We start from the raw sequence: 115,343 nt of genomic DNA, 5'->3' as shown, positions 1-115,343 counted from the left end.
GGAGTTTTATCCACGACTTTTTGAAAAAATTTCCGTTGCTCAACAAAATAGAATTAAAAATTTACAATCATTTTTTCAATCCGGTATGGATAAGAAGATTTTTAACAGAATGCACGCTGCGCTGTCCTTAGTTCAAGATGATGCGACGCTTCGGCGCATTATGGAACCGACCTTTAGTATTCAATGGTATGATCTGACCTTGAAACAAGCCGTTATGGAGTTTTATAGAATGAAACAGTATCAAGTGATTAGTCCAGAATATCTGGATACTGTTGACGATTCAGTTACCGAAAAAGAAATCATTCGCATTTTACAAACCATTTCGTAAACGCGTTCGTTTCCTACGACTTGTTCTCATTGATGCTATCGTCCCGTTATCGGAGTAATCGTTGTAAAATTTGTAGCTTATAACGATAAAAGGCCATCCGGGTAGATGACCATTAAACTTAGCGGTTAGAGATAGCGCGGTGAACCGTATCACTGTAAATCATTATGCTAACGTAGAAACGATAATTGAATAAACGACGAAAATGAAGCTGCCTGTGTTGACTGGCAGCTTCATTACATTAACGGGCAGGTCAGCTTAATGGCAAATCGTCAGTTGTACGCAAAAAATAAAGTTTTAGTCCGAGCTGCTATTGCTACACAGTTCCAATATTGCTTCTAAATCCAATTTGTTTACTTCCATATCGAAATGGCTCGCGTTAGAAAGAATGTAATCATTAAGGGTACTTCAATATCTGTTCCCTTGCAATCCGCCGGGCGTAATCCCAACACGTGTCAAGAAGCCATGAGACTCTTTTGTCACATGATTTCTTGGCATCTCCTTATCGATTACCAGTACCCGTCTGCGTGAACGAGCCAGCACCAAGGCAAGCGTTCAGTCCAGCAGGGCCACCGCCAACAATCGCAAGATCATATATTTCGGCCTCAGTCTCCGGTCATCTTCCTTCTACCTCCCTGATCAATATCACAATCTTCAAAAGCTATTGGCAAGCCAAGTTTGCACGGATTCGGCTTCAGGCTTCCAGCCAAGCAAGTTTCGAGTATGCACAGAGCGAATTCGGCAATTCGTCGCAAGTGTATATTGAGCCAGAAGGCCAAATTCACCAACCTTTCTTCCAGAGACCAGCTCATCGTGCGTCCCTCATATCCAAGCGCCTCACTTACGTAACGGCTTAGATCACGGAACGATTCCTCGCCATTTTCTGCGAAAAAGTAAGAGGAGGATGGCGCTTTGTCTAGTGCAAGAAGATACAATTGGGCCAAGTCACGAATATGGACGTTCGACCATCTGTTCAGACCTTTGCCAATGTAGGCTCCGGCCTTCATTTCTTTCGATTTCTGTACAATCATTGGAAGCTGAATGCTGTCTCTTGGAAGTCCGAGAGACGTTCCATACACCATGGAAGGTACGATGACAATGCCTCGTACTCCTTGATCGACCCCTGCTTTACGCACCAGCTCATTGACTCGAATCGATTCCAAGTCCCTTGTTACAGGTGTTTCTTCGTTATAGATTTGCTCGCTCTGGAATTCGCCCTTGGCATCATCCCCAACGTTGCCTGAACCGGATGTGTGAATCAACGGCTTTCCTGTACCGCGCAAAGCGCTAATAAACGTCTCAATAGCCTTGCGGTGAGCAACGTCAGCTGTATAAATCACTCCATCGCTCCGTTTTGCGTAATCAGCCATTATTTCCGTATCTCCAAGTGTGCCCACGACAGGCTCCACTCCAAGCTCTTTCAGCTCGTTTATTTTGCTGGTGCTCCGGGTCAGACCATAGATAAAATGCCCTGCATCGAGCAATACTTTAGCCACAGGACTTCCGATATATCCGGTAACGCCTGTCATAAATATTTTCATCGTTTGTCATTTCCCTAATCTAAGTTCTTTTAAGGATACGATCTGTCACTGTGTCCTATACTCAAATTAATAATAAGATATTATAGACACTTAATATCTGTAATTTAGCAAAAAAAAGGTGCGTGATTCAGCTTGCATTCATACAAAGAACCAGCTCCTTTGATCGCATGGACACGAAGTGCATAGTCGAGTTAAGAATAATTCATTTGCGCTCCGATTATCGACTCATCGAGTCCATAATGACTGAGCTCATTTTAGAGCTACGGATCACATATGTCAAGTACCTGGCTCGCCTAAAAACATAAACCATTGTCATCTTAAACTTGTTGCTCTTAGCATCCCGTATGAGACGGGTTGCATAGCAACGTATTCCACATGCTATAACTGCTAAGCGTACCAGAAGACTGAAAATATCTGGTCATAGACTCTGTCGAAATCAACTGGCAGTGGTTAAATAATTGAAAATTTTAAAAACAATTATTCAAAGATATTCGCAATTTCTTTGTTAGCTTTATGTCTTTCTCGTGTCAAATGTTTTTTAACCACGAGCATCGTTCGTCCCGCAATTCTCTCAGCTCGGCCGATGAAGCTATCAACATTAGGATATCTTCTGTATATTATTTCAATAAATCCCTACTTTGGTTTCCTTTTGAAAAATGAAGTAATTGCTGATCTCCTAGCAGTAAAGGATATTGGACTAACGGGAAACGTTAGTTTAATGGAAACAGCGACAGTCTAGGACTTTATTTTCTCGTCCTTAGTTGTCGCTGTTTCCATTTTCTGGTATAATCCTAATACTTTATCTTTTGCTGACAGTTATTTTATTAACATCAGTTCTCTTTTTGCTTCGTATAATACTCGGTGATCAGATCAAGGAACACCTTGGGAAACGCCAAGGTGGACATATCTGCCTCGCTGATCCAGCGGTACCCCGCTGGCAGCGCATTATGCGCCTGCTCAGCCAGCACAATCAACGCACCTGGCTTCGCTGCAGTGCTGTAGCTGGCCCGCTGCTCGGCAGCCAGCGACTGTTCGCCCGCCTCCCCGGCAGGGGCGGCGACCTCTTCACACTGGAACACACGCAGGTTCCAGTGAATGTGGCTGAACGTGTGCTCCGCCTCACGTACAAACCGCACCGGGCGCGCATGCACGCCCTCTGCTAGCAAATGAGCCGCCAGGTGATCCATAGCGGGCTCATCCGGTACCGGGCCGTTGTAGCCCTCCGGCACGGCAAGCTCATGCGGCAGTTCCCACATGCGGGCCAACAGTCCCTTGGCCGGACGTTGGCGCACAAGTAATCGGCCTGCGTTGGTGCCGCTGCCCTCGATGAGGGCGACGGAGCGCGGCTCCAGGCGCGGCGGTTTCGCTTTTGTTTTGACTGGCAACGTCTCCTCGCGGCCTGCCAACCTGCCCGAGCAATGCTCCATGACCGGACAGGTCAGGCAATGAGGCGACTTTGGCGTGCAGACCAGCGCCCCCAGCTCCATCAGCGCCTGATTAAAATCGGAGGCTCTCCCTTCGGGAATCAGCTCCCTGACCAGACTTTCCATATGCGACCGCGTGCTACCCTTCATAATATCCTCTTCGATGAGAAAATAACGCGACAGCACACGCATCACATTCCCGTCTACAGCAGGCTCTGGTCGATTAAAGGCAATGCTCATAATCGCCCCCGTCGTATACGGGCCTACTCCTTTCAGTGCAGCAACAGCCTGCGTATCATCCGGTACCTGCCCACCGTGAAGCTCAACAACCTGTTTCGCTGCCGTTTGCAAATTCCGGGCCCGCGAATAATACCCCAGCCCTTCCCACAGTTTGAGCACATCCTCCTCGGGCGCTTCCGCCAGCGCTTCAATCGTAGGAAACCGTGCAATAAAGCGATTAAAATACGGAATGACCGTATCGACACGTGTCTGCTGAAGCATAATTTCCGAAATCCAGATATAAAAAGGATTGCGATGGCGACGCCACGGCAAATCGCGTTTGTTACGTGTATACCAATTCAACAGTTCAAAACTGAAGTAACGCTTTTGTTCCAATGTATTTGTAGTCATCCCATCACGTCTCCTTATATTCGACAATCACAAAAGCAGAGGCAATGTTAGGCTGATGTGTAATACTCAAGTGAATGCTGTAATTCGAGTCCCCCGTATTCGGCAACCTCAGTCGATCCCACGCAGACGAAGACAAATAAACTACGGGCTTCCCCCCAGGTTCAGGTAAAATATCCATATCGCTGAATCCAATGATTTGTCCAATTCCACAACCGAAGGCTTTCGTTATCGCTTCCTTGGCAGCAAAGCGCCCTGCTACGAACTCCGCTAGCCTCCCCTTGCGTTCCACTGCAAGCTCGCGTTCTGCCGGGGTTAACACCCGATTCAAAAATGCATCTGCATACTTACCTGCCAAAATATGAGCCATACGGCTTATTTCCAGCACATCATGTCCAATTCCGTAGATCATTTGGGTATTCCCCGCCCTTTTTTTACTTTACTGGATCTATTGTAACAGTGCGTCCACACCCTGGCGAGTCACAAAGGCGTAAAAGCGTCACCAAAATATGTTAAAATGAGAGAAGCAATCAGTGAATGCTTGAAATTCGCGGATATGCCGGTTTAAAAAACTCCCTTAGAAAGGAAGGATAGGATGTCAGAAACGATTGTGGTTGAAGCAGGTACCGATGCAGGAACAGATGCGGTGATCCGTGCCTCCTGGTTTCCCGCTAAAAATACGGCCAAGAGCCTGCTCATCATCGCTCATGGCTACAAAGGATTTAAGGATTGGGGGATGTTCCCCTTTATAGCAGAAGCATTAAGTATGGATAACCATGTAGTAACCTTCAACTTTTCACATAATGGCATAGGCGAGGATCTGGAGAATTTTACCGAGCTGGAAAAGTTCGCACGCAACACCTATAGCCGCGAACAAGAGGATTTGGAACTATTGCTGTCCAATCTGAGAGCACGCCATGAATTCAGAGAATTGCCGTTGTTTCTGTTAGGACATAGCCGAGGTGCGGGAAGCTGCTTTGTATATGCTCTAGATCATCCCGGCGAGATTGCTGGCGTCATTTCATGGAATGGCGTAACGGATCTTGATCTGTTTACTTTACCGCAAAAAGAAGAAATGCGTGCCAAGGGACGCAGCTATGTGCATAACGCCAGAACCGGACAACAGCTTCCGCTGGATGCTGTCATTCTGGACGACCTGGAGCATAACCGCCAGCGTTTTGCCATTATAGACAGGCTTGCCAATAGCCAGCTCCCAGCTGTGCTTATCCAGGGAACCGAAGACTCCAAACGTCTACGGGAAGGCTCTGCCCAGCTCACCTCCGTTCGTCCCGACATCGAGTGGGTACAAATTCAAGGTGGCAATCATACCTTTAACACCGTTCATCCCTTCCAGGGAGGCAGTCTTCAACTGGATCAGGCGATTACCGAAACCCGCCGCTTCATTGACTGGATCACCAATTAGACAATAGCCCCTTCAATACAAACGGCGATCCGCCGGGCGGATCGCCGCATTTATTTAGTTTAGCATTTTACAATTCCAAAATGATTCATGCTTACACTCCTGGAATGCTTGTCCGCTTATGTGCTGTACGTATAAAATAGCTTTCCAGCTTTTCGCGGGCTGCGGAGTCAATTTCCTTGCCTTCCAGATAGTCGCTGTTTGCTTCATAGGAGATCCCCAGTTCCTTTTCATCCGTCTGGCCTTCCCACAATCCTGCTGTAGGCGCTTTGTCCAAAATAGCCTGTGGAACTCCAAGATAGCTGGCTAGCAAACGTACCTGACGTTTGTTGAGCGTGCTGAGTGGCGTAATATCGACCGCACCATCGCCCCATTTGGTATAAAAGCCTGTAATGGCTTCTGAAGCGTGATCTGTACCCACAACGAGCAGGTTCAGTTCATTCGCAAGTGCGTACTGAACCACCATACGTGTTCTTGCCTTTACATTTCCTCTCACTTGCGGAGTAATGGAACGTTCCAGCCCCATATCCTTTAATGCATGCTCCACTTCCACGGCAACCTCGTCCACGGCTTCCTTAATGTTCGTTTCCCCGGCATATTTCAGGTTGAACGCTTTAGCCACCGCGTAGCTATGCTCGATATCTTCCTGTTGACCATAAGGCTGGAAAACACCCAGCGTTTTGTATTCTTGTCCTTGCTCCTGCGTCAACTCATCTGTAGCCTGCTTGCACAAGGCGGCTGCTACGGCACTGTCAATCCCGCCACTGATGGCGATCAACAGCCCTTTGCTTCCTGTTTTTGTTACGTACGACTTGAGGAAATCCACACGCTTGCGGACCTCCGCCTCTACGTTGATCGTAGGCTGTACTCCCAATTCAGCAATAATCTGTTCCTGCAAACTCATCAGATAAGCACCTCTTTTTTAGGAATTTCCTTCACAAGCCAACACGCAAAAGCCCCGGCAAGTTTCGCAGGCGAAAAATGCGGGGCATAGCTTGAACAGTCTTACCGGCAAAAACGGTCAAATGCACTGGTTAAATCAGCAGCAATCTGATCTGCCGAGCGATCTTCAATCTGATGACGCTCGATAAAGTGAACCAGTTCGCCGTCTTTCAGCAGCGCGATCGAAGGGGAAGATGGCGGATACGGTGCGAAAAATTCGCGAGCCTTCGCCGTTGCTTCCTTATCCTGTCCCGCAAAAACCGTATACAGATGATCCGGCGTAATATCATGCTTCAGCGCTTCAGCTATACCCGGGCGGCATTGGCCTGCGGCACAACCGCATACCGAGTTCACAACCACCAGCACTGTACCTTTAGCATCAGGCAGCTTGGCCTCCACATCTTCAGAAGTACGCAGTTCCTGAATCCCAAGATTCGTCAGTTCATCGCGCATAGGCTGAACTGAATCTCTCATATATTGATCGAAAGACATAGACATATTCTTTCACTCCTTTTCACTAAATCATGTATACTACGTTTCTAATTTCATCCTGTGCCGTAGTAAAGGCATGGACATCTAAAGCCCATTATACAATCTTTTTCACGTAATTTGCAAAAAAACCGGTTACATCTTTGCACAATTATTTCTGTATCGAATTTATGACAGGAGGCTCAGAATGCTCCCGATAAGTCGGAATGGTTCTGCGCAGACGGACTTTAAACTGTGTGCCCATTCCCTCCACCGAATCTACGGCAATCGTACCGTGATGACGCTCCACTATACTTTGACATAAGGCCAGACCCAAACCTGTACCTTTCGTTTTGGTTGTGTAAAAAGGCTGGAACAGCTTTTCAAGCTGTTTTGGCGGAATTCCCGGACCTGTATCCCTCACTTCCAGTTCGATAAAATCCCCTTCCTCATGAGTAGAAATGGTCAGCACGCCCTTTTCCCCCATAGCTTCCATCGCATTACGGGATAAATTAAGCAGCAATTGCTTGATCTCCTTAGGGTTCAGATGCAGCATCGTTACATGATCCTCCAGCTTTAACTCGATCGTCTGTCCCCTCAGGTTCGCATCTGCCCACAATAGAGGCGTTAGTTCACGAATGATATCATGCAGATGACACTGCTCCTTCTCGACAATCCGATTCTGGGCTAGGGAAAGAAAATCATTAATAATCCCATTCGCCCGATCCAGCTCCTCCATCACGATGCGGTAGTAATGGCCTAGGGAATCAGGGCTTTTCTCGCGCATAAGCTGTAAGAAACCACGCACAACCGCCATCGGATTACGTATTTCATGAGTAATGCCCGCTGCCATCTGTCCGACCAGACTGAGCCTCTCGAAATTGCCCAGCTCACTGCGGAGCGTCTCCAGCTCTGTGATGTCCTGCAAGGCGATAATGACGCCAGTGGTTTGATTCATATGTTTATCCCGAAAAGGGAGGAAACTTGAAAAGAATACTTTAGGGGGTACATTTATAAAATCAGCGCCTGCTTCGCCTTGCAATGCTTTTGCAACTCGTTCGTTGACTACAGGCGAAGCGCTAAAACCGTACAACGAGTTTAAGGGACGGCCTACGACCTCAGGCAGCGTAATAAGGGGATCGAAGTCCCGGTAGAGTTCCAGCATCGTTTTGTTCATATGTATAACTCGTTCTTCGCTGTCCAAAGTAACCAGAGATAACGGCATCAAATCCATGACTTGACGCAGCTTATCCACTTCGATTAAATATTTGCTCGTAAACTCAGTAACATCTCGCCGTAGCGTCAGTTTCTCAAAGGAATTATGCATTAGACTTACGACCGCAAAACTTGCCAACACACCTACAGCAATATTCCAAAACGTAGTAAGCAGATCAGGAATGTATACTGAAATGTTCTGTTTGCCCCATAATAACGGTAATAAAGCCTTAAGCAGCATATCAGCCACAACATATGTGAAAATTACGAGCTTTTTGTCCAACAATGTTCCTCTTTGAAAAAACTTGACATGCAGTAGCATAAAAGGAAAAAGGATAAAAGCAGTGCCCACATACATTGGGGACATCTCTATCGACTGCGCTATAATTAGGACACCCGTCAATGCAGAAGCAGCGAGTACAAAGGAAGTGCGACGTGTACCGTACATGACGCCCACAGTAAGGGGAATAATACCGAGATTGGAAGGTAGGCCATATGGAGGCTGGTATTGAAAGAGCGAACATAGCAATATGGCTGGCAAGCAACACAAATAAAGTATTCCTTGATGAGGTCCGGGAAGCAGATGGCCTGCCCAAACCTTTTTCTTGTCTCCATAATCCGTTAATATAGAGAAAAAACCCGCCGATATAACGGCAAGGAGAACTTGGAGCACACTTTCCTTTAACGCAATTAACAAGGACTTCTCCCCCTCATCATCTTTCCTTGACGCCGTTAGTTGAATTAAAGCACAGGCTACAATATATTACAATATATGTGTTAAAATCCCGGTGTAGAACGACAAATTCTGCTAAATACCGGATATATATAAGAGGATCGTTTTTACGTTTTTTTACTTACTCCTATAAAATAGAAGATATACACAGCTACTGTGCTCAGAGTCTATCTAAAGAGACGGGATTACGATATGATGGAAAATTTGTTACGTGATTCTGAATTTTTTGAAAATTTGTTAACGAAAAGGAAGAGGTTTATGACTTACGACGTTATTGTGATCGGAGGCGGCTCAGCCGGCTTAATGGCCGCGGCTGCTGCTAGTGGCGAGGGCGCCAAGGTGCTTTTAGTGGAAAAGGGAAGTAAACTCGGACGAAAGCTGGGGATCTCCGGCGGAGGTCGCTGCAATGTCACGAACGCAAAAGAGCTGGATGAACTCATTCGCCACATTCCCGGCAATGGCCGTTTTCTGCACAGTGCCCTGGCTGCTTTCGGCAATCGGGATATCATCGCCTTCTTTGAACAACTAGGTATAGCCTTAAAGGAAGAAGACAACGGGCGTATGTTTCCAGTAACGGACAAAGCCAAAACAGTAGTCGATGCTTTGATTAATAAGGTACGCTCTCAAGGAGTCGAGATTCGGACAAGCTGTCCTGTTCAAGAGGTGATTTACAAAGAAGGTCATACGGCTGGCGTGCGGTTGCGTTCCGGTGAAATGCTGCGTAGCCGTAACGTCATTGTTGCTGTCGGTGGCAAGTCCGTTCCGCATACAGGCTCGGAAGGCGACGGCTATGCATGGGCAGAGCAAGCAGGGCATACCATTACGGAACTATACCCAACAGAGGTCCCGCTAACGTCAGGCGAGACGTTCATCCAGACAAAAGAGCTTCAGGGGCTCTCCTTACGAAACATCAGCCTGACCGTGTGGAATGCCAAACAAAAGAAGGTTGTCGTTCATGAAGGAGATATGATTTTCACACATTTTGGTTTGTCTGGTCCAACTGCTTTGCGTTGCAGTCAGTTTGTCGTCAAGGGAATGAAAAAGGATAAGGTAAACACGGTGTTATTAACTCTCGATTTACAGCCTCATAAACATGCTGATGAAGTCTACCGTGAGACGCTGGAACTGGCATCGGTTGATGCAAAAAAGGCGATCAAAAACGTACTTAAGTCTTATTTACCGGAACGCATGATTCCGTTACTGCTTCAGCAAGCTGAACTGCGTGAAGATTTGACCTATGATCATATTCCCAAGCAGCAATGGCAAGAACTCGCCCATCGAATCAAGGCGTTTCCCATTCGTGTGAATGGTACGCTCTCGCTGAAGGAAGCATTTGTTACCGGGGGCGGTGTGAACTTGAAGGAAATTAATCCGAAAACAATGGAATCCAAGCTGATGCCTGGATTGTTTTTCTGCGGTGAGATTCTGGATATTCACGGCTACACTGGAGGCTATAATATTACGGCGGCGTTTACGACAGGGCATACAGCAGGGACGCAAGCGGCTTTAAACGAGATGCTGTAAGAGTGGGAGGCACTACGCCATTACAACCGCATTTTTTAGGAAAAGGAAATTAAAAAGACTTAAATCAGTTGTATCACTGATTTAAGTCTTTTTTTGATTAATCGCGTAAAGAATACGCTCTATCTTGTTTTGACGTTTACCGCTATTCCTAAACCTCAATAATGATAGGTAAAATCATAGGTCTTCTTTTGGTCTGGCTGTAAATAAACTGACCCACATTATCTTTTAGCATCTGCTTAATCAGGCCCCATTGACTCATTTCGATTTCTGTTAACTCGTTCACTGTGGTCATAATCGTGTCGCGAATCTGATTCATCAACTCTTCGGAATCCTTAACATATACAAAACCTCTGGATATAACCTCTGGCGCAGCGAGCATTTGCTTCTCGTTTTTGCTCAGAGTCATCACAATAATCAGCATTCCGTCTGAAGAAAGTTTTTTACGGTCCCGCAATACAATATTACCTACATCACCAGTTACCAGCCCGTCTACAAGGCTATTGCCGGATGGTACTTTGGGACCCAGGGATGCCCTTCCCTCTGCTATTTGAATCGTCTCACCGTTTTGGACAATAAATACATTCTCCATCGGAATCCCTACTGACTCTGCTAGCTGACGATGCTGGTGCAGCATTCTGAATTCACCATGTATAGGAATCAAATACTGGGGCTTCATCAGGGTCATCATTAATTTTAACTCTTCTTGGCTGCCATGACCGGATACGTGCATCCCCGTGGCGCTGCCTGATCCATAAATAACGTTGGCGCCCAGTACGTACAAGTTATCAATGACTTGGGAAAGATTCCGTTCATTCCCGGGTATAGCTCCTGCAGCGATGATTACAGTATCACCAGGCAAAATTTCGATTTTGGGATGCAAAGAATTGGCTAGTCGAGACAGTGCAGCCATCGGTTCACCCTGACTTCCTGTACATAAAACTGCAATTTTTTCTGCAGGATAGCGCTCCGTTTCTCCAGCCTCAATCAACAAGTCCTCCGGCATATGCAAGAATCCCAGCTCCTTAGCCACGGACACCACATTGATCATACTGCGTCCCAGTAAAACAAGTTTTCTGCCTGTCTCCACAGCCGCGTCAATGACCTGTTGGACACGGTTAACATTGGAAGCAAACGTAGAAATGAAAACTTGCTGTTTGGCTCTGGCGAAAGCGTCCAAAATATGCCCGCCAACCAAACGTTCTGAAGGGGTAAAACCTGGTCTTTCGGCATTTGTACTTTCGGAAAGAAGCACTTTAACCCCTTGTTTTCCAATTTCAGCCATGCGATGAAGGTCAGGGAAAGGTCCGCTGACAGGAGACATGTCAAATTTAAAATCTCCAGTATGAACTACATTTCCTTCCGGTGTCTTGAAAAAGACGCCCAAGCAATCAGGGATGCTGTGTACCGTAGTGAAAAAGGATGCCTGAATCGAACCCGCCTGAATGGTTGAATCCGCATCTATAAGATGAAGCTCGGCATCACGTAAAAGGTTATGTTCCTTTAGCTTTATCTTAATCAATTCGATAGTGAGCTTTGTCCCAAATACGGGAATGTTGATCTGCTTCAGCAAATAAGGAATGCCCCCGATGTGATCCTCATGGCCATGAGTTACAATGAGCGCTCTGACTTTATCCTGATTTTCCAGCAGATAGGTGACATCCGGTACAATGAGGTCAATACCAGGCAAATTTTCATTAGGAAACTTGGAGCCACAATCAATGACGACAATATCCTGATCGTATTGAATGAAATACATATTTTTCCCAATCTCATTAACACCGCCTAGAGCAGCAATGAGTAATCTATTATCAGCAAGCATCAAGTTTATTTCCTCCTTAGGAAAATGCTATCCATATTATTTATTTTCCACGTAAACTTATGCACCCTATTGTGAAAGAAATAAGTAGCCTCCCTACATAAGAGGACTTGTTGCATAAATACAAAAAGAAACCCTTGTCTCTAACAGACAGGGGCCCTCACTTGATTGATTAGATACCCACCGCAGCCGATATCGCAGCAAATATAGCAGCAATCAGCCATAGGATCGGGAATAGTTTGAAGATCACCTTCAGCCACTGTCCAAAGCTGATTCGGGCAATAGCCAATCCTGCCAGCAGCACTCCGCCTGTTGGTGAAATGAGATTGGTTAACCCGTTACCAAATTGGTACGCTGTAACTACGGCTTCACGATTGATGCCTACAAGATCGCCAAGCGGTGCAAGTACAGGCATGGTTAGTGCAGCTTCCCCCGAAGAAGAGGGAACGAGGAAAGTAATGATATTATGAGCAAGCAACATAATAGTCGTGAATAAATAACTTGGCAATCCCTCCAGGACGCTTGCAAGTGCATTCAATACGGTATCTATAATCATCCCCTGTTCTGCGATAATCAGAATTCCGCGGGCGAGGCCTATGATCACCGCGGCGTAGATAAATTCACCGCATCCTTTTACAAAATTTTCTGCTATCTCCTTCTGACTCATTTTGGTGACAACCCCAACAAAAATACCAAGGGCAAAGAAAAGGGCGCCGATCTCCGTCATATACCATCCTTTGACCAAAATTCCCCAGACAATCGCTCCAAGCGTTACAATAAATCCACCTATAATTAATTTGTCGCGAAATGTGAAGACGACGTCCTCATCTGTGCTTTCCTTTATAAATTGCTCGCGGTTTATAATATCACTCTGAAACACGATGGATTTCTCCGGATTTCGCTTAACCCGGTGCGCATACCACATCGTAAAAGCAATAGAAATCGCCGTAAATACAAGCCATTCGATAAATCTCAGCCAGAGCTGAGGATTCCCCTCCACTCCTGCGATTCCCTGGGCAATCAACACCGAAAATGGATTGACCGTCGAACCAACATAGCCAATTTGCGTTCCCAGAAATAAAATAAGAATCGCTGTCATAGAGTCAAAACCCAAGGCAAACATCAATGGAATGAAAATCGCATAAAGGGGAATAATTTCTTCACTCATCCCAAAGGTAGAGCCTCCAAGACTGAAGATAACCATAGCAATGGGAATAAGCAAAATCCCCTTATTCTTTAACCGCCTGGCAAGAGCTGTCAGTGCACGATCAATGGCCCCTGTCTGCAGAATAATACCGAAGGAGCCACCTACGATAAGAACAAAAGAGACGACATCGGCGGCATTGATAATCCCCTCAATCGGAGCGCTAAGGATCTGAGGGATGCCCTGTCTCAAATCGCCGTTCTCCCCCATTTTGGGTACAGAGTGATAGGTTCCTGAAACGATTGCAGTTTTGGTCACACCGTTCACTGTCACTTCATGACGCTCAAATTGACCGCTGGGTACAATCCATGTCAACGCGGCGACTGTAATAATAATCAAAAATATTAAGGTATAGCTATGGGGCAAGGATAATTTCCATTTCTTATTCGTGATGTTCATGTTTATCCCTCATTCCAAGAATGGTTATACGTAACCTTCCCTCCCATAATGGTCAATATCACTTGGGCATCCCTGATGTCATCAGCGGATGCATTAAGGAGGTCGCGGTCAAAAACGGCGATGTCAGCATATTTTCCAGCCTCCAGCGTACCTGTCACCTCTTCCATATAACAATGTTTGGCTCCATTAATCGTCCATGCCTTTAAAACTTCGGATGGCGGCATTCCTTGGTCAGGATACCAGCCTCCAGCAGGCGAGCCGTCCGGGAATAATCGGTGAGAGGCTGCATACAGCGAATCGGGGACACTGGTGATAAATAAAGGCAAATCAGTACCTATGGTGATTGGCACGTTAGCTTCCAGCATGGACTTATAATTATAAAAGCGGTTTTCATTCTCTTTGCCTGCCACAGTAGACATATAAGCCTCTTCATAAGAGGGATTGAGCAGCAGAATCTGGGCATAGACCTCGGCAAAAATTTCGTTCTCTCCCATTCTGGTCAGATCATCTGGATGAGGATACTCCAGATCACTGATCGAATGTCTGATAAGGTGATTGCCCTGCTGCAAACGGCATTTTTCAATCATGGATACTGCTTGGCGAATTGCTGCATCGCCTTCTGCAGTTATGCAGCATTTGATCCCCTGGCTATCCGCTTCCAGAACAGAGGCTTCAATCTTCTCATAATCAACTGTCCTCAAATTCGTGACCCCAGGCATATCTGCGTAAGGCTCTAACATGTCCCCGGTATGATCTGCCACAACGCCGTCAAGCATCAGCTTGTAGCCTTGGAAACGAATAAAGTCTCCATTATAAAGTGCTTTATACTTGGTACCAATGCTTATATCAAACGGTTCAACAACCGGTTCCAGCGAGAAATGAAATCGGAGTGGCAATTCACCTGTTTCTTTCAATTTTTCTACAATCGGAAGCAGCTCGCTATGCCGGTCAAAGCCAATATCTTTTATAGAAGTAACTCCTCGTGCAGCCAGCAGGCGGCAAAATTCCATAAACTCTTGTTGGACAAGGCTGCGGTCCTGCATCATAGCTTGGAGCAGTAAAGCTCGTGCTTCGGCACTGCATTGGTCCGGCGAAAACTGATATCTCTCCTCAGCCAATCGGTTCATCCAGCAGTAGCTTTTATTTTGGTTGATGGCGATGACCGCCCGATCGGGAAACAATCCATCCAATAAGCTTGGCTCTGGGAGCTTACCCCATCTTTCCTCGTTCCAACCGTAAGCGGTTACATCATTTCCTAGCGGAAGGTTGTTTGCCTCTTGCAGCAGCAGTTGTACTGCTTCTTCACTTGAGGATGTATGCGTCAGATCTACGCCTCGATGCATTGACATATATCCGGTGAAAAATACATGGTTGTCATGAATTCCTGGCATGATAAAGGCATCGCCCAGATCATAGACAACCGTTTCCACTCCTATCCAGACGTGTGCCTCTTCGAGGCACCCCACTGCTGCAATACGTTCTCCTCGCACTGCAACAAACCCGGGCGAAGCTTCATTTTCCAATCCATTAAAAATAGCATTGGAGAGTAAAACTTTGTCTGCTAATATATCGTTCTTCCCTTGCACAGTTTCACCACCTCACGATTGATTCATCTAACAACATGACGTAATATAACGTTATGTTGGAGCTTCTGCTTCTCCTCATCTCGGATGGAAGCAGAAGCCACACGTACCAACTACCTTGCATAACAGGCAACGGATTATATGGAGAATTGATAACGGTCTCCGATGATGTACTGCTTTCCTACATGAACCGGGCTTCCGTGCTGGTCATAGATCATTGTATGCATGTAAAACAATGCCTGCCCGATCGCCGTTTCCAGCAGCTTGGCCTGATTTTCATCCGCCAAAGCAATTTGTAATATCGTCTCTCCCGGCTGATTAGGATCGATGCTGTATTTTTGCCGCAGCAGCTCGTATACAGACCCTTCCAACTGCTCGTTCATTAGAAATGCAAAACGGTCATAAGGATAAAAATTGTTTTCTAGCATCAGGGGGCGATCATTCGCATATCTTTTACGCTGGATAAATAGCACCTTTTCTCCTGGCGATAGCTGCAACTGATGTGCAATTTCCTCATCTGCTTCTACGATTTCACGTTTTGTGACCACACTATGTGAAGAAAGACCATTGGACTTGCAAGCAGCCGTAAAGCTGATGACATGTTCAATCTTCCGTCCAATTTTGGGGATATTAACAAAGGTGCCCTTTCCCTGACGTTTGGTCAAATATCCTTCATGAACTAATTCGGCGATTGCTTTTCTTACGGTAATACGACTTACATTATACATATCGCTTAACTCTGTTTCGGTCGGTATACGGCTTCCCTGCGTAAATGTTCCATTATGAATAGCGGTTTTGACCGCTTTTTGTAATTGAATATATAATGGCTCCGCTTGGTCTGAATTTAACATCATGTACCCTCACTTGTCATATAACGTTATATCACTCTCACTTAGAGTATCAAAGGTTACATATTCTTACAAGTGGAGATATTCGAAAAGGATCGTCAATAATGAACGCCGTATCCGAAGGAACCTTCTACCAGGCAGCTCTGGGCGGCAAGCCTTGAGCCTTCTGCCATAGCAGCTTGAATGTTGCCTTTTTCCAAAAAGTTCAGTAAAAAAGCAGTTATATAAGAGTCGCCTGCCCCCATGGTATCCACAGCGTCAACGGAATCAGGCATTTGAAAATAGAACTTCGTACCATCATAGGCGATGGATCGGTCACCGCCACGTGTGGCGACCAGAATTTGTCCCTCTTTTTTTCGATTGGAGCGGATATAATTCTGTGTCTCCTCATCCGTCATATGGCTGCAAGAGAAAAATGCAAAATCGGCATACATAATATTTTGTTCTACCTGTGTATCTGTAAAATCATCTGAAAAATCAAAAGAAATAGGGATTCCTAGCGTCTCTAATTCAGGCAGCAAGTGGCCTGTATGACTGTACAAGCCAGTATGAATCAGGTCGAACCCGCCAAGATAGTTCCTGTCATCTTCGCTCAGTTCCAATGGAAAGAGACGTGTCACTCCCCCCTCATTACTGCCCAGAAATACTCTGTCTCCGTCTTCCAGGGTTACACGTGCGCAGCCGTTCTCACCGCTGTGATATCTGCACCGTGAAATGTCGATGTCGAGCTCACGCAGGGTGTGTTCTACATGCCGCGCTTCGTGATCGTCCCCGAACACACCTATAAAGGCTGCATCCACTCCCGCTTTTTTGGCAAACACACTGAAATTAAGTGCATTGCCACCAGGGTACATCAGGCGCAGATGAACATATTTATCTACCACATTATCGCCAATGCCTAGAACCTTCATGATGGTTTCCTCCTGTTGGTAGGTACGCTTAGTAAGCTACTTTGCCCATATAACGGCGAGTTTCCAATGGGTGATTGCGTACTTTCGCGAGTGCTTCACGATACACACATACAATGCTGTAGAATAACACCGGGTTAAAAAACTCTACTACTTCGTCTGCAATCGTTCCGATGCCAAGCTCCTTTGCATCAATCACTTCCACTTTCTCGGCATACTGATTCAGGAAAGTCTGTGCCCGCTCATCCAGCGCCCGTGTACGTCCTTCGTTGATCATCAGAATAAATGGAGTTTCCTTATCCGTTACTTCAAATGGGCCATGGAAGAATTCACCGGAATGGATAGAAGCTGCATGGAGCCATTGCATTTCCATCAGCGAGCAGATGGCAAATCCGTAAGCATGTCCATAAGACGCTCCGCTGGTCAGGATATAGAAGAGTTCCTCGTTGCGGTATCTGTCTGCGAATACTTGGGCACGTGGTTCAACTTGGACTTTGGCACGGTTAATAATCCCATTGATTGCACCCAATCCGTTCTGGAAAGCCGGGTAATGCGCATATCCCTCAGCGATTTGAAGCAGTTCAACCGTAAGTTCTAAAATAATGGCCATCGGGTTGTTTTTAACATCGCTCTCATCACCCCACTCGTAGAGGAAGGAATAATCCGAATAGTTGAGCAGGTTCGCTTCACTATTGTGGGTTAAGCCGATGGTATAAGCACCTTTCTCTTTGGCTGATTTAGCAGCCGCGACCGATTCTGGAGTATTTCCACCGTGGGAACAAACGATGACCACTGAGTGTGCTCCCAATCGTTTAGGCAACGCATGTACAAACTCATTCGCTGTATACATGCCTGCTACCAGTTTCTTTGCTTCACTATCCAGAAAATATTTTGAAGGATACATATCAACTAGTGAGCCCCCGCAGGCTACTAAATAAACCTCAGAAATCTTCCCATTCGCTTGTTCATAAATCGTCTGAACTGTCTGTTGTACATTCATTTTTTATCTCTCCTTTTATATAACGTTATATAACGTATTGTCTACGAGATAAATATAAGCGCTTTCATTAAAAGTGTCAAGCCCCCTTATAAAAAAGGCTCTAACCCTCTTGTATGAGGATTAGAGCTCCTTTTGGGAGATTTAATTCATCGGTTGGGTTAGTGATACAGAAGGCTATGCCTACAAAATACGCGCAAAAAATATGGTCTTACACATGGGTTTGTCCGAATAAACTAAATGAGACAAATACATAACGTCCAATAAATAATCAAGGAGGAAAACACCATTAGTACATTTATCAGTTATGTTTTTCTGGGTCTGTCTCTTTCAGCTCCTATTGGACCTATCAATGCCGCGCAGTTAGATCGAGGGATTAAAAATGGATTTTGGCATGCCTGGTTTATTGGGCTAGGTGCAATCACAGCAGACATTATCTATATGATGCTTGTCTATTTGGGAATGATCCATCTTCTTAATTCCCCATTTGTCAAAGCTTTTTTATGGCTGTTTGGCTTTTTCGTGCTTGTGTATACAGGTCTTGAAAGCATCAAAAATGCTGGTGTGATTTCAGAATCCGAATTAAGGGGAAATGGTAATACCCTGACCAACTCTTTTGTAGCTGGCTTTCTGATGTCGTTGTTTAATCCTCTCTCCATCCTTTTCTGGCTTGGAATTTACGGGTCCATACTGGCCAACGTCGCTAATACTTATCCAGTACAACAGCTATTGATTTACAGCGGAGCGATTGTACTAGGCGTGTTGGCCTGGGATGTGACGATGGCAGCCGCTTCAAGTGTTTTCCGTAGATTTCTCAAACCTGGATTGCTTAAAACCATCTCTTGGATGTCAGGTCTGTCTCTTGTAGGCTTTGGCTTTTATTTTGGTGTACAGGCATTTCAATTACTTTTTTTACGTTAACGCTTGTCTTCTTCATAAAGTTAACGAGATTCCTTGCCGTGCTTTCGACGCACCCATTGTACAATGAGGTCACATATTGCAATTAACAAGACCAGCAGTAAACTGATGTAAACACCAGGGCGGCTAAGCTTATGAAAAAAGGCGCCAACTACAGCCAAAGCGATCAGCAATAATCCAATCCAGCGTTTAATATTGCTCGATGTGCTTGATTCCAGTAACTTACCTGAAGACAGCAAAATAAAGCACCAGTTATATAACAGCATTAAGCCCGCAGCTGTTGTGATATATTCATACACTTTTCCCGGTAGCAGCAACGATAATACGATTGCTGAAATTAATCCAACAGAGATCAAACTGAGTGCATAAAGCGGATATTTGCCCTTCCACTTCCGTGAAAACCGTGTGGGCGCATCTCCTTCTTGGGCAAGAGTAATCATCATCGAAGTCTCTGCATATAGCGATGCTGTCATTGTTGAGAATCCTGCAATAATAAGGACTCCATTAAACAAATGAGGCACAAAGACCAGATGATCGCTACTGAGCGCAAGCACAAAAGGACTTTCCTTCGGATTAAAGGCACTTAATGGTACCATAGACACAGCCAGCCCAATCGATAGAACATACACTGCAACCAGCGTAATCAGCATGACCTTTCCTGCTTTGGGTGCTTCCTCCGGGTTTTGAAGTCGGTTAGACATAATTCCGAGCACTTCAATACCTCCGTATGCATAAAAGGCGAAAATAAAAGATGACCACAATCCTATGCCACCGGTTGGAAAAAAGTCTTTGTAGCTGAGTGGGAACTTCGGATTATACTTCCCTCCTCCGATCCAGCCTGCCAAAAGCGCAACCGCTAGAACCAAAAACATCACAAGAGCCGCTATCTTAATGATGGCGAGTACATTTTCTACACGATCAAAACCCTTATTGCCAAAAAAAACAATCACAAGCCCCAAGAGCCCGAAGCCTGCGGCAAAAATCCACATCGGTACCTGAGGAAACCAAAAGCGTGAAAATATAGACAGCGCGGTTAGTTGACTCCCATTAATAAGCAATTCTGAGAACCAATACACCCAGCCACTGCCGAAGCCTGCCCAATTCCCAAATGCTTTTTGGGCATACGAACGGAAAGAGCCCTGTTCTGGATGATCTGCCGTCATGCGCGAAAGGGCATCAAACACCACATACGTTCCGACTGCTGCCAAGAAGTAAGCAATCAGTACGGCTGGGCCACCAATGGAAATCGCTAAACTGGACCCGAGAAAATACCCTGTACCGATGGTGCCTGCAACTCCTAACAAGCTCAGCTGCCACCATTTTAGTTTTTGATCTTTTTGTTTGCCCGCTGAAGACTTGCCCATAAGAAATCACCCTATTCTGGATTTGAGACCGATTCTTTGTTTTTTATGATTCCCTTCTTCTCATATTTCATGTGAAGTCCAATTCAATTTGTAATAAAGAAGCACCAGCAAACTGATTAAGGTTTGCTGATGCTTCTTTTTAATTAAACGTTTCACATTTTGGGCAAAGAAAGTGCCTTGTCTGCATTTTGAATATCCATTTGAATTTGCTGATCCGGATCATAGGCGTTGTAGTAACCATTGTTCTTCATATAATTAAAAATTTGCTCATGAAGATTAACAGCTTTGCTCAATTGGTCACAAAGGACATTTCGAACTTCTGAGCTGGTGGACTCTGTTAAAGCCGCGGCGTAGTTTTTGATCCCACTTTTAGCTGAAATTAACAGATCTGAAGCAATCACCTGATCGGTCATGGGGGTCGTACCGGTCATATTCTCAATAAAAGAATTCACGTTATTCCTCCTTAAATTATACAAGCAGATTTCTAAGCTGTTGAATATCTTGTGTACCGCTGCTGATATCCTGCTGTAAAATATTTTTTAAATTTGAATCTGAGACTAAAGGAAGCATGGTTTGAGTTTTTGTGATACAAATTGTTTTAAACGTAAGCAGCTCATGCAATTCCAACTTTTCGTGAACTCCAAGTTTTTGCAAGATCAAAACCTCCTTTCTGAACTTCTTTTGGTATTTCCTACGATTGCTGCCCTTATGCACGATCCAAGAATCTTAGTTTTCACAATGTCCTTTTCACCTGTTTCTCATTATAAAAAAAGGTTCCTTCAAACCATTAGTCATGGTTTTGAAGGAACCTTTTTGTTCCAAAGTGGCAGCCAGGGCGGACACCATTATTCAGGTATGGACACTACCCGAAAAACCGTCCACTTCGTCTTCCGGTTGTTGATCAGAGCTGACGTTGTGTTCTTGTGTTGTGTTCGTAAACGTTTGGGAAGAGCCGTTTTTATACGCCTCGCTCCAGTCTTCATTGATGATGTGCGCTGGAATAATCCAATCCTCCGGACTATAGCCTGGATTTTGCACACCGATATTATTTTGATTACCTGGACGATAAGTGAGAACTCCCGTCTCAATGATACTTCCTTCGTAAGCTTGGCAAATCTCTAATGCAGACAGTACATCCTGGTTCTCTACGTGAACACTGAGACCTGTATCACCGTTCGTGCTGGCAGAGTATCCAATCTCCTTTAATGTTTCACAGGCCTGGGCGGCTTGCTGCGGATCACGAAATTGAAAACGGAAAGAACCCGTATCCATGTACTTCATCTCCTCTGAATTAATCTTATTTTGTTATTTGGGTTCATTAGCTATGTTATTTGTTAATATAACCAACCGGAACGGTATTTTTACATTCAAAACCTTTATTTTTCAAAAATTTACCTTAAAGCTTTGAAATTAAATAATTAAAAAAGCAGCTACTGTGACAAATCGCATGTTTTCCCTACGTAAATCCCTTTATGCTAGTAGTAAGGGTATGGTTGCCCGGTCATCCGAACCGAGCGGTCAAAGGATGCCCAAATCCATACATAAAGGCGGAATGAAGATGATAGATTACCGAACATTGGTGACACAGCAATCCATGCATTTGTATAGCGTGTTTGCCAAGTCATTCAAAAGTGTAAACGAACATGCGGTTGCTGGCATCAAAACGGTGGGCTTCAACCCAACGGCCTTCGCCGTGATGGAAGTTTTATATCACAAGGGAGCACAGCCAATTCAACAAATTGGAGCCAAGCTGCTTCTGCAAAGCGGAAATGTCACTTATGTTATCGACAAGCTGGAGAGCCGTGGTTATTTGCACCGTCACCCGTGCGACCAAGATCGTCGTATTATATATGCAGAGTTGACGGATGAAGGACAACGCGTCATGGACGAAATTTATCCTGATTATACACGTCAGATTGAACGTGCCTTTAGCGGAATCAGCGAAACCGAAAGAGATCAACTCATCGGCTTGCTCAAAAAATTGGGCCGTAGCGCTGATAACCTGTCACCTTATCACAAATAGAATGAATAGTAACTTTAGCAACTGTTCAATTGTGAATAAAAGAACAATCCTATAGCTGTGCTAAAAGAAAATAAGCTTTATACCCAAAAAGTCCACCCTTATAAAAGGGTGGACTTTTTTAATGACTAAAATGTTTGATCACTACATTATTAAAAATAGCCTTACCGCCATCTGAAAAAAGAGTAATTCCCTGATCCTCTAAGCGTGGGAATATTAAGGAGGAATAAGCTACTTCTCCATCATCTACAAAGACTTCGATGCTGGTTTTATCGACGAGAATCCTCAAGTGGACATTTTTTTTGTCGGTATCAAAAGGCGCCTTACTCTCTACATATTTTCCACTCTGATCTGGCTGCCCAGTGTTCGCTCTGTTTACAAAAGAGTATTGACCCTCCACCGAAACACCCACATCTACATGACGCTTGCCATCCGCAGACTCTCGAAGCCTCAATCCTGTATTTTTGATCGTTGACCAAGATACATCCGCTTCTAGCTGATAGGCATCACCTGCTACCGGAAGCTTGTGAGTCCCTTCTACTTGGATCTTGCCCAATGACTCCGTTGCAGTTGGGAATTGCTCTAAAGCTGGTACAGGTTGTGAAACCAAGCGATAGCCGACATCAGTTGTACGCTTTAACCGAATTTGGCGAACAACCGAATCCATTCCATTAAAGCCTTCTTTGAGGGTAGGCGTGTTGTTGGCATAATCCCAATTGTTCATCCAGGCCAGCGCATAACGGTGACTGTATTGGTCTTTGGCTTTGCCGTCCTCGAACGTGACCGCACCATACCAGTCAAAGCCATAATCCAGCCACTCCGGCTCATTGCGATCAGGGAGAAATGCTTCTCCATTAAAATCTCCCGTCCAGTAGGTATACGTATTGGGTCCGCCGGTTGGTTTACTATTGGCGCTCGCGCCCAGAATCCATTGATAGGTCCCATCATCCGCGCGCATCTGGTAAAGGTCAGGACATTCCACCAGCCCGATGTTTTCCGTTTGAAAGCCACTCGTAAACTGCCAATCTTTTAAATTTTTAGACTTATAAAAGCCAATCTTCGTTCCCTCTGCCATGACCATCACCCATTGATTACGTTGAATATCCCGGATGATCTTGGGATCTCTGAAATCCTTCGTACCAGGGTTGGACATCACGGGCTTGTTGCGATAAGAAGTAAACGTCTTGCCTTTGTCCTTACTGTACCACAGAAATTGTTCCTGCTTTCCTCCATCTGCGGAGGGCTGTGTGACAATGGCTACAAGTGCGCCTTTTCCAAAACCAGCGGTGCCATTATCATCGATCACGACCGAACCGGACCAAGGATCTCCGTTCGGGTTCGTATATTTAGGAATCGCCACTCCTTCATCTTTCCAATGAACCAGGTCGGTGGATGTGGCATGTCGCCATTCTGTACCGTTCTTGTGAGGGTAATCACGATTATATAAATAGTAATAATGATATTTCCCGTCCATATAAATAGGCCGCTGCGGATCATTTTTCCACTTATCCGGGACGGTGAAATGATAGGCTGCCCGATAGGTCGGTGTTGTATGCTTACTTTGTTTCGCTTGATTTTTTGGAGTTGCAGTAGGTTTTGGGGGGGCGCCTGCATCCTGTTGGTACATACTCCACCCCATAGCTATAAATATCGTTAAGCCTGTGATGACTACTACGGATCGTATCCAAATACTCTTGGGAGCTTTTTTTCTCATTATGACGATCCTCCTTACCTCTTATTGCATCGTTATGTATCGTCCGATGGACGACAGATTGGGTTGCTACCAAGCTGCCGCCTTCGGACATACTGCTTGTACCTACTACTTATTTCTTGCCATACTCATTTTGCGGTTCTTTTTTGTCCTTATCTGGATCAATCGTGATTTGCCCTTGTTCCAGAATACCGTTTTTCACAACAGAGGTTTTCGAACCTTTAATATTCAGCAGGAAGCTTGGCGCGAAAGTAGATTTGTGATCCGGGAAAAGCCCTCGATTGGTCATATAACTCGACACAACTACGTTATTGCCTTTACCTTGCGGGATAGCAAAATGGGCATACGTCCAGGTAATATCATCACGATCCAGATCCTGATGAAGAACGAGACCGGTTCCATTCAACGGTTTATAAGGCCCTGTCAAGGAAGTAGAAACATAACCCAGCATGTAAATATCATCGTCACCGATTGCATCTACAGTCACCTTTGAACCTCTTGTACTCGTAAATAAATACCACAAACCGTTCATTTTGAACACATTCGCCCGTTCAATTTCATCTGTTACCAGATTGGATGCAATCAATGGAGGCATTACATTTTTCAACGTATAGTTATCGTTCAATTCAACGATACCCAGTGCGCCGTTTGCCAGCTCAGCCCCCTTTTTCTTAGGACTTTGCAGCAGGTTTTGCTGCTCATCCGTGAAGAATTTCTTATTACCGCCATAATAAGCTGGGTTTTGAATTGAATCTTCGCCCTGATAGCCTGTCTCTGTTCCTGTGTTGGCTTCAAAGATAATATATTTGTGGCCTTGATCCTCGACATAGTGAGGGTCTCGAAGGGTATGATTATCCATGTCTATTCCGACGCTTTGCTGTACATTTTGATAGGTTTTCCCATCTCCACCGTCATAGATTGATTTCAAATCCTCGACTCCATCTACTTTCAGGGTCTCACCATCAGGCTGAGAGACATTAATTTGAGCCGTGCTCAAAGTTTGCTTGCCGTATAATTTGTTATTTGGGTCATAGGGCTGTCTGCTGGTATAGAACAAACGTACATGTCCATCAGAGGTTAAGGTAGCTGAGCCGGACCATTCTTCTGACTGATTTTTTAGAATCGGATCGTTGGAAAGCAATTTATCATTGTCTTTAAATACTCTGCCAGCATTTTTCCAGCCGCTCAGTGAAGTATTACCCGCTTTTTGATAGAAGAGATATATAAATGTATCCTCGCCTCGTTTAGGATCTCCTGCCAATCCAAAAACGATATTATATCCCTTGTAATTAGCTACTGTGCCATCAGCATTTTGTAACGGCCAGCTGTCCCAGACATCCAGATCAATCTGCTTGCCAGAGCTATCGTGACCAATAGCAGAAGGAATATTCTTAATTGTAGAGGCATCGAAGGATGGAACCTCATATTTCTCTTTGCCTTGCTGTTTGAAAATATTCAGCATGTCATTACGCGTAATTTGGGTAAATGCATTGTCTGCATTGAAATCAGCCTTATCATTTTCTTTTGCAAAAGCCTGCACGCCGCCTCCTAACAGTAAGGTAGTTGCTACTGTTGCCGTGGCTGCTTTACTGAACCATTTGTTAAACTTCAAGTACTCCATCTCCCTTAATGTAATTATGCTTTCTAGTGTTGAAGCCCAACTTTTTCGTTGGCTAGAGCCATTTTATATGGTATGTCAAACGATTGATATAGACTGAAAAGCCCTATTATGTGAGGGAAGAAAACAGATTCCTGTATGAATTTCATCCTCATATTTTCCTAGTAATTTTCTGAAAATTCCTTTTTTTTCATTCCTATTACATTCAGAAAAATTTGTTACTTGATTTTTTTTCGTATCCCATTTTGCTTGGTTGGTTGCTTCATTCACATGCAAAATTGTTCTAAAATAAATCATAAAATGCTCGAATTGTAAGCGGGTGCAAAAAAATGGTTCCTTAGTACCCTATAGCTCAATTCAGAAACAGCTTTTTTGTTACAATTTTTTAAGACTTTTTTACCACTTTGTAACCTATATCATATGAATATATCGCAATCTCTAGGGGATTTTTATTTACTTTTTGTATATTGGGGAATTTATCGGTCCTATACGAGGTGGCTTTTTGCTGAATCCGTAGGAGGAGAGACCTTAGCATAAAGAAACAGCCCGGCCCCTTATTGGTGTACCGGACTGTCTCTTCAATATGAAAGAAGTATATTATTTTTTATGCGTGTTCTCTTTGTGGTGTCTTCACACGCTGATCTGCCTCTTCCTCCGTGCCTGGTGGACGATTCTGCAATCCGAGGACAACAAACCAGCTAATCACCGCAATAACGACCATGATCACGAATAGAGAATGCAGACTGTTTTCCAGTACAGAACGGAGTAATTCGGCAACCTTGTCACTTAGACTCTGTGAAGCATGCGGGGCCAGCAGACCATTAATATCTTCCTGTGTAACCCCTTGCTGTGTAAGCTGTCCGTCAGCTGTCTGTGCTGCAATGCGGTAATTCAGCCATGAACCGAAGGCTGCAACCCCAATCGTTTGCCCCAACGTGCGCAGGAACGTATTCAAAGCTGTAGATGCGCCACGCAGCTGGAATCCTACCGAGGACTGAGCAATAATCGTGAACACGGTTATCGAGAAGCCAAATCCCAGTCCATACAATAATGTGGACAGGAACAGCAGCCAGATTGGAGCTGTTTGGTCCATCAAGGTCATGACGAAGGCCCCCAATACAATCAGGGTCAGACCGATCAAAGAAGTTCGACGCGAACCCAGCGTCAGCAAAATGCGTCCTCCGATCATCGATCCAAACAACCAACCTACCGACATTGGAGCCAGCGCCAGACCAGATGAAGCGGCATCTCCGCCGTGTACGCCTTGAATCCATAGGGGAAGATAGCTAGTCAGCCCGATTAGCAGGGTACTGACGAGTAGTGCAGCGGCACAGGAAAAAGCAATATCCCGTATCCGAAACAGCTTCAGAGGCACCATTGGTTCCTGAGCGCGCTTTTCGATAACCAAAAACAAAATCAGGAACAAAATGGCCACGGCAGCCAAGGCCAGCAATTCAGGAGAAGCCCAACCGATATACTGTCCCCCCAGGGCCAATACAAGCAAGAGTGCCGTCATCCCGATGGTAAAGGTAACCGCCCCCGCCACGTCGATACGTGCGGTACGCTTGCTTACCTGTTCCCGCAGCCAACGGGCGATGAAGAACATGGCCAGCAATCCAAAGGGAATGTTAAAGCCGAAAATCCATTCCCAGCCAAAATACGTGACTACGTAACCGCCCAATAGAGGCCCAACCAGAGAAGAAATCCCCCATACCGAGCTGATCATACCTTGGACTTTACCACGTTCCTCCATTTTGTATATATCACCGATAATGGTAAAAGTAACAGGGATGACACCGCCTGCTCCAATCCCTTGAATGGCCCGGTATAAAATAAGCTGCTCCATACTACCAGCCAGCATGCAAAGCAAAGAGCCAAGCACAAATAACGAACAGCCAATTAGAAAAATGGGCTTTCGGCCAAACAAATCGCTAAGCTTGCCGAAAATAGGCGTGGTTACAGCCATTGTTAGCAAATATGCCGTAAAAATCCAGCTGAGCAAATTCACACTGCCCAGTTCACTCACAATTGTCGGTCCCGCTGGACCGATAACCGTTCCTTCAATCGCGGCCAGAAAGGTGGCCAATAGAACACCTGTCAGCACGAGTCCGCGCTTCATAGGTTTATCATTTCCCAAGCAAATCACAAATCCTTTCCTTGTACAAACTGTGTTGTATCTGTGCGGTTTTCCCTCTCAGATGGATGATTACCCGCACTGCATAATCGTAAACAGGCGGCCTATATAGGCCGCCTGTTGTGTACGATGTATATATATTATTGTCTACATATCCTTAATTTTTGTCAACTGTAATCGTATGATCATTCCCGCTATTTTCCGTTTTATAGAGATACCCCTCTTCCATGCGCAGAACATGGGTGGCAAAGCTTTCAGCTATCTGCATATCGTGGGTAATGATTAGAAAAGCCGCGCCTTCAGCAACTTGCTCTGTACACATACGGAGCAGACTGTTCGCCCCTTCGTAATCCGTTCCCGCAGTCGGCTCATCCAAAATGTAAAGCTTTTTGGGTAAGATGAACTGTGCCGCAACGCTCAAAAGCCTTTTTTCGCCTCCACTTAGCAGGTACGGGGAGGCATTCAGCCTGTGATCCAGCCTGGCGGATGCCAGTAAGCGTTGCGCCCGTTCCTCATATACAGCGGGAACTGGATCTCCGGCCCGTAAACCAAGCTTGGCCCGGACACTGTACAAGCACTCTTCCCACACCGTTGCAGCTGCAAACTGATGCTCTGGCTGCTGGAATACATAGCCGATTCCGGCAGCCAGTCGGTGAATGGGCAGCTTCGACATATCCTGCCCCTCCCACCACATGCATCCCTTCGGTGCGGGGAGCAAGCCCATAAGCAGCTTGCCCAGCGTGGTTTTGCCAGAGCCGTTCTCGCCCAGCATTACGGCTCGATCGCCAGGCGCAAGGGCAAGACTCACGCCCTTGAGCGCCGGGCGCTGGCTGCCTGGGTAGGTGAAGGGCAATCCCTTCACCTCCAGCAACGGTTGCCCAGCGTAATAAGCTGCCGAGCCGGAATTCACCCCCGGCTCACGCAGTATGTCTTCCCTCCCTGCGGAAGAGGGAAGCAGCCCCCAGGCTGCCAGCTGCTCACCATGCTCGCGCAGTAGTTCTTCGGGCGGGCCTTGCAGCTGCACGGTCCCGTCCTTCAGCACGATGACGCGCTGCGCTGCACGCACGCCATCGTCTATGCGGCCTGACGCGGTGATCACCGTCCGGCCTGCGGCATGGAGCCGCCGACATAGCAGGACGAATTCACGTACCGCCGGCGGGTCCAACTGCGCCGCTGCGTCGTCGAACACGACCAGCGGTGTTTCAAGCGCCAGCACCGCAGCAATGGTGGTGCGTTGGCGTTGGCCTCCCGAGAGGCGCCGCACGAAGGAGCCTCGCTCGGATGCCAGGCCAACGGCCCCCAGCGCAGCGGCAAGGCGCTGCTCTATTTCTGCCGGATGTACGCGCAGGTTCTCCGGTCCAAAAGCAATTTCGTCTTCGACGATCCCCTGCACCAGCTGGGCATCCGGGTCCTGAAGCACGACGCCGACAGTGGTGGCGACCGTAGCCAATTCAGCGGTGTCGGGGTCCATCCCGAACACGGTCAGCTCGCCCGTCCGTTCGCCTTCGCCAGAACGGGACAACCCGCCATGAAGCAGCTGGCACAGCGTAGACTTTCCACTTCCACTAGCTCCAACAATGGCTACGTGCTCACCCACCGCAATGTCCAGCGTCAGACCATGTAACGCTGGCTCCAGCTGGTCATCATACCGATAGCCAAAATCCCTTAAGGAGACAGCTATTCTATTTTCTGCATCATGATCACTACGTTCATTCATAACCGAAATACCCTCGATCCCTATTGTTCAGGCTATAACTATGTAAGCCTTGGTTATGCACGTGAAGCGCGGCCCAGTTCAAAGCGTTTTAATAGACCTGTACGATTCAAGGCATCGCCTAGTATTTTTGTCAGCAGACCACACAGGATAATGCCGCTCAGGATACGAACGACCAGTGCAACCGTCAGCACCTTCCATCCCCAATGCATATAGCCAAACATATTGGCTGCCACAATAAACCACAGGGGAACCATGGCCCCGCCCACCAGCATCAGTGAAACTGTGCTCCAGCGTCGATACCGCAATAGAGCAAATACAAGCTCCGCCGCAACCATATAGCAGACAGCTGCCGCAATGATAGATGCAATTCCATAGGCAGAGCCCATAAAAGACTGCACTACCGCGCCAAAGGCATAAGCAATTACCGCCGTACCTGGCTTACGAATAATATAATAGGCCAGTAAACCATATATCATGTACAGCCCAACAATAGCGGAAGTTGCGATCGGCCCTCCCAGACTGTTTAACGTTTTGTTAATCATCGACAAATACACAGTCATGACGCCGTTCAACGTAGCCAGCATGGCCATTAACACGATATCCAGCGTTGTAAACTTGGCAAAAACACGAGATCCCTTCATATATAATTCTTGACTCCTCTCCATAATCTAGTATACAAGGTCATAGACTCTGGCCCTTGTACAAACTGTTACTGTATAAATGTATTCATCCGCCATCTTATTGTCAACCTAATTTTATTTAACAAGTTGACAATAAGAGCAAAAAAAGGGGCTGCTTCTTTATCATACCCACCATAAAACAGCCGTAGCGAATACAGCAATCACAGCATATACGTAGCCTAAACGCCCATTCTTCAGTGTTCGAAGATACGTCCGTTCTGCATATGCGCCAAAACCTTTGCCTTCCATAGCCAACGCCGTCTGCTGAACGCGTCTCACGGCATTCACCAACACAGCAGCCGCATACCCGCTCCACCATGATAAGCGATTGCCCCATCCTCGTGGTGGCATCTGCCCCCGAACACGCCGTGCAGCCATAATGGTTTGCCCCTCTTCTTCCAATAAGGGTAGAAAAGTCAACGCCACAGAAATACCGAACGCAAACCGATAAGGCACACGCAAGCGCATATTCAAAGCCTGCACAAAATCTCGGGGATCGGTCGTCGAGAGATAGATATAGGATGCCAAAAACAATACAAAAATCCGCAGCGTTAATGCCCCCGCGATATCCAGTCCCTCAGTTGTAATCACAATGGGTCCCCATGAAGCGATTGTATGCCCTTCTCGAATCGCTAGGATAGACAGAATAAAATACGGAATACCTAAACCAATCAGGAACGACATAGCGCGAAGTTGGCGTGCCAGCGTCAAACGTGCGCCGAAGCCAGCCACAGCGATCAGTACCACCAGGAGTGCCGCTTCCCGTATCGTCGAATCCCATGCCATCGACAGGAGGCTAAAGCATCCCACCCATATAAGCTTACTTAACGGTCCAAGCCTGTGCAGCGGCGACGAACCGCCGTTATACTGAAATAGCATTTCGTTGTGCCTCCAGTCTAAGCCATTCTTCATGCAGTATTGAATACATCAGCATATCTTTAAAGCCTGTAGATGTATGCTGTACCTGCCGTAACAATCCTTCCTGGGACCAGCCCATCGAGGACAGCAGGGCTTGTGAGCCTGTATTGCGCGGGTCCACCAGCGCTTCGATCCGATTTAATCGAATCGTGTTATATCCGAATGACAGCACTAAGCGAAGCGCCTCGGTCATATAACCGTGTCGCCAATAAGGCTTGGCCAACTCATAACCAATCTCGGCTTTATAAGCTCCCTCCGTCTGCCAATAATTAAAGCCGCAGCTTCCAATCAGCCTCCCGTTCTCCTTCAGTTCGATCCCCCAGCGCAGCGCATCTTCCGTCTTCGCCAGCTCATTCAATAGCTCAATCATATCCTCTGCATCCTCACGTCCTGACATACCGGAAAGATTCATATAACGGTGAACCTCCGGGTCAGACCAGCAAGCGAACATTGTAGCCGCATCCCGGCTTTCCATCCTTCGCAGCCGAAGACGCGGGCTTTCCAGCAGTGGTATATGCCCCTTACATGCATATGCACACAAATTCCATCATCCTTCCAGCATCCAAATAACAACAAATACACGCTACATTTAAGCATACACCTCCAACAAACACAACCTTATTAAAGTGGACAGGCCCTTATAAATCAAATTAGCCCTCCGCTTCCTGGTATCAGGAATGAAGAGGGCTAATTTGATTGTTATAAGATTTTTGTGTCTCTAATCCTTTTAAGAAGAGGTACGGGCAGTGACATGCGCTGGATTTTTCACAACATCCTCGTACAATACGCCTAGCATCGACTGAATTTCCTGCAATTCTTCGATCCCTGCGCCGGTAAGGCTGAACATATCATCATGCGGTGTCAGAAAGTTTTCCTGTGTCAGGTTTTCCAGCTCCTGCTTGACTTCACGTTCTCCTACGCGGTATCCGCGTTCTTCGAGTACAGGTTGTATATCTCTTACCGTCAAATCGTCCTGATGTGCATAAGAAAGCATCTGTATACGGATAAACAAGTTCTGAACATCTGCATGCATAATTGTAACTCCTCCCTGGCCTAAGCCAACATGTTACATTGTTTTTACCCATAGGGGAGAAGCTGGAAACAGATGAGGGCAACCCTCGCTGAATTACTTTCTATATTATATGTCCCGCTAAAACGTAAAGCTTTGCCGTCAGCGTTACTTGTACAGATAGGGAATTGTGCTGCTAGAGTACGGAGATTATTCCAAGGCGATAGTGCTATTTTCTACTTGACTGAATATGTACAATCGTTATATCTTAAATTAATTAACCAATGGTAAAAGCGATTTGCACAATTACCTATTTTTGGTTGTATATACAACAGTTTATATGAAAATTTAATGTTAGGAGCGTGGACTCTACATGTTTCAAACTATTCCTTACGAAGGAACACGTCAGGAACAATTCGAATCCGTTCTCGGACAACTCCGGGCACTTGTTCACGATGAATCCAATAGGATTGCCAATTTAGCGAACGCTTCAGCGTTACTGGGTCACTTTCTTCCAGATGTGAACTGGAGTGGCTTCTATCTTTATGATGGCACTGAGCTTGTACTAGGTCCTTTCCAAGGTCTACCCGCATGTATACGGATTCCACTGGGACGCGGCGTTTGCGGTACCGCAGCAGCTGAACGGCGAACACTTGTCATAGACGATGTACATGCATTTCCAGGACATATCGCCTGCGACGCTGCTTCCAATAGCGAAATCGTTATCCCTCTGATCAAGAATGAGGAGCTGATTGGGGTGCTGGACATTGATAGCCCTCTAAAAAGCCGATTTGATCAAGAAGATCGTGTATTCCTAGAAGAATTTACGGCTATTCTGGTGTCCAGCCTGTAACCAAAAATTGTGCATATATATGGTCTTCCTTCGCCACAATATATGAGGGTCCTAAAACCTAAACTATCCGGCGAAGGAGATTGATGATCAATGTTCAACAACATGGCTCCACAACAACAACTTCATCAATGTGAACAAATTATTCAGCAATTGGTACAACAAACACAGCAAGGAACCGCCATGTATCAACAGTTGCTGCAACAAGAGCAACAAAATGCATCCAACCTTGAAAGCCTGGTGCAACGTGAACGTAATGCAGCTCAAATGATCCAAACTGCAATCCAGGACCACCAAAAGGCTATGCAGCAATACCAACAAGTTATTCAACTGTGTAATCAGTTGGAAAACACTATCCGTTCGAGCAGCCAAATGACTCAGCCTGGATTTGGTGATAACTATGCTTCCCGTAGTATGCAACCATCCACCTTTAGTGCAGGAAGCCACATGAATCACAGCTTTCCGCAACATATGGGAACAACTGGACAGCAATTTGCAGGCAGTGGTAACATGCAGCACTTCGGAAACAGCAGTCAGCAAAGCATGAGAACAGCACCAAGCAACATGTAAGCTACCTTACACAAGAAGGGTGAACAGCAGGCCGTCGAAGGTTTGTTGTTCACCCCTTTTTCTTATCACGTATATCCCTTTTCACCAGCTATTGCTAGGTTAATTCCCGCTTGGCCAGCACCTTCATTCCATCTCGCAAATATTCAGCCAGTCCGGGACGATAGCCTTCATACATTTTACTGAAATCCTCATGTTCTACATACAAGTCTCCCAGCCCACTGTAAATTTCTGCTGTAGGGGTATAAAATCGACTTACCCATTGAAGATGACGGCGGATTAGCGCCTGCACTTCTGCACTGTTATGCTTCAAGCCTTTATTCATGGCTTCAGCCAGCTCCCGATGAATCTGATCTGCCTCTGCCTGTGAATCCAAATAATCCTTTTTGCTCCAGTTCGTCGTCGCGTTCTTGCTCTCCTGGATCTTCTCTTCGACCTGTGAACCATAACGTTCCGTCAGATCACCTTCATACATTTCCTGCTTTTCCGGGTTAAACCCTTTGTACATTTGCTCTGGTTTCATCGTTTGTTCTCCTCTCAAATGAGCCACCGTTTCGTCGATGGTCTGAAGGAGAGAATGCAAGCGGAAGACCTTGGCCTCAATCTTGGCTCGATGCACCTGCAAAACCTCGGCCTTCTGTTCCTTGGTTTGCTTTAGCACATTGCCAATTTCGGATAAAGGCAAATCCAGTTCCCTATACACCATGATTTGCTGAAGCCTCAACAGTTGTTCCTGTTCGTAATAGCGATATCCATTATTTCCGATATGATGTGGTTTCAGCAATCCAATTTCATCATAATAATGCAAAGTTCGAACGCTGATTCCCGACAGATTAGATACTTCCTTTACTGTATAAGCCATTCCGCTTCACCTCTCTTGCTTTCACAGTCTACAGTCTCACGTGGCGTGAGAGTCAACACCCCCACTTCCCCACCTTGGTACTACACTTTTACCCTGTAAGCACATTGTGAACCTCCTAATTGCCAACGATTTTTCATACTTGCGACCTACAACAGGTATCTTTAGATATCTATGCAAAAAAAAAGCCCTACAGCGTATTTCAAATAGGCTGGGGGCTTCCTTTATTCAATTGAATTTGGCGACTAAGAGAAGCTTTTTCCCATGACCACATGATCGTAAAAAGCTATCTTTTGAATAATTTTCTCCAAATTGCGCTGCGTTTGGGCCATCTGTTCTTCCACTTTCTTTTTGTGGGCAACCAGGAAGTCTCTTCTCTCTTGGATCGTGGCTTCTCCTTTTACATTTAGCTCAAGATATGCCTTAATTTCTTCAATGGTCATTCCCGTATCCTTCATAGCCATAAGGAACCTGATCCAATCCATTTGTTTCTCGGTATATACCCTTCTCCCACCCTCATCCCGACCGACATCAGGTAGAATGCCCTCTTTTTCATAATAACGAAGGGTAGATGCGGGCAATCCACTCCTGATTTCAACTTCTTTAATGGAGTACATGGTTGATCCCCTCCTGATTCTTCTATTTTCGCTTCAAGCCAGCTGTAACGATAAGTATAAGTTTTCATAGAAAAGAGTGCAAAATTAACATTTCTCTATTCACTAGCTGAACAGCTAGCTTTCTCTCTGTCCTTCTCCTCGCAATTTCCCAATATAACTCCTCACATTCTCCTCCGGATGGCTCACTTCCCATTGATCCAACAGCCGATTAACCTCCTCATCCTGAGAATTCAACTGGTAATAAAATATCGCCGCTCGTAATTGGTGGTGCTCTTCGACAGGTTCATCATCAGGCCAGTGGTACTCTTGCTTGCCGTTCTCATCGGTAGTCCCTATCGCTCCATCCAGTAACGGAGAGCGGCCTTCTAGGCCTTCACCACGGGCAATGACTTTGAGAAAATCGGCATGTCTCCTAGCAACATCAGGCGAACAACGGTACAAATTCTCAAAAATATCAAAGGCATCAATCGGATCGTATTCCAAATTCTCAAGGAAATGCCTTTGCAGCAGCGCGGCAACCTTCTTATTGCCCGTCAGTCCGGACAAAAAATAAAATGTAGGCATTTGTGCCTCATAACGAAAATCGTCGACATGGCTGATAATATCGTCCACAATCTGCTCGGTCTGAACACCTTCACGGGCTAACCGAGTTAGTATCCGCACTGCCTTATACTGCGTCCAATCGTACACCCCGAACGCCACCTCATACAGCATGGGAATCGCTTTTTCCCTGTAATTGTAGATAATCTCAAAAATCGCATCCTGTTGAATATGCAGCCAGTCGCCCAACGCTTCGTACTTTCCCGCCAAACTCTCTGGCTTCTGCAACTCGGTTCCAAAAAAATAACGCGGGAATAGAGGCAATGCCTCTTCTCCCAGCATAGCAGTAGCTTTCTTCGCCTCGGCGGTGAATTGCTCGGGCTGATCTACTAATCCGCCAACCTTTATAATGGCTGCAGGAATAGCAGTGTCCAAATCGATTGCCATATGTAATTCACAGCTCCTTATCGTATATTACTAAAAACTTCTTCACCAACTAGAATCTTCATTCTGAATATATATCGGATATCCCCTATAATTCCTCAACACGTTTTTCGCCAATAATCAAACATATTTTGGCAATTACTTGTATGCTTTTCAACAGTTTACTTAATATATGCGATTGCTTCTCTAAGCCTATTCTTTTTTACTATAATTATTTAGTATTATAAGGATATAAAAAAAGGAGGTTATCATTTGAAAAGTACAGGTATGACACGTCCCCTAGATGCGTTAGGCCGTATCGTTATTCCCAAAGAAATGCGAATTTCTATGGATTTTAATGTGGGTGATCCCGTTGAGATTTTCGCAGATGAGGAAACTGGTATTCTCGCCTTTCGAAAATATACCGGGGTGACGTGTAAAATGTGTGGTTCAGCAGAACAATTGACTTATTTTAGAGATAGTTTTATTTGTAAAGAATGTATTGAAAGTTTAAAGAAGGGGTTGAATTTCAGCCCTGTCCTGAGACCAGCCAAATCAGCGTTAGCTAACGGACAACGGTCGATTAAAGAGCCCAAACGTCTGCGGCGATCAACACAGCAGATGATTGAAAGTCTCAAAGAATTAATGCAAAAGCAACCCAATGCAGCACAGCACGAATATGCCAAAATGCTTGAGGTTTCCCAAGCCCGTATATCCCAGCTCAAAAAAATGCTATAACTACAGCTTGCTATCCTACATAGGTATACACCAGAGATTTCATCATGTACAGCTAATTTTGAACCGTTATACGCAGCATCATAGCTAACCGACAAAACACAGGAAACGCATATGCGAAAATTCCATACTAGGTATAAGGAACTACTGGATGACTTGTAAGCGATTATGCCTTATTCAAGAAGACAATGCCAATTAATAGTAACTCCTAAATTAAACGAAATGACCTTCTCGACGTAAAGAAGGTCATTTCGTTTATTTATTCATTTTAATATTATTTTTCAACTCATCCAAATGCATTTACCCGTAAAGGTATGCTTTTGGGGGACAGTAAGTACCAAAAAAATATCTTAAAGGCACATTGCCCATTCCAACGAGTACGTTTGCACATATGATGTCACAAAATTCAATCTAAAGGAGAGATACACACCTTGTCTAAACATTCTTCTAATCGTTCGATGGGATCGCCACAACCACATTTCGCAACCACTACTGAAGTGAGTAATTTCGTAAATTTGTGGGGAATATTCACTGTGAATGGGCAACAGATCGTTGCTTTTGTAAAAAGCGTAGATCCCGCTAATAAATCAATGTTAGTTCTATATCCTAACGGTACACAGTCTTATATTGATGTTACTCAAATCAGTCAGGCTCAAGGCCCCTATCCAAGTATGCCTTCTATCGGAGGACAAAGCGGTGGTCAGGGCGGCAGTCAAGGTGGTGGGTCGCATTGGCATCCTCATGGGCAAGGCGGTGGTCAGGGCGGTGGGTCGCAGTGGTGGCCTTCCCATGGGCAAGGCGGTGGTCAGAGCGGTGGGTCGCAGTGGTGGCCTTCCCATGGGCAAGGCGGTGGTCAGGGCGGTGGGTCGCAGTGGTGGCCTTCCCATGGGCAAGGTAGTGGTCAGGGAAGCGGGTCCCAGTGGCCTTCCAGAGGGTCTCATAGCGTCAATCGGAAAAATCGAAAAAACTAATACCCCACCCTTTGCGTAGCAATTGATGCTTGCCATGAGCGAGTGTTGATTGGAACACATTCAATATTGTACCGAGCAAGAAGGCAGCGCCTGCAGGATGCATGCGTTGCCTTTTTTCCTCAGAACACATTTTTATTAAGCCTTGCTGGCCATGTCTGCAATCTGGCGAAGCCACTCTTTACGTGTATCTTCATCGGATTGGGGTACCGACTCGAAAAATATGTGATACATAACGTCAAGTCCGCAATATTCAAATATGCCTTTGTCGGACGTCAAGCGAAGTGCTTGATCCATGCCATTGCTTGCATATTCCGCATGTGATTTCCCTTGTGTGTTGAGGATGATGACTTTCTTCCCCTTGAGCAGCCCCATCTGCACTCCGTTTACATATTTGTAAGCAAATCCGTAAGAGAATACGCGGTCAATATACCCTTTCATCATGGCTGGCATCCCCGTCCACCAAATTGGGTAAATAAAAGTGATCACCTCTGCCCATTGCAAAAACTTCTGTTCCCGCACAATATCTTCTCCGATGCCTCCAATGATCTCGCTGCTGCTAATCACAGGTTGAAAGTTGATTTCATATAGATCACGAACAACCACCTCATGTCCTTTTTGCTTTAGTCCCTCGACTGCTGTATTCAAAATTGCATGATTAAAGCTTCCCTCAGATGGGTGTGCGTAAATAATAAGATGCTTCATGTTCTCTCCTCCATTTGTTTTAAAATAAGTGATTGATTAATTACTTAACTTCATACTTCTTCATCTAACTCAATCTGCATCAATCCATAGTTCCAATAAAGATACGTAAGTAAACTTGAAGCAGAATCTTGCTCATGAATGTTACCTTCGTTGCTTTTTAACTAGTTAGTAATTGATCAATCACTAATTAGTTGGCCTCAGTATAGTTTATTCCTTTTTATTTTGCAAGTGCTTTTGGTTCAACTTTATATAAAAGATTGTAAAAAGATCTGATCCAATGGCGATGTCAAGCAATCACTTAATATGACTTTATAATGTCATGTTATAAGGTGTATGCTACCGAGAGAGGTGAAGCTTATGCCGTTAAGCAGACATTTTGAAAATAGTCTATATGTTACTCCATAAGAAAAAAGTGACTGCTGATGAATTGGCAGAGCATTTTGAGGTTTCCACACGAACGATTTATCGGGACATAGATGCCTTAAGTGCAGCTGGGATTCCCATCTATAGCAGTAGAGGCAAGGGGGGCGGAATATCATTGATGGAGGGTTATGTCTTTAACACCTCTTTACTGTCCGAGCAGGAACAAGATGATATCTTAATGGCCCTTCAGAGTGTGGCTACAGCTACCATCCCACAGGTAGAAGAAGTGCTAAACAAGTTGAGTAGGCTTTTTAAAAAAGAAATGGGAAACTGGATCGAAGTAGATTTTTCGCCATGGGGAAGTCAAAACAGCCAGAGACAGCTATTCACTCTTATACGCAACGCAATAATCACAAACCGTGTTATAAAGTTCCGCTATTATAACGTCGCCGGGGAACAGAGTTATCGTAGCATCGAACCTGCCAAGCTCTTGTTTAAAGATAAATCCTGGTATGTGGAGGGTTACTGTTTAAATACCGAAAGTTATCGTGTATTTAAGATTAGCCGAATGAAAGAGATTGTAGTTACGGAAATTAGTTATGAGCCAAGAACAGTCGTAGCAGCTACAGATACAAAGATGAACGACTTGCTTCATACCATTGAAGTAACTCTTCACATTTCTGCTCAAGGAGCTTACCGCGTGTACGATGAGTTTGCCGAGAAAACAATTACTCAGAGGGAAGACGGCTCTTATACCGTCACGGCACAATTTCCTGTAGGCAATTGGTTGGACAGTTATCTGCTATCCTTTGGTCCCCTCCTTATAGAGGTTAGCCCCGAACAAGTACGTACAAGAATATTGTCTCATTTAGAAACGATGAAAAGAAATTTAAATGATCCTCTATAATATGACATCATGTAGTCATATTATTACTGCTATGATGAGTTTGAAGTTATCGCTCATAACATACTCACCATAGGAGGTTGAAGAATCAATGAATCCACATAGATCCGTGCCACCAGCAGTAGAAACTTACTTTACATCAGCGAACAAATCCCGGCTTGAAGCATTTACTTCCGCTTTCGATAAAGATGCGTTAATCTTGGATAACCATCGCGAAATCAAAGGTATGGAAGCCATAAAATCATGGTGTGAAGCAGAAATATTGGAGCCGAATGTCACCTTCGAGATCATGGATATGGATGAGATTAATAATACCATCGTCGTAATTGCGAAAGTAGACGGAGACTTTGATAAATCGAATCTTCCCGACCCACTCCTACTTAAACATCAATTTCTAGTAAACAACAATAAAATTAAAGAACTGATTATTACACTTCCATAAAGAAATTAAAAAATAAGAAAGGAAAAACGTATATGCCCGCTTATGTTGTTTTTATACGTGAACAGAGTACCGATCAAACTGAACTCCAACTCTATTCTCAGTTGGCACCGGCAGGTTTGGCGGGACATTCCGTCAACCCCCTAGCAATGTATGGCGCATACCAGGTCCTGGAAGGACCCAATATTGAAGGGCTGGCCATCTTGGAATTCCCCACTTTTGAGGAAGCACAAGCTTGGTACTTTAGTCCAGCCTATCAAAAAGCCCTAAAGCATCGACTGCGGGGAGGGCGTTACCGGGGTATCATTGTCGATAGTGTGTAAGGTTCGCAAAACAAGTGAACTCGGAGTGAAGATACCTAGAGGTAGTTCTCAACCCTATTGTCAAAATTAGGAGGAATTATTCACATGAGTTTTCAATTAGAGAGCATTTTAAGTGAGTTTAAAGGCAAAAGGGCCTTGGTCACAGGCGGTACCAAAGGAATGGGAGAGGCTATTGCTAAGAGACTTACAGCTGCAGGTGCTACTGTAATTACTACGGCTCGAACTACTCCAGTTAATTTAGAAAATCCGGACCTATTTATTCCAGCCGATATTAGTACGCCTGAAGGTGTAGATAAAGTGGTAACCAGCGTTCTTGAGCGCCTAGGCGGTGTAGATATTCTTGTCAACAATGTTGGAGGCTCGTCAGCTCCATCCGGGGGAGCTCTTGTCTTGACGGACGAGCATTGGCAGCAAACTTTTAACGCCAATCTGTTTGCTGCCGTCCGTTTAGACCGTGGACTGCTGCCGGCTATGGTGGAAAAGGGTTCAGGTGTTATTATTCATATTTCATCTATTCAACGTCGCTTGCCTCTATATGATGCAACATTGGCTTATGCTGCGGCCAAAGCAGCTTTAACTACTTACAGTAAAGGATTATCCAAGCAGTTTTCGCCTCAAGGCATTCGTATTAATACAGTTGCGCCAGGCTTTATCGAAACGAAGGCAGCACAAAGTTTGATTGATCGGATTGCTGAGACGATAGGCGACCGAGAAAGTGCATTAAAGCAACTAATGGACTCGTTGGGAGGAATTCCAATTGGTCGTCCAGGACTACCAGAAGAAGTCGCTGAGCTTGTTGCTTTTCTGGTATCCGACCGGGCCGCTTCTATTACAGGAAGTGAATATAATATTGACGGTGGAACAGTTCCAACGGTCTAAAACTCAAGCTAAATACGCTTTATCCAAATATTTTTCAGCATAACAGTTTATTTTTATCTAACATTCGCGCAAATAATAAGAAAAAAAACATCTAATGAGCAGACATACGCAAGCGTATTCTCGATGTCCATCAGATAGGCTTTTATACAGCTATTTACCGTTTAATAACGATCAGCTTGGTTTCCAACATTTCTTCCATAGCGTACTTTACACCTTCGCGTCCAGTGCCACTTTGCTTCACACCGCCATACGGCATATGGTCCACACGGAAGCTTGGTATGTCATTGATCATCACGCCCCCTACTTCAAGCTTGTCCGCTGCATCCAGCGCGGTCGTGATATTACGCGTGTAAATTCCCGCCTGTAAGCCATAAATTGAATCATTCACATGATTCACAGCCTCATCTACAGAGCTAACGGAATGAATCAGCACAAGAGGGGCAAACACTTCGCGGCAAGACACCTTAGCAGTCGGGTCCACATTGAGCAATATGGTCGGCTCCAGAATCCCACCTTCGGCATGACCACCCAGAGCGATCTTCACGCCTGCTTGAACCGCTTCTTCCAGCCACTCACGAACACGCTCGACATCCTTGGCTGAGATGAGCGCCGATACGTCCGTGTCCGGGTCTAGCGGATCTCCGATTTTTAAACGTTGAGTCGCTTCTATAAATCGGGATACGAACGTATCATACAGCTCACCGACAACGTAAATACGTTGAACCGAGATACATACCTGCCCCTGATTGGCAAAGGCTCCACTCACACAACGGTCGATGATCGCGTCCACATCTGTATCACGGTCAATAATAACAGCCGCGTTGGAACCCAGCTCCAGCGTGACCCGCTTCAAGCCAGCCTTGGAGCGAATTTCTGTACCGACTGCCGGGCTACCGGTGAAGGTGATATAGCTGACGCGTGGATCAGTGACAAGTACGTCGCCAATGGTTTTGCCATCGCCGCTGATCACGTTAAGAGCGCCCGCAGGCAACCCGGCCTGCTCCAGCAGCTCGGCGATCAAGTAAGCCGACAGTGGTGTCTGCTCCGCAGGCTTCAATACGACCGTATTGCCTGCTGCCAGCGCAGGGCCCACTTTATGAGCGACCAAGTTCATTGGGAAGTTAAATGGTGTAATAGCTCCTACTACCCCGACGGGTTCTTTGAGCGTGTAGGCCATACGGCCCTCGCCGCCTGGTGCAGCATCCAGCGGAATGGTTTCCCCGTGAATGCGCTTGGTTTCTTCGGCTGCAAACTTGTAGGTTTGTACGGTCCGATCAACTTCCGCAAGCGCAGCCTTCCATGGCTTGGACGCTTCGCGTGCAATAATATGTGCTGCATCCTCACGTCGCTCTTCCAGCAGGTCAGCCAGCTTCTCCAAAATAGCTGACCGCTGGTGCGCTGGCATAGCCCGCATCTCTGCACGTGCATCAGATGCCGCCTGAATAGCGGTCTTGGCATCTTCAGCAGTGGCCTCTGCTACCTCGGCAATGACTTCCCCGGAATACGGTGATTTCAGCGTCGTATATGATGAAGCTGCTTTCCATTCACCACCAATAAATAAATGCTGCTGCATGCTTTTTTCCTCCTTTTCTCTATATCAATGTCTCATTTAATACTATTTTACTGTCAGCACCGGACAAGGTGCATGCTGAATTACATGATGGCTCACGCTACCCAGGATCAGCTCCGAAACAAGTCCCTGTCCCCGTGTTCCCATAATGATTAGATCTGCCTTTTCCTGATCTGCAATTTTACAAATGAAACTCGCCGGATCACCATGACCCGCCAGCATACGGTACGAAATACCCTCGTCCTTCAAATAGTCGGCTGCAGGCTCCAGAATATGACGACCTTCCTCTTCAATCCGCTCATCCACATCAATCCCAACCGGGGGCTCATTCATGGATAAAGTCGGGTTTACATGCAATACGGTCAGATGCAGGTTTCCCTGAAGCTGCTTGGACAACGTTTTGGCTGTCTCCAATGCCTTCATAGCGTGTTCCGAACCATCAATCGCGACCAGAATCTGTTTGAATTCGCTCATACTCTTTTCCTCCCCAGAAGTTCAATGTTAGTGTGCATCTACCTGAATATCCTGCATATGTCGGCGACGTACGATCAGCACAGCTACGCCAATCAGTACCATCAATGCTCCAAAATAAAACGGAGTTTCTGCTGCGTACCACTCTGATAGCTTCCCTGCAAGCCACGGTGAAATGGCCCCGCCCAAAAAGCGCATGAAGCTGTAAGCCGCAGATGCTGTGGAGCGCTCTACTGGAGCTGCCTGCATCACAGCAGTAGTAATCAATGTATTGTTGATGCCCAGAAAAATACCAGCTACAATGACGGCGACAATGACAGTCGTTGGCGAACCAGCTACCGTCCCAATCGCCATAACACCTAAATCAATGGCAAACAACGTCAGCATGATACTAATGGAAGATACCACGCTCAAGCGTGCTTGAATCTTTGGAGCTACAAACACCGAGGTAAAGGCCAGCATAATTCCCCAACCAAAAAACACATAACCCAAACCATGCTCGTCTAAATGCATGACATATGGAGAATACGCCATCAACGTAAAGAATCCAAAGTTATATAACAATGCTACAATGCCAAGTGTGAACAAGGCAGGATAACTTAACGCTTTGAATGGGTCCGCAATGGAACCTCGTTTTTTCGGCTTTGGAATCGAAGGTAGCATAAATGTAATGAACAAAAATCCAATAACCATCAATCCGGCTACACCGAAAAATGGACCTCTCCAGGAAATGGAACCTAACTCACCGCCTAGCAGCGGGCCAACTGAAATCCCAAGCCCCAAGGCCGCTTCATATAAAATAATCGCTTTAGCTGTCCCAGAAGTGGACAGACCTACAATCGCAGACAACGCTGTTGCGATAAACAAAGCGTTTCCCAGGCCCCAGCCTGCCCGGTAGCCCACAATTCCGCCAACCGTATTGGCCGTGCCTCCCAGTCCGGCAAACACAATAATAAATATAATGCCGGTTAATAACGTCCATTTGACACCCAATCGGCTAGATACAACGCCCGTAATCAGCATCGCAACACCCGTCACCAGATTATAGCTAGTGAACAGCAACGACACTTGACTTTTCGTAGCATGAAGCTGATCGGCAATGGCCGGCAGGATCGGATCGACCAATCCCAGACCCATAAATGAAATAACACAGGCAAAGGCGACTGCCCATACTGCTTTGGGCTGAGACAGCAAGCCTGAACGTTCCTTTAACTCTTCAGGTAATGCATGTTGTGAACTCATAGTAAAATGTTACCTCCACATCTAAATGTAAATGTTCATGTTATGACGGCTCATGATCAAGTTCCTCATCCAAAAGGATCTTGCGTTCGCGAACCCTGACCCGCAGCTCTTCCAATTCAGTCTGGAGCATACGGATGCTGTTGATTTTTCCCTCCATTAATTCCAACTGTTCGTTCAGCGTTCGTTCCATATCCTCCAACATGGTCCGTCGCTCGATCGGTTGCAAATGCTCCGTTCGCTCGCGATATTCTTCCCGCTGCCCCTTGAGCATTTCTGCTGCGGACATGTAACGCTGAAGTTCTTGCAAAGAAAAACCAAGCACTTCCTTGGCACTCACTATTTTTTTTAGTAAATCCACATCCTCCTGCGTATACAGTCGCATATTTCCTTCACTGCGCTGCGGGGAGGGCAATAAGCCGATTTCCTCATAATAACGAATGGTTCGCTTGGTTAAACCGCTTTGTTTGGCGACCTCATCAATTTTATACGTAACCATGACACCCACCTTATGAAAAAGATTATATATAAATACTACGCCTATATAACGTTAACGTCAACGTAAACTTTTAAACAAAAAGAAACCGCCTCTGTTAGAGACGGTTCCTATTGGGGTTTGCATGGTCATAGACCCGAAGCATCGGCGCTCAAGCCCATGAATATCGCTTTAGATGAAAATAGTACGTGTGATGATAACCAGCAAAATGAAGAGTACCAAAATGACACCAGTGGAAGTCCACATTCCGTAGCCGCCACCGCCACAGCCTCTATCTACTTCACCCATCTCAGATTCCTCCTCCCTCTGTCGATTACAACAAATCGTCCGAAATCAAATTCTTGAGCTAAGAATTAGATAACGAATGCTTTGGAAATAATAACGAGCAGAATGAAAAGTACTAGAATCGCTCCTGTAGATGTAAAAGCTCCATAACCAGCGCCTACTCCAGACATGGTGATTCCTCCCTTCATGGTTTACAAGAGCATCTTATGCTCATGCCGCCGTCCATGATAGGGGCAAATGCCGCGCCTGCCGCCCAAATGTGGGTTTGGGGTTCAGTTATTCTTCGGATGCTAGCATTCCGTGATACAAGAGGTTTCGTACCTGCTTGGCAAGTACAGACGGGCTTTCACGTCCAGGCAGTAATTTCGTTAATGTTAGCCGTTCTATCAAACCGATCACACATTCTGCTGTCAGTTCAGGGTCCAGTTCCTCACGGCAGGAACCCCATCGCTGTGCGGCCAGCAGATGCTTCTTGATGTGCTCTGCCATTTCCGCTTTGATGTGTACCGAGTCTGCCGCCTGATAAAAACCGACACGAGTGATCGCTGGATTATTAGACAGCATGCGAAAAATAGCTTCCAGAAAGGCTTGTCCCCGTCTCAAAATTTCAGCTTCGCTTAGATCCGGACCAATCTTCATACTTTGTACCGTCTCATTCACCAAAGTACGGAAGCTCTCCACAAGCTCCTCATACATTTGTTCCTTACTTTCAAAATGAATATAAAAATCCGGTTGCGTCAATCCTGCACGTGCCGCAATCGAACTTACCTTTGTTTGGTAAAACCCCGTCTGAGCGAACTCTTCAGCCCCCGCTTCCAGTAACAACCGCCGACTTTCCCGACTTCTGACTCCTGCTCTCATCACGGTCTTGCCCCCTTACACCACAAATCTATCGTATTATAAAGTTCCTTTGCAGTAAGAACAACGGGCTTGAGGATGATATATACCTTTCCTTCAAAAGTCCTAATATAGAAGGACTGAAAGTTTTGGAAAATCAAGGGCATCCCCTTCAAGGTATAATTAACCACCTAAACGGATGAGCGAGCAGGAATGAGTACATCGAAATCAAATTTATATATTGACGTTATACATATATTAGTGATGAGAACCATATTTGCGCATCATTTTAATGGTTATCAGATCATCATCCCGTCCTCGTTGTTGCAAACCGTCGATAATCTGCTGGCGTTCCTCACCTTTGACATTTTGGCCGAATTTAAACTTGGCAGTCCATTCCTCCGGGACGATTTTGATCAGAGCGACCCCTTTCAAACGTGAAGCATACCGAGCATCGCTGGCATCGATCGTATCATAACCGCCTTCGGGTTGCAGCTTACTCATAAAAATGGAAAATGCCGACGCTTTTTCCTCCAGATCGACCACATGCTCGGCATGACCACGCACGGTAATACTTTTAAAAAATGAAGTCGCAGGACATGCCATATGTTCATCCGTAAAATAAGACGGAATGAGCGCATACTCTTTAGCAGCTGAAAAAGTGACCCGATGATCCTCTTTCATACGTTCCATCTTTTCTCCAGCACGGCTACCATGAATATAAAAAACACCATTTCCATAAGCGAAATTCAAAGGAATCACACATGGAAAACCACCCTCACTGTTTATGCCTAAAAATCCGAAGCTAACCTCGCTCAGAAACTCCTCTATCTCTTCTTGTTCTGCCACCGTGAATTCTTTTCTTCTCATGGGGATCACTCCTTCCATCTATTGACCAACGATACATTTCAGATTATGTTGAAAATGGATTATTAAAAAGACCCAATATGAATGAAAACGACTGGTCCAATATAAGGAGAAAAGTATGGACATTACGATTGCTTATCAGCGTGCGATTCAAAAGTATCATTTAAAATACTTGGCATTGTATCACGCTCTTCGAGAGGGAATTCTCACTGGCTCCCTTGCCAGTGGTACGCGCCTGCCTTCTAGTCGCGATCTGGCTATGATGTATGGAATTTCGCGCGGGAGTGTTAAAGAAGCATACGATATGCTGCTGGCAGAAGGATATGTGAATTCGCTAGTAGGCAGAGGAACCTTTGTTATGGAACAAACTACAATGCTGCCAGACGAATCTCTAATCGATCAGCAGAACCAAACCCCGCCTATTGCAAAACAAAAAGCCCCTGCTCTGTCAGCATGGGGACAACGAATAATGCAGCTCGAAAAAGAACGAGCCTTGCACTCGACTTCTGTGTCTACTACAGATAGAGACGGTGCGCACCAGTCTTTGATTTCTTTTCAAGCAGATGAATTTATATTGGAGGGCAGCTCACAGATCGCATGGAAAAGCGCATTGGTTGCCGCTGGCAAGGACCTGCAAAAGCCTTCAGATGACTCGACGCCTGCACCAGTGAACGGTGATAAAGGGCTGCGGGAAGCGATTTGCCATCATGTTGGCAGAACACGCGGAATTACGGCAACACCGGATCAAGTCGTATTATGCAGTGGTTCGATGGAAGTGATCACGTTACTAAGTCAGCTGCTTATTCATGAACAAGATAACATTGTACTGGAGAATCCCTGTTATTCCGGCATTTACCGTGCAGTTACTGCCTCAGGCGGACAGATACACGCTGCTGAACTGGATCAGCATGGAATTATTCCACAGGATTGGGATGCCAAACTCCTGTTTGTTACGCCTGGACGGCAGTTTCCAACCGGTGCTGTATTGCCGTTAACACGCCGTCAACATATTTTGCAATGGGCAGCGTCCAAGGGAGCGTGGATCATTGAGGATGACTATGACAGTGAATTCCGCTGGGCAGGACGCCCCATTGAACCATTAAAAGCACTAGATCGCGCGGAATGTGTCATCTATGTTGGTTCCTTTTCCAAAAGTATGTTCAGCAGTCTTCGACTCGGGTTTGCCATCCTGCCTGTGGAATTGGCTCAAGCGCTGACTGCTGCCAAACGACTATACGATCCCCTGCCACCTGCCCGCTTGGAACAGCGTGCACTGGCACGTTTTATGATGCGCGGAGACTACATTCGTCATTTGCGGCGGATGACTCGAATATACAGAGCACGCTACGACGTGTTCCAGCATGAAATACAGCCGTTGTGTGAGCTGTTTCACTGGCATCAGAACGATTGCGGTCTACACGCCTATGCGATCTGGAAGCATGGGTCTGTCCCGTATTATCATTTGATGCAGATGGCACGATTTTATGGAGTCACATGGCGTGATGCCGCTGATTACCAACTGAAACCAGGACCTCCTTCAGCCTGCTTTAACTTTGCTCACTTAACGGAGCAGCAGATTATCGAAGGTGTTAATCGTTTGCGCCAGGCCTGGGACCGTATCAAACATGAGTATCACGGAGCAAAGCTGAGGCTTTAAAAGGGTGCTCCATTCGCACTTTATATATAGCAAATTAGACTAACGATAAAGAAGACTTGCCCTTTCCATTCCCTTACTTTTTCATATGATGCTAGTAACTTAAAAGAATTGGAGTGAGAGAAATGGCAGTTAGTCCACTTTGTAAACGGTTTGCCGATATATTAAAAGCAACACCTCAAATCATTAACGGAGTTTGTACTGCATCTGCAGTAAGAAACAACATTAAGCCAATCATTTTGGGAAAAAGGACCAGATCCTTTCTTGCAATACCCCAAGCTTTTTCTTTCGAAAGTATTGGCCGTAACGGAAAAGGATTATGTCTTGGCGAAACCGTGATTTTGACCGCAGAAATTAATCCGTTTATCTCTCGACTTCGTAAACATGATATCAAAGTGACGGCACTGCACAATCACTGGCTATTCGATAACCCCAACCTATGGTACATCCACTTTGAAAAAGTAGAAAAGCCGCTTGTGTTCGCCACAGAAGTGCGTGACGCGCTTAATGTCTTGACAACGAAGCCTGTACGGCCGGTTATTAAAAAAAAATAAGCTATTAATAAATGCAAGAGATCCGCTTTGGTGGATCTTTTTTTGTTATGGCTACCTTTGCCCTGAACCCCTTATTTGATCACTAGCCCCAAAAGACCCACAAAGGATGAAGCCTGATGCGGTGAGATGATGCAACCATTCAAGTCTTCTATCTCCACTTGTATTCCATCAAATTCGCAATCACTGAGATCAATTCCCTTGAGCTTGGACCCCGACAGGATGGCTTGATCCAGATTGCAACGATCAAAAGAGGTTTTTTGTAGGGTTACATGATAAAAATCTGCACTTATCAAAGAACAATCCTCAAAACCAACTTGCTTAAAATTAGCAAAACGAAACATCGAATAATCCCCTAGACAATCCACAAAACGAACGTTTTGGAATCTGCTTCTCGAAAAATCCGTTCCAAGCAATTTACAATTTCTGAACTCTGCGCGATGGATAAAGGAACCTGAAAAATTAACATTAGACAGATCACATTTATCAAAAATGACGTCTGTCCATTCACTTTCCGGCAATGACGATTCTGTGATGGTTACATTCTTAAAGGTCATCTTCTCTAATGAAACTTTAACTGCTTCCATATTGTCCAAAATGATCTCCTCTACTGCCCCCACACTAAGTTCGTCTTTGGATCGTATGGAGCGTATTTCTTCATTTAATATGGACAAGTCCGCAGGAATCTTCGGTGACTCCATTTTATTTTTCATATCTCTACCTCCACTATGAATAGATTTCTAGGATATCTATATGAATCTATTTTCTATCAATTTTCACGCATAGGGTAGCAAAAGTATTTTTGACACATATATTAATATGTGAATACACTCACGAACCTTTGTTAGGAGGTTGATAGCATGGCAGTACAGCTATCTAATCAAATATTCTCCATCTCGATCGGGGATTATGGGGATATCTCTTCCTTACGTCTGACAGGAGACACCTACAATACAAATTATGTCATGAACGGCTCCAACGCACCTAAACAAAATACATCAGATCACCAGTGGCTGGGTGAACTCATGTTTACCTATCGTCTCGGTAACGGGGCGTGGACTCGGGCATGGACAAGCAATTCTGCTGATGTGCGACAAATCACCTCTTCTGGTAACAGCGTCCAGGTATCCTATCAAAATTCCTCCAACCATCAGGGAATACGCAACTTCACTTTACAAGAAACCTATTCGTTAGTTAACGACTATTTACATTGGCAAATGAAAGTAACGAATACTTCTAATCAAGCATTGGAAATCGGAGATTGGGGGCTGCCGCTTCCTTTTAACGAATACTGGTCTGGTGGCAATAATGAACAAACCTATGAAACCAGGGTACTCTCTCACTCCTTTGTAGGTCATCACAGTTCCTTTATTACAGCTGGACGACCTAGCGGCATCGGACCGTATATCCTGCTGCTACCTGATGCCTCCACGGATGCCGGTCTCGAATATCAGGACCACTGGAGAGCCGAGGAGCATCCAGGTAGTACATGGGCTATGGAGCAAGGCGGCTGGTCTGAGGGACTGAATGTGTTCTATATCCACTCCAATGTCATCAAAAGCACCAACCGTGGCTATCTCGGGAGCACCAGTCTATCTCTGGCACCTGGTGAAAGCAAAACGTATGCCTTTAAATTTTACAAGGTAGCGGACGAGCAGGCTGTAAAGGACAGGCTATACAGCGAGGGACATGTGGATGTGACCGTGGTTCCGGGTATGATTGTCCCGACCAATCTCAAGGCTAAATTCGATCTGCATACCCGTAAATCCATTACCTCTGTCACAGTGCAGTATCCCTCCGAAACGACCATCAACTATTTGGAAAATGTCCCTACAAACCATAAAATATACGAACTTACACTGGGCCGATTGGGTCACAACAATATTACGGTGAACTACGGTAACGGTGAGAAAACCGTCCTCCAGTTCTATGCCATCGAGCCAGTCGACACTGCACTTCAGCGTCACTCCACCTTCATGGTCAACAGCACCCAATGGAACGTGCCGGGAGACCTGCGCGACAAGGTGTTTGATGACTGGATGATGCAATATAAGGCCAGACGCAACAGCTTTGCCGGCTACTGGGGCTGGGGTGATGACTGGGGATTAACTCACAGCCAGTTTCTGGCGGAGAAAAATGTCCAGAAGCCCGTGGCCTCTGAGATCAAGGCAGTCGACGATTATCTGGAGGTGGCCATCTGGACGAATCTGATGGAAGGCCATCATGCCGATTATCTGGTCCCCGATTTCCTGATGCCGCAGCCTAATACGACACCAACGTACCGGGGCTATGCCTATCCGCACATTTATAATACGTTTTTCAGCATGTATAAACTTGCTAAGCTGTATCCCAACCTGATCAGCTATCGCAATAGCAAAAACACATATTTGCTACGTGCTTACCGTATTTTTAAAGCATTGTATGAAGGCCCTGTTGCTTATAACTGGAATACGGGGCTTATGGGTGAGCTGACCACACCGGATATAATTAAAGCGCTTCAGGAAGAAGGCTTGACTACTGAGGCTAACGACCTGATTGCCAAAATGGCTACCAAGTACAACAATTTCAAAAACACCACCTATCCCTATGGCTCTGAGTACAACTATGACAATACAGGCGAAGAGGCCGTATATACACTAGCCAAAATGAACGGCAATACGACGATGATGAGCAAAATCAATGCCAAAACACGCGCTGCACGCGGCCATATGCCTGTCTGGTACTATTACGCCGATCCAGTCACAATTACCGGAGAGAATTGGTGGAACTTCCAGTATACCACCTCGCTCGCAGGCTATGCGATGGATGACTGGACACGTCGTTATTCGTCCAATCCCGAGGTGGATCAGCGTCTATCCTATGCCGCCAAGCTGGCGAACATCGGGGCGATTAATTCGGGACAGATTAGCTCTGATCCTGCTAATATCGGGGCAGTATCGTGGACATATCAGGCAGGCAAGGGCAATTACGGCGCCCTTGGCCTAGACGGCGGCCCTCTCTTTAACGGATGGCGCGGCATGTCCGGAGAAGCCGATCTGGGGCTGTTTGGAGCCATTAAAATCCTAAGCTCGGATGTTGCTGTCGATCCCATATTCGGCTTGTTCGGTTATGGCTGTGACGTCACAGAAAGTAATAACAGCTATACAGTTACTCCAAAAGACGGCGTTTTCCAACGTCTGCATCTGATCACCCAGAAGCTGAGCCTACAGTTGAACCGAGATCAATATAGCTTGGCCACCGTATCCAAGTCCAAGAACAACATCCACCTGATGTTGAAAAATACGACACCAGGCACAGCTCATACGACTGTTGTAACGATAACCGGACTCACGGCAGGTACGTATGATGTACTGGTAGACGGCACAAAAACCGGCTCAGTCACAGCTGTTAACAGTGCTGCGACTACAGTCAGCCTGAATATCGGTACGGCAGCCAACTACGATATCCGTATTCAGTCCAGTACAGGCAATCCGACTCCAGCTGGAGACATTATAGCCCATTATGAATTTAACGAAACGGCCGGATCAACCGCAGCCGATTCGTCAGGTTATGGGCAGCAGGCCAGCGTAAATGGCGGATCGTGGGGTGCCGGACGAAATGGCAACGCCCTGCGCTTTAATGGCATAGATACCTATGCCAGTCTGCCCATCGGTATCGTTAGCAGCCTCAATGACTTTACCATTGCCGCGTGGGTACGAGTGAACACGCATAACGGCTGGGCCCGTCTGTTTGATTTTGGAGCAGGAACAGATCGGTATATGTTTTTGACCCCGAAGGCCGAAGGGACAGGTATGCGTTTTGCCATCACTGTCTTGGGGAATGGAGAGGAACAGCAACTGAACGCCCCGGAACTGGCGACAGGTGTATGGAAGCATGTCGCCGTGACTCTGTCAGACACTACGGGAATTATGTATGTGGACGGTATAGAGGCGAACCGCAACACGAATATGACGCTGAGGCCTTCCAGCCTTGGACTGACAGATTGGAACTACATTGGGAAATCCCAGTTTGATGATCCTTATCTGAACGGTGCGATAGATGAGTTGATCATTTACAACAGAGCTCTGACCGCTCAGGAAATCAGGGGCTTGGCCTCGGCAAGCAGCACCTTTACAGCCCATGATTCGGGAGTCCAAGCATATGCTGAAGGGGCAGATTAAAATGTAATTATGAATTTAATTTAATACATTCCTTTCATGCCATTAACGTTTTAGATTGTGAATGATTTGTATTATGAATGATTTGCGCCATGAATCATTTGTGTCATAAATAATTGGTAGCGTGAATTATTCTTACTGGTGCTTTCTATCGCCTCCACCCCGGATTTCTTGAATTATCCTGTAATCAAGGGAGAAATCCGGGGGAGATGATGCCTTCGAAGCAGACCTTCCTATGGAAAGCTGGTAAATCGACCACTTTACCGAGAGGACCAGCCGTAGCTCTTCCATCTGCAGAGCAATTAGCTTCGTCTAATACGTGTCGTTCTTGGTCTTAAGCGAACGAGCTCCTCACTGGTAAGTTGTCTAGTATAGGAACGAGGGGAAGATCCTGTATCTACCCTGAGCACCCTGCCTGCCCCGCTGGGGCGGGCTACTCGTGTGTTGAATACCTGCATGACCCACTGCACTGGAAAGGCTATGGATAAGCGACCATCTGCCGTGCCTGCATAGTTGACCGCGGCTGCATAATTATCGGACTGTCTGAGCCATACAGAGCCGGAATCCCCGGGTAGTGATACAGGAGTCGTACCCCTAATAACCGTCTGATCTTCGAAGGTCAGCAGGCCCAACTCACCACCATAATTGATTTGCAAGTCCGTATAGACGGACTCTACCGTGCCATTAACCCGCCCGCTCGTACGCCCTACCTTCTTCAATCTTTCTCCTATGCGATAGGCGGTAACATGACCCGGAATCGCTCCCACTGTAGCATAACGGGGATTGAGCAGGTTGTTGCGGGTCGGAAGCGAAAGCGCTGCATCAATCAGGTTCGTTCCAGTGGGATTTAAGCGTACGTAACGATACAGTCGTCCTATACGATCCTGGGCAACCGTCCCCCCATCGGCTCCGCCTGGCTGAATTGTAGCCTCCCGATTGTCTGTATTGGAGGGATTGAGCACATGGTTATTGCTTAAAAGATAACGTGTAGCCGGCGCTCCAGTTGGGGCAACGATAAGTCCGGTTGTACCGGAGCCTTCAATCGTCCCGACACTGTAGCCGGCGATGACCGGGCGGATGCGCACTTTGTAGTCCGTAGCATTAGCCCTGATTTTTCCAGTCTTTACAATTCGGACAGGAACGTTCGATTTCTTCCCTAAGGCGGTGGCCGACAGGAGCCCCGTAGAGGCCGACGCTAGACGGTCCGTGTACACAATGACAGCGGCTCCTCTTTTGGGATGGGCAGGGTCCCTGTAGCCTACGCCAATGCCGTGAACACCGGACATTTTTAAGACTCGCTTGGCCATCCGCTTTTTCACCTGAAGCGCGGCCGAGAAGGTAGCCAACATAATCATCTCCTTTTACTTTCAGATGAAATATTGTATGGCTTAGGCCGCTTTGCGTTCCATTTGATCTTTACGATCGCTGTTGCTTCTCTAGAGCCAAATGAACCGCTGTGTTATCGACCGCTGCATTGAAATTCATATAAAATTATTACAAAATATGGTATAATCACTCGCGAAATTGGCATTCGATCATTTGATTCTAATGTTCGAGGAGGTACTTCATGTTTTCAATGATATTGACATACAGCATACAGACAATTGTACTTTTACTGATTATCTTCACAGTGTTGAGAAACAACAGAAAGAAAATAGGCCCGGGATCATTTTCACTGCTGCTATCTCTTCTTGGCATGGCTGTTTCTTTTGAATTTGGCGATTACATATTCGGAGACCAGTTGCTTTCCTTTTTAGGAATGTCAGCATGGTCCAATCCTGTTAATAATACTGGGTTCCACTACACTATTTTTGTATCGAGTATTTTTTTTATTCCTAGCTTAATCATTGGATATAAAAATCCTGAAGATTTTGGAGCTCTTATTGGAAGACGAATTTCTAGTATTTATCTATTTATAATCATTATTTCGCTTTTATTTTTTATAATAAGTTGTTTGTCGAAGTGAAAGTTGGATGTGTGGTCATTCCAAAATAAGAGACCTTTCTATAATTGAACTGATCTCTGTTAAGTAGACCTTAATAAAAAAGCAGCCTTAGACAGCCTAGGTCCGATATTCATACGGTCTTAGGCTTGTTTAATTTCTGTTAAAAACAATGGTGTGTAGAAATAGGATGTTACGTCAAGTGTGTGAGTATGAATTCTCTATATAGTACAAGAATAACAATAATTTGAATCAAAATTCATAAGAGTGAATTAAAAATACATAAAAATGAACCGGAAATATTTTCTTTTTCACATACTTAGCCTCTACCACTGTTTGCAGAAATTGATAGTTTATTGTTATATGAAATAATTTTTACTTCAATAGAACTATTTTAGTTTTTTTCCCTGCTGTCGATATAATTGAGGGTTCGCCAAAAAGCCCTTTCCTATAGGAAGATGGGATCAACTCGCTAAAAATAATATACGTTGTGATTGATGGCAAAAGTCAACCAGCCGATCCGAGGAGGTAGTGTACTAGAACATTTTTCACTTAACACACCTTATCTTGCGTTAACCGATAGCAAGATATAAAACATTAGGAGGATAACCATTATGAATTCATTCAAGAAAACGAAGAGCTTGATCACCGCCCTGACCGGGGCTGCGTTATTATTCTCGCTACCCATGACGGCAGGCGCGGAGAGTAATATCAACTATACTGGCATGTTTCTGGGCTATGACGGAAGTGTAGACACCAGTCCTGTCCAGACCTACAACCCTGACATTGTCTCTTACGATCTGCTGAACTGGAACTCCGGGGGGACCGATGCAGCCTCCATTACTTCCAATAGCGCCTCAGCCATCCAAGGCTTAGGTAAAATCGTTACCATTTCTACCCACATGCCCAATCCCCAGGGTGGTAATGTAAACGCCCCGATGTCTGATTCCGATTTTAAGATCTTGGCCAATACAGACATTTCATCCATCAATTCGTCCAGCCCTGTATGGTTACAAAATTATAAGGCCCAGGTTGACAATGTTGTGACTAGCCTGCAAAAGTTTGACTCATCCCTCGTCTACTACAGACCCTTCCATGAAATGAACGGAGGCTGGTTCTGGTGGGGAAACAAGAACACGACGGACTATAAGAACCTGTACATCAATCTGTACGATTACATCGTGACGACCCATGGCATGTCCAACGTCAATTTTGTCTATGCTCCAAATAAAGGAGCCAACGCGGCCGCTTATTATCCCGGCTCCAACTATGTCACTTGGATTGGCATCGACGCCTACAGCGACGATCCGTCCAATGACAATGAAATCAAGATGGCTTACAATGACATCAAAGGGCTTGGCAAAACTTATGGCTTCTGCGAAATTGGACCAGCCGTGGGCGGCGACCATGTGGATCGAAACAATAATCAGCTCAAGGAATTCGATTATTCGCTTTGGAGCAATGCCCTGAATGAGGTCTACACTGGAGCAAGCTTCTTTATTACCTGGGACGGCGCCTATGCTCCGCAGAACAATACGAATAGCAGCACGCTGTTTGCGAAGTAAAGCTCACAGTAAGCGTCCGGCTCACGGTTCGGCAGCAAGGCATCGTACGTGTTATCCCAAGAAGACAGCAAGGTCCTGGAAGATTAGGACGTCATCAAGCACGACACAAAAGCATGTCCTTATGAACTGAAGTTCCCCTATCAAGCAGCCAGTTATTAATAAACCATATTTATACAGCCTGAGTCCCATATTCACAGGGATTCAGGCTGTTTAGTCTCTTTTGAAAACGTTCGTGGTTAAGAAAGGCTTTTTTTAGCGATGAGAAGCACAGATTATCCCTTAACCGCTCCCTCCGCAATGCCTTCCATAATGAATTTTTGAAAAAAGGCATAGATCAGAATAACTGGGATGGAGGTCAGCACGAGCGCGGCCAGAATAAGCGACCAATCCTTGTTGTATTCTCCAAACAGCATATTGGTCGAGAGAATCAGGGTGTAATGGTTCACATCCGTCAACATCAAAAGTGGAAGTAAAAAGTCATTCCAAATCCACAGGAAATCCAAAATGGCAATTGTGACAGTGATCGGCAGCAGCAAGGGAAATATAATGCGAAAGAACGTTTGGAACTCATTGCAGCCGTCCATTTGCGCGGATTCTTCCAGCTCACGCGGGATGGATTTGACGAATCCATGATACAAAAAGATGGCCATGTTCACGCCCAAACCGATATAGATCAAAGCCAAGCCGTACGTACTGCCTTGAACAGACAAATCTTTTGCCATTCGTGTAAGCGGTATCATTATAGAGTGAAAAGGCACCAGCATGGACGCAACAAACAGGAAGAAAATCGCACTGCTCAGTTTTCCACTTGTACGAGACAGCTTGTAGCCTGCCAGTGCCGAACAGACCACGATCCCGCCAATGCCGATAAAAGAAATAATCGTAGAATTCAGAGCGCTGTTCAGCAAATGGGTCTGATGAAAGGCCTGGCTGTAATTTTCAAAGCGAAGCTTCGTCGGAAGCGCCGTAAAGGATGCAAACATCTCACCCTGTGTTTTAAACGAATTAATGACCGCCATGTAGATCGGGAAGAAGGACACGACTGCGCCCACGCACAGCATCAGCGTGATCAGCAAGGAATTAGCCTTTTTCAGCCTCATGCCTCCACCTCCCTCTTCTTCATGACACGCAGCTGGATCAGAGTAAAGATGAGCACAATGGCGAACAAAATAACGGATTTAGCACTCGCATAGCCATAACGGAAATTATTCGAGAAGGCCTCCTCATAAATGTTCATCGTAATCACCTGTGTACTTCGTCCCGGTCCCCCGCCAGTCAGTCCATACACGACCTCATACACCTTGAAGGCACCATTAAGTGTCAGGAAGAAACAGATCGTAATCGCGTGGGTAATCATCGGCAGCGTCACACTTCGCAATGTCTGAAATGCGTTCGCTCCATCAATAATAGCAGCCTCCTTCAAGCTTTGTGGTACACCCTGAAGTGCAGCCAGATAGATGATCATCATATATCCCACACCATTCCAGAGCGAGACAATAATGATGGAGAAGAAGGATACTTTCGGATCGCCCAGCCATGATTGACCTAAAAAGGCGATGGCCGTCTTTTCGGCAATCTGCGGCAGCACAGAGGAAAAAACGAATGTCCACATAAATGCACTAATAATAGTACTGATCATATTGGGCATAAAAAATATTGTCCGAAAAAAGCCTTTGCTGCGTGTGCGCGACTCAATCAACACTGCCAGTACCAGCGCTAGTACATTTTGCAGCACGATCATGACCAATACGTATTTAAGTGTAAACCAAAGGGAATTGAGAAAATCGGGGTCTTCCTTCAAGGATTCCACAAAGTTCCCCAAGCCGATAAAGTTGTAATTGGGATTCAATCCGTTCCAGTCTGTAAAGCTGTAGTACATGCCGCTGATCGTTGGAATAAGCAGGAAGATGGCGTAAAAGATCAGTGCCGGGGCAGTAAACGCCAGCAGCATGACGTATTTTTTGTAGATTTTAAAAGGCATGGAGTCTCTCCCTCCCGATGTCATTCTGTAGGTTCCCGCTACTTGTTCACTTTGTTATACGATTTCCATGCCTTATCCAGCGCCTTAATAACGTCATCCTGCGAGAGCTGACCAGCATAATAGGATTGCAGCGATTTGCCTGCCTCGTCCTTGACGGCCTGCGGGATGGATGGATCTTGGTACGACTTGCCTGCTTTCACATATTCGGTAGCGTCATTAACCCAAGGATAGCTTTTAAACGTATGCACTTTGGAGATAGGGTTAAATTTCAATGCTTCATAGAACGCGCTGGAATCCTTGTCGTCCAACACATAGTTAACAAAATCGAGTGCAACCTCCTTATTCTTGCTTGTAGAGGATACAGCCAGCGAAGTCGAAGTGGACAGATTGATCAAGGTCGCATTCGGATCGTCATTAATCGGCAGCGGGGCTACTCCAAAGTCCATCTTCGGATCCGATTTTAAAATCGTTTCCGCAAACCACGGTCCCTGAATCCACATCGCCGCTTTACCTGAAGCGAATGCCGCCGATCCATCATCCCCGCCAATTTCCAGCGCCTTATCCGTACCGTTGCTGTTCACCAGATCAATAATTTCGAACATGCTCTTCATTTCGGAGAAAGAGCCTTTGTCCTGATTCATCCGTTCGATAAAATCCTTATTCTGTGTGTTCATCATTGCACCTGCAGTGAGCGGCACGAACAACTGTGGAATCCAGGATTCCTTGTAGGACAACAGGAACGGTTTCACATGATTCGCTTTCAGCTTCTCGACAACCGCCTTCATTTCGGTCAACGTTCCCGGTGGCTTCAAATCCAAATCCTTAAATATCTTTTTATTGTACAGATAGCCCCAGGAGATCGTTTCCAAAGGAACCGCTACCACCTTACCGTCTTGAGTTGTCACCGAGGGCTTCACACTGTCCATCAATTTACTGACAAATGGCTGACCGGACAAATCCTCCAAGTATCCCGCTTTGTAAAACGGTGGAATTTCATTCACCGCATGCAGTGCGAATACGTCCGGTGCATCGTTGGAAGCGAGTCTTGTCTTCAAAATTTGTGCGGCATTGTCAGCAGGCGGCATCTCCAGTTGAACGGTAACGTCGATATTTTTATCTTTCTTCTCCTTGGCCACAAACGCATTAATGTATTTATCGTAGTGCTCCTTCAAACGGGGCTGAGCAATAAACATTTTGAGATTTACGGTTTTGCCGTCTCCACTGGAACCGCTGCTGTCACTGCCTGAAGAATTCGCTCCACATCCGGCCAACAACGTGCCAACCAGCATCGTACTCAATACACCTTTCCACATCTTCATGCAAAATGACCTCCCCTAAGTTGAAAATAACAATTTTGTATACGCTTTCATTATAGGGTGGGAAGTCACTTCTGCCATTGGACACCGTTAGCTTATTGAATTGGATTTTTTTAAACTTCCTTTCTCATTTCACCGGGGGCCATACCAAAATGCTTTTTAAAAACACGATAAAAATAAGACACATCCTCATACCCGGTCATCTCTGCAACGGCTTTAATTGAAATTTGTTTATTGGACAGCCATTCCCGCGCCTTTTCCATTCTCCGCTCTACAATGTAGTCCGTTACATTTTGACCGTACTCCTGCTTGAATACCTTGCTCATATACTCTTTGCTCACAAAAAAGTTTTTCGCCAACTGCTCCAGTGTGATCGGCCCTGCATAGTAACTATCGATATACCGCCGTACCTCCTCCAAATTCAGCTTGTTTTTGTATTTCCGTTGCCGAATCAGCTGATCCAGTTCCTGAACATAGCATGACGATACGAATTCCAGCGCATGTTCTACAGAGGATAGAACAGCCTGCGAAAGCGGAAATCCCCCCTTTGCCGTAGAAGTATCCAGCCCGTTATCCGCTGACAGCTCTTTCAGCAGAGAAAGCAGCTCCTGCACCAGCCGGCCCAGCATATGTGGAGTTGGTGCTCCATAACTCTCCAGCTCCTGCACAACCTGACTGCATGTTAAGTTCACCCCGTTATGATTTAGCTCATTAAAATAAAGACGCAACAGTTGCTTATACCTGGTTAACTTGTGAAAAAACTCATAATCCAGTTCTGTTGCTGCTGGTTGCTGTTCGGCCAACTTGACCTCCAGATCGTTTTTGCATTTGAGCAGCACCGCATTCAGCTCGACAGGATTGACAGGCTTTAGCAAATAATCAACAGCCTTGTAACGGATCGCATGTTTGGCATACGCAAAGTCATCATAACCGCTCACCACAATGATTTTCACATCAGGACATTGGTTATTTAGCGCTTGCAGCAGCTCCACTCCGTCCGCACCTGGCATGTGCATGTCCGTAATCACAATGTGGGGAGCTAACTCCCCGACCAGCCTGAATGCTTCATCTCCGTCCTCTGCCTCACCCACCACCACCATTCCAAGCTTTTCCCATGTGCCAAACGTCTTCAAAATATCGCGGTTCCACGGCTCATCGTCAACGATTAATACCTTGATCATACTTTACCCTCCTCTGCCGAGGTGAATGGAATACGAATAGTGACACATGTACCGACTCCCTGCTCACTATCTATCGTCACTCCGTAATGCACTCCAAAATTCATCCTTATACGTGAAGACACATTACTTAATCCGATATGACTGCCCTGCGCCCAAATTGGTTCCTCCGATGCGTTTTCCAGCCTAGCTCGAACTTTTTCCAGCTTGTCGGGGGGCATACCGTTACCATTATCGCTAATCGCAATGCACACATCTTCCTTCATAATCTCCACGCGAATTGCCATTCGCCACGCCCCTGCCTTACGATCAAGGCCGTGCTGAAACGCGTTTTCCAACAATGGTTGAAGCGATAGCTTCGGCAAACGCATATCCATTGCCTGCTCTTCTGTCTCCACCTGAAATACCAATCTTTGCGGAAAACGACGCTGCTGGATGCGCATATAATGTCCCACATGATCGAGCTCTGCGCGCAGAGAGGCCATATCCTGAGGCTCCCGTACCACGTAACGGAACATCTCACTCAGCGAACGAATGACTTCGTAGGTATCCTCCGGCTTTTGGGAAAACACCATACTTCCAATCATTTGCAACGTATTTTGCAGAAAATGAGGATGAATCTGCGCCTGGAGCGCTTTCAATTCAGCCGTCTTTTTTTGCAAATTGATACTGTATTCTGTCTGGATATGTTCACGTATTCGGCCTGCCATCCCATGCAGACTTCTTTCCAGCAATCCAATCTCATCTGGTCGTGTACTTGGTTCTCCAACCGGTCCCTTGATCATATCAAGCTCCTGCACCGAACGTGCCAAACGGACAATCGGGCGTGCGGTCCTCCATGCGATGAAAACGGCGATGCAAATGGAAACCAGGATTGAAATCACGCCTACGACAATACCATACAGCATGGTTGAAAAGGCACTGTGGTTAATGGAGGAAGTTGGTATGATTTTGACCAGTTTCAGCCCAACCACATCCAGATCATTGTAGAACACATAATGTTCGGCAGTTTGAAGCATCCCGGGACCCGACTTAACGTCACGAAGAGCGGCCAGCACTCCCGCAGGAGGAGGCGATTGCCGAGCCTGCACTGGATACATAACGCTGCCATCCCTATCTGTAATCAACACTTGATGCTGATCCCCTCGTCCCAGCAGACCCAGCGTCTGATCGAATTGTGACCACAGCACCTCCAATGAAATAGCCCCCGTCTGCTTCTGGTCTTCAAAACGCCGAATACTGCGTGTCAATGTAAAGCGTTCCGGTTCAGCAAGGCTTGGTCGAATCGAATAATCCTTATTCGCTTGCCACATCTCGGCATACTGCGGGGGAATACCGCTCACTGTCATAATTTCATTTTGCATGCTGTTGAAGGTGAACACGGTTTGCGATTGCTTCAAATATAGCTGAATACCGATGACATAACTTCCGGCTGAATAATACACATTCGCCAACGTATTCAGCATTTTTCGCTGGGCATTAAATTGGCTAGAAAGATTGTCAGGCTCTCGTTCATTTAAATAATCGCTTAGATCAGGGCTGATCTGAATGCTGTAAATCAGATGATTCAGACGATCTAACTGGTCACTGATATAAATGCCCGTCCATTTCATATTGGACATGTTCGTCTCGACCACTTCGGTTTCCATAGACGATCTACTTTTCTCCGCAGCCAGCACTGTGACAGCAATGACCGGCAGCACAGATAGAACAATCATCGTCAAGATTAGCTTGAGCTGAATGCTGCGTCGATACGGGGCCATCAGCGCCCGGAACCAGCGGATTGTTCGGGTTGGCATAGCGATGCACTCCTCTATTCAGCCATATGCGAAAACGCCCCGCAATTCGCAGGGGCGCTTACTTGCCGGATACTCCCGGCATATACCTATATGAAATGATTCGTACGTCGGTTTCAGCTCACTATCCATCATTTACGCTTCTTCGATAATTATAACACCCCAAGGCTCCAATTGGAGCATTTGTCCTTGGGTAACCCTCTGCTCTCCGATCAGCTCCTTGCCATCTCCGTGCGGATACATCACCGAGCCTGCTTGTTCGGAATAGTTAAAATAGTACCGGATCGTCCGTCCCAAATCATTCGTGCCGGATTTAACAATGATCGGATAAGACGCTTCCTGATCCAGTTCCCATACGCCTGCCTTTTTGGCTACAGAGCTTAATAATTCGCGGATGACCGCCGAACTGACGATACAGCCGATGTAGGTCGCCGTTCCCTGACCATAGCGATTTTGCGTAATCGCAGCATATTTGCCCCAATGCGGGTGATCATAATAAGCCAATACTTCCGCAGTCGTTGGGGTAATCAGCTCCATCCACGTATCTACCTGATTGTCCTCTGCTGCCACTTTAAAAGGATTATCCTTAAGCGTCACGTTCTTTGGCTCCACAAACAAGCTGTAATGAATGCCGCAGGCTTCGCTAATCACACCCGGCTGCTGGGAAGTTCTTACCTGCACATGCTCATTCGTAAATCCGCTTCGGGATGTGTATACCACATGACCGCCTTGTTCGACATAGCGGTTCAGCTTCTCCAGCAGTGCATTTGGCGCAGAATAGAGACTCGGGACGATCAAGAGATCATAGTCATCAAACGATTCCGTACCCGGATGGACGATATCCGTCCCGATATTCAGCTTGTACAGCTCGTCATATAGACGGCGTACGATGTCATTGTAATTCAGTGGGCTGTTCATATTAAACTTGAACCAGTTCATTGATGTCAACGCTTCGTTGCTGACCAGGATGGCTGTGTTATTTTTCTTTTTCAAATTGACTAGATGTGGGGATAATCTCGCAAAATCCTTCCCTATCGTCTGTGCTTCCTCATACACAGGATTCGGTTCAAAATCATGGCTGAGCAGACCCTTCCAGTAGGTTTCGAAGGAATTATGAATGGAATGCCAGTGCCAGTAAGCTACCATATTGGCCCCGGAAGCCAGATGGCTGAATGCTTGCAGTCGCAATTGTCCCGGATAAGGAACCCAGTGTGTAAACGCCTGCGCCTCCGTTTCCAGCACCAGGTAATTATTCTGTTTTGTTGAACGCGCCACATCACCACCAAAGGAAATCTCAATTCCAGTCAGATCATCTTGTGATGGATGGTAAATATCTACGCCTGTCACATCAAACGCTTGAGATGCAGCAAAGTGATCCACATCCGGCTGAATCCCAAAGGAATGACCTCTCCACTCAAAATCAAAATTTTGCGTAACAAATTGGTCTTCCCGCTTATATTCATTCACAATCGCGACCTGCCATGCCAGAAAATCCGTTACCAGCTTGCGCTGGAATTGGGAGAAGGCTGCGCCCAAACTTCCATTAATCGTTCCGACCACCGAAGGAAAGTCCTCCCAGCTATTGATGCGATTGCTCCAGTAATTCAAGCCAAATTTGCGGTTTAGCTCATCCAGTGATTCAAACCGCTCCCGCAAATACTTCACAAATTGTAATTGCACATTGGGACCGCTCGTATGGTAATGCTTCGTCTCGTTGTCTGTCTGAAAGCCGATGACCGCTGGATGCTGGCTCACCCGTCCAATCAGCTTGCGTATGATTCGCTCAGCATGAAACAGGTACACCGGGTTCGTAATGTCCATAATCTGACGAGCCCCGTATTTGCCCGGTCCCTGAGGCGTTGTCGCCAATACATCGGGATGCTCCTTCACCAGCCATGTGGGTACAGCGTAGGTCGGCGTGCCCACTATGACCTCAATTCCTGCCTTATGCATGGCGTCCAGCACCCGATCCACAGAGGTGAAATCAAACACTCCGTTCTGTGGTTCATGCGTACTCCAAGTAGATTCGGCTATCCGCACCACGTTAATTCCCGCATCCTTCATCATTTGGATATCCTGGTCCAAACGGTCATAAGGCATATATTCATCATAATAGGCAACACCGTACAGCAGCTTTTTCATCGAGTCGTCCTCCTATAAGTTCATGGTAATTGTCATATCCCACTTCGCCTACTCCGTTTTTCCATGGGATTTTTTTCGTGTATATAGCTTTGTTTCAAATACCGTGGCTGTTATGCGGCTTTTTCAGGGATGGAACAGATATCGTATTACCAGCAACATCCTGCTTCGTGAGATCCGCCTGCTGTTGATTTTTTTTCGCACTTGCCAGCCAGCCCTCTACGTCTTTTTCCTTAATCTTGTACAGCCATGCGAACAGCCCTGCCGTAATTAAGGCCCCCACACCAGGCACTACCGCATAAAGCGCAAATATCCACGTAAGCACCTGTCCGGTCTGCGGTACATTCGGAATGTAGCCGGCAAAGGCAAGCGCATAGGCCACAATTCCACTGGCTGCTGCTCCCCCCAGTTTTCCTGCAAACGTTTGGGTAGCAAAGGCGGTTCCGCTGGCACGCACCCCTTTTTTGAATGCGCCATATTCCACGCAATCGGCGGTAAAATTAATGCGGTGAGCAGTTGCACACCCAAGGAAATGAACATGAGAATTGAAATATAGATAGGATTTTTCAAGTTATATAAGGCAAAGTAGCTGACGACAATCCCTTGCAGATTGGTCATGGACAGTGTCATAAACGACATCAGGTAAAATAAAAGCTGCTTGTTTTGCATGGGATACGTCATAATCTGCTTGAGCGTAACCTTCTCTACCTTGTTGGAATAACGCTCTTTGACATTAAAGCGAGTAAAGTTCATTAAGACCAGGCCTGCTACAGCAACGATTAGCGCCAAAATTGGCCAAGATATCTGATTGGCTATAGCTACCGAAGACGAGGAGATGACCATAAAGGCCAAGAAGACCATCGTCCGGCCTCTGGACATTAATAGATCACGTTCATGCGTATTTTTCGTCATCAGTGTAGCCAAGCCAAAACCAGGCGCATCGCTGATCGTGTAACACATTTCCCATACCAGATACGTGACGGCAATATAAATCACCTTGACGGTGAGTGACGCATCACTCGGAACGAGAAAAATAAGTACGGTAAGTATTGGCAAAATGATAGAAGCCAGATTCGTCCAGGGTTTGAACAAGCCACCCCTTAGATTGGAACGGTCTATGATCACACCAAAGATCGGAGCACTAAGCGCATCCCATATACGGGCTAGTACGAATAAAGTACCAATAATAGAAACAGATATGCCAACATAATCCGTATAAAATAGCATTGCAAAAGAGGCAACCAGACAGAGAATTGCGTTACTCCCCAAAAAGTAAACGTAATATGACACACGTTCTTTCGATGTTGTTTCCATAGCTCCTCCTAATTACAATATGGCATCGCTTTCAAAATCACTACATATAAGCGATTTTTTTATGCAAAGACTTATACCAGAACACTTGTAAGCGCTCTTTTATTATAGATAAATGTTAGGTACAATGAGATTGTCTAAGCGGTGTAAAATTTGCCCTAATCGAAGGTGATCTGATGATATTAAATCCTGATGTTGATCCAGCTCTATTCCATGATTGCCAATGGTTGCCCATTATTGATTGGAATGTGAAGTTTTTTGGTGCCCATATTCACCGGGTCAAAGCGGATTGGTGCATGCCTGAGGAGTCCCATATCGGTTTTGAAATTGCACTCATTCTAGAAGGTCGTCAGGAAACGATGATGGAGAATAACGTATACTCGGTGGGGGAAGGCGATATTTTAATTATTCCGCCAGGGTTCAAGCATGTGAGCCAGTGTGTATCCCCTGATGGAATGTATTATTTTAGCACCCATTTTAATGTCGATGATCCATTGTTCCGTCAAGAGATGATTAAAAGCAATCAGCTCTTTTTCCCGGCAGGCACTGAAACCAATACCAAGCTGCAGAAAGTTGTCCATAGCTGGATCAGCATGGTGCGGGAGAACGGAGAATATACGACAGCGGACCGCTTTCGCATGCAGATTGCTTTGTTCGAGCTATTCGGGATATTCTCGCAAATGATTTCTACGGGATTGGAGCCGAGAATTGCACCTTCATCCGTTCAATATGCCAAGGCCATTATGGAAGCTATACAATCGAGGTTCAAGCCTTATCGAGAGGATGAATCTGGCGAGCAGACGTTCCGACTTGAAGATGTGGCGGCTTCCCTTGGAATCAGTCCAGGCTATGCCCAGGAAGTGTTCCGCAAGGTTTACGGCTATTCACCACGTCACTATCTATCGGAAACCAAGCTGCATGAGGCTAAGGTGCTGATCCAGCAGCCCAATCTACCGCTAAACAAGGTAGCTTCCCTTCTGGGATACTCCAGTCTGGCTCATTTCAGCAGACAGTTCAAGCGCTGGACAGGCACCAGCCCGCTTAAGTACCGCCAGATGTTAAAACCGATTACTGATGAAAATTAAGGATATCTAAACATAATGTCGTAAGCTCTTAATTATTCAAGAGCTTACGACATTATGTTTTTTATCTGGACAATTATTAACCATTGACAGACTAAGTTGCATATTTGCGAAAACACAAAATCATTCAACTTAGGTCCTGTGTAGGGTTGTTCCATTTTTATATAATTATTAACATTTATTTTAATAAATTATAAAAAATATAAAGATTGAAAAAAATTGAATAAATTGATCAAATCAACACTTGTTTTAGGTTTAATGCTGAATCTATCAGCGTTGACCGCACAAGCTGCCTCAGATCAGAATGAATTAGAAGGGAATTTTAGACCCCCAGTCGAAAGTAACGTAGGAGATCAGTTGTATATTGATGGTGTTCCATATTATTCTTCTGAGGATATTAAAAAATTCGATAAAGAGCAAAAAGAAGATACCCAAACTCTAAACAGAGAAAACAGTCTAGTTCAGCCGATGGGCACAAATAAATAGACATTTGTGAATTCAAGTAATTATTATACAGGTCAAGATTATGACAGATTTAACAATGGAAGCAATCAAAGTGTAAGAATGAATTTAGAAACCGAGTCAAAAATGACTGGTGAAGTAACTGGAACTGTAAAATATGGTTTTGAAGCTATCGCAGAAGCTGAAATGAGCTTGAAAATAGGTCAAGAATATAGAAAGAAAGTTTCCATTGATGTGACGATTAAACCTTGGCATACTGCCGAACTAAAAAGTGCTGCAAGAGGTATAAAAAGAAATTATGAGTACACTGATACGGGATGGTTTGGCGATACCAAATATACAGCTTCCAGTTATGACAACAACGGCGGTGTAGAATACTGGCTCTACGATAACCCAAGCTAATTAAAAACGAATCGTTTACATAACCCTCCTCAATATGAGGGGGGTTTACCATTTACAAGAAGAGGTGACTACATATTGAAACTTCGTTTTATTTTAATCATCATGTTGCTGCTGACTAATTCTATGGTTTTATTTGGATGTACAAACAATAATCAAGAAAAGGTTATAAATGAATCGAATAAACATGGAGACACTCAGCTGGAGTATATACGACAAATAAGTGTACGAGAGAATAGTTATTTCATTTTCAATTCTCATGATGATAGTTCTAAAAAAATCAAGATAAGTTTTCCCTATAGAGTAGATAGTTTAAACATTAAAAAGGCTTCTTTATTGTTAAAGAATAAAGTTATTTTAGACAATGTGAAAATTGTTCAGATCTATGAAAATGAATTGACTGTGGATATCAATTTTATTCGTGAATTTGATGCTGTCGAAGTTGTTCTCAAAGATGGACAAAATGTACGGTTAAATTCCGGTCAATACTATTTTGAAGATTTTAATGAAGATAATCTAAATAAATTTGATAAAGAAATCCTTGAAGTTAATAATTTTCATTTAAAATTCAAAGATGGTCATTTGTTGACAGATATTATACTTCCTCAAGATAGGAACTCCAAAATAGAATATATATTTCCATCCCGAATTAGAAAGTATACATCTAATATAAAGTTCTCTCATCAAAAGATAGACGATAATTCAGTTAAGTATACATTGGAGGCCGATATTTCTCGAAACATACTTTTGGAAAATGACGTAAAATCAATCATTTTTGATGTTGGAATGATTCAAAATTATAAAAATCATAAATGGTTCCTTATAAAAGGAAAAGTCCCTATAGAAGCGTCAGATTTTAAAAAATAATAAAAACTTCCCCTTCCCCAAAAAAACAAAAAAGAGCGCGATCTGTAAGTATCAGATCCGCGCCTCTTTATAACCACATTATTATAGCCTGATATCTCCTATGTGCTGGTGCACTGCATACATCATCCCTATCAGGAATAAGGCCAAGCCCATATAACCGATACCGAATTTCCAGCGTGATGATGCGGGTACTTCGTAATATTTATCATTTTCAAATGGAATGTAGTCAATCCCACACAGCAATCTGAGCTGATACGCATCCGGGGTCGGTATATGTTCTACACCGTTCAGCCATACATGCTGGACAAGACACTGCTGTGGCAGCAGAAGTGTCTGCTCCACATCCAGACTCTCCATATATACCGTTACATATTGCTGCCCCTCCAGATCCGAGTAGGTATTAAAGGATAATCTGCGCGTATGCTCCGGTCCAGGCAGCGGATATCCTTGCTCATATAAATGCTGTACGTTAACCAGTGGCTTCTGTAATAACGACTGAACCTTGACGCCTTCTTTATTGCGTTTGACATATTTTTTGTATAAATCATAGGCAAATAGTGCCCAAATAAAGAAAAATAAAATGGATTTCAAATACACGATCACTACAATCCCACCCAGTAGGCCCACCAGCCATAACCAGCGTGTCACTGCTGTAGAAATCCGTCCTCCATCAAGCGGATGAATCGGCAGCAAATTGATCAGGTTCAGGAAAAAACCGATATATGCTAGTGCATACAAAAGTGGACTGTCTGTTGCATACGCTCCTGCGTATACAGCCATAGCCCCAACCGTCCCCAATAACGGGCCACCCATGGCCACGTAAGCCTCTGTCTGGGCATCCAAAGGCTGTCGTTTCATGGTGATTAACGCACCGAGAAATGGAATAAATAACGGTGTCGACACCGGAAGCCCCTTGCGTTTGGCAGCCAATACATGCCCCAGCTCATGCACAAATAACAACAACACGAACCCAACCGCAAATCCCCACGGGTATATGATCGCATACGTGCCAATCGTAAATGCCATAGATATCAGCGCACCGCCAAATTTACTGAATTTTAAAAGGGCAAGTAGCGATTTGCCTTTCAGCAGGAGCAATGCTGCTGCACTACCAAGATACCATTTGGATGAGCCGGATTTGGAATCGGTCTTATTGTCTTCTTTTTGCAAACGTATCCGTCTCCTTTCTCTAATACTTCCATTGTATCCTGCAATGTGCAGCTTGTAAAAACTTCTCTAACCCACAGATAAGCGAACTGGGGAAGCCATGTACATTATTCCGCATATTGTAGACATCCTCCAATGTCGGATGGTATATTAGGGCTGGTTTAGATACCCTATTTTGTAAAAGGAGGTTTGCTCATTCATGTGTACTCACTACATGCGTCTCAGATAAAAGGCTAGACTTCTCAATGAAGCTCAACCTGTTTTTTACATGAAGGGTTGAGGCTTGTTTAAGTTGCCTTTTTTAAGACCAAATCTGAATAATGAGGTGTGTTTCATATGAATGAAAAGCGTTCCTTGACTAACCCGAATGACGTTAGCGATATATTGGCCCTTGCCCAAAGCAATGGGCTCCACATACAACATGAAGGATTGGAACTCAATGAATCCGGGCTGGATTTCCGAGCCGTATTCGCCAAAGACATCCACGATACCCCTTGGGTTCTACGTACACCGCGACGAGCAGATGTGATTCAATCTGCCGCTTACGAGCATAAGGTGCTTCGGATGATTCGTGATACTCTTCCTATAGCGGTACCTGATTGGCAAATATATAGTCCAAAGCTCATCGCCTATCCTCAGTTGGGGGGAACTCCCGCTGCTACTATTGATATGGAAACAAAAAGCTATGTATGGTTCATCAACCCTGACGCTCTGACGGATAGATTCGTTGCTTCACTCGCTAAAGCCTTAGCCGCGTTGCACCGGACAGATTACCAACGGGCAGCTGATTTCGGTGTTCGCGTAAAGCAGCACGACGAAGTTCGGCAATTAATGGCTCAGCGAATGGAAGAAACACGGCGCGTCTTTGGTGTATCCGAGGAGCTGTGGCAACGATGGCAGGCGTGGCTAGCTGACGATAGCTACTGGCCGGCATATTCCGCATTTGTGCACGGCGATCTGCACCCAGGTCATATTCTGGTCTCTTCGAATACAGAGGTTACTGGAATACTAGACTGGACTGAGGCCGAAGTAGCTGATCCGGCAATTGATTTTACGAGTTACTATACTTTATTCGGAGAAGTAGAGCTTGCTCGTTTATTGAAGCTTTATGAGACAGCAGGCGGACGTGTATGGCCGCGTATGAGCGATCATATCGTCGAATTAACTTCAGCTTACCCTGTGCTTATCGCCGAATTCGCCCTTAAGTCTGGTCTGAAAGAGTATATGGATATGGCACGTAATGCGCTGGGAGTTCATGAGCAAGGAGAAGGGTTGCCCGACATATAATATAGCTGTAGCCACCTGGCAGACTTTGGTTCAATGACGGACCAAGGCCTGCTTTTTTTCTTCTCTTCTTTTTCCTAAAGTTACGTTCCGCACTCCAGTGTCCTTCACCCGGTCTGTTCTGTTATCATGTAGAAAACGGAATAACTCAGGAAAGGATTACGAACCATGAGTTTTGAACTTACCCGGCGAGCGATCAGACAACTATGCAGTCAATCTGCTTATGACGACGGGGATGCCTATTATCGGGCCAAAAAGGTGGCCTTTACACAAATAGATCATAATGAAGGTGTGTATGAAGCTACAGTCAAAGGAAACGGCTTTTATGCCGTTGCTGCGATGATCCGGCCCAACGGCAGTATTCGCGCGGAATGCACCTGTAGCTCATTTCAGACCACCGGACGTTATTGCAAACATATTGTCGCGGTTCTTCTTAACGCCTATGATATGCGACGCGGAAAAAGTCTGTCCGTACGCTCCTATGTCTCCAGACTTCATCCCGGCACTGCCCCAGATCCAGAGGGGAGCATGGGTTCAGACGGGATGTACACATCTACAGATGCCCCCAATGAACACACTGCCAGAATTTCACGATCCTCTGGCATCACACAAGGGGATCTCCAGCTGACCGACAGTATGTTAAAACTATTCGGCCGCAAGAGACCGCTTCGCAGCACTCCTACGCTGCTGGATACTCGTGCGATCTTGGATTTTCAATTCGTCATCCGGCCTTTTGCCTACGGTTACCAAAAATATATGTTTGGATTAGAAATGAAGGCTGGACCCAAACGATTATACATCGTTCAGAAAATCCGTCCGTTTCTGGACAGTATCGACCGTGGGAATAGCTACATGTTCACGAAGAGCTTCTCTTACGAGCCTGAGCTGTACCGCTTCCGAGCTGAACATGACGCGATCCTTCAGCAATTATCCCAGGTATGCCAACAGGAGCGCATGATTCGGGAAACCTCTGGTACGTATTCAGCCTCCGGCAGTCATATGAGTGGCGAGCGAATGCTTCTCATCCCGCCTGCCGCTTGGGATAGGCTGCTCCCCTTGCTGACAGCAGCACAAGGCGTCTACTTTGAAATTCACGGTAACATGAGCGAAGGTATTCCTCAGTCCGACCTGATGCTTCCGCTGCAATTTGAATTTGATGAGGCCGAATCCACAAGCGAGGGCTACCAGCTAAGCATTCAAGGATTAGATGACTTGACCATCATGGAGGACTACGGTGTCGTCATTGCCGATGGCAAGCTTGTCAAGCAGAAGGATGATGCCTTACGGCGTTTGTCCGAGCTAAAACGAATGGTCGAGGTACATCACAGACGAGCAGTCCAGATCGCACCAGAACAGATGGAAGCTTTTATGGATAAGGTCGTGCCCGGGTTAATGAAGCTCGGACGTGTCCATATGACCCGTTCTGTCTCAGAGCGGGTCGCCCAGCATCCGTTGAAGGCCAAGCTGTATCTGGACCGGGTAAGAGACAAACTGCTGGCAGGATTGGAATTCCAATATGGAGACATCATCATCAACCCGTTGGAAACAGATGCACGAACGCCAGGTAACGACCGGATTCTGATACGTGATGGGGAACAGGAGCAACGGATTTTGGAACTGATGGAGCATAGCTCCTTTGCCAGAACAGACAGCGGATACTTTATGGAAGATGAAGATGCGGAGTATGACTTTTTGTACCATACGGTTCCACAACTGGAAAAGTTACTGGACGTCTATGCCACAGGTGCAGTCAAATCGAAAATCAATAATACGCTGCCTGTCCCAAGAATACGGGCGGAGTGGGATGAACGTACGGATTGGCTTGAATTTAAATTTGATATTGAGGGTATACCGGAATCGGAAATTCGCAAGCTGCTCCAATCGTTGGAAGAAAAACAGAGATATCACCGTCTACCGAATGGTGCCCTGCTGCCGCTGGAAACAGAGGAGTACAAGGAATTAATTCGGTTCATGAACGAAACAGGTATCCGCAAAAGCGATCTGGATGCAGCGCAAATTCGTATCCCGGTCACACAGGGTCTGTACTTAATTGATCCTCACGATCATGTAAAAAGCCTGACCCTGGGTAAAACCTTCCGCCAGCTGCTAGAAAATATTCGCAATCCTGATCATCTCGACTTTCCAGTACCCGTCACGCTTGCCCCTATCTTGAGAGATTATCAGGTCTACGGTTTTCAATGGCTTAAGACCTTAGCACATTACCGTTTTGGAGGCATTTTGGCAGATGATATGGGGCTGGGCAAAACGCTGCAAAGCATTGCCTTCCTCGTCTCTGTATTGCCGGAAATTCGCAGTCAGCAGCTTCCAGCCATGATCGTGTCCCCTGCATCACTGGTGTACAATTGGCGGAATGAACTAGAGAAATTCGCCCCGCATATCCGCGTCAATATTGCAGATGGCAGCCCGGAGGAACGGAGTCGAATTATACGGGATGCCGCCAGCTATGACGTTATTATTACTTCCTATCCGCTGCTGCGACGCGATGCGGATGTGTACAGCAAGCCATCGTTTCATACGCTCATTCTGGACGAAGCTCAGGCGTTCAAGAATCATGCTACCCAGACGGCACAGGCCGTTAAGGATGTACAAGCCCGTTACCGCTTTGCCCTGACAGGAACGCCAATCGAGAATACATTGGAAGAACTTTGGTCCATCTTCGACGTTGTATTTCCTGAGCTATTTCCCGGCGGAAAAAGAGCGTTTCACAATCTGCCTCGAAATGTGATTGCCAAGCGGGTTCGTCCGTTCCTGCTGCGCCGTCTAAAGAGTGATGTTCTTAAGGAACTGCCTGAGAAAATCGAATCCGTGCAGGTATCACGCCTCCTGCCAGATCAGAAAAAGCTGTACACGGCTTATCTGGCCAAGCTCCAGCATGAAACGTTGAAGCATCTTAACGAAGAAGGATTTCAGAAAAACCGGATTAAAATCCTCGCAGGTCTGACCCGACTTCGTCAGCTATGCTGTCATCCGAGCTTATTCATCGAAGGATATACGGGAAGCTCGGCCAAATTTGAACAACTGCTGGAGATTATTACGGAATGTCTCAGCTCCGGGAAGCGGCTGCTCATTTTTTCACAGTTCACCACAATGCTTCAAATGGTCGGACGCGAGCTTTCTCGTGAAGGGGTTCCCTACTTTTACCTGGATGGACAAACCCCCGCCCCCGAACGAGTCGAGCTGTGCAGTCGCTTCAACGAAGGAGAACGCGAGCTGTTCCTGATTTCCCTCAAGGCAGGAGGTACGGGTCTGAACCTCACCGGCGCAGATACCGTCATTCTATATGACCTGTGGTGGAATCCCGCTGTGGAAGAGCAGGCTACCAACCGCGCACACCGAATGGGCCAGAAAAAAGTGGTGCAGGTTATTCGGCTCGTCGCCCAAGGTACGGTAGAGGACAAAATGTATGAGCTACAGCAAAAAAAGAAAAACCTGATCGACCAGGTCATTCAGCCGGGGCAAGAAAGCCTTTCAGCACTGACCGAACTGGAAATTCGTGAGCTGCTCATGATCTAAACAGCTCTTCCACGCTTATTTTTACACTAATGACATTCAGATACCAAAAGGTCCAATGAGGGTGGAAATCTTCCCGCATTGGACCTTTTGGTGCGTATGTGATTGTCCAGCTTAAACCGATTCATCCTGTTGGAGTACTCTAGGTTCGATGGGAACCAGATTAGACTCAATCTGGGCGCGCTGAGGCTCATACCATTCAGGCAGCATCAGCTTGTGCCCCAACTCATTCAATTCCTCATCCACGGTAAATCCGGGCGGATCGGTTGCGATCTCGAATAAAATGCCACCTTGCTCGCGGAAGTATACGGCATTGAAGTATTGGCGATCTACAATGCCACTGGTCCCAAAACCATGCTGGCGAACCCATTCGTTCCATGCCTGATGTTCTGTATCATCCTGCGCTCGCCACGCAATATGGTGAACCGTACCGGCGCCGCCGTTCCCCCATGGTACATCTTTGACCGGAATGTCGATCAGGTTGCCTAGATCCCCAGTCGTCTGATAACGGATATAGCCTGCATCTGCGTCTTCTCCGACGGGAGTCATGCCCAGAACATTCTCCAGCACGCCTTGGGTGTGCTTGGAATCCGCACTGTAGAGCACTGCTCCTCCAAAGCCCTTGATCGCTTTATCTGTAGGCACGCCTCCGGCTGTCCACGTATTCACCGGGCCTTCCTCGCGCTCCACCAGTTCCAGATGCAAGCCCTCATTGTCTCGGAACTGGATGAATGACTCGCCAAAGCGAGTAGCCTTCGTGAAGGATACCTTCAAGCTGTGCAGACGGTTTTCCCAGTAATCTAGCGAGCCCAGCGGCACGACATACGTCGTAATCCCGACTTGCCCGCCTCCAATTTTACCCTTGCGTGTACCCGGAGCCGGAAAAAAGGTAATGATCGTGCCCGGACTGCCTTCTTCATTCCCAAAATACAAATGATATACTTCTGGAGCGTCAAAGTTAATTGTCTTTTTGATCAACCTCAAACCAAGCACACCTGCGTAAAAATCAACATTGCCCTGTGGATCGCCTGCAAAGGACGTAATATGGTGAATTCCAGCGGTTTTCAAAGACATCTCAGTCACTCCTTAATGAACATGATAATTTACAAATTTCAAAATCCATTGTAGCTAACAAACTGTCCAACCGGCTTGCGATATCCTCTTGCCCGTTGCCCCGATTCGTCCTCTTTCCCCAAGGTGATCATCATCACAGGCACAAATTGCTCGGGGATATTCAGTACTTCTTGCACCTTCGCCGGGTCAAAACCGATCATTGGGCAAGTATCCCAGCCTTTGTCCTTGGCAATCAACATAAATTGCATAGCCGACAGGCTGGCATTACGAATCGCTTCTTCTCTCTGGAAGACAGGTCCCCGCTCGCGATAAAACTGAGTTACCGATTCTACGGTGCTATCATATTCCTGCTTGCTCAGAACACCCAAATTCAGGAACCCTTCGTTGAGGTCAGCTACCTTGGTATAAGCCTCTGTATCACCCAGCACTACAATAGTGGCCGAAGCGGTTAATATTTTATACTGCTTACTTGCCTCGTCATGCAGCCTTTGTTTGATCTCTGCATCCTGCACTACGATATAACGCGCATGCTGTAAATTAAAAGCCGATGGAGCAAACTTCACCAGCTGAAATATCTCTTCCAGTTCTTTTGCATCTATAGTAACATCAGGAATAAATTTAGAAGCCGATCTTCTCTCTTGAATAATATTCACCAGTTCGCTCATATTCAGTTCCACTCCTTGATATTATTTTCAAATAAATTATCTTTAAATTAAGAATATGTCTTTAGGGGTTTTCTGTCAAGTAAAACTATAAAAGTGTTACTAAGGGCTTCACCAGCCCTTTACAGATCCGTAGCCCGTATCCTCATCGTAATCGCTTCGCGTTGCGCTTTGGTTAAGCTTTTGAAGACCAGCTCATACGAATGGTCGATCATGCTGTACAAATCCTCCAACGGGAAGCTTCCATCAACCTCTATCGTATTCCAATGCTTTTTGTTCAAATGATAGCCTGGCTTAATTGCCTTGTTCTGCTGACGCAGGTTTTCTGCAATGACTGGATCACATTTCAGGGATACGTGGCTAATGCCATCTTTTTCAGTCAGGAGAGCAAACATCTTGCCCCCTACCTTTAGTACCAGGGGATCAGCTCCAAATGGATAATCCTTAACGGCCTCTTCTTGGCTCAGACCATACGCTACAATTTGCTCAAACACCAGCCTTCTCTCCTCTGCTCCAAGTTATCGGTCTATAAACTTATTTGCGCCTATTATATCACCTCCATGCGCTCCAAATATATCAGGTCCGTGCTACATGTACCAAAAAGAAAGTCATTATGGATATCATCACATACACGCTGTTTGGATTGGCTTTATATGGGACAGGAACCCGATATTCTGGTATACTCCCCTGAGAGGCTGTATCGATATATTCGAACGGTACTCTGGTAAGGTGTAATTTAATAAGTATAAGTGTGAGCCTATGGAGGTGAACTCGTTGGATTTTGCTCTGATCCGAAAGGACCGAGACAAAAGAACGGTCGCAAATTGACTCTTTTTTTGCCTTTCGGACCTTTTCAGCAATGTGCTGGAAGGTTTTTTTGTTTTCCAAAACCAAGGTAGGAAAGGATTTGAATGTATCATGACAAACTCGAATGCGCTTAATGTTTTGCAACTAAAGGAAATGAAACCAGAAATAAAGGCGGGTATCCTATGATGCGGTTTCTAGTTGTCGGTGCAGGAGCTATTGGAGGCTATTTCGGGGGACGCCTGGTTCAAAAAGGAGAAGATGTAACCTTTCTCGTGCGCCCTTCCAAAAAGCTTCATTTGGCAGAAAACGGTCTGACGATTCAAAGTGTGCACGGAGATTTTCAGACACCGATCCAGGCTATTACCTATGGTGAAGCTGCTGAGCCATTTGACTGTATTATTCTCGCGGTCAAAGCGTACCATCTGCCTCTATTGCAGCCAGACCTTGCGCCTTATATCGGCAAAGATACCATGATTCTTCCTTTACTTAACGGTTATGAACATTTTGAATCTTTGCGCGAATATTTCGGAGCTGAAAAAGTGCTGGGTGGGCTTTGTTATATCGAAACGACGTTAAATCACAAAGGCTCTATCGTTCAGACAAGCCCGTTCCACCGCATTGTTTTTGGTGAATGGGATGGAGGAAACTCTGAGCGGGCGCAACTACTATGTAGCCATCTTGATCATGCAGGCTTCACCGTCACACACAGTCATGACATTCAGCGTGAAATTTGGCAGAAGTATATATTTATTGCCAGCATGAGCGGAATCACAACCCTGATGGGTACCTCCGTCGGACCTATACTCGCCACGCCCGAATCGCGTGCAATCTATAAAAAGCTACTGCATGAGATCGTCACAATCGCACGCAATGCAGATATGCCTATTCATTCAGAAATGGAAGCACATACGCTAAAAACGATGGATTCCTTAAAGCCTGAGATGATGTCTTCCATGCAACGTGATATGCAGAAAAGTCTACCGGTTGAAGCAAGCCATCTGCATGGTGCACTTCTGGCATTGGCTTCTGGCAGTAATATTTCATATCCGATACTTGAAACGGTGTATGCCCGCTTAAAGGTCTATGAGAGCTTATTGAACACGTGATTCCAGCTCCTGTCTAGTTTCAGTATTTGTAATGATGCCCTCTTGATTCAGCTTCAATGTGATATGCGACATGCGCTGTCCGGCATTGAAGCAGGAGCAGGCAACCAGCTTGTATATGGAAGATCACCCTGGGGAACGATTATCGAGCTGATAAGCTACCTTGACGGTATCCGATATCCCCAAGAAAGTGAAGCGTACCGTTGGACTCCTCCTGAACAATGATGAGCGTCAACCAGCTTTCCCATGAATAAAATGAGGAATACCAGGAAATCAAAAAATGCCTGCGGCTTCGCAGGCATTCGTCATAAAAAATCAATGGTCACTACTATGTTCGTATCTGTCGTGAATAGATTAGGTATCCTTCTCTTGCTTGCGTTGTACCCCGATCAGGTCAAGGAAGAAAACAAACAACGGAATACCTACAATCAAGCCCCACACCCCAATTAAATGCTCAGAGAAGATCAATACAACAAAGGTGAAGAAGATCGGTAAATTGGTTTTGGATGACATCAGCTTCGGATTCAGGAAATAGGCTTCAATCGCATGAATCACCACGATCAGAATAACCAAGTAAATCACATAATTGATTCCCCCGACGCTAAACGCAATCAGACCGAGCGGGATCAGGGAGATGAACACACCCGCCACTGGCACCAACCCCAACAAGAATATAATGAGCGCGAGGCCGAGCAGATTGGGAAAACCCATAATCCAAAGAGCCGTCGTCGTCAATATACAGTTGATGAGTGAAATCAATAGTTGAGCTTCCAGCACCTTCCCGAAGGTACCCAGAAACATGCGCCCAAAATGACCCACTTCCTCGAAGAACCAGCCCAGCTTACTATCCACAAACGTAGCTGTAAAGCGTGTAATATAGGATTTTTCCATCAGGAAGAACAAGCTCAAAATAATCGATACCAGGAGTTGTGTTCCCAGCTGGCTGATTTTCATTACCACATTCCAGCCAGGCTCAAATAACCGCTGAACATTGAGCGTGTCCATAAATTCAATAATCGTTTCGTTCCATTGATTACGGTCAGGATACATATACGCCTGCTGAATCATCAGATATACCTGCTTGACCTGTACGCTGATTAGCGGCACCATTCGGTAAACTCCCCACACGATAATCAGAATCAGCAACCCGTATACCAGTAGCAGCACGATCATAGGCGGCACATTGGCGAACCGCTTGACCAGCTTATTCACACCGTTATATATGCTGCCAATCAAAATCGTAAGCAGCAGTGTTAACAAAATAATATTCATCATGCTTCTTAACATGAAGAGCAGTAAAACGATTATCGCAAGGACGGCTGCCCGCCTGACGCCTGCATGATTCATCCAGTTTCTTACCATTCGTGTTTATTCCCTCTCTCCCACTTGACTGTCACCCTTGCAATCTTCCTCGGCATCAACTTTCTCTCTTTAACAACTTACTGTTAGCAATCAATAGAGAACCTACCATGACTAGGATAGCAATGGACCACCAGAATGTATTTTTAGCATCATCATGGTCCACAATAATGAGCCTGATGACGGCCGTAATCCCAATATAGATGAAATAACGTAATGGAAAATGAAAATTGGTTTTAAAGTACTTAACGATTAATGCAATGAATTCAAAATACAAAAAGAATACAAGCAGTTCTTCCGTGAATTCATAGTAATTTTTGTCGTCTTCTGTAGACAAGAACACATATGAAAATATGGCCCATGTTTCTTTTAGAAGTAAGAAGCTTAAAATCAGCCCGACCAGAAACAGCGAGATATTCAAGATCATTTGCAGAAAACCAGGTAACTTTTCAATATACTTCATTAATGCATTCAATACAGATCCCCTCACTGGTTGTACAGGTTCTTTTATTTATATTATCGGTGCAATACATGATAAATGCTACATTACTTTTGCGGCCACCTTAATGAAAGTTTATATTCGCCCCGGCAATGTAACCAATGGAGATAAAGATCAGTGTCCATACCAGAGAACCGGCGCTGGCCACCAGCATATATTTTCGTACAGGCATCGCGCTAATTCCTGACAAATAGCTTGTCGCATGTCTGACCCCTGGAATAAAATAACCGAACAAAATGGTCCACAACCCAAAGCGCGCAAACCAACCTTTTACCCTAGCAAACCGCTTCGGTGTCAATCCTACCCACTTGCCGTGCTTATCTACCAGCGGCTGACCCAGCTTTTTGCCTAGCGTGTAACTAATCATCATCCCTGTCATTGCACCAATGAAGCTGACTAATATAGATAAGGAATAATTCAGTACCATAATAGAAGATAGATAGCCGACAAACACCATAATAATTTCATCAGGAACGGGTAGCCCTATAATTCCAAGGGCAAGCAGTGCAAAAATAGCAAAATATCCGTATTGTGTAATCATGCTGATGGCCCATTCCATAGAGGCGCCACCTCCTGACCGATTATTTTTTGAAGGACGGGAAGGGAATACGGCTAACCATCAGGAACGACAGCACTACCATGAGTGCCAGCAACAACCCTGGCTTCAAATGCTCACTCCATAAAAACATAAAGGACAAAATCACGCCCGCAGCCGTAATGGGCATACCCACAAAGCCTTTGCTAAAAGCCATCAGGTTGAATCTCGCCAACCTTACCGCACCGCATATCACAAACAACACAGCTACAAGCGGCCCTATCCAGTGAGTATCTCCCAGCTTGTACAGCAAGATTAGAAAAGCAGGAGCAACACCAAAAGAGACTACATCCGCCAGCGAATCAAGTTGCTTGCCAAAATCACTGGAACAATGCAGCAGCCTTGCCAGCAAACCGTCCAGTACATCCCATAAAGCAGCCACCACCACGAGGGTAAAGGCTGTCATATATTGCTCATGAATCGTGAAGTACAGGGATAACACCCCTGCCCCCAGGTTTGCAAGTGTGCAAAGTGAGGGCAACCAATTCCATTTCATACTTGTTAACTCCTTTGCCATAGCTTAGCCTCCGAATATAACGACAAAACGGACGCCATCCTTGGTATTCTCCGCCATATAGCGGAATTCGTGTAAATCCAGAATTCGTTTAACGATCGATAGCCCGAGTCCTGTCCCACCTGTCTGGCGGCTACGGGACAGCTCGGCCCGGTAAAAACGATTCCATATGAGCTCCAACTGATCGGCTGGGATGGTCTCCCCCTTATTTTCAATGGAAAACGTATTGACCTCCCCGGAGCCTTCGATACGAATCGTGATCGAGCTTCCTTCCTCGGCATGTCGTATGGCGTTGACAACAAAGTTGATAATCACCTGTTCCATCCATCCTATATCGGCATGAATCGGCAGCTCATTGGCAGGAATAATGATCACTTCCAGCTTCTTCTCCTTCAATAGATGGAATAGCTTATCCACAACCTCCTCCACCAACTCACTCAAGATAAAGGTCGCCTTGCGAAGCTTGAGGGTTCCAGACTCCAATTTGGCAAGGTCCAGCATATCCTTGACCAATCGCTCCATTTTGTCCGCTTCCTCTACAATGACTTTCATATAATGATCCTGCTTCCCGGCGCTGACTCCATCTTGCAATCCTTCTGCAAACCCTTTGATAATACTTAGCGGGGTTTTCAGCTCATGAGAAGCATTGGCAAAAAAGTCTTGTTGCACAGCCTCCATCCTCTGCTTCTGTTCCATGTCCTCGACCAATTGCTGATTGGCCTCCTGAAGCTCGCGCAAAGCTGTGTCCAGGTTCTGGGACAGGGTATACATGCTGTAGGACAGGCTCCCCAGCTCATCATTCTGCCGGATTGGCGTATGGGCTGTAAAATCGAGCTTGGCCATCCGCTTGGCGGTATTGTTCAAAGTAATAAGCGGACGGGTTACCATTCGGGAATAGAACAGGGACAAAATCAGAATGAGTGCAAATCCGCCGATCCCCAGATACAGATAAAACCAGCGTAGAGCCTCATTCGTCTCACTGATTTCCTGCAACGATGTCACAGTGAACAAGAGGTCGATCTCGCCTGTGCTCTGACGAACAGGATGGACGATAACGGCATTTCGTACCCCTGTCCAAGGTTCCGTCCACTCTTCCTCCAACACCTCGAAATTTTTAAGTTTCTCCAGATGATCCTGGGATAAAGGAAACCATTCCTCCAGCGCACTATACAGCAGACCTTGACGCTGACTCCATGTTTTCAGATCCGGCATCACAATCTCTGTCACCGTACCGGACAGTCTTACACTGTCATCTGTGCTTGTCTCATCCGAAGTTGATCCTATATTTTTGGAACCAAGCTTCTGTATGCCTGATGGATAAATTAAATAGGCAGAGGAGATGTCGCCAGTTCCCAACACCTCACCTTCAACGGTCACCGTGTCACCAGGCTGAATCCGGGCAGCCCTCAGTTCATCTCCGTATTCACTCATAAACAGAGACAACGATATTTTAACGATTTTACCATCTGCTTTTCTGAGATTGATATGAAACGCATCATCCAGCTTTACTTTGCCGTCCAGCGTTACAATCGCCAGCTGGTTTTTATTCTGAAGCATAAAACGAGCGGCCTCACGCGAAACCTTGCCCGATCCCCAAGCCTCCTGGACATAACTTTGACTGAAGCTTTGCAAACGACTTTCCACACGCCCAATCTTCTGTTTCTGATAAAAATTTTCAAAAAACAGCAATTGACTTAAAATCACCATACCGTAAAAACACAGAAAAAACACAACCGTCATTATGAACAACTTAAAGGTAACTCCCCGTTTGTTCATTCTTCCTCCTCGAACCTGTAGCCTGTACCAAAAACCGTACGGATATGGCGTGATTCACGGCCCAACTTACTTCTCAGCTTTTTGATATGCGTATCGACAACTCGTGTATCTCCTTCAAAATCGATACCCCACACCCGGTTCAGTATGGCATCCCGTGAAACAACGATGCCTTTATTATGTATAAGCAGCCGCAGCAGCTCATACTCCTTGGGCGTCAGTTCGACTTCCGCTTGATCCAGTTCAAGCCGATGAGCCATCGTGTTGAGCATAGCACTGCCGAACCGCAATATATGCGACTCCGGCTGCACATGTCCCTCCACCCGTTTCATCAGCGCGTTCGCGCGAGCAATCAGCACCTTGGGGCTGAAAGGCTTGGTCACGTAGTCATCTGCCCCCAGCTCAAAGCCCAATATTTTATCATCATCACCGGATTTGGCCGTCAGCAAAATAATCGGCACCCCTGAACGGCTGCGCACCTGACGGCATACCTCCCAACCATCCAGCTCAGGCATCATAATATCGAGTATAATGAGTTCCGGCTGCACCGAATCAAACCAGAGGAGTGCATCTTTTCCATTGCCTGCTTCATAGACTTCCCAATTATTTTGTTTAAAATAATCCGCAATCACTTCACGAATACGTATTTCATCCTCCACGAGAAGAACTCTTTTATTCAAATCGACTTCCCTCTTTCGGTCATTCTAGGACAACAGCATATCAAAGAGATGTGTACTTTATGTGTTCTCGCCACTTCTTATTTACGGAAACTTCTCATCCACAAATTTCACCTTGGATAAGGGCAAATTTGTCTTCGTTCAGACCATCTCTTCCCCTACGATCCTACCCTATAATAAGTAGAGATACAAAAAGCCTGAACAGGAGGGGTACACATGAGCAATCAAACCATTCAGTGGTTTTCCACTTCCAAAGCTAATGCTTGGCAATCCCAAGCTCATCATTTGACCCAAACCCAAGAGAGTGCCAACCTAACCCTTACAGGAGAAACATATCAGCTTGTAGAAGGCTTTGGCGGCTGTTTTAATGAATTGGGCTATGTGGCTCTGAATCATTTGGACAGCGAAGAGCGAGATCGGGTGCTTCATGCTCTCTTTCACCCGGAAGGCGAGCACAAATTCACGATATGCCGACTTCCTATTGGAGCGAGTGACTACGCGCTGGAATGGTACAGCCATAATGAAACAGACGGCGACATGGAGATGAAGCACTTTTCCATTGAGCGCGATCAGCAATATCTCATACCTTTTATTCGGGAAGCGTTACAACTCAATCCAGACTTGAAGCTGTTCGCCTCACCCTGGAGTCCGCCGACATGGATGAAATCACCCAAAGCTTACAATTACGGCACACTGCGCTGGGAAAAGGATATTTTGAAAGCGTATGCATTGTACTTTGTCAAATTTGTTCAGGCATACCGCAAGGCAGGCATTACGATTCACCAGGTTCATGTTCAAAATGAAGTCATTGCCGATCAGAAGTTCCCTTCCTGTGTATGGACCGGAGAACAGCTGCGTGAATTTATTCGCGACTATTTGGGGCCTGCTTTTAAAAAACACGGACTGGATACGGAAATTTGGCTGGGTACTATTAACGCTCCCGATCCGTGGGAGGAATTAATGAAGAAAACTTCAACTGGCTTCGATGAGTATGCCCATACCGTGTTGAGTGACCCCGAGGCCTATAAATATATTAAAGGTGTAGGCTATCAGTGGGCAGGCAAAAATGCCATTCAGCGTACCGTATCCAGCTATCCTGAGCTTCGTTATATGCAGACCGAAAATGAATGCGGAAACGGAGAAAATTCATGGGACTACGCCAAATATGTATATAACCTGTATCAACACTACTTCACCAATGGCGTGAATGCTTATATTTACTGGAATATGGTCTTGGAACCGCGAGGCAAGAGCACATGGGGCTGGGAGCAAAATTCGATGGTCACCGTTGATCCAGCAGATCGAAAACCTATTCTGAACCCGGAATATTACGTTATGAAGCACTTTTCTCATTTTATATTGCCAGGGGCCAGACGGATTGGAATTCAAGGTTCATGGGCTGGAAATGCGGTTGCTTTTCAAAATACAGACGGACAAAGGGTTCTGGTCATCGCCAACCCATTCAAGGAATCTCGCGTGCTGAATCTGTCTGTTGGAGAAACAACTCACCGTTTGGAGCTTGAGCCGGAGTCCTTTAACACCATCGTTATTCCTTCTTAAACGTCGTAGATTTCTGGAAGCTTCCAGCCTGACGCACATCGTCAGGTTGTGATTTGAGTCTATTCGTATCCAAACGTATGCATAGTTTCCAAAATGGATGTATCTCCTTTTGCGTACTGTAGTTATACATAGTATACTTGGATAACTACAGACAGGAGGTCGATGAACATCACAACTGTAAAAGACCGGATTGATTTGAAGCTAATTAATTGTGATAAAGAATTGACTCTCGCGGTCATCGGTGGCAAATGGAAGCTGATTATTTTGTGGCATCTGGGTATGGAAGGCACCAAGCGGTTCGGTGAATTGAAGAAGCTGATCCCCCACATTACGCAAAAAATGCTGACCAACCAATTGCGCGAACTGGAAGAAGATCAACTCATTCTGCGTAAAGTCTATCCTGTCGTCCCTCCGCATGTGGAATATTCACTGACGGAGCATGGCGAAAGCCTGATTCCGGTACTGCGAGCGATGTACGATTGGGGATCAAACTATCGCGAGAACGTGATCTGGAAAGAAGAAGAAACGGTTCAGGATGTCACACCCGTGTGACCAGCTAAACAAGCTTTTGCAAAATGCTGATATATATTTCTCGTAAAGACGACCTTGGGGTGACCTGGGGTTGTTTTTTTGTAATATAAAGACCATCGTCAAGATAATGAAAGAGATGAATACAAGTATCCGTTTCCATTGCCATTAAAATCCGTTTTCCGCTACATATTCTTTTTTTACGCTTATATTCATGATTTACATTACATCCGCTGTGACGTATGATTCTTCCATCCCTATTACAATGATCCCGAGAAGGAGGCCGTTCCAGTATGAGCCTGACGCTTGCCCAGCCCTCAACGCTCCAAACGACGCAATTATGCATTGGTTCCATGGCAATTATCCAATACGACCATCGTCAATTTCCTGATTCTGAACCGTATCAACACCATTGCTGCGGCTTGCTTACTATGTCGTGCAACGGCGCTCAAGGCGTGGCGGAATATAAGCTGCCTGAAATTAAAGGCACCTTTGACCTCGTCCGCTGGGCTTCCGTATTTACCTCGCTCAAAGGTCTGTCCCTGACCGAGGCCGAACAATATATTAAGCACCACGCTGATCACTGGGGACCTGTTAAAACAGAGCTGGCTCTATCTGCCCTATCCGATCTGGCTGCCCATGCGAACTCGTACATTCTCTCCCCAACAGCGACCATCCTCCACCCTCGGATTAGTCGTTCATATCTTGTCGAGCATGGGCTGGTCTACTATTCATTCTAGCTATCGTCCACCACTCCATTAAGCAATCCACTCTTCAGTTCACGTAAAAAAGCCTGAGACTGCTTACCACAGGCTCAGGCTGTACAACTTCATTAACCATGTTCGATTATGCTTGCAGCTTCCCTGCGCGAATGTCGTCTGTCATTCCAGCGTAAGGTGGCTGAGAAATCAATTGTTCGTTGTTTACACCTGCATTTTCGATGAAGGTAATATCCGCAAATTCAGGAACCACATACTTCGGATAGGTTTCATACTTTTCACGCGATTCTTCCATCAGCGGAATAAAATCGTTTTGGTAGCGCACCGTGATTTCCGGATGCTCATGAACCCATTTAGGGAAGAAAATAATGCCATGCATCCGTTTTTCCTCAGGCATAAAGTTCAGAGATACGTCTGTGCCTGTCGGTTCGGTCCACGATACTTTATACACATTCTCTACCAGCTTCACCAGATTGACCTTCTGATCGCGTACCCAGCGTCCGCCTACCATACCACTATGAATGCGATAATCAATCGTATCCTCATTTTTTATATATATTTCGTACTCCCAACCATTCTCATAGGTGTAAATCATGTGACTGCCGATAAACTTGTCCATCTTGCATCCTTCTTTCCTTATTATGAGTTTATGAATTAAACAAGACACCAAAATAAAACCATTATTCAAACATGTAAATATAAACATGTTCTATAATACATATAAATTGTAGCGCTGTGATATACTATTGTCAAATACCCCATTGCGAGGAGAGCTACGTTGAAACGCACATTAAAATATGCCATTTTGGGTCTGGTTCACAAAGAGGAAATGAGCGGCTACGATATTACGAGCCAATTCAAGCAGGAAATCGGACAATTTTGGAGCGCCAAGCACAGTCAGATTTACCCTGAGCTCAAAAGGCTGACCGAAGAGGGACTCATTGAATATCGCACCTCAATTACAGGAGCCAAGCTGGAAAAGAAGCTGTACTGCATTACCTCCAAAGGGACCCAAGAGCTGACCGAATGGCTGCTAAGCCCCAAAGAGTTACCGGAAACAGAAAAGGATGAATTTATGCTCATGCTGTATTTCTCAGCAGCCATCCCCAAGGAAGAAAGCAAGCGCTTGTTCGAGGATCAGATTGCCAAACGTGAAGAAAAGCTGGAATATCTGTACGAAAGTAAAAAATCTCTCCAACGGCTGGACGAGAACCTTCAAGTACCCGGCTCTAGTCAATTCGGTCATTACTTGGTGCTGAGCCGTGCCATTAATCGGGAAGAAAGCTATATTACATGGCTGAAAGAAACACTATCCCTATTTAAATAGACTTAAAAAACCTTCAATTCCACTTGGATACGTGGTGTTGAAGGTTTTTACATAATAGGTGCAAACGAAACTCTTTAGTCTGCCGTCGTAATCGAAGAGCCGTAATCTTCAATATGAATATCTGTACTAAACCGTACAGGAATGGTACTAAAGGTGGTATCCCAATCCTTTTTGACCTTGCGCCAAACTTTAGGATGCTGAATCCTTAAGGCTTCTCCGAAACCTCCAACATCCACCTTCAGCTTTTGCATCTTAGCAACGGTTTGTTCAGCTAATGAATTCACTTTCTCCTGAAAGAGACTCTCTTCTTGTCCAAGTACATTGTTGCTGCGCAAATCTTCATGCTTTATATGCACCTCCGAAACCCGTCCCTCTGAGGTCATTTTTACCTGAAAGAAAATATCTTCCCCCTGAACGATGGCCTTGATCTTGCTTTTGACCGCTTTGATTTCATATGCTATATTTTTACCGGTTTTCGGATCGCTGCTTTTTAGCACGCCTCCAATTAATTGTCCTTTGATCCACATGAGACCCTCAACCTCTGACTCATTCAGATAACCACCGTATGTTTGCGTCTTTCCCTTGACGATTCCCGCACCTGCGAGCTTGATTTCATTCTCCGACGTAATGACATTGGGTAATATAAAGCTGCTATTACCCTTCATCGGCCCGATCACTTTAACCAAGGGCATTGGTTTTAACAACCGTGCGTTCCGTTTCCGGTTTTGGAAAATATCCTTTAAGATATAGGCAGGAATCTGACCAGGGATTTTCTCCTGGAGTGTATTACCCGCCTTTTCTGTACTAATTAGCAATAGTACACTCGGCCGAATGTCATTATCTCCCAGGAAAAAGTCCAGTAGCTCGTACAACGGAATCTTGCTAAGCAAGCTGGAACTGATAATAATGGTTTTCAAATGCTGTCCAATGGGAGGACGATTGGTCCGCAATGAAATTTCTCTAATCATTTCAAAAACGGAATCGCCTGTTTCCTTAATATTAAAAAATTTCTTAGCTTGTGGAGAGGAGCTGTTCGAGCCGCCGCTTTCCTCAGGAATGATAAATTGAAAAGTTCCCGTAATTAACTCTTTTTTTGGATAATCTCCTCCTTTTCGTTTAATTTGTTCTTCTTGCGAAGATTCTTCCGCTAGATCCATAGCAATACCTGTCTCCAGATTTAGATCCTCCACTGGGGAGCTGCTCCAGCAACCTGAAAGTGTACAGCACATCAGGAGAGCCATCAATCCGAGTAATCCTGACTGGACTCTCTTCATGACCCCACCCCTCTCCAGCGAGAAATAAGCAGCAGGGGCAGTGGAAGTAGCGCGAATAAAGCGAACGCTACATTTCCGATAACCGTTCCAAAAGAAAATAGCTCATTCAAGTTTTTCGGAATTTGGGACAAGAGGTAGATAAACGGAAGCAAAATGAACAACATCTTGGAATAAGAGCTATTCAAAATTTGAGATACTCCGAGCGAAGCACAATAAAAAGCAATACTGAATGTGGCAAAAATCTGCATGATCCAAATGGTCAGCAATAAGGACTCGAACCGTTCCAACAACAGATACTCCACTTCAAAGCTGCGGGCCAAATCTAAAAATGGCCAGGTTCTGCTCAAGACCCCTTCCATTGAAAAGGCGCCAATGCACAGGATCAACGTAGCTGTATAAAAAACGACCGCGATCCCAATCGCCAGTCCGATTGCCTTGGTTGCTTTCTCAGGTTTTTCCATCCGACAAAGAATAATCAGTAAGGACTCTGTCCCCGTTAATGTCAGGATTGTAGTCTTGAGCGTTCTAAGCACTGGCATTCCCCCCTCCGACAAGACAGGACGCAAGTTATTCAATTCAAAAATATTTAAACTCAGCAAGCAGATCAGCAAAAAGATAGCCGCCGAAACCGGAAATATCAGCTGACATATCTTTCCTAATGAACCCACTCCCCCCATGCATAGGTACAGAGAGAGCCACATAAAAGGTGCTGAAATCGCCCACGCCGGAGTGCCTTCAAGCAGAAAGAACGACGTTACTTCCTCCACAGATCGGATTTCAAATGCGGCTATACAAACAAAATAAATAACAATCAGCATGCCAATCCCTTTGCCAATGAATTTGCCTGTTATTTGCTGAACATACTGGTAAAAGGTACTTTCTGGAAACCGCGAGCTTAGTTTGACTATAACCCATCCGAACAGAAAAGTGCCCACCCCTGCTAAAATGACAGATATCCACGCATCCGGTGTTTTTGCAGCTTCAGTTGCTACTCTTGGAAGGGTAAGCAACCCGGCAGCCAGCATAAAGCAAACCACAATTGCCGTTGTCTGTAACGTTGTAATCTTATCCGCTTTTTTCCCACGGGCCATCTTGCTCCCTCCTGTGTTGAGCTCATCCTTGTCGCTTAGGGTCTTTATGCTTCAAAAGAATGGGTCTGTTTTTCATAAATTGCAACGGTGCTCGTACGAAGTAATCTTTCCAGTCTTTGAACGAACGGGGGGTCGTTAGACTAAGAAACGGAACACCAAAGCTGTGTAATTTAACCATATGAATACTCAGCATCAGAAAAAACATGATCACGCCATACAAGCCAAAGATGGACGCCGTGAACATGGCTCCAAAGCGCAGAACACGCATGGATATGCCAGCGCTGTATACAGGGGCGGAAAAGGAAGAAATCGCCGTGACTGCCACCACAATAACGAGAATCGGACTTACAATCCCGGCGTCAACAGCGGCTTGTCCAATAATCAAACCGCCGACGATGCCCATCGCTGGACCGATGGGTTTGGGGAGCCTAAGTCCTGCCTCGCGTAAAATTTCAATGGAAATTTCCATAATCAGGGCCTCAATCAGCGTCGAAAACGGAACCCCCTGTCTTGCACTGATAATGGAAATGACCAGCTTGGTTGGAATCAGCCCGGGATGAAACGAGATAAAGGAGATATAGAGCGCTGGAGCAAATAGCGATATGAAAGTTGCCATAAACCGAAGAAATCGAATAAGCGACCCCGGTAGCCACCGCTCATAGTAATCTTCGGGAGACTGGAGCATCATCCCGTACGTTACAGGCATAAGAAGCGCAAAAGGTGTGCCATCCAGCAGAATCGCTACACGACCTTCCAACAATGCTGCCATGACCCGATCTGGTCTCTCCGTATTTTGAATTTGCAGAAATGGGCTAAGAAAATTATCCTCAATAAGCTGCTCTACATAGCCCGACTCCAGTACCTCATCCATATCAATGGTTTTGACCCGCCGCTTCACCTCATCTACAAGCTCCGGGTCAGCAATATCTCTGAAATACACTACCATCAGCTGTTTTTCCACTCTTTTGCCGACTTTGAAGGACGACATGGCCAGTTCTGTACTTTCTCCATGCCTGCGCAGCATCGCTGTATTGTCGCTGAGTGTCTCTGTAAAACCAACGCGTGGTCCCCGCAGCACCGATTCCGATATAGGGTCTTCCACCCCACGTGTACTCCCTTTGGGTGTACCCAGCACAAAAGCACCCGGTATGCCCTGAATCATGAGTATGACTGAACCAAACAGCACCTTTTGCAAGCAGAACTGCACCTCTAACGTATACTCCGTCTCCGATACCAGCATGACCTGGTGAACAATCATATCCCGAAGCTCTTTTCCTCGCGGAAGCTCTCCTCTCTCTTGCCCGGAACTGCCCCAATCCATCAGCGGCTTTAAAATGTTTTGGTCCATACCAGCCTTGTCCGTTAATCCATCCACAAAAAAAAGTGTGCCTACAGCGTTCAGATTTTCCAGAAAAATCGAGCGTTCGTTTACGTCTGCCATATCCGCAACTGCTTGTCTGATTTTGGCTACATTGGCTTCATAATCTTCGGTAAAGGTCCCCTTTTCCTTCTCTGCCTCACTGACAGACGGATTATGATCTGCCTGCTCCGAACGATCTTCTTGTTCTAATAGCTTTAATCGTTCCATACGTCTGCTCTCTCGACCATCCAGCGCTTTAAGTTGTCGTACTGTCAGAAAAATAATCAAAGGTATGATGAACAAAAAGAAGGCTTCCACCCACACACTCCATTTGGGCGCATGAGTTCCGATGATATGCCACACGCTCTCTCCTCCTTCACTTCCGTAGGATTTGTATATAGATTTACCTGGATTAGAAAAAAGATGCATGAAAGATAGGCCAGATGGAATAAATTTCTTTACTCACAAAAGGAATAAAAAGGTGAATTTGATAGATGAACTGTAGTGCTAAATGTGGAAATCCGTGATAATATCTATTCATTCTATGACTAATGTCACAAATTTGTTGAATTCGTGGTCCATTAATCGAATCTTAAAGGAGCTGTAGGTATGAAGAATCATTTTTGGAAGAAAGCCGCCGTATTGAGTCTGCTGGCGGTCATTTTGTTAGGAGGAACGACGATCAGTCCCAAACAGGCACACGCAGGTTATGCACCTTATATGGGGGAAATTACGATGTACCCGTACACGTTCGCTCCCAAGGGCTGGCTAAAATGCGAGGGTCAGCTGTTGCCCATTGCTCAGTATTCAGCATTATTCAGTCTGCTGGGCACTAATTTTGGCGGTGATGGAGTGCGTACATTTGCATTGCCTGACTTGCGCGGAGCTTCTCCGATGCCGAATGTAAATTACTACATTGCAATCGAAGGGGATTACCCGTCCCGCCCATAACATAAACACGCTCAAGTGGTGTGCTATTTAATAAAGAAGAGGTGATAGCGTGCTCGAAGGAAATAACTTCACACGCAACAAGTTAAAACCCTACCATGTGCTGATTCCACTGCTGCCATTTATTAGCGGTGCGGCTTTGCTCATAGGGACGGATGAAACCAATGCTGCCAGTTGGGAAAATGTAGTACTTAACAAACCAGCCACATCAAGTGGCTATAGCCAGCCCTATGACCCCAGCAGAGCAGTCGACGGGTCAATTGAACCGACAAGCCGCTGGTATCAAGCGAGTGACGGTGAAAAATGGATTCAGGTAGATTTGAGAGACTGGTATATCGTAGATCGATATGTTGTTACAGGTATGGGTGTCCATTATGGATGGAACGATCAACGTGATCCATACAGTTTCCGATTGCAGACGAGCAGCAACGGAAGTAATTGGGTGACTGTGGATACTGTGCAGAATAATGTGAGTTCTAATTTTCAAAAGAGCATTACTCCTGTAACTACACGATACCTTCGATTATATATTGATCAAGGAAATGCAAGAAACAATCAATGGGCCTCCATCATGGAATTCGCAGCTTATGGGGAACGACTCCCCATTCCACAGGCTCCGGGTCATTTTACAGGTACTAAAAATGGAAATACGGTGGAGTTAAGCTGGGATGCCGTTCCTTATGCAGCCTCATACAAAGTCATGCGAGATAGCGTAACGCTCTATACAGGCAGCTTAACCCAATTCATGGACACTTCAGCATTGCCGCCAGGTGAAGCAGTTTACACGGTTCAGGCCGTGAATGCTAAAGGGGAGAGCACTCCTTCAGAAGTCAAAGTGACCATACTTACCGATGCCGAGAGAGTTGCACAGGCAAAAGCCGCCCTTACTTTAGGCTTCTCTCCTGGAGATACAGTGGATTCGGTATCCCAAAAGCTGACACTGCCACTCACTGGGTTAAATGATACGACGGTGAGCTGGAGTTCGGATACTCCTGACGTCATTACGAACGAAGGCGCTGTAATACGTCCGCGATACGATTTGGGTGACCAAAAAGTAAAACTGACAGCAACGATTGCGAAAGGAACCACCTCGGATACCCAAACTTTCGAAGTTACCGTTTCGAAGATGACTGCTCAAGATACATTGAATCAAGCAGCAGATACTCTATCGCTTGGCGATTTGTCTGCGGTACAAGAAAATGTATCTCTCCCTCTATCCGGTTATGGTGGAGTGCAGATCGAATGGTCCTCGTCTAAACCTCTTGTCATTGCAGCAGATGGAACACTTACCAGACCTTCCTATAGTAGTGGAGATATGGACGTTGCCCTTACGGCTACCCTGCAACTTGCAGGCTTAACGAAAACAAAGGATTTTACTGCTCACGTACTCTGTCTACCGATGAGCGACACGGAAGCCGTTGATGCAGCATACCAAGCACTTGAACTGCCGATAACGGCAGTAACCGAAGATGTATATTTGCCAAAGGATGCTCTGAATGGTGTTCAGGTGTCATGGTCGTCGAATCATCCCGAGTTCCTGGATTATACTGGACATGTCACATTCCCAACCTATGTACAGGGCGATCAGGCCATCACGCTGGAGGCGGTTGTATCAAGAGGCGGGGTTGAGCTTCGAAAAACCTTCAGTCTACTCGTACCCGCATTGCCCGTAAGCGCTGATGAAGCGGTGAATTTGGCAGCAAATACACTGAATCTAGATTACCCGCAAGGGATTAAAGATTCCATCTCCCTGCCTCGTACAGGGGCATTCGATACCCAGATCGACTGGTCCTCGGATCAACCGGATGTCCTCAGTGACAGCGGTCAGGTGAATCGGCCTAAATATACAGACGGTGATATGAATGTACAGTTAATTGCCATTATTTCTAAAGGTATAGCCTCTGCCCAAAGAACATTCACGATCACCGTGCTGAAAGCATTGCCGAATACACCTTACGTACGATTGAACGGCAATAATCCAATTGTGCTGGAAACTGGCGACAGCTTCACTGATCCGGGAGCCAGTGTTTTGGACAGTGTATATGGCAATACCCTGATCCCCGATCTTTTAGGGATCGGTAATGTCGATACGAATGTACCTGGTATATACGTATTGAATTATGCTTATAGCGACAATGGAAGCTGGACGGCAGAACCGGCAGAACGCAGTATAAACGTGTTGCCCCGTGCTGTTGCAGCCGCAGCAGGCAATGAGGATATTGCCTCTGTAATTGTTACAGGCGCATTACCGAACGCACGGCTTGAGCTATACAATACCCAGCAGGAGCTTATAGCGGAAGGAATCGCTTCGAGTGAGGGGAAATATACATTTACACCTGTACCTGAAGGAGCCAGCTACTATGTGCTACAGAACGTAAATGGCATGAAGAGCGCTCCCTCAGGGCTAGTGTATCCACAAGGATTAACCGCGCAGCGTTTCGCGGATTCCATCACAAGCGTACCTGCACCTACAACAAGTGATACTTTGCTTAAGCTGCCTACTGTACCTGATGGCTTTCGTGTGACCATCAGTAGCAGCAGTCAGCCAGACATCGTGCGTACAGACGGAACTATTTTTCAAGCAGCCACTCCTTCTGTTGTCACTGTCATGCTGGATATCATGAAGGTAAGCGATGGTTCTCATGCTTTGACGCAAGCCATAGAGGTCATCATCCCTGCCAAAGCGAGTGTGGACACAAGCAAGTCTAACAAAGATAAAAATGAGGATCTCTCTGCATTCGTACCACAGACCGGATTCTCCGAACAAGGGAAAGCGATCTCCCTATATGTTCCTTCAGCGGCATTCCTGGATGAGCAGATCCAACAAGCACTTCGCGAAGGGAAGACATACGCTGACCTTCGTTTGGAGCAGGAAAAGCAAATGAGTCGTGTTCTCCTGACTCATTCTGTACTGAATAAATGGGATAAAATTGGAGCTTCGGTGATATCTCGATATGGAACAGTGATGGTATCCAGTGACACCCTAACCAGCATGGCTGCCTCAGGTCAACAGGACGTCACCATGTCATTCCAGCTGGCAGATCAGCAATTTCGCGATTGGGCCGAGCAGCAACCCAACCTGAAGCTGATAGGGCCGGCTGTAGAAATTAAAGCTAACGTGCCAGGGACTTCGTCCATCGTTCTGCCGTTGGATAGCGAATCCTCAAGTGAATTGCAAAATGTTGAACCCCAATTCTCCATTCTTGTGATGTATGAAAATGGCGAGCGTGAGATTCTAAAAGGCACTGCTGTGATGAATTCTCAAGGGATTTTATCGGGTGTGAGTGTGAGTACGCCTCGATTAGGTTCCTTTGCCGTCGCTGTCTCTACGGACGCGTCCCAAATCGATCAGGCCAGCGTGCAAAATGACCAAATTAACTCGTCAGATTCGCAAGAGCCAGCTCAGGTATGGCCGGACCTACAAGGTCACTGGGCAGCGAAGTCTCTACAATCTCTTGCAACCAAAGGCTGGATGCAGGGCTATAAAGACGGCAACATGCGCCCTGAGCGTGCCGTAAGCCGTGCAGAATTTGTAGCCATATTGATCAGGGCTTTAGGAACTACTGGAGACGAGAGCCTACCTACCTCATTTACAGATATGGAGGGACACTGGGCTGGATCAGCTGTAGATGCTGCTCACCGTCAGGGATGGATTCAAGGACTAACCGCTCAGACGTTCGGACCTGATAAGAGCCTTACCCGTGAACAGGCGATGGTGATCCTATCACACGCGATACAGAATCAGACATCCATTTCCAGTCCTACTGGACTGCAATCCTACAAGGATGATCAGCAGATTGCTTCCTGGGCTTCCACAGCATTCAAGAATGCCATAGGCTCGGGTTGGATCAGCGGATATCCTGATGGAACACTCAAACCGAAGTCCGCCATTAGCAGAGGCGAGATGGCTGAACTGCTAGTACGTATTTTCAAATAAAGCTGTTGAAGACGTATAAATTTAATAGAACACACGCTAAAGCGCGGTCCCAAGCTATTTGGGAACCGCGCTTTTGTTATCAATTTTTTATTAAGCTTTGCTTGTGTATTCACCCTTTTCACTCCACTAAATATATTATGAATATCTATAAAACGGGGCGATTAACCATCTGTCACCTCTACAGTAGGAAGAATGAGGAGGAGATGTTTGAGCATGAAACACAAAAGGCCGTTCAGGTTCAGTGGTGCGTCAAAAAAAGACGAGGACTACAAACCATCAAGAGATAATAGAAGTATCGAAGTGCTTCTCAAGCTTATTAATGAATTGACCTCGATCGTCCCACTTGTATTCGCAAACCCTTCTGCGGCTAATATATCTTTATTGCAACAGATTTTAAGACAATTGCTGTCTCTAGCGAAAAGCTTGAGACTTAGAGGCGGGGCTAGGGCAGATTTACTGGCGGCGTTGGAGCTTGCTATTGTAGCGTTAGAAGCCACGCCTTTCTCTCCGATCAGCGTAGGTACTACATTACAGCAACTGTTGGATGCTCTATTGTCCATCGTTCTACAGGAATCCCTCAATCCAACTCATAAAGACAGTTTAATCCGTGCAATCAGAACTGCAGGAAAGACGGTTAGCGACGCATTAAGTGAACCGTATTTGTCAGGGGAGCCCGGCCCACAAGGGCCTCCCGGACCTGTGGGGCCTGGTGGGGCGCCTGGTCCAGCAGGTATACCAGGTCCACAAGGACCTCCGGGGCCTCCCGGACCTGTAGGGACAGCCGGACCTCCCGGACCTGCGGGACCCGCTGGACCTGCCGGGCCTGAAGGCCCTGCTGGACCTGTTGGCGCCGCAGGGCCTGTCGGAGCCGCAGGGCCGATCGGGGCCGCCGGACCTGAAGGGCCTGCGGGACCTCCCGGAGGGGTGACAGGCGCCACGGGAGCGGTTGGTGCAGTCGGGCCCACTGGAGCCACTGGACCGACCGGAGCCGATGGCCTACCGGGCGCGGTCGGGCCGGTCGGGTCCGCTGGAGCTACGGGTGCTACAGGTGTCGGCGGAGCTACCGGAGCCACAGGGGTTACAGGCGTTACTGGAGCCACCGGTTCGGGCGCAATCATTCCATTTGCTTCGGGTGGACCAGCAATTTTGACAACCATTGCCGGCGGACTGGTTGGAACCACAAGCTTGATCGGTTTTGGAAATTCAGCAACAGGTATTGGTCTCGTAGGCGGTATCCTTGATCTCACAGGTACGCTTGTCGGACCAGTCATTAACTTTGCTTTCTCCGTTCCACGGGATGGTGTAATCACATCCATCGCGGGATATTTCAGCACTACTGCTGCACTAACCCTCGTAGGTTCATCTATAAGCGTCACTGCCCAGTTGTTTAGCTCCCCAACCCCTAATAACACCTTTATAGCCGTTCCCGGAGCTACCGTTACATTGATCCCCCCGCTAACTGACATCGTTGCATTAGGAACGACCTCTAGTGGCATTACTACTGGATTGGCTATACCCGTAACCGCGCAAACCCGTCTGCTTATGGTCTTTTCCGCCACTGCGACAGGAATTTCTCTCGTCAATACCGTGGTAGGCTACGCCAGTGCAGGCGTTACCATTACCTGATTCAAAACGAAAAGGGCCCACAGGATTGTTCCTGTCGAGCCCTTTTTATTTTCATTCCTTCAAATGAATTAAACCGTTTCGAGCGATATTTTCACTTCTTCTCCCTCTTCACAGACGGCGAACGTTTTAATTTGCCCGTGATCGGGCTCTTGAACGCTGCCCGTCCGCAAATCAATTTTCCAGTCATACAAAGGATCATAAATATAATGTCCCGATACGATCGCCTCTGTAAGAGGACCTCCTTTGGGATGAGGGTTGATATTTTCAACAGCATAAAGCTCATTCTCCGAAGTGCGAAAAACAGCAATTTCAGTCCCTTTGATGTGGATGGTACGTCCTATTCTAGTCGGAAAATCCTTACTGTGACCGACGACAAGCCATTCGGCATTCTTGATCATTTGCTTGATTACTCCCTTCCTCAGGCATTTTAGATACAATTACACAATAGATGGAGTGACAACTTCAAATAGATTTTTACGTGTATCCTCATCATTGATGATCTTTTTCCACGGGTCTTCGACCTGTTGTAGTGCAAATTCAATACGTTCTACTAAAGCCTGTCGATTAGCGGTATCGTGAACGACAACCTTCTGAATCTCTTCCAGACCGATCCGTTCTACCCACTCCGAAGTACGTTCCAGGTATTGTCCTGTTTCCCGGTAGAACTGCATCACGGCTCCTACAATATCAATCAGTTCAGCGTCGGTTTTTACTTTACAGAGTGAATCAGCCAACCGCGCTTTAATACCGCCGTTACCACCGATAAAGATTTCCCAGCCCCCATCATTACCTACGATTCCGATATCTTTCGTACATGATTCCGCACAGTTGCGTGGGCACCCATTAACCGCTAATTTGAATTTCGCCGGGAAATCCAGTCGTTCGAATTTCCGTTCCAGCACTTCTCCCATTCCCATCGAGTCCTGTGTACCAAAACGGCAAAATTGCGATCCAACACAGGTTTTAACCGTACGAAGTGACTTCGCGTAGGCATATCCTGAAGGCATATCGAGTTCTTCCCACACTTTAGGCAGATCTTCTTTACGGACACCAATCAAATCCAGCCGCTGTCCCCCAGTTACTTTAACGACTTTAACGTTGTATTTAAGAGAAACATCAGCTATTTTCTTCAAATCTTCTGGAGTCGTTACACCGCCATACATTCTTGGCACCACTGTAAATGTTCCATCCTTTTGAATGTTCGCGTGCAATCGCTCATTTACAAAGCGGGAATCTCCCTCATTTTCATAGGTATCTGGGTTAATCATCCCCAAATAATAATTCAGTGCCGGACGGCATTTGGAGCATCCTTCATCATTATGCCAACCCAGTACATTCATCACTTCACGCGTAGTTGTGAGCCCTTTGGTTTTGATCGCTTCAACAATCTCGTCCCGGCTCAATGTTGTACAGCCACATATTCCTTGCTTGGCTGACGTTTTAAAGCTGTCTCCAAGAACATATTGCAAAATTTGCTCAACCACTGGCTTACATCCACCACAGGAACGCGTAGCTCCGGTACATGCCTTAATTTCATCGACTGTGGTTAGTCCATTTTCATTGATTGCATCCACAATCGCCTTTTTAGTCACACCGTTACAGCCACAGACAATTTCATCATCCGCCATCGTTTCAGCGGACGATGTTTTCGACCCGTGATTACTGCATCCGGTACCCATCAGCTGTCCATATATCTCATCTGTCATCGGCGTTTGCTGACGCACATATTTTTGAAGACTAGCAGATTCGCTCACATCGCCAAACAGTACAGTCCCCACAATTTTATTATCACGAAGCAGTACTTTTTTGTATGTGCGCTTCCACTCATCCTTTGCCACAATCACCGTATGTTCAGGCTGAGTTATGAATTCGCCAGCTGAGAAAACATCCACCCCTGAAATTTTGAGCTTGGTGGAAACTACCGATCCTGCATAACCTTCGGTATCCGCGCCTGCCAAATGTTTGGCAATTACACTTCCCTGTTCAAACAGCGGAGCTACCAGACCGTAGCAGACCCCACGGTGTTCAACACATTCCCCTACGGCATATACATCCGGCAAGGATGTTCTCATCAAATCATCGACCACAATCCCACGGTTCGTTTCCATACCACTTTCCACGGCTACCTGGATATTAGGCTTGATTCCGACGGCCATTACGACCAAATCCGCTTCCAGCTCGCTTCCATCCGAGAAGCGCAGTCCTTGTACCCGATCTTGACCGTACACCTCTGCAGTTTGCATTTGCATAGCAAACTTGATTCCCTGCCGTTCCAGCTCTGCTTTCAACATCGCAGAGGCTTCCCGGTCTAGCTGACGTTCCATCAAATCTTCCATTAAATGAACGACCGTAACATCCATCCCCAGGTTGACCAGGCCTTTAGCTGCTTCCAGCCCCAATAGACCTCCGCCAATGACAGCCGCCTTTTTGTAGGTTTTCGCTGCTTCCAGCATTTCCGAGCAATCGGCGATATCTCGGAAACCAATAACGCCCGGTAATTCTTTACCCGGAATAGGCAGAATAAACGACTGTGAGCCAGTGGCTACCAAAGCTACATCGTAATCAATTTCCAGTCCGTCCTCGGTGCGAATCTTCTTGTGCTCACCATCGATGCTTTTAACCATTTTTCCTGTATATAAAGTAATCCCTTGGTCCGCATACCATTGCAAATCGTTCAGTATGATATCATCTATTGTTTTACTACCTTCCAACACATAAGAGAGCATGATCCTGTTATAGTTTGGATGCGGCTCACTTCCCAGGACTGTAATCTCATATTTATCCGTTAATTTTAAAATTTGTTCGACCGTATTGATACCAGCCATCCCGTTCCCTATAACCACAAGCTTCTTTTTACTGTTTATCATATACCGGTTCCTCCATTCATTCGACGCTACTTCCTATCCGACGACATCTCTACGTTTCTAATGAATATTGTTTATGCTTCTATTCTAATACAGTAGATAGGTCTATATGTGATTTCAATCACAATATAGTTAAAATTATGAATATTTAGGGATTTCCCTATTCTATTTCAAGGGATTAAGGTAAGGACCGGAAATCATAGCCGTGTCATCGAATGAATCTTTCCAATTCATGCGTAAATACAACCGTTATAAGGAATACTTTATGAACAACTTGTATCTTATGGGAAAATGAATTGAATTGTTTGGAGGTAATCATCATGTGGTCTAAAATCATTACTTATCTTCCTAGCTGGAGTACACTCTTTCAAGCCGGCCTCGCGTTGATTATTCCTTTAGGAATTTATTATATAAACACCTCGATTTATTCATTTGTCGGCAGTAAGGGAGCCAAATCTAAGCATAACAAAGGTCCCATTGATCAAAGACATGGACCAAGCTCTAAAATTACAGGAAATTATGATTCCGACTTACAGACAATTCGTGAGGCTATAGGCGAAAATAGTGATGTGCATTTTCGTGAGTTTATGGTGAAGAAATTTCATGCTCGGTCCATGTTAGTCTTCATAGATGGTATGCAGGATGAAAAGCTTATGAGCGAGCAGGTATTGGAGGTCTTGATGTTTGAGGGCCAGCAGGGCCAGGACCAACAGGAACAGCAGCCGGAAGGTTTAAGTAACTCTTTTATAAAAGAAAGCCTGATGCCACTTACGCAAATTAGTGAAGTTACCCGTATGGAGGAACTGTACGAGTTCATCCTTTTAGGTCATACCGCCTTATTAATTGAAGGAATGAAGGAAGCGCTACTGGTGGGCCCGCCTAACGGCGCTATTCGCTCCGTCAATGAGCCAACCTCTGAAGCATTGCTTCGGGGTCCCAGAATCGGTTTTACGGAAGTATTGAGTGAAAATACTTCGATGCTTCGCCGCCAAGGCTTAAATAAGAGTCTGGAAATGAAGAAATTCCAAGTAGGAAGCAGAATCAAAAAGGATCTCGTTATCGCTTATATAAAGGATATTGTGAATCCGGACCTGCTTGAAGAAGTAAGCCGCAGAATATCAAAAATAGACATGGATTTTTTACCTGAATCCGGATATGTGGAACAACTTATCGAAGACAATTATTTAAGTCCATTCCAACAGGCTCATAACACAGAGCGTCCCGACCGTGTCATTAATGCTTTGTTGGAAGGAAGAATTGCGATCTTACTGGATGGTACCCCCTTTGCACTTATTGTGCCGGTGACCTTCAGTATGCTGCTTCAATCTCCCGAGGACTATTATGAGCGATGGATTCCAGGAACACTTTTACGTCTGCTTCGTTTTAGCGGAGCGTTTATAGCGCTTATGGGGCCTGCTTTGTACATTTCTTTTATATCGTTTCATCCCGGTTTAATTCCGACCAAGCTGGTCATTAGCATTATCGGAACCCGTCAAGGCGTCCCTTTCCCATCCGTCATTGAGGTCCTGATTTTGGAAATCTCTATCGAAATTCTACGGGAGGCCGGTATTCGCTTGCCCAAACCTATTGGTCCTGCGATGGGCATTGTAGGAGGCTTGGTCATCGGTGATGCTGCTGTCAATGCGGGCATCGTTAGTCCCTTCCTGGTCATTGTGGTTGCGGTTACGGCCATTTCTTCGTTTTCCATACCAACATATAGTGCGGGCATAACCCTGCGCCTTTTGCGTTTTGTCGGAATGTTTTTTGCAGCAATGCTGGGCATGTTTGGAACCATATTGTTCTTTCTGTTAATTTGTATCCATCTGACGAAGTTAAGAAGCTTTGGTGTACCATATGTAACTCCCTTTTCCCCCATGCGACCAAGCGACTGGAAGGATCTGTACATCCGAGCTCCTATTTCTCTGATGAAACGAAGACCTGTCATGATGAAAACACAGCAACGCAAACGACGATCATGATGCCCAATACGAAGGAGGAGCTACTGTGTTTAGAAACTCAGATGATAAGATCACAACGAAGCAGGCGGCTGTATTCTTGACCAATACCGTATTGGGCGCAGGGATCTTGACGCTACCGAGAGGTGTAACTGAACAAGTGCAGACTCCTGATGCCTGGCTTTCTGTCCTTATCGGCGGAGGTATTGTTATATTCGTCATCTGGGTCATGGTGAAGTTAAGTCAAAAGTTTCCTGGAAACACCATATATCAATACTCCAGAAGAATTGTAGGCACTGTTCCGGGAGGATTCTTAAGCGTGCTATTAATTATTTACTTTATTATCATAGCCGGATTTGAGATCCGTGTGTTAGCTGAGGTAACCGTATTTTTCCTACTGGAAGGCACACCCATCTGGGCGATTGTGATTCCATTCATCTGGGTAGGGAGTTATTTGGTTTTTGGAGGCATTAATTCCATCGCGCGGCTGTACCAGATTGTACTTCCGATCAGTCTCTTCTTTCTGCTTCTCTGTTTTGTCTTTAGCTTAAGAATTTTTCAAATTGATCATCTTCGTCCCGTATTGAGTGATGGAATTTTCCCCGTCATCAAGGGGCTGAAATCGACTATTCTTGTCTTTGCTGGATGTGAAGTCGTCATGACACTGGTCGCTTTTATGCAGCAGCCCGAAAAAGCATTTAAGGCCATGGCAGCGGGCATCAGTATCCCTTTAGTTTTGTATTTTTTGACTGTAGTTATGGTGATCGGCGGGCTATCAGTAGATTCTACGGTGACAAGTACTTGGCCTACCATTAATTTGATGCGAAGTTTTGAGATCCCCGGATTTCTTTTTGAGCGTCTGGAGTTTCCACTGCTGGTGATCTGGGTGATGCAAATGTTTTGTAATTTCTGCAGTTTTTTCTTCAATGCATCTTTAGGTCTCTCACAAGTGTTTGGTCTCAAATATCGTTATGCGATTTTCGGTTTAATTCCGCTTATCTTTATCTCCACCATGACTCCTATTCGTATGATGGAAGTGTTTAGTCTCGGTGACGCGATTGGATACATGGGGATCATATTATTTTTGATGATACCGGTATTTCTCTCCATCGTATTGATGATCAGGAAGAAGGGATTGAAGCAAAATGTGTAGACGGTCTATCTTATCTGTACTGCTTGCCTCCATTCTTCTGGTCACTCAAGTCGGCTGCTGGAGCAGTAAAGAAGTAGAGGAGCTTAGCATATATACAGGATTGGCTCTGGACCGTGGAGAGCTCACTCCATTGGAACAGGATCTGGAGAAGAAAGGAAGCCGGTACTTCAAGAAAAATAAAATTACGGCCAGTTTACAAATCGTTCCCAAAAAATCATCTGGTGGCCCAAGCCAGCAAGGTGGAGGAGGGGGACAAGAGCCAAACTATAACAACATAACCAGCACAGGAGATTCTTTGCTTGAAATTTTTCGACAGCTCTCTCTCCGTTTGGATCGCCCCGTTATTGGCCACCACCTAAAGGTCATGGTGATTTCTACCGAACTGGCAAAACAACAGACGATGCAGCAATTGATGGATTTTGTGCTTCGTGATAATGATATTCGTCCGAGTTGTTTGGTCTTCTTAAGCAAAGGACGAGCAGCTAATACTTTAGTTACCAAATATAAGGAAGAAGTCCCATCCATTCATATTCTATATATGCTTCGTAACCATTTCAGAACCAGCAAGGTCATGAGAGGGGTCAATTTGTCTGAATTGGATGGGATGATGCATTCCAAAAAAAGCTATATATTGCAAAACATTACTGAGTCCGATGGGGAATTAGAATTTTCAGGTGCTGGCATTATCAAAGGAGATACCGGTCACTGGATCGGTGCTTTGGGACAACAAGACGTGGAGAGTATCGGATGGGTTAAGGGTGATGTCGAGGGCGGAGCTGTCAAAACGTATGATAAGAATAATGAAGCCATAACCTATGAAATTAAATCGGTAAAAAGCAAAATGACGATCAAGATGACCAACGGAAACGACATCTCTTTTCATGTAAAAATTGAATCCAAAGGACGTCTAATTGAAAACTGGGATGAGACAGTGAACCCGACTGAGACGTCAAACATAAAAGAGGCAGAGAAAGAATTTGAAAAACAAGTGACTCTAAGGATTAAGTCCCTTATGCACAAATTACAAGCCGAATACAAAGTCGATGTGGCCGGTTTTGGTGAACGTTTGCATATTGAAAAACCTCAGATTTGGAAAAAAGTAAAAGATGATTGGGATTATAAGTTCAGTAAAATCCCCGTAACCTTCGATGTTAAGCTAACCATTACGGATTTAGGTTCCTCAGCTGAATAGTCAACATCTACTCAAAATTTGTCCTGGAGTCAAAAAAGAACCCCTCTTCTTTAGAAGAGGGGTTTTCCACCACAGTAGATTATTCCAATTTAATCACTCGTTCTTGGGTCAACTCTAATGGGTCAGCTTAAAAACTCAGATTTCCTCTCTTCACCGTGGGAACGTCTGGCAAAATCTATGAATTGGAATTTGTCCAGCCGATGCCTGGATTCGGTATACTGGAACAAGGTGGTGTCTTCCAGATAAACATAGTTACGTACTACAACCACATGAGTATAGTTCTGGAGGTCCATCAGCTTACGGTCTTCTTCATCTGCATCTTCTACAGAAACGACTTTTTTAGCATAACTGATTTGAAGATGGAGTTCCCCCTCCAAATATTCGTAGATAGATTCACGACTAATTTCCTCGGTAAGCACGGGTACAATGTCTGATCGAAAGTAGTCTTTATCCAGTATGACACATTCACCTTCTATTTCACGTGCACGAATGACTTTCCAGACCAAATGCTTGTCTTTGTCAATCTCAAGATGAGTAGCTATGTCATCAGGAACGGGAATCAACTGATTTTCATGAACAATCGTTTGTGATTTTCGCCCAATCCGCTCAGACATTTCTTTGAAACTGACCAATCCCCCTATGGGAAAATCCATCCGTCCTATATCCAGAACAAAAGATCCTTTAGCCTTTATTTTATGGATATACCCATTTTGTGCAAGCAAGTGAAGTGCCTTACGCACGGTCTCACGAGAAGTGTTATACTCCCGGGCCAATTCATTTTCAGAGGGCATTTTCGAACCAGGAGCCAATTCGCCTGTCTGGATTCGTCCCGAGTACTCCTGATAAATTTGCAAAAATATATTCTTAGTCAATTTTCATCACCACGTTTATTGTAGCATTCTTTCACTGACCAAGTTACTAAAATAGGCTAGCAGGATGAATCTGACTTAATTCGTATGGTCTGATGAAGAATTCAAATGAATTCTCATTAAGACATATTGCAAATCGTTCGCCTCGCCCGGTAATTCCTCAACTGATTCAATCATATTCTGCCCATCGGGGACAATAACCGGTGTAATGATGGGATATCCCGATTTCTGGATCAGCTCACGGTCAAATTCCATCAGTAGCTGGCCCTGCTCCACGGTTTGACCTGTCTCCACATGCATGGTGAATCCTTCTCCCTTCAATGACACCGTGTTGATTCCTACATGTACCAGTATCTGTACACCTGTTGGATGCTCCAAAATCAAGGCATGCTTACTTTTCACCATGATGTGAATGACTTTTCCACTGAAAGGGGCAAGAATCCGACCATCCTTCGGTTCCACTGCAATACCTTGCCCCATCTGCCGTTCGGCAAAAGCCGGATCAGGAACCTGCTCCAATGACACCACATGCCCAAGTACCGGAGTCTTTACTTCAAGCACATCCAGTGCAGAATTTCGACGATCCGAACCTTTCCGTACGGGGTCGTTAGCTGGTGTAGGCGGAGCCTGACGGCGCTTACTTAGCAGTTTTCCATACATGAAGGTTAAAGCGAACGGTACAATTAATACGATCGCCATCCCGATGAAGAATACCCCCCAGTTGTTTGGGAAAATGGATAAGAAGCCTGGAATGCCTCCTACACCAATGGAAGAAGCCAACACATGATTTACGGTGAGCAGTATACCTGCGATACCGGAACCGAGCATTCCGAATACAAACGGGTATTTATACCGGATATTCACCCCAAATATGGCAGGCTCGGTTACACCCAGAAACGCAGACACGGAAGAGGTAAGAGCCAATCCTTTTCCCTTTTGCTCCTTCAATACCAACATCATGGCCAGTGCCCCGGCACCCTGAGCGATATTAGACAAGGCCAACATCGGCCATAGGAAGGTTCCACCCTGTGTACCAATTAATTGCACATCCACCGCCAGGAAAGTATGATGCATTCCCGTGATCACGAGCAAGGCGTACAAACCTCCATAAATCAGACCACCCAGCGCAGGAGCCAAATCGAAAACGTATACAAGACCAGTCGTAATCGCATTACCAATCATAAAAGTAACCGGACCGATCACCGTAAATGCAAGAAATCCTGTTACTAATAAGGTAATCGGTGCTACAAGCAACAGCTTAAATGAATCCGCTATCTTTTTATTGAGGAACTTCTCAATTTGTGCAAGCACGTAAGCGGATACTAAAACGGGTAAAACCTGTCCTTGATAACCAATCTTGTTCACTTCCCAGCCAAACAAATCCCAAACCGGAACGGTCCCTTTGGTTACGGCATCCGCATAGCTGTATGCACTTAGTAAATCTGGATGAACCAGAATCAAACCCAGTACAATCCCAAGTAAAGGACTACCGCCAAACCGAACAACGGCCGACCATCCAATCAAGGCAGGTAGAAATGTAAAAGCGGTGCTGGCAATGGTGTTAATGATAGCTGCAAAGTCGGTCCATTGAGGGTAGACCTGAACCAGAGACATTCCTTCGAAAAAGATTCCCTTGCCTGTCAAAATATTATTGATCCCAAGCAATAAGCCTGCAGTCACAATCGCGGGCAAAATCGGAATAAAGATATCTGCCAGCGTCTTGATGGCACGCTGAATTGGATTTTGTTTTTTACTAGCCGCGTTTTTAACATCGTCCTTAGAAGCCCGGCTGCCTCCTGTAATGGAGATCATTTCATCATATACCTTATCCACCAGACCTGGACCAATCACGACCTGATACTGTCCTTGTGAAGAAAATTGGCCTTTGACCAGATCATTTTGTTCGAGTGCATCTTTATCGACCAGCTTATCATCATACAGGGCAAATCGCAGACGAGTTACGCAATGCGTAGAGGCCTCTATGTTGTCTTTACCACCAACGGCTTTTATAATGTCTTCCACCTGTGCTCTTTCAATCGCCATCTAGTCCACTCCCTCGACGTTTGCTCATTTTTAAAGCAGCCACCCCGGCTTATAAATAAATGTACTATCGGGGGACTACTAGACATTTCCATACTATTCACTAAGGTTAACGAATAATCCACATATAGGAAGCATATGGAGTCAAAGAGATCACCTGATTTAGCTGCGGAGTGTGCTGTGTATTACCGATCAAAAGCTCAGCCGCATCCACTCCTTTATTTTCTATAGATGAATAAAATGAATCCGGTATACGGAATTGTACATCTTGTCCGCTAAAGTTAGAGATGACGACCAAAGTCTCTTGTTCATTGCTACGTTGATAGGCATAGACCTGAGGATGAGCTTCATCTAAGCGTTGATAATCCCCATCAGTGATAACCTGTACCGTCTTACGCAGACCAATTAGCTGATGGTAATGGTTGTAGATCGAGTTCGGGTCCTCTAACTGGGACTGAACGTTGATCTGTGGATATCGTTCATCTACCTTAATCCAAGGTGTGCCTGTGGTGAAACCTGCATTATGAGTGTTATCCCACTGCATCGGTGTCCTCGAATTATCACGGGACCGCTCTCGAATGATATCCAACGCTTCCTCTGCGCTTTTGCCTTGCTCCTGCAAGATACGATACATATTCAGCGATTCAACATCACGGAATTCTTCAATATTTGACCACTTCGGATTGGGCATTCCAATCTCTTCACCTTGAAATATATAAGGTGTTCCCTGAAGTCCATGTAGCGTGGTGGCCAGTAGCTTGGCGCTTTCCACATGGTATTCACCATCATCCAAAAAGCGAGAGATCGCTCTTGGCTGATCATGATTGTTAAAAAACAATGCACTCCAGCCGCCACCCTGTTGCATGCCAATCTGCCAATCCGAAAATAGCCTTTTCAGCATTTCAAAATCATAAGGCATGAGTTCCCACTTTTGCCCATTAGGATAATCCACCTTCAAATGATGAAAATTAAAGGTCATGGATAGTTCTTTTCTCTCTGGATTGGAATAACGGATACAGTGATCCAGTGAGGTGGAGGACATCTCCCCTACAGTGACGCTGTTATACTTTGAGAATACTTTTTCATGTAATTCATGAAGGTATTCATGCACATTCGGACCATCCGTATAATACTTACGCCCATCCCCAGGAACTGTACTTCCATCATCGTCCGAGAATTGCTGATCCTTGGAGATCAAATTAATGACATCGAGTCGGAAGCCACTAACTCCCTTCTCTGCCCAAAATTCCAGTACATTAACAACTTCCTGACGGACTCTGGGATTTTCCCAGTTTAAATCCGCCTGCGTCTTATCAAACAGTGTCAAGAAGTATTGATTTGTCGCCTCGTCATACTGCCAAGCTGGCCCACCAAACTTGGAAATCCAGTTATTCGGAGGTCCTCCATCAGGTGCTGGGTCACGCCAGATATAATAGTCCCTGTACTCATTATCCTTAGAAAGCCGCGCCTGCTGAAACCAGACATGTTCTGTGGAAGAATGGTTAACCACGATGTCGATCATCAAGTGCATCTCACGCGCCCGAATTTCCTGGCTCAATTCTTCAAAATCCTGCATTGTTCCATAATCAGGATTAATCCGGCAATAATCGGCTACATCATACCCGTTATCGCGCTGTGGCGAGACATATACAGGCTGCAACCAGATAATATCAACACCCAGTCCTTGCAGATAATCCAACTTTTGTGTCAGACCTCTTATATCACCGGTTCCTTTGCCCGTCGTATCGTTAAAGCTTTTGGGATAAACCTGATAGACGACCGATTTGCGCCACCAGTCCTTATTTTGAGGAATTAAAGCCTTGTTCATTGCTTCCATTCATCCTCATTCCTTTCTTGCGAAATGAAGTAGCGTAAAAGAAATTAATATAACGCTTTCAACTTCTTGTATATACAAGATTAAATCATGTATATACAAGTTGTCAATATACTTTATGTATTAAGGTAATACCCGTTTTACAGCAAAATGATCAGGAAACTTATCCATTCTGTCCGGAGTGTATTCATGAATCTCTGAATGAGCTCTGTTCACACGAAAGAGGCTCCTGCTTATAAGTCAGGAACCTCTCTTTTAAATCGTGAATACGGTATTTATTTAAATCCATATGGATAGTGCACTATAAAGGAGAAATAAGGCCATTATGATATTGAAGGAGCGCTCATACTTATTCAAGAAGCGCTGGAACATGGCGCCGAAAATCGCCCAGCACATGACTGCTGCAAAACCAATACAGGTCAGGAGTAACGAGACCGTAATCATTGTCATATACGACACATCGTACGGCATGACAAACGTTGAAATGACTGTAATACCATATAAAATGATTTTTAAATTGATAAATTGCAGCAGCAGTCCCGATTTGAAGGTATATCCTTCATTGTGGTCATTATCCTCCGAAGTAGATTTGCTCTTTGCTATTTTCACTGCCAGATAAAGCATATACAGACTACCGAGAACATTCATCCAGATTTTAACCCGAGGCAAGAAATGATACAAAGCTAGATTAAAATAGCAAGCTAACAACATAATGGCGAAACAGCCTGCTGTTACTCCCAGTAAGAATGGAAAAGCTCTCTTCAAACCTAACCGCCTGGCACTGTCTAATGACATAATATTATTGGGGCCTGGCGTAAAGCTGGTAACAAGCACATAAGATAAAAATGGAATAAACGGCATGCAACAATCAACTCCAGTGTGTTATAATTGAATAAAATGTGCGTTTTAACGCACATTTGTGCTTCATGATTGTACATCATGTTCTTTATATAGCACAATAGGGAGCGGAAAAATGATGGAGAATATTAATTTAATTTTAAGTAAAAATCTAAAGCATCTAAGAAATGAAAGAAAATTGAGTTTAGATAAATTAGCTGACCTGACAGGGATCAGTAAAACGATGCTCGGTCAGATTGAACGCGGAGAATCTAATCCTTCGATTACAACGGTATGGAAAATTGCGAACGGCTTGAAAATATCATTCACTGCCCTGATTAGCGAACCACCTGCCGATGCCGTCGTCGTTCCTAAAAGCAAAGTACAAGTGCTTGAAGAAAGCAATCACTATCGCTTGTACCCGTTTTTCCCCTATGAAGGAAACAGAAATTTTGAGGTCTATACCGTAGAGATTGAAACAGGCGGGGAACTGAGTTCAGCCCCACACCGTGAGGGTACTGAAGAATTTATAACGGTATTCGAGGGTGAAATGGTGGTAAAAGTCAGCGAAGAAATGTACACGGTGAAAGCCGGAGATTCGATCCGCTTTAAAGCAGACCGTCCGCACATATACTATAATTTAGGAGAAGCACTGGTAAGGATGAATATGATCATTTATTACTCTGTATAGTCCAATTCTTGAAGAGCATATATGTAAAGTCCTTAAATTTAAATGATCCTATTAAAATAAGGGGCTCTTTTAATAGGATCATCGGTACACATATTAAATGATCAGCTTGTATGTTGTTTAGGAGATTACAATTTGCTTAATCACTCGTGCTGGATTCCCAGCTACAACCATATTATCTGGAACATCCTTAGTTACGACTGCTCCTGATGCCACTACGACGTTATTACCTATCGTAACACCGGGATTAATAATCGCTCTGCCGCCAATCCATACATTGTTGCCAATCGTCACAGGTTTCCCATACTCTGGGCCAGCGATTCGTTCAAATGGATCAATGGGGTGAGTCGCTGTATAAATATGGACTCCCGGGGCCAGAAAACAATGATCTCCAATGCGCACCTCACAAACATCCAAAATGGTACAGTCGAAGTTGGCATAGAAATTTTCCCCAACATGGATGTTGTATCCGTAGTCACAGCGTATGTTAGGTTCCATGTTTATATTTTCACCAGTTGATCCGAAAAGCTCCTTAAGTAACTTTTTACGGTACTCACTATCCGCCTCCGTCGTTTGATTAAAGAGACGTACACATCTTCTCGCATACTCTCTTTCACTTGTTAATTGAGGGTCATCAGCTACATACAGCTCCCCATCCAGCATCTTTTGTTTTTCCGTTTTCATAGACATGCGACAATCTCCTTTATATTTTAATCTCATTTCTTTTCTTTCATCGCCACAGGTTGGGCAGCACTCGATATCAAACCAGCAACAATAACGCCAATGAGCACTACTATTAAGGCATGCAAGAGACCCACATGTTCACCTAAAAGCCCTAATCCCGGAGGCCCCACTAAAAACCGATTGTGGCTACGACTCCTACCCGGATAGCTGCACCACGAGGGTCATCTCCGGCAGCTGACAAGCCTACAGGAAAACCAAGTGCAGCTCCAAGCCCCCATAGCAAGATACCCAATCCAGCCATGAGATAATGCTGTCCCCAGATCACTAGAATAATACCAACAGCAGCCAGGACAGCACTTCCCTTCAATACAGGGACGCGGCCGTATTTATCCAGTATAAATCCACCCGTGAAACGTCCAATGGTCATCGCTGCCACAAATAGCCCGTACATATAAGAGCCTGTTAAGGAGTCCACGCCATAGCCATCTACCATCGTTAGCGGCAGCCAGTCATTCGCAGCCCCTTCTGCAAACGCCATTCCGAGCACAATGATACCAATCAATAGGATTCGCCGTTCTTTCCAGACTGCAAGCTGAACCTTGATGTTAGATCCAACCATTTGCCTAGAAACTTCCCTTTCTTTACCTGTATCATGAGGCAAATAACGATACAAATAGAGAGTTACTGCGGCAATCATGGCAGCCATAGCTCCAAAATGAACTACAACAGGTATGTGTAGTGCTGCTGCTCCAGAACCGATGGCAGCTCCTACAAGTGTCCCCATACTAAACGAACCGTGGAAGGCAGGCAAAAGCGTTTTATTCAACTGATTTTCTACCGCAGAACCTTCGACATTAAGAGCTACTTCTGCTGTGCCATAGCCACTACCAAAGATGACCAAACCAACAAACACAATGCTCGTGAGCGAAAATGCAGTTCCCAACCCTACAATGACAAAACCAATCACAATCAAAAGCGCACTTCCCAGAATGACCAACCGTCCACCTATACGAGAAATAACATTGCCGCACTAAGTAGTCCCAATAAGGAACCCGCGGCTAATCCAAAAATAATAATCCCCATTTCGGCAGTCGAGACATGTAAAACATCCCGTATGACAGGCGTGCGGGACACCCAGGAAGCAAATGCTACACCCGGTAAAGCGAATAACAAAAATAAAATATTACGAACTATCCTAGGATTCATGGAGGGTTCTCCTGTCATCGATTAGCTCCTTAGTAATACTTTTTAAAAATCTTTTAATAAGTATTATTATAATATATTATTCTATTCGCATCCAGCACTATTTGTCAAAAATACCTGAGCAGTATGATAAGCTTTTTCTCCATTCCCTAAGTCGCCTCAATCGCTCCAAATGTGGCCTGTTATACCGACGAGTGGCTTTACATTCGCATGTGCCAAGTAAAGGCAGCAGTTAGTCCGGCAGGACCAGTTTGGTATATGTACCTTATATGAACATCTAAATAATAAAAAAAGGAATGCTTCCTTGTCCGCTTACTCAGACTAGAAGTATTCCTTTTATTTTTGATGTTACGCTTGATGGAGCGCTCCAATGCTAAGGCCAAACGCAGCTTCGTGAATCACTTCTCCTGTCGTTGGATGAGCAAAAACGGTTGCGTGATTTGCTGCTCTGTCAGCTCATTGGCAATCGCCAATGTCAGGCTACTGATTAAAGATGATGCATCTGGACCAATGATCGATCCACCCACAATTTTTTGTGACACATTATCCTCAACGGGAACTTGCAGAAGAATTGTCGATTAAGGAGCCAAGTGTAGTTCGGCTGCTACAAAAACTAGAAGCCGAAGGATATTTACTTCGAAGCATTGATGATATAGACAAACGAATGAAACAAATTCAATTATCCGATCTTGGTACGCAGGTTTGTCTTAAGCTTCTGCCGATTGCTGAGAAGTTTATGCAAGACACCATTGCTGGGATCTCTCAAGAAGATCTTCATACCTTTGAGAGTGTGCTTCAGAGAATGGTTGATAACACAACGAAATAACAAATATAGAAAAACGGCCAAGGAAGGTGCTCCTCTTGGTCGTTTTCTTATAAAACACGCATATCATTGCTATTTTACACTCCTATACTTACTGGAAAAGTAGAAGTAAATGGTTAAGTAAGCACAGGAGTAGTAGCACTAGGATATCTTACTGTATATTTTATAAAGAAAGTGCGTAAATGAAATCGCATCTCTAAGATTGACTCGATTCCCAAACAAAAAAGCACACCCCTTAATGGGATGTGCTTTTTTTGTTTTGCTTGGCAACGTCCTACTCTCCCAGGACCCTGCGGTCCAAGTACCATCGGCGCTGGAGGGCTTAACGGTCGTGTTCGGGATGGGTACGTGTGGAACCCCTCCGCTATCGCCACCAAACATGAATT

Annotated in this window: 104 protein-coding genes, 1 rRNA gene and 4 pseudogenes (1 of these 109 running past the window's edge); 38 read left to right on the top strand and 71 right to left on the bottom strand. The window is 45.5% G+C overall.

What is annotated here, in order from left to right; translation table 11 throughout:
• Positions 1 to 328: the 3' portion of a TetR/AcrR family transcriptional regulator gene (locus ACN6NF_RS03785; RefSeq protein WP_474315274.1), read on the top strand. 314 nt of this gene lie to the left of the window's left edge; the window shows 328 of its 642 coding nt (coding positions 315-642); its start codon lies off the left edge, out of view; its stop codon occupies positions 326 to 328.
• 397 nt (positions 329 to 725) lie between these two features.
• Here ACN6NF_RS03785 and ACN6NF_RS03780 read toward each other — a convergent pair.
• From ACN6NF_RS03780 to acpS, 4 genes and pseudogenes are all read right to left on the bottom strand, one after another.
• Positions 726 to 923 (bottom strand): annotated as a pseudogene (locus ACN6NF_RS03780) (FAD-dependent oxidoreductase); the annotation flags it as partial.
• Between the two features lie 7 nt (positions 924 to 930).
• Positions 931 to 1,866 (bottom strand): NAD-dependent epimerase/dehydratase family protein, encoded by a 936-nt coding sequence (locus ACN6NF_RS03775; RefSeq protein WP_474315271.1) that lies wholly within the window; start codon positions 1,864 to 1,866, stop codon positions 931 to 933.
• 830 nt (positions 1,867 to 2,696) lie between these two features.
• Positions 2,697 to 3,920 (bottom strand): A/G-specific adenine glycosylase, encoded by a 1,224-nt coding sequence (mutY, locus tag ACN6NF_RS03770; protein ID WP_474315269.1) that lies wholly within the window; start codon positions 3,918 to 3,920, stop codon positions 2,697 to 2,699.
• A 4-nt stretch (positions 3,921 to 3,924) separates the two neighbouring features.
• Positions 3,925 to 4,329, bottom strand: coding sequence for a holo-ACP synthase (gene acpS / locus ACN6NF_RS03765; protein WP_045245121.1), 405 nt, complete (start codon positions 4,327 to 4,329; stop codon positions 3,925 to 3,927).
• A gap of 183 nt (positions 4,330 to 4,512) precedes the next feature.
• On the opposite strand from acpS, the gene ACN6NF_RS03760 reads away from it, so the two are divergent.
• Positions 4,513 to 5,340 (top strand): alpha/beta hydrolase family protein, encoded by an 828-nt coding sequence (locus tag ACN6NF_RS03760; protein ID WP_474315267.1) that lies wholly within the window; start codon positions 4,513 to 4,515, stop codon positions 5,338 to 5,340.
• Positions 5,341 to 5,431: 91 nt separating this feature from the next.
• On the opposite strand, the gene nadE is transcribed toward ACN6NF_RS03760, so the two are convergent.
• The 3 genes from nadE to ACN6NF_RS03745 all read right to left on the bottom strand — a co-directional run bounded on the left by nadE (position 5,432) and on the right by ACN6NF_RS03745 (position 8,659).
• A complete protein-coding gene (gene nadE, locus ACN6NF_RS03755; protein ID WP_474315265.1) occupies positions 5,432 to 6,241 on the bottom strand; it encodes an ammonia-dependent NAD(+) synthetase in 810 nt (269 codons plus the stop codon).
• 101 nt (positions 6,242 to 6,342) lie between these two features.
• A complete protein-coding gene (locus tag ACN6NF_RS03750) occupies positions 6,343 to 6,777 on the bottom strand; it encodes a BrxA/BrxB family bacilliredoxin (protein ID WP_013369388.1) in 435 nt (144 codons plus the stop codon).
• A 142-nt stretch (positions 6,778 to 6,919) separates the two neighbouring features.
• Complete coding sequence (locus ACN6NF_RS03745; RefSeq protein ID WP_474315262.1) at positions 6,920 to 8,659, bottom strand: two-component system sensor histidine kinase NtrB; 1,740 nt, start codon at positions 8,657 to 8,659, stop codon at positions 6,920 to 6,922.
• Positions 8,660 to 8,953: 294 nt separating this feature from the next.
• Here ACN6NF_RS03745 and ACN6NF_RS03740 point away from each other — a divergent pair, with 294 nt between their 5' ends.
• Positions 8,954 to 10,219 (top strand): BaiN/RdsA family NAD(P)/FAD-dependent oxidoreductase, encoded by a 1,266-nt coding sequence (locus ACN6NF_RS03740; protein ID WP_474315261.1) that lies wholly within the window; start codon positions 8,954 to 8,956, stop codon positions 10,217 to 10,219.
• 148 nt (positions 10,220 to 10,367) lie between these two features.
• On the opposite strand, the gene ACN6NF_RS03735 is transcribed toward ACN6NF_RS03740, so the two are convergent.
• From ACN6NF_RS03735 to ACN6NF_RS03710, 6 genes are all read right to left on the bottom strand, one after another.
• A complete protein-coding gene (locus tag ACN6NF_RS03735; RefSeq protein ID WP_474315385.1) occupies positions 10,368 to 12,038 on the bottom strand; it encodes a ribonuclease J in 1,671 nt (556 codons plus the stop codon).
• Between the two features lie 169 nt (positions 12,039 to 12,207).
• The gene (locus ACN6NF_RS03730) at positions 12,208 to 13,638 is read right to left on the bottom strand and encodes a YfcC family protein (protein ID WP_474315260.1); all 1,431 of its coding nucleotides are present in this window, start codon (positions 13,636 to 13,638) and stop codon (positions 12,208 to 12,210) included.
• A 2-nt stretch (positions 13,639 to 13,640) separates the two neighbouring features.
• Entirely contained in the window at positions 13,641 to 15,224 is a 1,584-nt protein-coding gene (locus ACN6NF_RS03725; protein WP_474315259.1) for an amidohydrolase, read from the bottom strand.
• A gap of 134 nt (positions 15,225 to 15,358) precedes the next feature.
• On the bottom strand, positions 15,359 to 16,072 hold the full coding sequence (locus tag ACN6NF_RS03720; protein ID WP_474315257.1) for a GntR family transcriptional regulator: 714 nt from the start codon (positions 16,070 to 16,072) through the stop codon (positions 15,359 to 15,361).
• A 95-nt stretch (positions 16,073 to 16,167) separates the two neighbouring features.
• On the bottom strand, positions 16,168 to 16,980 hold the full coding sequence (locus ACN6NF_RS03715; RefSeq protein ID WP_474315254.1) for a fructoselysine 6-kinase: 813 nt from the start codon (positions 16,978 to 16,980) through the stop codon (positions 16,168 to 16,170).
• Positions 16,981 to 17,008: 28 nt separating this feature from the next.
• Entirely contained in the window at positions 17,009 to 17,977 is a 969-nt protein-coding gene (locus ACN6NF_RS03710) for an SIS domain-containing protein (protein WP_474315252.1), read from the bottom strand.
• 285 nt (positions 17,978 to 18,262) lie between these two features.
• Between ACN6NF_RS03710 and ACN6NF_RS03705 the strand changes: the two genes are divergently transcribed.
• Positions 18,263 to 18,895, top strand: coding sequence for a LysE family transporter (locus ACN6NF_RS03705; protein ID WP_474315382.1), 633 nt, complete (start codon positions 18,263 to 18,265; stop codon positions 18,893 to 18,895).
• Positions 18,896 to 18,915: 20 nt separating this feature from the next.
• Here the strand turns inward: ACN6NF_RS03705 and ACN6NF_RS03700 are convergent, their stop codons facing one another.
• The 4 genes from ACN6NF_RS03700 to ACN6NF_RS03685 form a co-directional block, all read right to left on the bottom strand.
• Positions 18,916 to 20,256 carry an amino acid permease gene (locus ACN6NF_RS03700; protein ID WP_474315249.1) on the bottom strand — a complete coding sequence of 447 codons (1,341 nt, stop codon included), beginning with the start codon at positions 20,254 to 20,256 and terminating at the stop codon, positions 18,916 to 18,918.
• A 152-nt stretch (positions 20,257 to 20,408) separates the two neighbouring features.
• Positions 20,409 to 20,708, bottom strand: coding sequence for a spore coat protein (locus tag ACN6NF_RS03695; RefSeq protein ID WP_474315246.1), 300 nt, complete (start codon positions 20,706 to 20,708; stop codon positions 20,409 to 20,411).
• Positions 20,709 to 20,724: 16 nt separating this feature from the next.
• Entirely contained in the window at positions 20,725 to 20,910 is a 186-nt protein-coding gene (locus ACN6NF_RS03690) for a hypothetical protein (RefSeq protein WP_474315245.1), read from the bottom strand.
• A gap of 195 nt (positions 20,911 to 21,105) precedes the next feature.
• Positions 21,106 to 21,528 (bottom strand): hypothetical protein, encoded by a 423-nt coding sequence (locus tag ACN6NF_RS03685; protein ID WP_474315242.1) that lies wholly within the window; start codon positions 21,526 to 21,528, stop codon positions 21,106 to 21,108.
• Positions 21,529 to 21,814: 286 nt separating this feature from the next.
• Here ACN6NF_RS03685 and ACN6NF_RS03680 point away from each other — a divergent pair, with 286 nt between their 5' ends.
• Entirely contained in the window at positions 21,815 to 22,279 is a 465-nt protein-coding gene (locus ACN6NF_RS03680) for a MarR family winged helix-turn-helix transcriptional regulator (protein ID WP_013369372.1), read from the top strand.
• Positions 22,280 to 22,397: 118 nt separating this feature from the next.
• Here ACN6NF_RS03680 and ACN6NF_RS03675 read toward each other — a convergent pair whose 3' ends face one another.
• The 8 genes from ACN6NF_RS03675 to ACN6NF_RS03640 form a co-directional block, all read right to left on the bottom strand.
• Entirely contained in the window at positions 22,398 to 23,990 is a 1,593-nt protein-coding gene (locus tag ACN6NF_RS03675; RefSeq protein WP_474315239.1) for a glycoside hydrolase family 32 protein, read from the bottom strand.
• 109 nt (positions 23,991 to 24,099) lie between these two features.
• Positions 24,100 to 25,599 (bottom strand): glycoside hydrolase family 68 protein, encoded by a 1,500-nt coding sequence (locus ACN6NF_RS03670; RefSeq protein ID WP_474315236.1) that lies wholly within the window; start codon positions 25,597 to 25,599, stop codon positions 24,100 to 24,102.
• A gap of 610 nt (positions 25,600 to 26,209) precedes the next feature.
• Positions 26,210 to 27,724, bottom strand: coding sequence for an MDR family MFS transporter (locus ACN6NF_RS03665; RefSeq protein ID WP_474315233.1), 1,515 nt, complete (start codon positions 27,722 to 27,724; stop codon positions 26,210 to 26,212).
• Between the two features lie 172 nt (positions 27,725 to 27,896).
• Positions 27,897 to 29,456, bottom strand: a complete 1,560-nt coding sequence (locus tag ACN6NF_RS03660) for an ABC transporter ATP-binding protein (protein ID WP_474315230.1) — start codon at positions 29,454 to 29,456, stop codon at positions 27,897 to 27,899.
• A 53-nt stretch (positions 29,457 to 29,509) separates the two neighbouring features.
• Positions 29,510 to 30,097: an ECF transporter S component gene (locus ACN6NF_RS03655; protein WP_285694263.1), complete on the bottom strand. Its 588-nt coding sequence runs from the start codon at positions 30,095 to 30,097 to the stop codon at positions 29,510 to 29,512.
• 162 nt (positions 30,098 to 30,259) lie between these two features.
• Positions 30,260 to 31,015, bottom strand: a complete 756-nt coding sequence (locus ACN6NF_RS03650) for an energy-coupling factor transporter transmembrane component T family protein (protein WP_102999219.1) — start codon at positions 31,013 to 31,015, stop codon at positions 30,260 to 30,262.
• Positions 30,999 to 31,595, bottom strand: a complete 597-nt coding sequence (locus ACN6NF_RS03645; protein ID WP_285694260.1) for a GNAT family N-acetyltransferase — start codon at positions 31,593 to 31,595, stop codon at positions 30,999 to 31,001. The genes ACN6NF_RS03650 and ACN6NF_RS03645 overlap by 17 nt, the downstream gene beginning before the upstream one ends.
• Before the next feature lie 186 nt (positions 31,596 to 31,781).
• The gene (locus ACN6NF_RS03640; protein WP_285694258.1) at positions 31,782 to 32,087 is read right to left on the bottom strand and encodes a TIR domain-containing protein; all 306 of its coding nucleotides are present in this window, start codon (positions 32,085 to 32,087) and stop codon (positions 31,782 to 31,784) included.
• A gap of 349 nt (positions 32,088 to 32,436) precedes the next feature.
• Here ACN6NF_RS03640 and ACN6NF_RS03635 point away from each other — a divergent pair, with 349 nt between their 5' ends.
• Complete coding sequence (locus tag ACN6NF_RS03635; RefSeq protein WP_285694256.1) at positions 32,437 to 32,916, top strand: GAF domain-containing protein; 480 nt, start codon at positions 32,437 to 32,439, stop codon at positions 32,914 to 32,916.
• 90 nt (positions 32,917 to 33,006) lie between these two features.
• Complete coding sequence (locus ACN6NF_RS03630; RefSeq protein WP_474315225.1) at positions 33,007 to 33,483, top strand: hypothetical protein; 477 nt, start codon at positions 33,007 to 33,009, stop codon at positions 33,481 to 33,483.
• A gap of 94 nt (positions 33,484 to 33,577) precedes the next feature.
• Here the strand turns inward: ACN6NF_RS03630 and ACN6NF_RS03625 are convergent, their stop codons facing one another.
• The 3 genes from ACN6NF_RS03625 to ACN6NF_RS03615 form a co-directional block, all read right to left on the bottom strand.
• Positions 33,578 to 34,342, bottom strand: a complete 765-nt coding sequence (locus tag ACN6NF_RS03625; RefSeq protein ID WP_474315223.1) for a MerR family transcriptional regulator — start codon at positions 34,340 to 34,342, stop codon at positions 33,578 to 33,580.
• 242 nt (positions 34,343 to 34,584) lie between these two features.
• Positions 34,585 to 34,956 carry a MerR family transcriptional regulator gene (locus ACN6NF_RS03620; RefSeq protein WP_044787871.1) on the bottom strand — a complete coding sequence of 124 codons (372 nt, stop codon included), beginning with the start codon at positions 34,954 to 34,956 and terminating at the stop codon, positions 34,585 to 34,587.
• A gap of 114 nt (positions 34,957 to 35,070) precedes the next feature.
• Complete coding sequence (locus ACN6NF_RS03615; protein WP_474315220.1) at positions 35,071 to 35,943, bottom strand: transcriptional regulator; 873 nt, start codon at positions 35,941 to 35,943, stop codon at positions 35,071 to 35,073.
• A gap of 249 nt (positions 35,944 to 36,192) precedes the next feature.
• Here ACN6NF_RS03615 and ACN6NF_RS03610 point away from each other — a divergent pair, with 249 nt between their 5' ends.
• Together ACN6NF_RS03610 and ACN6NF_RS03605 are read left to right on the top strand one after the other, a co-directional pair.
• Positions 36,193 to 36,657, top strand: coding sequence for an AbrB/MazE/SpoVT family DNA-binding domain-containing protein (locus ACN6NF_RS03610; RefSeq protein WP_474315217.1), 465 nt, complete (start codon positions 36,193 to 36,195; stop codon positions 36,655 to 36,657).
• Positions 36,658 to 37,085: 428 nt separating this feature from the next.
• Positions 37,086 to 37,625 (top strand): hypothetical protein, encoded by a 540-nt coding sequence (locus tag ACN6NF_RS03605; protein WP_474315215.1) that lies wholly within the window; start codon positions 37,086 to 37,088, stop codon positions 37,623 to 37,625.
• A 135-nt stretch (positions 37,626 to 37,760) separates the two neighbouring features.
• Here the strand turns inward: ACN6NF_RS03605 and ACN6NF_RS03600 are convergent, their stop codons facing one another.
• Complete coding sequence (locus tag ACN6NF_RS03600) at positions 37,761 to 38,327, bottom strand: NAD(P)H-dependent oxidoreductase (protein ID WP_474315212.1); 567 nt, start codon at positions 38,325 to 38,327, stop codon at positions 37,761 to 37,763.
• Positions 38,328 to 38,703: 376 nt separating this feature from the next.
• Here ACN6NF_RS03600 and ACN6NF_RS03595 point away from each other — a divergent pair, with 376 nt between their 5' ends.
• The 4 genes from ACN6NF_RS03595 (at position 38,704) to ACN6NF_RS03580 (ending at position 41,235) form a co-directional block, all read left to right on the top strand.
• Complete coding sequence (locus ACN6NF_RS03595) at positions 38,704 to 39,597, top strand: helix-turn-helix transcriptional regulator (RefSeq protein ID WP_474315209.1); 894 nt, start codon at positions 38,704 to 38,706, stop codon at positions 39,595 to 39,597.
• 88 nt (positions 39,598 to 39,685) lie between these two features.
• Entirely contained in the window at positions 39,686 to 40,036 is a 351-nt protein-coding gene (locus tag ACN6NF_RS03590) for a nuclear transport factor 2 family protein (protein ID WP_474315207.1), read from the top strand.
• 32 nt (positions 40,037 to 40,068) lie between these two features.
• Positions 40,069 to 40,356, top strand: a complete 288-nt coding sequence (locus ACN6NF_RS03585; protein WP_017425723.1) for a DUF1330 domain-containing protein — start codon at positions 40,069 to 40,071, stop codon at positions 40,354 to 40,356.
• An 84-nt stretch (positions 40,357 to 40,440) separates the two neighbouring features.
• A complete protein-coding gene (locus ACN6NF_RS03580) occupies positions 40,441 to 41,235 on the top strand; it encodes an SDR family oxidoreductase (protein ID WP_474315204.1) in 795 nt (264 codons plus the stop codon).
• A gap of 154 nt (positions 41,236 to 41,389) precedes the next feature.
• Here ACN6NF_RS03580 and ACN6NF_RS03575 read toward each other — a convergent pair whose 3' ends face one another.
• From ACN6NF_RS03575 to ACN6NF_RS03545, 7 genes are all read right to left on the bottom strand, one after another.
• Positions 41,390 to 42,808: an aldehyde dehydrogenase family protein gene (locus tag ACN6NF_RS03575; RefSeq protein ID WP_474315201.1), complete on the bottom strand. Its 1,419-nt coding sequence runs from the start codon at positions 42,806 to 42,808 to the stop codon at positions 41,390 to 41,392.
• Positions 42,809 to 42,850: 42 nt separating this feature from the next.
• Positions 42,851 to 43,279 (bottom strand): universal stress protein, encoded by a 429-nt coding sequence (locus ACN6NF_RS03570; RefSeq protein ID WP_019686110.1) that lies wholly within the window; start codon positions 43,277 to 43,279, stop codon positions 42,851 to 42,853.
• Between the two features lie 27 nt (positions 43,280 to 43,306).
• Positions 43,307 to 44,518, bottom strand: coding sequence for an MFS transporter (locus ACN6NF_RS03565; RefSeq protein ID WP_474315200.1), 1,212 nt, complete (start codon positions 44,516 to 44,518; stop codon positions 43,307 to 43,309).
• Positions 44,519 to 44,558: 40 nt separating this feature from the next.
• Positions 44,559 to 45,014, bottom strand: a complete 456-nt coding sequence (locus tag ACN6NF_RS03560; RefSeq protein WP_474315197.1) for a MerR family transcriptional regulator — start codon at positions 45,012 to 45,014, stop codon at positions 44,559 to 44,561.
• A gap of 350 nt (positions 45,015 to 45,364) precedes the next feature.
• Positions 45,365 to 45,466 carry a hypothetical protein gene (locus ACN6NF_RS03555; protein ID WP_014599460.1) on the bottom strand — a complete coding sequence of 34 codons (102 nt, stop codon included), beginning with the start codon at positions 45,464 to 45,466 and terminating at the stop codon, positions 45,365 to 45,367.
• 106 nt (positions 45,467 to 45,572) lie between these two features.
• Positions 45,573 to 46,157 (bottom strand): TetR/AcrR family transcriptional regulator, encoded by a 585-nt coding sequence (locus ACN6NF_RS03550; protein WP_474315379.1) that lies wholly within the window; start codon positions 46,155 to 46,157, stop codon positions 45,573 to 45,575.
• A gap of 234 nt (positions 46,158 to 46,391) precedes the next feature.
• A complete protein-coding gene (locus ACN6NF_RS03545; RefSeq protein WP_474315194.1) occupies positions 46,392 to 47,003 on the bottom strand; it encodes a pyridoxamine 5'-phosphate oxidase family protein in 612 nt (203 codons plus the stop codon).
• 115 nt (positions 47,004 to 47,118) lie between these two features.
• On the opposite strand from ACN6NF_RS03545, the gene pdxR reads away from it, so the two are divergent.
• Both pdxR and ACN6NF_RS03535 read left to right on the top strand, forming a co-directional pair.
• Entirely contained in the window at positions 47,119 to 48,657 is a 1,539-nt protein-coding gene (pdxR, locus tag ACN6NF_RS03540) for a MocR-like pyridoxine biosynthesis transcription factor PdxR (RefSeq protein WP_474315192.1), read from the top strand.
• 122 nt (positions 48,658 to 48,779) lie between these two features.
• The gene (locus ACN6NF_RS03535; RefSeq protein ID WP_040102166.1) at positions 48,780 to 49,208 is read left to right on the top strand and encodes a DUF1259 domain-containing protein; all 429 of its coding nucleotides are present in this window, start codon (positions 48,780 to 48,782) and stop codon (positions 49,206 to 49,208) included.
• Between the two features lie 71 nt (positions 49,209 to 49,279).
• Here the strand turns inward: ACN6NF_RS03535 and ACN6NF_RS03530 are convergent, their stop codons facing one another.
• Positions 49,280 to 49,918, bottom strand: coding sequence for a pentapeptide repeat-containing protein (locus tag ACN6NF_RS03530; RefSeq protein WP_474315189.1), 639 nt, complete (start codon positions 49,916 to 49,918; stop codon positions 49,280 to 49,282).
• 147 nt (positions 49,919 to 50,065) lie between these two features.
• Here ACN6NF_RS03530 and ACN6NF_RS03525 point away from each other — a divergent pair, with 147 nt between their 5' ends.
• Positions 50,066 to 53,365: a DUF5695 domain-containing protein gene (locus tag ACN6NF_RS03525; RefSeq protein ID WP_474315187.1), complete on the top strand. Its 3,300-nt coding sequence runs from the start codon at positions 50,066 to 50,068 to the stop codon at positions 53,363 to 53,365.
• Between the two features lie 299 nt (positions 53,366 to 53,664).
• On the opposite strand, the gene ACN6NF_RS03520 is transcribed toward ACN6NF_RS03525, so the two are convergent.
• Positions 53,665 to 54,711: a hypothetical protein gene (locus ACN6NF_RS03520; RefSeq protein ID WP_019686102.1), complete on the bottom strand. Its 1,047-nt coding sequence runs from the start codon at positions 54,709 to 54,711 to the stop codon at positions 53,665 to 53,667.
• Between the two features lie 218 nt (positions 54,712 to 54,929).
• Here ACN6NF_RS03520 and ACN6NF_RS03515 point away from each other — a divergent pair, with 218 nt between their 5' ends.
• Positions 54,930 to 55,328, top strand: a complete 399-nt coding sequence (locus ACN6NF_RS03515) for a hypothetical protein (protein ID WP_474315184.1) — start codon at positions 54,930 to 54,932, stop codon at positions 55,326 to 55,328.
• Between the two features lie 590 nt (positions 55,329 to 55,918).
• Complete coding sequence (locus ACN6NF_RS03510; RefSeq protein WP_474315181.1) at positions 55,919 to 56,869, top strand: glycoside hydrolase family 26 protein; 951 nt, start codon at positions 55,919 to 55,921, stop codon at positions 56,867 to 56,869.
• Positions 56,870 to 57,141: 272 nt separating this feature from the next.
• On the opposite strand, the gene ACN6NF_RS03505 is transcribed toward ACN6NF_RS03510, so the two are convergent.
• From ACN6NF_RS03505 to ACN6NF_RS03465, 9 genes and pseudogenes are all read right to left on the bottom strand, one after another.
• A complete protein-coding gene (locus ACN6NF_RS03505; protein ID WP_474315178.1) occupies positions 57,142 to 57,969 on the bottom strand; it encodes a carbohydrate ABC transporter permease in 828 nt (275 codons plus the stop codon).
• Positions 57,966 to 58,850 (bottom strand): carbohydrate ABC transporter permease, encoded by an 885-nt coding sequence (locus ACN6NF_RS03500; RefSeq protein WP_016819393.1) that lies wholly within the window; start codon positions 58,848 to 58,850, stop codon positions 57,966 to 57,968. The genes ACN6NF_RS03505 and ACN6NF_RS03500 overlap by 4 nt, the downstream gene beginning before the upstream one ends.
• 38 nt (positions 58,851 to 58,888) lie before the next feature.
• On the bottom strand, positions 58,889 to 60,169 hold the full coding sequence (locus tag ACN6NF_RS03495; protein WP_474315176.1) for an ABC transporter substrate-binding protein: 1,281 nt from the start codon (positions 60,167 to 60,169) through the stop codon (positions 58,889 to 58,891).
• A gap of 110 nt (positions 60,170 to 60,279) precedes the next feature.
• Positions 60,280 to 61,347 carry a response regulator transcription factor gene (locus ACN6NF_RS03490; protein ID WP_474315173.1) on the bottom strand — a complete coding sequence of 356 codons (1,068 nt, stop codon included), beginning with the start codon at positions 61,345 to 61,347 and terminating at the stop codon, positions 60,280 to 60,282.
• Entirely contained in the window at positions 61,344 to 63,143 is a 1,800-nt protein-coding gene (locus ACN6NF_RS03485) for a sensor histidine kinase (RefSeq protein ID WP_474315171.1), read from the bottom strand. The genes ACN6NF_RS03490 and ACN6NF_RS03485 overlap by 4 nt, the downstream gene beginning before the upstream one ends.
• Before the next feature lie 132 nt (positions 63,144 to 63,275).
• Positions 63,276 to 65,282 (bottom strand): beta-galactosidase, encoded by a 2,007-nt coding sequence (locus ACN6NF_RS03480; RefSeq protein ID WP_474315168.1) that lies wholly within the window; start codon positions 65,280 to 65,282, stop codon positions 63,276 to 63,278.
• Between the two features lie 94 nt (positions 65,283 to 65,376).
• Entirely contained in the window at positions 65,377 to 65,571 is a 195-nt protein-coding gene (locus ACN6NF_RS03475; RefSeq protein ID WP_474315392.1) for a hypothetical protein, read from the bottom strand.
• A pseudogene (locus ACN6NF_RS03470) lies at positions 65,572 to 65,736 on the bottom strand (MFS transporter); the annotation flags it as partial.
• 102 nt (positions 65,737 to 65,838) lie between these two features.
• A pseudogene (locus tag ACN6NF_RS03465) lies at positions 65,839 to 66,506 on the bottom strand (MFS transporter); the annotation flags it as partial.
• A gap of 260 nt (positions 66,507 to 66,766) precedes the next feature.
• Here ACN6NF_RS03465 and ACN6NF_RS03460 point away from each other — a divergent pair.
• From ACN6NF_RS03460 to ACN6NF_RS03445, 4 genes are all read left to right on the top strand, one after another.
• Positions 66,767 to 67,675 carry an AraC family transcriptional regulator gene (locus ACN6NF_RS03460; protein ID WP_474315165.1) on the top strand — a complete coding sequence of 303 codons (909 nt, stop codon included), beginning with the start codon at positions 66,767 to 66,769 and terminating at the stop codon, positions 67,673 to 67,675.
• Positions 67,676 to 67,900: 225 nt separating this feature from the next.
• A complete protein-coding gene (locus tag ACN6NF_RS03455) occupies positions 67,901 to 68,158 on the top strand; it encodes a hypothetical protein (protein WP_474315163.1) in 258 nt (85 codons plus the stop codon).
• Positions 68,159 to 68,164: 6 nt separating this feature from the next.
• Positions 68,165 to 68,536, top strand: a complete 372-nt coding sequence (locus tag ACN6NF_RS03450; protein WP_474315160.1) for a hypothetical protein — start codon at positions 68,165 to 68,167, stop codon at positions 68,534 to 68,536.
• Between the two features lie 75 nt (positions 68,537 to 68,611).
• Positions 68,612 to 69,400: a hypothetical protein gene (locus ACN6NF_RS03445; protein WP_474315157.1), complete on the top strand. Its 789-nt coding sequence runs from the start codon at positions 68,612 to 68,614 to the stop codon at positions 69,398 to 69,400.
• A gap of 81 nt (positions 69,401 to 69,481) precedes the next feature.
• Here ACN6NF_RS03445 and ACN6NF_RS03440 read toward each other — a convergent pair whose 3' ends face one another.
• A complete protein-coding gene (locus ACN6NF_RS03440) occupies positions 69,482 to 70,570 on the bottom strand; it encodes a site-2 protease family protein (RefSeq protein WP_474315156.1) in 1,089 nt (362 codons plus the stop codon).
• A 333-nt stretch (positions 70,571 to 70,903) separates the two neighbouring features.
• Between ACN6NF_RS03440 and ACN6NF_RS03435 the strand changes: the two genes are divergently transcribed.
• Together ACN6NF_RS03435 and ACN6NF_RS03430 are read left to right on the top strand one after the other, a co-directional pair.
• Complete coding sequence (locus ACN6NF_RS03435) at positions 70,904 to 71,854, top strand: macrolide 2'-phosphotransferase (protein WP_474315153.1); 951 nt, start codon at positions 70,904 to 70,906, stop codon at positions 71,852 to 71,854.
• Between the two features lie 165 nt (positions 71,855 to 72,019).
• A complete protein-coding gene (locus tag ACN6NF_RS03430; RefSeq protein WP_474315151.1) occupies positions 72,020 to 75,385 on the top strand; it encodes a DEAD/DEAH box helicase in 3,366 nt (1,121 codons plus the stop codon).
• A gap of 111 nt (positions 75,386 to 75,496) precedes the next feature.
• Here the strand turns inward: ACN6NF_RS03430 and ACN6NF_RS03425 are convergent, their stop codons facing one another.
• The 3 genes from ACN6NF_RS03425 to ACN6NF_RS03415 form a co-directional block, all read right to left on the bottom strand.
• Positions 75,497 to 76,456, bottom strand: coding sequence for a ring-cleaving dioxygenase (locus tag ACN6NF_RS03425; RefSeq protein WP_474315148.1), 960 nt, complete (start codon positions 76,454 to 76,456; stop codon positions 75,497 to 75,499).
• 38 nt (positions 76,457 to 76,494) lie between these two features.
• Entirely contained in the window at positions 76,495 to 77,121 is a 627-nt protein-coding gene (locus ACN6NF_RS03420; RefSeq protein WP_474315145.1) for a nitroreductase family protein, read from the bottom strand.
• 119 nt (positions 77,122 to 77,240) lie between these two features.
• A complete protein-coding gene (locus ACN6NF_RS03415; protein WP_474315143.1) occupies positions 77,241 to 77,612 on the bottom strand; it encodes an MmcQ/YjbR family DNA-binding protein in 372 nt (123 codons plus the stop codon).
• 498 nt (positions 77,613 to 78,110) lie between these two features.
• Between ACN6NF_RS03415 and ACN6NF_RS03410 the strand changes: the two genes are divergently transcribed.
• A complete protein-coding gene (locus tag ACN6NF_RS03410; RefSeq protein ID WP_474315377.1) occupies positions 78,111 to 79,031 on the top strand; it encodes a ketopantoate reductase family protein in 921 nt (306 codons plus the stop codon).
• A gap of 42 nt (positions 79,032 to 79,073) precedes the next feature.
• Positions 79,074 to 79,253, top strand: a complete 180-nt coding sequence (locus ACN6NF_RS03405; protein ID WP_474315140.1) for a hypothetical protein — start codon at positions 79,074 to 79,076, stop codon at positions 79,251 to 79,253.
• A 129-nt stretch (positions 79,254 to 79,382) separates the two neighbouring features.
• On the opposite strand, the gene ACN6NF_RS03400 is transcribed toward ACN6NF_RS03405, so the two are convergent.
• The 6 genes from ACN6NF_RS03400 to ACN6NF_RS03375 all read right to left on the bottom strand — a co-directional run bounded on the left by ACN6NF_RS03400 (position 79,383) and on the right by ACN6NF_RS03375 (position 84,448).
• Entirely contained in the window at positions 79,383 to 80,390 is a 1,008-nt protein-coding gene (locus tag ACN6NF_RS03400; protein ID WP_474315137.1) for an AI-2E family transporter, read from the bottom strand.
• 55 nt (positions 80,391 to 80,445) lie between these two features.
• On the bottom strand, positions 80,446 to 80,862 hold the full coding sequence (gene psiE / locus ACN6NF_RS03395) for a phosphate-starvation-inducible protein PsiE (protein ID WP_016819410.1): 417 nt from the start codon (positions 80,860 to 80,862) through the stop codon (positions 80,446 to 80,448).
• Between the two features lie 88 nt (positions 80,863 to 80,950).
• Positions 80,951 to 81,445, bottom strand: a complete 495-nt coding sequence (locus ACN6NF_RS03390; RefSeq protein WP_474315134.1) for a DedA family protein — start codon at positions 81,443 to 81,445, stop codon at positions 80,951 to 80,953.
• A 22-nt stretch (positions 81,446 to 81,467) separates the two neighbouring features.
• Positions 81,468 to 81,977 (bottom strand): CDP-diacylglycerol--serine O-phosphatidyltransferase, encoded by a 510-nt coding sequence (gene pssA / locus ACN6NF_RS03385; protein WP_474315375.1) that lies wholly within the window; start codon positions 81,975 to 81,977, stop codon positions 81,468 to 81,470.
• A 24-nt stretch (positions 81,978 to 82,001) separates the two neighbouring features.
• A complete protein-coding gene (locus ACN6NF_RS03380; RefSeq protein WP_474315131.1) occupies positions 82,002 to 83,771 on the bottom strand; it encodes a sensor histidine kinase in 1,770 nt (589 codons plus the stop codon).
• Positions 83,768 to 84,448, bottom strand: a complete 681-nt coding sequence (locus tag ACN6NF_RS03375; RefSeq protein WP_474315128.1) for a response regulator transcription factor — start codon at positions 84,446 to 84,448, stop codon at positions 83,768 to 83,770. Before ACN6NF_RS03375 ends, ACN6NF_RS03380 begins: the two co-directional genes overlap by 4 nt.
• Before the next feature lie 213 nt (positions 84,449 to 84,661).
• On the opposite strand from ACN6NF_RS03375, the gene ACN6NF_RS03370 reads away from it, so the two are divergent.
• The 3 genes from ACN6NF_RS03370 (at position 84,662) to ACN6NF_RS03360 (ending at position 87,273) form a co-directional block, all read left to right on the top strand.
• Complete coding sequence (locus ACN6NF_RS03370) at positions 84,662 to 86,005, top strand: glycoside hydrolase family 30 protein (protein ID WP_474315125.1); 1,344 nt, start codon at positions 84,662 to 84,664, stop codon at positions 86,003 to 86,005.
• Positions 86,006 to 86,167: 162 nt separating this feature from the next.
• The gene (locus ACN6NF_RS03365; protein ID WP_474315122.1) at positions 86,168 to 86,557 is read left to right on the top strand and encodes a winged helix-turn-helix transcriptional regulator; all 390 of its coding nucleotides are present in this window, start codon (positions 86,168 to 86,170) and stop codon (positions 86,555 to 86,557) included.
• 329 nt (positions 86,558 to 86,886) lie between these two features.
• Complete coding sequence (locus ACN6NF_RS03360) at positions 86,887 to 87,273, top strand: hypothetical protein (protein ID WP_474315119.1); 387 nt, start codon at positions 86,887 to 86,889, stop codon at positions 87,271 to 87,273.
• Between the two features lie 106 nt (positions 87,274 to 87,379).
• Here ACN6NF_RS03360 and ACN6NF_RS03355 read toward each other — a convergent pair whose 3' ends face one another.
• Positions 87,380 to 87,871 carry a phenolic acid decarboxylase gene (locus tag ACN6NF_RS03355; RefSeq protein ID WP_474315117.1) on the bottom strand — a complete coding sequence of 164 codons (492 nt, stop codon included), beginning with the start codon at positions 87,869 to 87,871 and terminating at the stop codon, positions 87,380 to 87,382.
• A gap of 159 nt (positions 87,872 to 88,030) precedes the next feature.
• Between ACN6NF_RS03355 and ACN6NF_RS03350 the strand changes: the two genes are divergently transcribed.
• Entirely contained in the window at positions 88,031 to 88,579 is a 549-nt protein-coding gene (locus ACN6NF_RS03350; protein WP_474315114.1) for a PadR family transcriptional regulator, read from the top strand.
• A 74-nt stretch (positions 88,580 to 88,653) separates the two neighbouring features.
• Here ACN6NF_RS03350 and ACN6NF_RS03345 read toward each other — a convergent pair whose 3' ends face one another.
• From ACN6NF_RS03345 to ACN6NF_RS03335, 3 genes are read right to left on the bottom strand one after another with little or no spacing between them, the layout of a single operon-like run.
• Positions 88,654 to 89,853 carry a Ger(x)C family spore germination protein gene (locus tag ACN6NF_RS03345; RefSeq protein ID WP_474315111.1) on the bottom strand — a complete coding sequence of 400 codons (1,200 nt, stop codon included), beginning with the start codon at positions 89,851 to 89,853 and terminating at the stop codon, positions 88,654 to 88,656.
• Positions 89,850 to 90,944 (bottom strand): GerAB/ArcD/ProY family transporter, encoded by a 1,095-nt coding sequence (locus ACN6NF_RS03340; RefSeq protein WP_025363967.1) that lies wholly within the window; start codon positions 90,942 to 90,944, stop codon positions 89,850 to 89,852. The genes ACN6NF_RS03345 and ACN6NF_RS03340 overlap by 4 nt, the downstream gene beginning before the upstream one ends.
• Positions 90,945 to 90,966: 22 nt before the next feature.
• Positions 90,967 to 92,667, bottom strand: a complete 1,701-nt coding sequence (locus tag ACN6NF_RS03335; protein WP_474315108.1) for a spore germination protein — start codon at positions 92,665 to 92,667, stop codon at positions 90,967 to 90,969.
• Between the two features lie 246 nt (positions 92,668 to 92,913).
• Between ACN6NF_RS03335 and ACN6NF_RS03330 the strand changes: the two genes are divergently transcribed.
• The 3 genes from ACN6NF_RS03330 (at position 92,914) to ACN6NF_RS03320 (ending at position 98,815) form a co-directional block, all read left to right on the top strand.
• Positions 92,914 to 93,255, top strand: coding sequence for a phage tail protein (locus tag ACN6NF_RS03330; protein WP_474315105.1), 342 nt, complete (start codon positions 92,914 to 92,916; stop codon positions 93,253 to 93,255).
• A 49-nt stretch (positions 93,256 to 93,304) separates the two neighbouring features.
• A complete protein-coding gene (locus ACN6NF_RS03325; RefSeq protein ID WP_474315102.1) occupies positions 93,305 to 97,189 on the top strand; it encodes an immunoglobulin-like domain-containing protein in 3,885 nt (1,294 codons plus the stop codon).
• Between the two features lie 213 nt (positions 97,190 to 97,402).
• Complete coding sequence (locus ACN6NF_RS03320) at positions 97,403 to 98,815, top strand: exosporium glycoprotein BclB-related protein (protein WP_474315099.1); 1,413 nt, start codon at positions 97,403 to 97,405, stop codon at positions 98,813 to 98,815.
• Between the two features lie 68 nt (positions 98,816 to 98,883).
• Here ACN6NF_RS03320 and nirD read toward each other — a convergent pair whose 3' ends face one another.
• Positions 98,884 to 99,213 (bottom strand): nitrite reductase small subunit NirD, encoded by a 330-nt coding sequence (nirD, locus tag ACN6NF_RS03315; RefSeq protein ID WP_474315096.1) that lies wholly within the window; start codon positions 99,211 to 99,213, stop codon positions 98,884 to 98,886.
• A gap of 39 nt (positions 99,214 to 99,252) precedes the next feature.
• Positions 99,253 to 101,682, bottom strand: a complete 2,430-nt coding sequence (gene nirB, locus ACN6NF_RS03310; RefSeq protein ID WP_257126653.1) for a nitrite reductase large subunit NirB — start codon at positions 101,680 to 101,682, stop codon at positions 99,253 to 99,255.
• Between the two features lie 317 nt (positions 101,683 to 101,999).
• Between nirB and ACN6NF_RS03305 the strand changes: the two genes are divergently transcribed.
• The 3 genes from ACN6NF_RS03305 to ACN6NF_RS03295 are packed head-to-tail and all read left to right on the top strand — an operon-like array spanning position 102,000 to position 105,979.
• Positions 102,000 to 103,658: a spore germination protein gene (locus tag ACN6NF_RS03305; RefSeq protein WP_474315093.1), complete on the top strand. Its 1,659-nt coding sequence runs from the start codon at positions 102,000 to 102,002 to the stop codon at positions 103,656 to 103,658.
• 25 nt (positions 103,659 to 103,683) lie between these two features.
• Positions 103,684 to 104,787, top strand: a complete 1,104-nt coding sequence (locus ACN6NF_RS03300; RefSeq protein ID WP_340864205.1) for a GerAB/ArcD/ProY family transporter — start codon at positions 103,684 to 103,686, stop codon at positions 104,785 to 104,787.
• Positions 104,780 to 105,979, top strand: a complete 1,200-nt coding sequence (locus ACN6NF_RS03295; protein WP_474315089.1) for a Ger(x)C family spore germination protein — start codon at positions 104,780 to 104,782, stop codon at positions 105,977 to 105,979. The genes ACN6NF_RS03300 and ACN6NF_RS03295 overlap by 8 nt, the downstream gene beginning before the upstream one ends.
• 122 nt (positions 105,980 to 106,101) lie before the next feature.
• On the opposite strand, the gene treR is transcribed toward ACN6NF_RS03295, so the two are convergent.
• The 4 genes from treR to ACN6NF_RS03275 form a co-directional block, all read right to left on the bottom strand.
• Complete coding sequence (gene treR / locus ACN6NF_RS03290; protein ID WP_474315087.1) at positions 106,102 to 106,851, bottom strand: trehalose operon repressor; 750 nt, start codon at positions 106,849 to 106,851, stop codon at positions 106,102 to 106,104.
• 75 nt (positions 106,852 to 106,926) lie between these two features.
• Positions 106,927 to 108,891, bottom strand: coding sequence for a PTS system trehalose-specific EIIBC component (treP, locus tag ACN6NF_RS03285; RefSeq protein ID WP_474315084.1), 1,965 nt, complete (start codon positions 108,889 to 108,891; stop codon positions 106,927 to 106,929).
• Positions 108,892 to 108,997: 106 nt separating this feature from the next.
• On the bottom strand, positions 108,998 to 110,725 hold the full coding sequence (gene treC, locus ACN6NF_RS03280; protein ID WP_474315081.1) for an alpha,alpha-phosphotrehalase: 1,728 nt from the start codon (positions 110,723 to 110,725) through the stop codon (positions 108,998 to 109,000).
• Between the two features lie 276 nt (positions 110,726 to 111,001).
• Complete coding sequence (locus ACN6NF_RS03275) at positions 111,002 to 111,583, bottom strand: LysE family transporter (protein ID WP_474315079.1); 582 nt, start codon at positions 111,581 to 111,583, stop codon at positions 111,002 to 111,004.
• Between the two features lie 112 nt (positions 111,584 to 111,695).
• Here ACN6NF_RS03275 and ACN6NF_RS03270 point away from each other — a divergent pair, with 112 nt between their 5' ends.
• Positions 111,696 to 112,250, top strand: coding sequence for a helix-turn-helix domain-containing protein (locus ACN6NF_RS03270; RefSeq protein WP_474315076.1), 555 nt, complete (start codon positions 111,696 to 111,698; stop codon positions 112,248 to 112,250).
• A 117-nt stretch (positions 112,251 to 112,367) separates the two neighbouring features.
• On the opposite strand, the gene ACN6NF_RS03265 is transcribed toward ACN6NF_RS03270, so the two are convergent.
• The 3 genes and pseudogenes from ACN6NF_RS03265 to ACN6NF_RS03255 all read right to left on the bottom strand — a co-directional run bounded on the left by ACN6NF_RS03265 (position 112,368) and on the right by ACN6NF_RS03255 (position 114,676).
• Positions 112,368 to 112,937 (bottom strand): sugar O-acetyltransferase, encoded by a 570-nt coding sequence (locus ACN6NF_RS03265; protein WP_474315074.1) that lies wholly within the window; start codon positions 112,935 to 112,937, stop codon positions 112,368 to 112,370.
• Between the two features lie 26 nt (positions 112,938 to 112,963).
• A pseudogene (locus ACN6NF_RS03260) lies at positions 112,964 to 114,137 on the bottom strand (MFS transporter).
• A 395-nt stretch (positions 114,138 to 114,532) separates the two neighbouring features.
• A complete protein-coding gene (locus tag ACN6NF_RS03255) occupies positions 114,533 to 114,676 on the bottom strand; it encodes a hypothetical protein (RefSeq protein ID WP_474315072.1) in 144 nt (47 codons plus the stop codon).
• On the opposite strand from ACN6NF_RS03255, the gene ACN6NF_RS03250 reads away from it, so the two are divergent.
• Positions 114,670 to 114,960 (top strand): MarR family winged helix-turn-helix transcriptional regulator, encoded by a 291-nt coding sequence (locus ACN6NF_RS03250; protein ID WP_474315070.1) that lies wholly within the window; start codon positions 114,670 to 114,672, stop codon positions 114,958 to 114,960. The two genes, ACN6NF_RS03255 and ACN6NF_RS03250, sit on opposite strands and share 7 nt — an antisense overlap.
• Positions 114,961 to 115,218: 258 nt before the next feature.
• On the opposite strand, the gene rrf is transcribed toward ACN6NF_RS03250, so the two are convergent.
• Positions 115,219 to 115,335 (bottom strand): 5S ribosomal RNA (gene rrf / locus ACN6NF_RS03245).
• Positions 115,336 to 115,343: the final 8 nt, after the last annotated feature.

Source organism: Paenibacillus sp. TSM33, from assembly GCF_056099025.1.
This window is presented reverse-complemented; position numbering and strand designations above follow the sequence as displayed.

Excerpts from the sequence above, each read along its gene's own strand:
- ACN6NF_RS03575 (WP_474315201.1), bottom strand. The coding sequence starts at position 42,808 with ATGCAGCAGCATTTATTTATTGGTGGTGAATGGAAAGCAGCTTCATCA.
- ACN6NF_RS03625 (WP_474315223.1), bottom strand. The coding sequence starts at position 34,342 with ATGGCTTATACAGTAAAGGAAGTATCTAATCTGTCGGGAATCAGCGTT.
- ACN6NF_RS03635 (WP_285694256.1), top strand. The coding sequence starts at position 32,437 with ATGTTTCAAACTATTCCTTACGAAGGAACACGTCAGGAACAATTCGAA.
- ACN6NF_RS03265 (WP_474315074.1), bottom strand. The coding sequence starts at position 112,937 with ATGTCTATGAAAACGGAAAAACAAAAGATGCTGGATGGGGAGCTGTAT.
- ACN6NF_RS03600 (WP_474315212.1), bottom strand. The coding sequence starts at position 38,327 with ATGAAGCATCTTATTATTTACGCACACCCATCTGAGGGAAGCTTTAAT.
- ACN6NF_RS03700 (WP_474315249.1), bottom strand. The coding sequence starts at position 20,256 with ATGGGCAAGTCTTCAGCGGGCAAACAAAAAGATCAAAAACTAAAATGG.
- ACN6NF_RS03490 (WP_474315173.1), bottom strand. The coding sequence starts at position 61,347 with ATGATCAAGGTATTAATCGTTGACGATGAGCCGTGGAACCGCGATATT.
- nadE (WP_474315265.1), bottom strand. The coding sequence starts at position 6,241 with ATGAGTTTGCAGGAACAGATTATTGCTGAATTGGGAGTACAGCCTACG.
- ACN6NF_RS03355 (WP_474315117.1), bottom strand. The coding sequence starts at position 87,871 with ATGGACAAGTTTATCGGCAGTCACATGATTTACACCTATGAGAATGGT.
- ACN6NF_RS03425 (WP_474315148.1), bottom strand. The coding sequence starts at position 76,456 with ATGTCTTTGAAAACCGCTGGAATTCACCATATTACGTCCTTTGCAGGC.
- ACN6NF_RS03330 (WP_474315105.1), top strand. The coding sequence starts at position 92,914 with ATGAAGAATCATTTTTGGAAGAAAGCCGCCGTATTGAGTCTGCTGGCG.
- ACN6NF_RS03655 (WP_285694263.1), bottom strand. The coding sequence starts at position 30,097 with ATGAAGGGATCTCGTGTTTTTGCCAAGTTTACAACGCTGGATATCGTG.
- ACN6NF_RS03580 (WP_474315204.1), top strand. The coding sequence starts at position 40,441 with ATGAGTTTTCAATTAGAGAGCATTTTAAGTGAGTTTAAAGGCAAAAGG.
- ACN6NF_RS03740 (WP_474315261.1), top strand. The coding sequence starts at position 8,954 with ATGACTTACGACGTTATTGTGATCGGAGGCGGCTCAGCCGGCTTAATG.
- nirB (WP_257126653.1), bottom strand. The coding sequence starts at position 101,682 with ATGATAAACAGTAAAAAGAAGCTTGTGGTTATAGGGAACGGGATGGCT.
- ACN6NF_RS03505 (WP_474315178.1), bottom strand. The coding sequence starts at position 57,969 with ATGAGGCTGAAAAAGGCTAATTCCTTGCTGATCACGCTGATGCTGTGC.
- ACN6NF_RS03545 (WP_474315194.1), bottom strand. The coding sequence starts at position 47,003 with ATGAGAAGAAAAGAATTCACGGTGGCAGAACAAGAAGAGATAGAGGAG.
- ACN6NF_RS03370 (WP_474315125.1), top strand. The coding sequence starts at position 84,662 with ATGAGCAATCAAACCATTCAGTGGTTTTCCACTTCCAAAGCTAATGCT.
- ACN6NF_RS03585 (WP_017425723.1), top strand. The coding sequence starts at position 40,069 with ATGCCCGCTTATGTTGTTTTTATACGTGAACAGAGTACCGATCAAACT.
- acpS (WP_045245121.1), bottom strand. The coding sequence starts at position 4,329 with ATGATCTACGGAATTGGACATGATGTGCTGGAAATAAGCCGTATGGCT.
- ACN6NF_RS03380 (WP_474315131.1), bottom strand. The coding sequence starts at position 83,771 with ATGAACAAACGGGGAGTTACCTTTAAGTTGTTCATAATGACGGTTGTG.
- ACN6NF_RS03295 (WP_474315089.1), top strand. The coding sequence starts at position 104,780 with ATGTGTAGACGGTCTATCTTATCTGTACTGCTTGCCTCCATTCTTCTG.
- ACN6NF_RS03515 (WP_474315184.1), top strand. The coding sequence starts at position 54,930 with ATGTTTTCAATGATATTGACATACAGCATACAGACAATTGTACTTTTA.
- ACN6NF_RS03520 (WP_019686102.1), bottom strand. The coding sequence starts at position 54,711 with ATGTTGGCTACCTTCTCGGCCGCGCTTCAGGTGAAAAAGCGGATGGCC.
- ACN6NF_RS03560 (WP_474315197.1), bottom strand. The coding sequence starts at position 45,014 with ATGGTTACGTATAAAATTGATGAGGTCGCCAAACAAAGCGGTTTAACC.
- ACN6NF_RS03630 (WP_474315225.1), top strand. The coding sequence starts at position 33,007 with ATGTTCAACAACATGGCTCCACAACAACAACTTCATCAATGTGAACAA.
- ACN6NF_RS03275 (WP_474315079.1), bottom strand. The coding sequence starts at position 111,583 with ATGCCGTTTATTCCATTTTTATCTTATGTGCTTGTTACCAGCTTTACG.
- ACN6NF_RS03685 (WP_474315242.1), bottom strand. The coding sequence starts at position 21,528 with ATGGATACGGGTTCTTTCCGTTTTCAATTTCGTGATCCGCAGCAAGCC.
- ACN6NF_RS03435 (WP_474315153.1), top strand. The coding sequence starts at position 70,904 with ATGAATGAAAAGCGTTCCTTGACTAACCCGAATGACGTTAGCGATATA.
- ACN6NF_RS03485 (WP_474315171.1), bottom strand. The coding sequence starts at position 63,143 with ATGCCAACCCGAACAATCCGCTGGTTCCGGGCGCTGATGGCCCCGTAT.
- ACN6NF_RS03495 (WP_474315176.1), bottom strand. The coding sequence starts at position 60,169 with ATGAAGATGTGGAAAGGTGTATTGAGTACGATGCTGGTTGGCACGTTG.
- ACN6NF_RS03665 (WP_474315233.1), bottom strand. The coding sequence starts at position 27,724 with ATGAAGCGCGGACTCGTGCTGACAGGTGTTCTATTGGCCACCTTTCTG.
- nirD (WP_474315096.1), bottom strand. The coding sequence starts at position 99,213 with ATGATCAAGAATGCCGAATGGCTTGTCGTCGGTCACAGTAAGGATTTT.
- ACN6NF_RS03365 (WP_474315122.1), top strand. The coding sequence starts at position 86,168 with ATGAACATCACAACTGTAAAAGACCGGATTGATTTGAAGCTAATTAAT.
- treP (WP_474315084.1), bottom strand. The coding sequence starts at position 108,891 with ATGGCGATTGAAAGAGCACAGGTGGAAGACATTATAAAAGCCGTTGGT.
- ACN6NF_RS03615 (WP_474315220.1), bottom strand. The coding sequence starts at position 35,943 with ATGGCAATCGATTTGGACACTGCTATTCCTGCAGCCATTATAAAGGTT.
- pdxR (WP_474315192.1), top strand. The coding sequence starts at position 47,119 with ATGGACATTACGATTGCTTATCAGCGTGCGATTCAAAAGTATCATTTA.
- ACN6NF_RS03760 (WP_474315267.1), top strand. The coding sequence starts at position 4,513 with ATGTCAGAAACGATTGTGGTTGAAGCAGGTACCGATGCAGGAACAGAT.
- ACN6NF_RS03525 (WP_474315187.1), top strand. The coding sequence starts at position 50,066 with ATGGCAGTACAGCTATCTAATCAAATATTCTCCATCTCGATCGGGGAT.
- ACN6NF_RS03620 (WP_044787871.1), bottom strand. The coding sequence starts at position 34,956 with ATGTACTCCATTAAAGAAGTTGAAATCAGGAGTGGATTGCCCGCATCT.
- ACN6NF_RS03500 (WP_016819393.1), bottom strand. The coding sequence starts at position 58,850 with ATGCCTTTTAAAATCTACAAAAAATACGTCATGCTGCTGGCGTTTACT.
- ACN6NF_RS03570 (WP_019686110.1), bottom strand. The coding sequence starts at position 43,279 with ATGAGCGAATTCAAACAGATTCTGGTCGCGATTGATGGTTCGGAACAC.
- ACN6NF_RS03390 (WP_474315134.1), bottom strand. The coding sequence starts at position 81,445 with ATGGAATGGGCCATCAGCATGATTACACAATACGGATATTTTGCTATT.
- ACN6NF_RS03720 (WP_474315257.1), bottom strand. The coding sequence starts at position 16,072 with ATGTTAAATTCAGACCAAGCGGAGCCATTATATATTCAATTACAAAAA.
- ACN6NF_RS03535 (WP_040102166.1), top strand. The coding sequence starts at position 48,780 with ATGGCAGTTAGTCCACTTTGTAAACGGTTTGCCGATATATTAAAAGCA.
- ACN6NF_RS03735 (WP_474315385.1), bottom strand. The coding sequence starts at position 12,038 with ATGCTTGCTGATAATAGATTACTCATTGCTGCTCTAGGCGGTGTTAAT.
- ACN6NF_RS03400 (WP_474315137.1), bottom strand. The coding sequence starts at position 80,390 with ATGGTAAGAAACTGGATGAATCATGCAGGCGTCAGGCGGGCAGCCGTC.
- ACN6NF_RS03305 (WP_474315093.1), top strand. The coding sequence starts at position 102,000 with ATGTGGTCTAAAATCATTACTTATCTTCCTAGCTGGAGTACACTCTTT.
- ACN6NF_RS03715 (WP_474315254.1), bottom strand. The coding sequence starts at position 16,980 with ATGAAGGTTCTAGGCATTGGCGATAATGTGGTAGATAAATATGTTCAT.
- ACN6NF_RS03410 (WP_474315377.1), top strand. The coding sequence starts at position 78,111 with ATGCGGTTTCTAGTTGTCGGTGCAGGAGCTATTGGAGGCTATTTCGGG.
- ACN6NF_RS03555 (WP_014599460.1), bottom strand. The coding sequence starts at position 45,466 with ATGTCTGGAGTAGGCGCTGGTTATGGAGCTTTTACATCTACAGGAGCG.
- ACN6NF_RS03360 (WP_474315119.1), top strand. The coding sequence starts at position 86,887 with ATGGCAATTATCCAATACGACCATCGTCAATTTCCTGATTCTGAACCG.
- ACN6NF_RS03710 (WP_474315252.1), bottom strand. The coding sequence starts at position 17,977 with ATGAATGTACAACAGACAGTTCAGACGATTTATGAACAAGCGAATGGG.
- ACN6NF_RS03660 (WP_474315230.1), bottom strand. The coding sequence starts at position 29,456 with ATGAATGAACGTAGTGATCATGATGCAGAAAATAGAATAGCTGTCTCC.
- ACN6NF_RS03750 (WP_013369388.1), bottom strand. The coding sequence starts at position 6,777 with ATGTCTATGTCTTTCGATCAATATATGAGAGATTCAGTTCAGCCTATG.
- ACN6NF_RS03460 (WP_474315165.1), top strand. The coding sequence starts at position 66,767 with ATGATATTAAATCCTGATGTTGATCCAGCTCTATTCCATGATTGCCAA.
- mutY (WP_474315269.1), bottom strand. The coding sequence starts at position 3,920 with ATGACTACAAATACATTGGAACAAAAGCGTTACTTCAGTTTTGAACTG.
- ACN6NF_RS03480 (WP_474315168.1), bottom strand. The coding sequence starts at position 65,282 with ATGAAAAAGCTGCTGTACGGTGTTGCCTATTATGATGAATATATGCCT.
- ACN6NF_RS03320 (WP_474315099.1), top strand. The coding sequence starts at position 97,403 with ATGAAACACAAAAGGCCGTTCAGGTTCAGTGGTGCGTCAAAAAAAGAC.
- ACN6NF_RS03550 (WP_474315379.1), bottom strand. The coding sequence starts at position 46,157 with ATGAGAGCAGGAGTCAGAAGTCGGGAAAGTCGGCGGTTGTTACTGGAA.
- ACN6NF_RS03730 (WP_474315260.1), bottom strand. The coding sequence starts at position 13,638 with ATGAACATCACGAATAAGAAATGGAAATTATCCTTGCCCCATAGCTAT.
- ACN6NF_RS03510 (WP_474315181.1), top strand. The coding sequence starts at position 55,919 with ATGAATTCATTCAAGAAAACGAAGAGCTTGATCACCGCCCTGACCGGG.
- ACN6NF_RS03675 (WP_474315239.1), bottom strand. The coding sequence starts at position 23,990 with ATGAGAAAAAAAGCTCCCAAGAGTATTTGGATACGATCCGTAGTAGTC.
- ACN6NF_RS03420 (WP_474315145.1), bottom strand. The coding sequence starts at position 77,121 with ATGAGCGAACTGGTGAATATTATTCAAGAGAGAAGATCGGCTTCTAAA.
- ACN6NF_RS03640 (WP_285694258.1), bottom strand. The coding sequence starts at position 32,087 with ATGCATGCAGATGTTCAGAACTTGTTTATCCGTATACAGATGCTTTCT.
- ACN6NF_RS03650 (WP_102999219.1), bottom strand. The coding sequence starts at position 31,015 with ATGCTATTTCAGTATAACGGCGGTTCGTCGCCGCTGCACAGGCTTGGA.
- treC (WP_474315081.1), bottom strand. The coding sequence starts at position 110,725 with ATGGAAGCAATGAACAAGGCTTTAATTCCTCAAAATAAGGACTGGTGG.
- ACN6NF_RS03565 (WP_474315200.1), bottom strand. The coding sequence starts at position 44,518 with ATGAGTTCACAACATGCATTACCTGAAGAGTTAAAGGAACGTTCAGGC.
- ACN6NF_RS03775 (WP_474315271.1), bottom strand. The coding sequence starts at position 1,866 with ATGAAAATATTTATGACAGGCGTTACCGGATATATCGGAAGTCCTGTG.
- ACN6NF_RS03345 (WP_474315111.1), bottom strand. The coding sequence starts at position 89,853 with ATGAAGAGAGTCCAGTCAGGATTACTCGGATTGATGGCTCTCCTGATG.
- ACN6NF_RS03680 (WP_013369372.1), top strand. The coding sequence starts at position 21,815 with ATGATAGATTACCGAACATTGGTGACACAGCAATCCATGCATTTGTAT.
- ACN6NF_RS03430 (WP_474315151.1), top strand. The coding sequence starts at position 72,020 with ATGAGTTTTGAACTTACCCGGCGAGCGATCAGACAACTATGCAGTCAA.
- ACN6NF_RS03590 (WP_474315207.1), top strand. The coding sequence starts at position 39,686 with ATGAATCCACATAGATCCGTGCCACCAGCAGTAGAAACTTACTTTACA.
- pssA (WP_474315375.1), bottom strand. The coding sequence starts at position 81,977 with ATGAAATGGAATTGGTTGCCCTCACTTTGCACACTTGCAAACCTGGGG.
- ACN6NF_RS03340 (WP_025363967.1), bottom strand. The coding sequence starts at position 90,944 with ATGGCCCGTGGGAAAAAAGCGGATAAGATTACAACGTTACAGACAACG.
- ACN6NF_RS03530 (WP_474315189.1), bottom strand. The coding sequence starts at position 49,918 with ATGAAAAATAAAATGGAGTCACCGAAGATTCCTGCGGACTTGTCCATA.
- ACN6NF_RS03270 (WP_474315076.1), top strand. The coding sequence starts at position 111,696 with ATGATGGAGAATATTAATTTAATTTTAAGTAAAAATCTAAAGCATCTA.